This is a genomic window from Mesorhizobium onobrychidis (assembly GCF_024707545.1).
Classification (GTDB): domain Bacteria; phylum Pseudomonadota; class Alphaproteobacteria; order Rhizobiales; family Rhizobiaceae; genus Mesorhizobium; species Mesorhizobium onobrychidis.
Window position 1 is genome coordinate 6779439 of record NZ_CP062229.1, and the last position, 115343, is coordinate 6894781.

The window sequence follows — 115343 nt, forward strand, 5'->3', positions numbered from 1 at the left end:
TGCCACGCCGTAGGACCGCTGAACTGGTTGTTCATGACGGTGCCCGGTGCGTGAATATGCGGCTCCCACCGTCGCCATTCCGATCCTCGAGTCAGCATCTTCCCCCCTATGCGCCCACGCGATTGGCCCGCGCGGCTATGTCGGCGCATCGCGCCATAAGCGCCTCGAAGGGCTCGGCCTCCTCCAGCAGCAGCCCGTCCTCGACCATACGAAGATAGTCGTCCTCCAGCGCCTTCAGCGCATCCCCATCGGGCACAAGGCGCAGGCCGCCGTTGACCGCGACCGCGTAATCGATGGGTTCGCGGTCGGCCGCCTTCCCGGCGAAAAACATGCCTTTGTGGCGCGCGACCGCCTGGGCGAGCTCTCTATCCGCAAACGCAGTGGTCGCTAAGCCGGCCTCATCCAGCCTCGCGACATCGTGCCAATGACGCGCGAACCTGTCGCCACGCAGTCGTGCCTGCAGGCAGAAAACATGGATCGCCGTCGCCTTTTCCCAGAACGTCCGCTCGGCGTGCATGACGCGCGGCCGCGCGGTGGGAAATTCCACTGCGTCCACCAAGCCCGCCGCGTCGCAGACGACATCGCGCGGACTCGCCGGCTCACCGGTTGAGCGCGCCCCAAACTCGAGCATCACGCTCGGCGCGACATATCCCGAACCGGTCGCCGTCGCCTCGTAATCGATGAACAGCTTGTCGTCTTCGACGCGGATCGCCGCCGTCAATCCCTCGCTGGCCAGCGCTTTCGCGATGGTCGGCTGCGCCGTTCCCGCCACCCACTCGGGCAGGCGCTTGCGGACCTCGCTCGACCAGCGCTTTTCCTCGCTCCGGGTCTTCGGCAAGGCCTCGCCGTTGTCGCCCACCAGGTCAGGGGCAAGCGCGCGGATGTCATAGGTGAGGTCGACGTCCTCGGAAAATCGACGGATAACCCCGTAGGCTTTCGACAGCGACGTGCCGCCCTTGAAGACCAGGTTTTCGCCGAGGGGCGAGCCATAGAGGGCGGCAAGCGCCCAGACGACCCAGACATCCTTTTCGAGCAGGTGCGCCGGGCGACCGGACCGGTCCGCCGCGACGCCCAAAACTTCGCGGCGATCCGTGGCCGTAAGGCCGAGGAATGCGTCAGCCATGCGCCGCCTTTCCCACACTGCGCGCGAGCCAGGTCGGAAGCTGCGGCGCCGCCGCCACCAGCTCGTTGAAGGTGGTCTGCGGAAGTTTGCGCTTCAAAGCCAACAGCGCGGCCTCAGCCTTTTCGGGACCAAGCCAGGCCAGCGCCCGGACTGCCTCGCCGGCCGGCCGATTGGCCAAAGCGAGCTGCCAGCGCGGTGCGTGCCGCAGCTCGACCACCTGCTTGCCGAGGTTCATTTTCCGGGTGCGGCCCGAGGTCAAATAGACCGAGCGGACCGGAACCTGCGTCGTGAGGCCAAGGGTGTTGGCGGCCGCTGCACCGCTGGACACGATAACTTCGCCCCGCTGGCTGGCGAGCGCCTCGACCGCCTGCTCCACCGAAGGCGACCGCGTGCCAAACCGGCTCGTCACGGGACGCAGATAGACGCCGCGACCAGCGCGGATCAGCTGGCCACGCTCCGCCAGGCGCGACAAAGCTTGGTCCACCGCAGCCCGATTGCCGAGGTGGAGCAAGCTCTTGGCGGACACGGGCCTCCCCTCGGGCAACCCCTCCGCATGCGCCAAAATCTGTTCGCTCAACCGTTGCATGCTTATCTCCTGTCAGAAATATATGCAGTTTTCTGACAGTTTGCAATCGGTGGCTGCCATTCCCATCCGGCTAGATCAGCGGAGCCCCCGCATCGAGCAGGCCATCCAGAAAGTCCTCGCGCGACGGAACTGACCCCGCCCGCGTCGCCAAAGATCAGCGCCTCGACGACCTGACGGGCCAGCGAACGGGCCATCACTTGCTCCTGCGTCGAGATGTCCGTCATGGCGCGGCCATGCAGGAAGGCGCTCCTGATGTCGAAGAGCTGCTCATACTGGTCGGCATGGCTACGGCCACCGAGCAGGCCGGCAACCCGCCCTCGCATCCGGTTCGTGGCGCGCATCTTCCTGTGACGGTCGGGCGCGATGCGGAAGCTCTTCTGATAATCGGCGCGCAGGCCGAGCGCCGCCTCGATCGTCGTGATATGGGCGAGAAATTCGTCCACGCCCTCGGCTAGGAATGCGCGGACGAGGAAATGTGCGATCGGAGTCTCGAACAGCACGGATCGCTTTGCCTGCTCGACGATCGCCCAGCGGCTCTGGTCCCAGACGGTCAGTTCGGTTGGGGCATCGTCCTTCTGACGTAACTCGACCGGGCGTTCTTCCTCATAGGTTCCGCCGTAACCGTCATCATAGATGTGGTCCTCCCAGCTCAGCGTGTCGGGCGATGGCGGCGAACTCAGCCGCACGAAGAGATCGCTGTCGACGGTATGGACCCATGGCACCCGAAACCCTCGCCAATCCACTTCCGGCATGGTCGACCAGCTCTCCCAGTCCGCCAACAACAGGAAGAACAGCGCTTCTTCGAACGTGCCCGGAAAACCGTCCCTTGTGCGGTTCGATCCGCCCCAGATCCTGGCTGAAGTCCATCGAGAACATCGGAACCGCTCGCGCTTCCGGGCCGTGCTTGAACCCCACCGTCTCCTCAACGACCAGCCAGTGAAACTGAGCGAACCGAGCGGCGTCGAACTGGAACCGCGGATAGAGCCGCTTTAGCCGAGGCTCGTCGACCATGGCGCGCAACTCGTCGGACGTCAGCCGGCAGACCTTCGCCGAACCGAATGCAAGCGGCGGAAGGTCTGCCGCCAGATCGAGCGGCGCCATATGCACGCGCGTCGATTGGGTGGCGCGGAGCGCCGCATCGAGACCCGCCGCCGCTTCCTCCACACGCAGCGCCAGATGCGCCGCTGCGTCCTGCAGATGACACGGCATCCCCAACGCCCTCAACGCCGTCGAGAGCGCGAAGGCCGGTCCGGTCTTGCCGGCGCCTGGGTAGCCATCCCGGCAGATCTCACGCAGACGAACGAAGGCCGGATGCTTGAGGATATTGTCGGGCCCTGGCGGGCGGAGCCGCCACAGGTCGGCCATCGCATCGAGCATTGCGGCGCTCGGGCCGATCACCGCCTCGCTCATCAGGTTATCCGAAGCCGCCGTAACAGCTTGCCCAGGACGGCCTCATAGTCCTCGGCCTTCGAGAAGTCGGCGTAGAGCTTGCCCTTCAGGAATTCAGGCAGCTCGCACTCCTCGTACAGCAGCGGCAGCACCACGACCTCGCCGCTGGCGATCTCCCTGTTCATCGCCACGTCGAGCCTTCACGGACGGCCTGCGCATAGAGACCGCAGCGGCCCGGCTGACGACCTCGACGGAAGGATGGTCACGCAGCCACTTGGCCGCACTCACCGTCGCTATCGGCGAATGAACCACACAAAGTGAGGAAGAACCCGTTTAACTGCCAAGCGACACCCGTAATGCTCTGCCGCTGCCGGACGACGCTCAATGCAGGCGCGACGACGGCCGGCCTGTGCCCTCTACCTCAACCTAGGCGCCCTCCCGCACAGCGGGTTCGTTCCACGGCCCATTTCGGCCGTTTAATGCCACCCGATCCGACAGCCCCTTGTCGTGTCACACGACCGGGCCAAGGCACTACACCAAACCGACTTTGAAATCCTCCAGAACCTGGCCCAATCCCGGCGCGCCGAGGAGCGTCACAATACGCTTCGGCTGAAGCTTCAGTGTCGCCCGGTCGTAAATGGCGAGATTGGTCGCGTCGTTGAGGCGCGAGGGGTAAATGATTCCATCAGGCTGAGACGGGTGCTCGTGAAACGCCACCGACCATCGGCGAGCCAGGTTCTGGCGCTGCGCCCGAACGACATCCGTCGGCACGCCCATTCTGACGGCATTGTCATCCCTGAGGTCGACAAGGCGAAGGTCCGCTGTGGTCGCGATCTCCGCATAGCGCCGTTGGGTCAGCTCCACCTCCTCTATCGGAAGATCGTCGACAAGTCCTTCGCGGCGGTCGCGGAGCACCATTTCGAGGAAGCACATCTTCAGGGAGTCGCCGAGGTAGAGAACGCCAAAACGGTTGGCAGCAACGCGATGCCGAGGATCGCTGAAGCGGCTCGGCGATTTTCCGCACCGCAGCGGATCGGGATAGGTGCTCCAGTAGATCCGACCGAATGTCCGCCCCGGCGGTATGGTCTCGATTTCGAGCTTTGCGCGCCCGAAATCGGGTGGGGGGTGGAACGCCAGGCATTCAGTCGAAGTCGCCCCTGGCTATGCCTTCCGCCGCGGCCAACACCGAAGCGTCATCGCCTTGCTGAAGCGCACGAAGCCCCGTCCGCCCATCGAGCGCGCCATGAGGTGACACCAAAAACCGGTAGACAGCCCAGGCATTGTTGCCCAACGTCGCGTGAAGCGCCGGCAATGCACCGAACGGCCGGCCATTCTTGTCGAGTTGCCAGACGGGAAAGCGGAAGCCGCGCTTGGCACCATCGACCCCGAGCACCTGACCACTCTGCCGCTTGGCGTTGACCGTCACCCGCGACGTGCCGAGCAGCTTGGCAAAGGCTTCCGCACTCAGCATGCCCTCGCCGGCGACGATTTCGGCAACACGCTTGCGGCCACGCTCACGCGCCGCGGTAAGAGCCGCCTCAAGCTCGGCGTCAGGCTTGCCCATGTCCTCGACGGGAAACGCTTCATCCGAAGCAACAGTCTGTTCCTCGACCGGGGTAATTGTCTGGGCGCCGGCCGCCGGGTCGACTTCCACCCGGAACGAGACTCGATGGCCGATCTTGCAGCTGCGTGCTATTGCTTCCTGATAGCGTTCGAGCAGCACCTTCTTGAAGTCCGACTGCGAAAGCAGCTTCGTGGTGAACGCCATTGTCGTAACTCCCGCTTGGGACGGGGTCATGCTGTGATTACTGCGCTTTGGAGCGGCCATGATGACAACCTCCTGTTTCCATCAATGTGGAGGCAAAATGCAAGTTCGTCAAGTTCGATAATCTCGTAAAGTCAGCGTATCCTTAGGTCGAACGGCTGCGGATTACACGATGCCCCACGCCCGAAACCTTCCCCTCCCCGTCATCTCGCGCAGGCCGAGCTCGCCGATAAGATTGAGCGCGCCCTGCTTCGAGACTTTTAGCACCTCTTGAATCATGCCGGTCGAGACGATCGGCCGCGAGAGGACGAATTCGACCAGGTCGGCCAGTTTCGAGCTGGTGCGCCGTTGTTTGAGCCGCCGTTCCATCTGGCTTTTCGCCATCAGCAGCCGGTCGTGCTCTTTCAGCCCCACGAGTGCGGCCTCATGGATCGCATCGAGGGAGGCCAGCAACCGGTCACTGCGATTGAGTGCTCGCCGACGCTCTCGTGGAATGTTTTTTGCGCCAATATGAAGTCCGGCGAGATGGTGGGCAGCAACACCCTCCTGCCGCAGGAGCGCGGCCGCCAGCAGCGGTCCGAGCCAGATGCCATGCTGCAGCACCTCAATGTCGGACCAGGCTTCGAGCAGGATCGCCGCGCGCAACACCGCCGGCAACTCCCGCGTTTCCGCGAGGACGGCCTGCCATTCGGCCAGCCGTTCTTCTTCATTCCAGTCGAGATCGTAGATCAGGTCCGGCCGGTCACGTAGTGACGTTTCTTCTTTTCGAGCAGGCACGTTAGCTCCGTTCAGGATCCTTGATGAGCGTGCCAGGACAGCATCGATCTCGGCAAACTCCTCAGCCAGAAGATCGCCCTCAGCATCGTCCCGAACATCCGCTTCAACGGAGCTGGCTCCAGCCTCCTCCCCTTCCCGTTTTTTTTGTCCCGCCGCCGGCATGGCGCCACCCCGGCCGGTCAGGGCCAAAAACCCGTCGCGGCCGAGCGCCCAGTCCGGCTTTTGCGAAAAAATTCGCCGGCGGGCGCGGAGCACGGCGTGGGCGCGGGTGAGCTCGTGGGTCGGGGTGCGGACGTCCATGTGTGCGTCGTGCAGGACGAGGTCCTCGAGGTGGACGAGTTCGCCTTCGAGCCAGAGCGCGGCGGCGGCATCGGCGAAATGCTGGCGCTCGACAAACCCTTCGCGCACCGGCGAACGGGCCAGCCGCTCGTCGAGCCGCGCCAAAGCCTCGGTGGAGCGGGCCACCGATCCTATCAGGGTTTCGAGGAACAAAAGACCGATGTCGTAAGCCATTGTTTTCATGATGGCTGATTCGCGATAGTCAAGCTATCCGGAATTTAAGTTGACTTTCAGTTGATTTTCTCTGGAGTCTTTTTCACTATCGGTAATGACCTCTTATCGATAGCGATCAATAGTTCGCTGATTCGACTCTTAACCGCTCATATCAAGCGATTACTTCAATGTATCTGCTGCGCTATTCCAGTCCTGGCGTTGGAGTGTCGCTCCTCACCTCCTCCACCACTCACCAGCCCGACGGGAATATCGCCCGCCAGCAGCTTCTCCTTGCTGAGCAGCGCGGCAACCTCAAGCGCCTCGAAATCGGGCAAGTCCCGCTGTGTCGAGGCCAAAGTGCAACAGGAAAGTCTTGGTCGTGACGTAGGTGTAAGGCGTGCCAAATTGCGGGCTGCGCGGCCCGGAGGCGATAAAATCCTGCGACCGGAGCGCCCCGATCGGGTCGCGGCTGAACGCCTTCAGTGTCTCCCGACGCTTCTTGAAGTTTGGCCTGATCCCTGATGTTGAAATGATTGATGAGGACTGTGGTGCCCGGGTAAATATAGGCGTCACTCATCAAGCGGCACGGGCACGCCTTGCTTCGACATAGGCATCGCCCAGCTGATCGCAGTCCGCTGGCTCAACGGCCCGGCCTCTTCGCACAGGACGAGGAACTCGTTCGAACAGGTTCGGCTCGTCTCGCGACACGGCCATTGCCGAAAGCGCAGCCTTGTGACCATCCGCCAGCATCGCTGCGACGATCGGCTCAAGCGGTTTCTGGTCGAGGGCTCTGATGACCAGTTTGGCAAGCCGCAACGCGTGCGCTCGATCCCCCATAGAGCTCGCCGTTTGCCCTTTTCAAAGGTGCGCACGTACGGAGTTCGCATACTTCATCAAGGGCTAGGGTGATCGGACGCAACGAACCCAAAGTGAGCTAGCCGCGGCTGATTTGCCCATCCACCATGTTTTCAACACCTTTCCTTGCTCCAGGCTCGAGACGGAACAAAGTACGAACAAACAAATTGCTAGTTGTTGACCGACTCGTCGAATCACGTTTTGTTCTAGTCTCAAGGACGCTGGTTAACAGACCGTTTCCACGCAGGGAATTGCCTTCGATGCTCCCAAATGGCTGAGATAGCGCGTTCACGCTTGAAGATCATGCACTCAGGATATGAGACTGCATCCTTCGCATCGCGGGCGAATGAATTGGCAGCGTTTCGATGATGAGGGCCTCGGCAGGATGGCCAGCCCGCTCACGCCGATCATACTTCGTCGACAAAGAATAACGACACAAGGCTGGCCTCGAGGCTACAGTGGAACAATCCAGGGCTTCCAGACACTGGTGGTGGCGCATCGCTTTATCCTTGGCTCTCTTCGCCGGCACCACCCACACGCGCGAAGTTTCGCGGTCGAAGTGCGTTTCGACCTTGCGCCCCTTCGACTCGGCGGCATCTGACCAGCCGTCTTCCGTCTTAATCGAACGGAGGTGCCTTCGCTCCGCTTCAAGCTTGGTCAGTACAGCTTGGCGCGGTTGCCATTCGGCGATCCCAACGTCGGATTTGGCCGCCGGCCGGTGCAGCGCCGGCGGTGGTCACATTAAGAAAAAGTGGAGAGATCAGGATGACTTTCATAACTTGCCTCTAATCGTTTATTCCAATGACCGCCTTCTGACGCCCGCAGCTGACACCAGCCTGAAGCCCTCGGATATTTGCGCCACGAGGTTCAGGGTAGCGTCAGGTTCTGTCAATAAGAATCCTGCGTGCGAATGGGAGCTCGGCACACCTGATGCGAATACTGCTCATTGAAGACGACAAGGACCTTGGCAGTGCGGTACGCGAACATACGATGGCTGACGGCCACGCGGTCGACTGGGCCAAGGACCTGTCCGAAGCGCGGGGTTACGCAAGTGTGGTCTCCTACGAGCTTGCTCTGCTCGACATTCACCTGCCAGACGGTAACGGCATCGAGTACGTGCGGGAGATGAGCAACCGGCTTCCTTCGACACCGGTCATCATCGTGTCAGCTCGCGATCAGATCTCGGACCGCATCGAGGCGCTCAACGCAGGTGCCTGCGACTATTTGGTCAAGCCGTTCGATCTCGGTGAACTTTCCGCGCGCATTCGTGCCGTGGCGCGTCGTCATGGGCAGTTCCCGGAGCCGATATTTTCGGTCGGGAAGCTTGTGATACACTCGGCCGAGCGGCGCCTCTACCGCGATGGGCAGGAGGTCCACCTGACTGCACGAGAATGGGCGATTCTCAACTGCCTTCTGTGCCGGCCCGGAACGGTAGTTTCGAAGGGCAAGATCGAGGAGACGCTCTATTCCTTCGGTTCGGAGATTGAGAGCAACACAGTGGAAGTTTATGTCAGCCGGCTCCGCAAGAAGATCGGCGCGCATCTAATAGAGACGGTGCGTGGCATGGGGTACAGGCTCGTGGTCAGGTGACGAACCCGCGCAGCATGACGCGCAGATTGATACTGTTGCTCGGCGCCGCAACGCTCGTGGGCTGGGTTTCCGTCGCCGCCATTGCTGCGCACAGGCTGCGCACAGTCATCAACCGAGACGCCGACAGATTGATGGAGATAACCGCCTTGTTCTCGGCGCCGGGGTACGCTCTTCTGGCGAAGAGGAATCCGGAGGCCGATGCCCTTCTTAGAATACCTCATCCGCGCAGTTTCGAAGACTATTGGACTATGCGTATTCAAGTTCTAAAGGCTGACGGGGAGGTGCTCTTCTATTCCATGGAAGTCCCACCGAAGCCATTCCCTTCTGCTCCACTGGATGAAGGATTTCGGGATACCGCTACTGACCGCATCTATACAACGAAAATCCTAGACGACGTGTTCCTTCAGGTCGCCCAACCGTTCTCGTTCCGCGATCAGAAAGTCAAGAGCGCGACAGTTAAGGTCTTCGTTCCAATCCTCATCTTCCTGCCCATTAATATAGCCCTCTCGTGGATCGTGATCCGGCGGTCGCTGCGGCCCGTAGAAATTCTGCGACGGGAGATCGAACTCCGAGACGGCGGCAATCTCTCACCCATGGGCTCGAGCGGCCTCCCGGCAGAATTGGCCCCCATCGCAGCCTCCGTCGATCGGCTACTCGAACGTCTGCGGACGGCCCTCAATGCCGAACGCGAGTTCGCCGAAAACAGCGCACATGAACTTCGCACACCGATCGCAGCCTCGCTCGCTCAGATGCAGAGGTTATTGGCCGAAATTCCCGAGGGCCAGGCGAAAACGCGTGCGCGCGGCATCGAGAGATCGCTGTCGAACCTTGGGCACCTTGTCGAAAAACTGCGTCAACTCGCGCAGGCCGAATCGGGGATCGGCATCGCAGACCATGCGATCGATCTTGTTCAAATGGTTCGGCTAGTAATTGATGACCTCGGGAAAAAGCCGCAATTTGCCGGACCGATAATCCTTGACGTTGATGACTGCCCCACTTTGATGCGCAAAGTAGACGTCGAACTGTTTGCTATCCTCCTTCGTAACCTAATCGAGAATGCGCTCACGCATGGACTGCGCGATGCTACGACAACCGTTTCCGTCCGAACTGATGGAACCATTGCCATTGCAAACGCGGGACCGGTGGTGCCCCTCCCAGAACTTAAAGCGATAACAAGACGATTTAGGCGTGGTGCGACCTCAGCGGTGGGCTCAGGCCTTGGTCTATCCATCGCTAGTACGGTGATCGAACGGATAGGTGGCAGTCTTGAACTTGCGTCGCCTGCCCGTGGTCGCGAGGATGGTTTTGAGGCGATTATTCGAATCCCTCGAGTTGCAACGACTGAGTTGGGCGTAGGAAGGATTGTACGCTTCTAGTCTAGTGCGCATCCATAAACCGCTGTTTTTGCGAGTGTTCTGTGCCAGTTTGGCGGCTCAATCCATGCTGTTCTTGCGGCGCGTTATGGCGCGATGTTGAGATCGCGACCGAGGTGTTTGCAACGGTCATGCGGGCATAAGGTATCGGCCGCGGTTGCCGGCATGCCCATTGAGGGGCGACCCGATGAGTGGGGTCAGTTGGGTGTGAGGCGGGCGAAGAGGGCGAGGTTGTAAGCGACCACCGAGGACCAGACGTAAGCCTTGAAGCGGGTGAGCCCACGCCAGGTGCAGCAGGCCAGACCGTAGGCGCGTTTCAGGCAGGAGATGTCGGCCTCGATGCCGGCGCGGAAGTTCCTCAGCTTGCGGTAGACCCAGCGGCTCTGACCATGTCTTCTATTTTGAGGCCCGCCTTCTTGTGGAAGGCCATGTCGCGCACGCCCCAGGCCTTGGCCTGGCTCAGATTGGCACGGCTGGCAAAGCCGCCATCGGCGGCCCGCCTGCCGCGGCGCTTGGCCATAAAAGGCGATGTGGCGCTCCAGCATTGGCAGCAGGCGCTCGCTGTCGGCCGGGTTGCCGGCCTCGATGACGGGAGTCAGGATCAGGCCGCTTCTGCCGGTGGTCAGATTGATTGGCCGTAATCGACATCGCGACGGCCCTTGACGATGATGTCGGCATGCGGCTCGAAGAGGCTTACCAGCTTCTCGCCGGCGGGCACCGCCTCGCCGCCCAGGACCCGCCGCTCGGTCTGGGCAATGATCTGCTCGATCAGCGGCCGGTAGTGGCAGACGGTGGCCTGCCAGAGTTCGCCGGCCGGGCCCGTCGCCAGGGGCAACTGCGCCGCCGCCTGGTCCAGATAGGCCAGGGTTTTGTGGGTGATCCTGAGCAGCTCGCGATAGGACTTGACCCGTTGGAGACGGCTGCGGGCATACTCGATCGTGCGGGCCCGCTTCTTCGCCGCGCGGCAGTGATCATGCCATGGGGTGGCGCTGCCCAGGGCATCGGCCGCGTAGAGCAGCCGCACCATCACCCGCACCGCGTCCCATAACAGGCTGTTGTCGCTTGGCGTGTGGATGAATGCTGCGGTGACGGTGCTGTCGACACGTACGACCTTGCCGTTTTCCAACCTGTCCCGCCGGGCGCTCGTTCGCCGACACGCCGCAGAACCGGCTTCATGAACTGCTTGCGTGGAATTGGCAGTCCCGCCAGATCCTTATGGCCTTGGCCGCGTGAACAGCGCAGGGAACAGTTCCTCCGTCAGGACCAAGGACTTCGCCTTGTCCACATGGTCTGCAATCACCCCCTTCCGATGCAGACGATCCGTCACATCCCAACCGAAGCGCTTCCAGGCGCATCGTTCTTTGTGCAGCGTCAGTCAATGCAGCGCCAAGACCGCATCGCCGATCTTGTCCGTGTCGAACTCCATCCGCCCAGTCTGGCACAGATCACGCATCTGCCGCGGCCCAGACTGGATGGTTACACAACAGTCGGCACGAAGGCAGTAGAATATCTTGCAGCACCGAAGCTGACTTTTTGCGTGCTTCGCGGCGCCAGGCGGAGACCTGCCGCGGCCTGAGACCATAACGGCGGGCGACCTCGGAAATGATTGCATTCGGCTCCAGCGTATCGGCGATTATCCGTGCTTGTCATCCACGGACCACCGACGCCGGCTGCTAGCACCGTTGATCACCTCGAAACGTCGAGGCTGCCGCTCCAGACACAAGCCGATCTCCGATTTCAACGAAGAGGTCGAGCGACAAGATCCTTCCCTCACCGACAGACCCCGGCGCCACGCGGGATCGGGGTCGCAAACCGCGGGTAGTTTCAGGCTGCTGTCAGCTTTGTCTGCCAGAAGGTTGTTCTTGGAACAAACATTCAGGAGACCTTCTGAAAACCGTCCGATGTGCCCTATCGCGGGCCATCTGCAAACACGTGACCCCAAAAGGAAGACGTACGAATTATTACCTCACCAAAAGATACCGCCCCCGCCGGCCTCCCGAAGCCCTCGACGGAATTTCGTCTGACTGGCTTCGCACCGTACTTGCTGCGACGGCGCTGGCCCTGGTCACGACCGCTCCAGCGACAGCCGCCACCAACCACGATAACCCGTGCGAGAACGACCGCCGCCCTGCGAGTGCTCGGGGGACGCGCAGGCCAAGTGACTCTATGGCAAAGTTGCTGCGCGTCCTGTTAACCCGCAGCCCCCTTCGAGCCGGAGCAGAACACGCAGCGCTGCTCGGGTATCGGTTGACCGGCTGCCGAGCGCGGGCAAACCAGTGGCCGCGGTGCTTGCGCAGCACGCGATCGACACGTCTGCCGACATGATAGTCATGGGCGCTTATGGCAGCCTTCGGCTGCGTGAGCGGCTGTTTGGCGGCGTCACGAGATGGATTTTCGAGAAGCCGACGTTGCCGCTGTTTTTGGCGCGCTGACTGGTTCCGGGAGTTGCACTGATGCTGTTCGAAGCTCCAGTCCGCTGGGTGACCTATTCGGATGCCATCGGGAGAAAGATCGCGACGGCGCGAAGCTCTTCGGAGCCAATCTGCACGCGGTGTCACCGGAAATACGCCCCCGAAGCTCGCGTGACGTCCGTGCGGTTCGCTTCGAGACGAAACTCACCGGGCCGGCACAAACTTAATCGGCGACGCGACCGCCGCCGCCGAAACCATCGGCGTCGCACGAGCGGTAGACGAAGCCGGTTGTGAAGAAATCCCTTGCTCCCCTTGATCAGGACAGCACGTTGGTCGCAGTGATTGAGATGAGCCAGACAAAGTGGCTCGTTGCTGCGACGGTCCCTGGCCTTGAACGTCACCCTCTCAAGAAGCTCGATGCCGACCCGGATTCGGTGCTCAGGCTGTTGCGCCGCTGGCGCAGCGAAGCCATCCAAGCCGGGCGTGAAGTCCGGCGCATCGTTGTCGCCTATGAGGCTGGACGCGACGGCTTTTGGTTGGCGCGCTGGCTCCAGGCACGCGCTGTCGAAGCTTATGTCATACATCCATCGAGCGTCGCGGTTTCCCGCGAACATCGGCGTGCAAGACCGATCGCCTCGATACCGAACTGCTGATGCGCGCCTTTCTTGGCTGGCTGCTGGGCGAGAAGCGCCACTGCAGCATGGCAGCCATCCCAACCATCGATGAGGAGGAGGCCCGCCGTCCGAACCGTGAACGAGACAATCTCGTCCGCGAACGTACACGGATCGTCAACCGCATCAAGGCCGTCCTCGCTCGCTTCGGCATTCGCGCCTTCAAACCTAATCTGCGCAAAGCTGCCGAGAAACTGGAGGCTCTGCATACCGCGGAAGGTATGCCCCTACCGGAACGAAGCCGAGCCGAGTTGCGCCGTAATCTCGTGCGTGAACAAATCCACGAGATCGAACAGGAGCGGTTGCGACAGCGCTCGGTGGTTCTGGACACGGAGAAGGATCCGCTCGCAATGGTTCGCCTCCTTGCGCAGATCAGCGGTGTCGGTATCGAGACTGCGGACATGCTGGTGAACGAAATTCTCTCACGCGGCCTGCGCGTTAATTCGTCCTCTCCGCCCCAACGCTCTTCGCCAGCTCAACAACGCTTGGCTTTGTTGTTTCATGAGCAGCATTCGCATCTGCCGAGCTTCCAGGTCCACGCAAAGAACCCGTTGCCATGCAGGATCGCCGTCGCGCAAACCGCCGGTAGCTTTCAGGCTGCCGTCAGCAAAGGCTGCTACAAGGGTTGTTATAGGGACAATCAGTTCCCCTTCCGGGGTATTGCCAATCGTTTTAAGCGCCAAGCGGTGCCCTTCGGCGGTGTCCGATGTCCGACAATGTCGGATACGCAACATAGCAGAGTCCGATAATCACATTGCCAAAACGGTTTTCTCACTTGGCACGTTCGTGCTGGTCATGGCAACCGTCACGAACCCAGGAGAGTCGTCCCATGATCCCCCACCAAAAAATGCCACCTTTCCCGACGTACTCAAAGACAACGCTCGAGTCAGGCTTGGCAGCATGCTGACGGCTCATCTGGCCCGGCGCTGCCCACCGATCCGCGTTCTCCCACTGAGGGCGACGAGAACGCAGCACCTTCAAAATGAGGGACAACTCACTCCGCCTGGAACCTTGCCCATTGCCCAGTCACCACAACCGAAGCCATCGATGAACCTTCGGTCTGGCTGGTTGCGCGGGACACTTTTTGCGACCGCGCTGGCGTTTGTGACCACCGCTCCGGTTCTGGCGGCCACCGATGACACCAAGGCAACGCATTTCCTGCTCGACAACGGCATGAAGGTGGTCGTCAACCCCGATCACCACGCTCCCATCGTCACCCACATGGTGTTGTACATGGTCGGCAGCGCCGACGAGCCGCCGGGGAAATCCGGCATCGCGTATTTGATCGAGCATCTGATGTTCAAAGGGACGGCCAATCACGCCGCCGGGGAGTTGAACCGCATAGTGGCCGAGATCGGCTGCCTCTACCACGCCTTCATCTCTCACGACTACACCGCGCTCTGCGAAAGAGTGGCTCCCTCGGAATTGGGGCAGATGATGAGCTTCGAGGCTGACCGCATGCGCAATCTCACCCTAACGGACGATGCCATCGACACCGAGCGGGACGTGATCCTGGAGGAGCGCCGCTTGACGATCGACAACGATCCGCAAGCGGTGCTCGATGAGGAGGTGGTCACCGCGCTTTGGCAGAGCCAGCCCTACCGAATCCCGGTGATCGGCTGGATGCACGAGATCGAGAAGCTGAATCGCACCGACGCCGTGGCTTTTTATGATCGTTACTACCGGCCGAACAACGCCGTGCTAGTGGTGGCGGGCGATGTCGAGCCGGAGACGGTGAAGGCGCTGGCCGAGAAGACCTATGGCAAGGTCCCGCGTGGACCGGAACTGCCTCCACGCGACCGCCCGTCTGAGCCGGTGCAGAACACCAGGCGCACATTGACGCTGAGCGATGGCCGCGTTTCAGTCCCCTCCTTCACCAGGCATTGGGTGGTGCCGTCCTATCGCACCGCTGAAGCCGGGGAAGCCGAGGCGCTAGACCTGCTGGCCCAGATTCTCGGCGCGGGCAACCGCAGCCGGCTATACCAGCAGCTTGTCGTCAAGCAAGGCATCGCGGCCGAGGCCCGCGCATTTTTCCAGGGCGCCATGCGCGATGACAGCCACTTCAGCATCAGCGGCTCGCCGCGCGGCGACGCCAAGCTTGCCGACATCGGGGCCGCGGTCGACGCCGAGATCGCCCGCATAGCCAGGAACGGTGTCACCAGCGACGAGTTGGAGAGGACGAAGGAACGCTATGTCCGCTCCGTAATCTTTGCCCAGGACTCCATCGCCAACATGTATGGCCTCACGCTTGCCACCGGCGGCAACGTGAAAGACGTCGAGGAATGGCCGGACCGCATTCGCAAGGTCACCGCCGATCAGGTTAAGGCCGTTGCCGCCCGCTATCTCACGTCCGACCATTCAACCACCGGTTATCTCTTGCCCAAGGAGAATTGATTCCATGTCAGACCAACTCCGCAGCGTCATTGCACAAGCGTAGCCCTGACAAGCCAGCGCCCTGCGGCCCGTCATACCGTCGCTGTTGTGCCAAGCGAAACGTCGTCGAGGTCCTCTTCGATTACTCCGGCCGCGTACAACTGATCGAGCATGTCGGCGACAGCAAGGGCGCTTGCGCCGTCCGTCGTGACCCGCATAATCAGCTCCGAGGCTGTACAATTGCCGCACGCGATTGGATCGCCAACGGAAATCGGAACGACATCGTCGAGCACCCGGTGTTCAATGTTGCGTGAGCGGAGATGGAAGTACCGGTACCCAGCCTCGTATTGCAGGCCTCCGCGGAAGCGGATCGGCAGGTTGGGGGGTGGGCTTTCAAGCATATGCTCGTCGATGATGCTCTGGAGCCCCTCCCGGAACTCGTCGGGCGTCCTGAAGAAACGTTGACCCACAATTCGGTACCCGAGAGGCCAGCGTTCGCTACCCGGTACCGGCGTTACCAGTTGTAAACGTCCCTGCCGCATATTTACGAGGAAGCCGGAAACACAAGCGATCGTCGTGGGATAACCCTCCGGCAAGGCGATTGCATCATCTTTACTGGCTGCCTTGAGTTTTTCCTTCCGCGCGCGTGCGCGCCCGGCGAAAGCCTTAGCGGTCGGCGCCTCCTTGCCCTGCAGGACGAGTTCGACCCCCATCAGGTCCTCGGGCGAAAACGCCGCGTGAATCTGATTGAGATGGTTCGTGCTTAGCACGGAGAAACGATTCGTCACGCCACCGAAGCGTTTGAACAGTTCGAGCACGCGCCTGGTGAGTGCCTCATCCTTGAGCGGTGCGGCCGTCGTCGTTTGTGGCAAAGCGCCCGTGATTTGATGGTAATCGAGCAGAAAACGGTCGTAGTCCGGGTTATCGATCGGATCTGTGGCCCAGTAGCAGAAGCCAGTGCGGGCCGCCGAACCAAACATCTCGCTCGCAACACCGACTACGCCGCGCCAGAGCTCTGCATGCTCCTCGCTATATTCAAAGTAACCCTTGAAGCGGTCCGCCGAGAGGCCACAGAACCAGCAACCGACGGTGCAGCCTTCGCTCAGCTCGAAAGCGATGATGGGGTGCGTGATCGACGGCGCCAATTCGCCCAATTCGTCGTTACAGCGCCGGATTTGGCGCTCGCGCCACGCATGAAAGCGATGGTCGATCATCGACATTTCGCCTTGGTCGCGCAGGAGGTCGCGATGGTGCGATATCTCGCGCATATATTCGTCCCACAACATAGCCAGCGGCCACGGAGCAGACTCCGGCTTGAAGCGGTACTTCAGGTAGTCACCGCACCAGAGCGGCAGCATCTCCAATGGGTCAACTTCAATGCCGTAGCGCTCTGTTAACGCTCGAGGGGCGTCGAGGTTCTCCGCAAGTGCCGTGCGGAATTTCCCGTCGCCGGCCAGGCGCTCCATGAAGCGCTTGACGTGGGACAACGTGCGCCGTTCCTCCGGCGTGCGCCGGTTGAGAATTTGTCGCCAGTGTTCGGCCAGAGGGTACAGGTGAGCCCTTGAAGCTGCCCCTTGTAGGCCTGATAGCATGATCTCATCCTCGGACAGTTTCTTCAGACCGGCTCGTCGGAGCCAATGCGCTCAGAGCTAAAATTGCACTAGGTAGCGACCACAACAACAATTACAATAACTACAACAATCGCGGCGACTGCAGTCTTTTCCCCGATTTGCACAGCACTCATGGGTACAGCCGTAGCGGATTTAGCCAACGCAGTGGTGTGCACAAGGTTGGTTAAGCCAGAAACGCTGGAACCACGCCTGCGGCTCGCAATCGCGCTGAGCTTCTTACTACTCGAATTCTGTCGAATGTTTGATCGAATGTAACGTTTAACCTGGTCAAGCGTGATATTGTAGTCGAGGCTCTTTCCAATCGCTACAATCGATGCAAGGCCTCCAAAGCGTGGTTTGAGCTTTTCAAGCGGACTGCCTTTTTTCCCTAAATCGTTGACGAATCGCTCTACGTCAGTTCGCGGCATAGCTAGTTCCCGCCCTCCTCAATGTTTCCAACCTATCCGTCTCGCTCTCACAAGCGATCGGACGATGAGGCTGTTAACACGCAAGCGGCGTACCAACCTCAAATGTCTGACTTTGTGCATTGTCTGACCGCACGCATTGTCAAGTTGCCGACATTTTGGGTTCCGAACTCGACAATTGGCCCGCTGCAGAAGCAGGCAAGGTCGCGTCCCCACAGGTGGATGCTATGGGGCGAGCGGCGAGGGTGTGGCATCCTTCGGCGCTGTCAAAACCACCATCAGAAGGAGGCGCCCCATGTCGCAATCTTTTGACACGAGCCGGTCCCTTACCGCTCTCGAACAGGATAACACGATCATCGCCGTCATCGAAATGAGCAAGGCGAAGTGGCTCGTCGCCGCGCTTGTTCCGGGTCTCAAACGCCAGCCGCTGAAGAAGATCGATGCCGACGCGCCAGCACTGTTGAAGCTGCTGCAGCGCTGGCGCGACGAAGCCGGCCGGGCCGGGCATACGATCAAGCGGATCGCCGTCGCCTATGAGGCGGCCGGCGACGGCTTCTGGCTGGCGCGCTGGCTGCGGGCGCACGGCATCGATGCCTATGCCATCCATCCCTCGAGCGTTCCAGTGTCGCGCGAGCACCGCCGCGCCAAGACCGATCGTCTCGACACCGAGCTTTTGATGCGTGCTTTTCTCGGCTGGCTGCGCGGCGAGAAACGTCATTGCTCCATGGCTGCGATCCCGACACTCGAAGAGGAGGACGCGCGGCGGCCGAACCGCGAGCGGGGGACTCTGGTCGGCGAGCAGACGCGGCTCATCAACCGCGTCAAGGCGATCCTCGCCCGCTTCGGGGTCCGCAGCTTCCGGCTGAGCCTGCGCCAGGCGGCGGACAGGCTGGAGAGCATCCGAACGGCGGAGGGAACGCCGCTGCCGGACAACACCCGCGCCGAGCTCTACCGCTTCCTTGAGCGCCTCAACCTCGTGCGCGCGCAGATCCGCGCCATCGAACAGGAGCGCCTGCGCCGGCTGGCGGCGGCTCCGGCTGCGGCGAACGGTCACGCGATGGTTCGCCTGCTGGCGCGGATCATCGGCATCGGCGTCGAGACCGCCGACATGCTGGTTCACGAGATCCTGTCGCGCCCGTTTGCGCGACCGCCGCGCCGTGGCGGGCTATGCCGGGCTTACAGGGTCGCCAGACGAGAGCGGCCAACGCCGCCGCGAGAAAGGGCTGGCGCGCGCCGGCAATGCCCGCGTGCGGCGCGGCATGATCCAGTTGGCGTGGCGCTTTCTCCTGTTCCAGAAGGACAGCGACCTGGCCCAATGGTTCCAGGCGCGCACGAGCGACGGCCGCAAAACCACGCGCAAGACGATGATCGTGGCGCTGGCACGCAAGCTGCTGATTGCGCTGTGGCGTTTCGTCACCGCGGGCGAGGTGCCGCAGGGCGTCATCGTGCGTGCGGCGTGATGGAGGCACGTGGGAAGAGGGAGAACAAGGCACACCCCAATTGGCGGGCCCGCAGCAGGGTCTGCCGATGACGATCCGAGGTGGCGGCAACCCGAAGCTACACATGGTCCTTCGGACCGCCGGCGTAGAATAGGCCCCGCCGCCCCGGAGCTTCGCCACCGATGCGCATGCTGCATCATGGTCAGATCCCACTGCGATCTACCGCATACAAGTCTGCCGCGCGACCTTCGCGCCTGGCTCGGCGAGCTCGCCTCGGAAATCTGTCGTCGGCATTTGGCCCCCACTGGAAACGGCTCACCCGACCCGGCAAAGCCTGCCGCCCGTGCTCGTGACCGTCAAGGACAAGTCGCTTCGCGATGGGAGCCTGCGGCCCACCCTTAACCGTCACTGCGCGCGGCGGCCAGTTCGAAGCCAGGTCGGCACGAGGAGATGGTCGCCAATCGAGATGGTCGCCAATCGGCCCGAACGAGGAGATGAGGAAACGAACCAGGAGCAAGCTTGACAATCATCGCCCCATACAGGTGTAGCTCGGCGGTAGCGAAGCCGCTCGCGAGCGCGCCCTCCATAAGCGCTGTAGATGCTATGGGCGGCGGCGAGCGTGTGGCACCCTCGGCGCTGTTGAGCAGCTACCCAAGGAGCGCCCCCATGTCACCATCCTTTGATGCAAGCAAATCCCTTACCACCTTGATCAAGACAGCACGTTGGTCGCAGTGATTGAGATGAGCCAGACAAAGTGGCTCATTGCTGCGACGGTCCCTGGCTTTGAACGTAACCCTCTCAAGAAGCTCGATGCCGACCCGGATTCGGTGCTCAGGCTGTTGCGCCGCTGGCGCAGCGAAGCCATCCAGGCCGGGCGTGAAGTCCGGCGCATCGTTGTCGCCTATGAGGCTGGACGCGACGGCTTTTGGTTGGCGCGCTGGCTCCAGGCGCGCGCTGTCGAGGCTTATGTCATACATCCATCGAGCGTCGCGGTTTCCCGCGAACATCGGCGCGCCAAGACCGATCGCCTCGATACCGAACTGCTGATGCGCGCCTTTCTTGGCTGGCTGCTGGGCGAGACGCGCCACTGCAGCATGGCAGCCATCCCAACCATCAATGAGGAGGAGGCCCGCCGTCCGAACCGTGAACGAGACAATCTCGTCTCGACGCGGCTCAGGCCGACGAGACCTTGGATCCCAAGATCTTCGACGTTCCATTCAAGCGCGACGAAGCCGTCGCCCTTCTTCGCTCGCCCTATGGACTGGCCTAGCAGGAGATCGTCTTAGGGCGACCATTCGGATGGCGCGGAACCCCCAACGAATCGTAGAAGCCGCACTGATTGATTGCATCGGGCCGATCACGGCCCGGAACCTGCTGGCAATGCCCGAACACCAATGGGGTCTCCTACGGGACCGCATTACAGACCGCCGTCACGGCAAAGTAACTTTCACCGTCTGATGTGTCAGCAGATCGCGGAGCTCGTCGTTCTTGACGAGCGCCATATCAGGCACGCGATCGCCGAATATCTTCCGCCAACAGAGAATGCGCACGGGCGCTACCCCGATATTTACGTCGAATGGGAAGGCTACGGCGCCTTCGCAATCGAGTTCCAACTGTCAGGCACCTTCCAAACGGAGATTTCGGCGCGCTGCAAGCACTATGAGTACGAGAGAATTCCGCTGCTTTGGATCCTGTTCGGAATGAACACCTCTGCCGACCTTCAACAGAGTTTTCGCGACGTGATCCGCAGGCATCGGGGCAATGCCCGCGGTGGCCAAGCTTTTGTCGCGGCGCGAACGTGAAACCTGACAACGTTGTCAGGTTCAGTACAAAACAAGCAGCTTTGGCTTGGGGGTTTTCAAGCGTAACCACGCCGAACGCTGGCACCGCCTTTCCTAATTGAGCTGCGGCCACACTGAGTAAAGGCTGACTCCGTGCAGACGGGCAAGGCGAGCGGATGCTCCCCTTCCGTTGAACCCTCGTGCCGCGTCGGGAACAAGCTCCCGCATAAAGTCGCGCAATTGGGAATGACTTTGGGGAACAACATGGCACTGCAGATATGGCGAGCCCCTCACGAAACTTAAGGCCGGCAACCTGTACTTCGTCGAATCTTGGGGCAAGCTGGTGCGGACCGTTTGCGATGCCCCTCTGGTCCAGCCGCAGGAGGAGTACAGGGACAGCGGACTCGGAGTCGTCGGAGTCGCGGCTGATGAATAAGCTCCGGCGGCCGTTGAGGCGCGAACCAAGTTGGACGCGTGGTTTGACCGAAAAGACGGTGTCCAATGTCTGACAATGTCGGATACGCAACATCGCCGAGTTCCAACAATCACATCGCCGAAACGGTTTCTCATTTGGCACGGTTCGTGCGCGGTCATCGCAAAACACGTCACGAGCCAAGGAGAAGCCATGATCACCTCACCCAAAAATACTGCCGAACGTTTCCCTAAGGCATCCAAAGATGAGCCTCGTGTGAGGCCTGGCAGCATGCTGGCGGCACATCTGGCTCGGGGCTGGCCACCTACTCACTCTCTCCCACTAAGTGCGGCGAGCACGCAGCACCTTCAAATTAAGGGACAACTCACTTCGCCTCGAACTTTGCCCATCGTCCGGTCACCACAACCGAAGCCATCGATGAATCTTTGGTCTGGCTGGGTGCACAGGACACTTTTTGCGACCGCGCTGGCCTTCGTGACGACCGCTCCGGTTCTGGCGGCCACCGATGACATCAAGGCAACGAATTTCCTGCTCGACAACGGCATGGAGGTCGTTGTCATCCCCGATCGCCGCGCGCCGATCGTCACTCATATGGTGTGGTACAAGATCGGCAGCGCCGATGAGCCGCCGGGCAAGTCCGGCATCGCCCATTTCTTCGAGCATTTGATGTTCAAGGCGACGACCAACCATGCGGCCGGCGCGTTCGACCGCGCCGTCTCCGCCATCGGCGGTTCGAACAACGCTTTCACCTCCTATGACTACACCGCCTTTTACGAGACGGTGGTGCCGCAGGCGCTCGAGCAGATGATGGATTTCGAGGCCGATCGCATGCGCAACCTCATCCTCACCGACGACGTCATCGCCACCGAGCGCGACGTCATCCTCGAGGAACGCCGCTCGCGCATCGACAGCAATCCGCAGGCAGTGCTCGGCGAGGAGGTTGACGCCACGCTCTGGCAGAACCAGCCCTATCGCATTCCGGTGATCGGCTGGATGCAGGAGATGGAGAAGCTGAACCGCGCCGACGCCAAGGCTTTCTACGACAAATATTATACGCCCAACAACGCCGTGCTGGTGGTGGCCGGCGATGTCGAGCCGCAGGTGGTCAAGGCGCTGGCCGAAAAGACCTATGGCAAGGTCGCGCGTGGTCCAGACCTGCCGCCGCGCATCCGTCCGGTCGAACCCGAACAGAACACCAGGCGCACGGTGACGCTGGCTGACGCGCGTGTCAGCGTGCCGAACTTTTCGACGCAATGGGTGGTTCCCTCCTATCACACTGCGAAGCCGGGTGAAGCGGAAGCGCTGGACCTGCTGGCGGAGATCCTCGGCGGCGGCAGCCGCAGCCGGCTGTACCAGCAGCTTGTCGTCAAGCAAGGCATTGCCGCCGAGGCCGGCGCCTTTTTCCAGGGCACCATGCTCGATGCCACCAACTTCACCGTCTATGGCGCGCCGCGCGGCGACGCCAAGCTGGCCGATGTCCAGGCGGCGGTCGAAGCCGAGGTCGCCCGCATCGCCAAGGACGGCGTCACATCAGGCGAGTTGGAGAAGGCCAAGGATCGTTTCGTCCGCTCGATGATCTTCGCCCGCGACAAGCAGGATTCGATGGCCAACATCTACGGCGCGACACTCGCCACCGGCGGCAACGTCAGGGATGTCGAGGAATGGCCGGGCCGCATCCGCAAGGTCACCGCCGATCAGGTCAAAGCCGTTGCCGCCCGCTATCTCGCGTCCGACCATTCAACCACCGGCTATCTCTTGCCCAAGGAGAATTGATGTGATGACAAACCAACTCCGCAGCAGCATTGCACAAGCGTTGCCCTCTCCTATTGGAGGAGGGAGGACCACGCGCCTCACGACCTGGCTGGCCGTCCTTCCCCTTGCTATTTTCTTCCTTATCCTGCCCGCTCTCACCGCCCACGCAGCAATGAACATCCAGGAGGTGAAATCTGAAAAGGGGATCACCGCCTGGCTGGTGGAAGACCACACGCTGCCGATCGTCACACTCGACTTTATCTTCGACGGCGGCACCAGCCAGGACCCCGCCGGTAAGGAGGGGATTGCCAATTTGATGACCGGATTGTTCGACGAGGGCGCCGGTAATTACGACAGCGACACCTTTCAGGTACAGCTCGACGATGCCGGCGCCGAAATGAGCTTCAACGCGCGGCGTGACGGCATCCATGGCTCGATACGCCTGCTTTCCAAGCGCCAGGACGCCGCTTTCGATCTGGTCGGGCTCGCGGTGAACAGGCCTCGCTTCGATCAGGAGCCAGTCGACCGCATCCGCGCCCAGCTTCTCTCCGGCATCATCGCCAACGAGCAGGAACCTCACGCGATCGCCGAGCTTGCCTGGCGGCGCCGACTCTACGGCACGCATCCGTATTCGAGACCGCCCGAGGGCACCAAGAAAAGCCTGGCCCGCATAACGCCCTCCGATCTAAGCGCCTTCCACAGAGCCGCTTTCGCCCGCGAGGGGCTGCATGTGGCGGTCGTAGGCGACATAGATGCCAAAGCCCTGAGTGCAAGGCTCGACCAGCTGTTCGGCGATTTGCCTCAGAAGCAGGCGCTCGCCCCGGTACCTGATGTCACCCCGAAGCTCGGCGGGTGGACGTTGGTCGCATACGCCCTACCCCAGACTTCGCTCCAGCTGGCTTTTCCTGGCATCGGACGCAGCGACCCAGAATTCTATGCCGCGCAGCTGATAAACGACATACTCGGGGGCTCGCCATTTACCTCACGTCTTTTCCAGGAAGTGCGCGAAAAGCGCGGCCTTGCCTACGGTGTCTCCTCCGGCTTGGAAATCCACCAGCATTCCAACACGCTTGTCGTGGCCACGTCGACGCGCGCCGACAGGGCGGCTGAGACGCTCGACCTGATAAGAAAAGTAATCAAGGAGCTGGTGGACACAGGGCCAACAGCGGCCGAGCTCGAAGCGAGCAAGAAGTATCTGATCGGCGCCTATGCTATCGACAATCTGGGTTCCTCCAGCTCGATCTCAGCCACGCTAGTCAGATTGCAGCTCGACAAGCTCGGCATAGACTACATCCAGCGCCGCCCGGCCCTCATAGAGCAGGTGACGCTCGACCAGGTCAGGGCGGCGGCGAAGAAGCTGCTTTCGGCCGAGCCCGCGATTATGGGCGTTGGCCCGCGGCTAGCTGGGGTCCCGTGACAGCGAATAATCCCTCGCTCTACAATAATTGCTGAAGGACTCCGCCGATATATGTGTGGCTGATCCGACTTTGGTGTGGCAGAATGAACGCCTTGATTTCTGCCTGCTCGCCCTCGCAGACCAGGTTCTCGCCCGGCGGTTCGATTGCCGAGCCGGAGAACGCCGACGTTCCGAGAGTCTAACTTTCGCGTATTTGAAATACGCGAAAGTTAGAAACTCTTGATGTGGAGCGGACCATGCTAACTTTCCCGTATTTCAGACACGGGAAAGTTAGAAGAATGGCCCTTCACCTCGTCGGTGAAAATATCGATAAGATCCGCAGCCACTATCAGGCTGAAACGGGCAAGCTCGTCCAGCTAATGCGCGGCATCTATGTCGATGCCAGGGAGGATACCGAGGCACGGTACTCAAGCACGCCGTTCGCATCATAAAATACCTGTATCCCAACGCTTACCTCTCGGCGGCCAGCGCTGTCCTTCTCGGCCCGACCCGCGATGGCCGCCTGTTCCTGAGCGGGCGGCGAATACAGCGCAAGCGCTTGAGCTCTGCAAATCATTCAGAACGCAGCGCCCGACCACCCATCAGTCGCTCAAGCGATTGTCGATGATGGCATGGGAGAATTCCGGATCGACTTCTCCTCATGCGCCAGCGCTTCCTCGAAGCTTTCCGCCTGCGCAGCGAACACGCGGCATCCATCGACGAGACGATGCGCGAGACAGTCGCGAACCGCCTCAATAGAAGAATACGGCAGCGCCCAGGGCGCTGCCGACGCGACATGGGCGGCGCTTGCCCGCGAAAACCAATGGTATCGCGAGGGCGAGCACGCCGAGCGCATCCTCCTCCGCCGTCCACTGACCGCAGAGCCCGCGCGCAATGAAGCCGCGCTCGATCTGATTGTAGCGTGGCACGGCGCTCCGCTCGGCAATCTCACACATGATGGTTTTGAGTGGCGCTGGAATCCAGACGATCAGGATGGCCCGCCACTTGTTCGCCAGACCACGCCGGGCAAGCTCCCTCCTTTCATTCTGTCGCTGCTGCCTGAAGGCTGGCTTGAACGACCGCGACGAGCGCGCGACGCTGCGCTCGGGCAAACGCTCCATGTCGAACATCACCATCGTCGAGCGTGCGAGCGATCTCTCTGCCCTGCCGCCCGACATCCTGCTAACCCGGCTCAATGGCTTTACCAGGAACTCTGTCTTCACTGGCCAGTATGCAGGGCCGGGCCGCGGCGATTTCGAGCAGAGCTTCGAGCGCAATCTCGCACAGATATTCGAGCGTACTGATACGCCTCGCCTTTCGGGTGTTTAGATCAAAGCGCCTATGTTTCTCGATACCGACGGTACTCTCTCCCCCAGTACCGGCAAACCGTTCACCCACATTCTCTAGCCTGCCGGTACAGGTGGATTTGAAGCCCTGCCGGTTATCGAATGGCAGTCGCTCGCTTTGGGCAGCGCGGCCGGTTTCACGACGCCCGCGACAGCGCTCGTCCCCATGCCTGACGGGATGCCTCCGGCGCTGCTCGTCGAGCGGTTCGACAACAGAACGAGCATCGAGGACAAACACCTGCTCGCGCTAGATGACTTCTGCTCGGTACTGGGCGTGCCCACCGAAGCAAAATATGACGGCACGATGGAGCGCATCGCGCGGGCACTAAGGCCGCTATCGACCTCTCCCGAAGAAGACGTCCTGCTTGTCCTCAAGCGATCCTTATTCGCTTGGCTGATCCCCGATGGCGACATGCACCTGAAGAACATGGCTCTACTGAAAATCGCAGAGCCCGGCAGCGCGCAATTCAGCTCAGTCCGCATGGCTCCGCTCTACGACGCGGTCACGACTCGCGTGTTTCCACGCCTCGAAAAAGACCGGGATGGCCCTCAAGCTGAACGGTAAGGACGATCGTCTGCGGCGCGCCAACTTCAAGGCTTCGCGAGCACGGCTGGCCTCAAGGCAGCCGATGCGGATACCAGCATCGACGATGTTGTTGCAGCCCTCTCACGCGCGCTCAACCACCTCGAATTGCCGCCGCCTCTATAAGACGGCTCTCAAGGCGCGAAAATGGCGGAGCAAATGCGCGCGATTGTCCACGAACGCATCGAAGGGTTGGCGTAGATGATCGATCTAATAGATACGCCGGTTTCCTGGGACCGCACTTCCCAGCGTGATAGGCGAGACCGCCCGGACAAGAGTTGGCAAGGGCCCAAAAATTCAGGCTAATGATAGATGCTCGTGCGAGCTGGCTGAATCGAATGATCGATGGCTCACTTATTCATCGCTACAGTCAGTAGGGCATGAAGGTGTCCATGACCTGCCCACGTTGCCTTTGCATTTGGTCGCTCGACTGCAGGCTAGAATCCGGATCAGGCATAGATTGCTGCTTGAACATAATTTGAGACTTGTGCGTATGCGCGAGCAACAACTGTCGAGTTCGACCCCTCGGATTTTTCTACAATTTTCCAACCTCCCCCGTCTCTTGTTCCGATTGAAACGCGATCTGGTTCATGATCAATTTGCCTTGCCAAATGGGGGGAATCATGCCGGATATCACACCTGAAGACGAGAACGCGAAACTGCCTGACGGAGTGGTAGAAGACGGTGTTGTACGGCGGATTACCGACGCCAGAGATTGGTTTCTTCAGAACTTGGTCGATTTGGTGAATCACACCGGGGTGAGCATTGGAATTACCCTAACCGTGGGCGGCGTTCTAGTAAGCGGACAACTTACATCGGGTAAGAAGTATTTCGAGGAATTTGGGAAAACTTTTGCGGGTGGATTCAAGGACGGGGACCCAGAATTTATAGCCTATTTGGAAAAAGTGTACTCGCAATACGGCGACATATACGCCCCTAGCAAAAGTAAGGGTGAGCACAAAGAGCTGCCTAGTTACGTCCATCTGAAGGACGTTCACATCTTTTCCGCCCCAGGTCGCCCAATACCAACTGAGGATGGCAACTGGTGGCGGGGTAGGATTTGCGAGGTGCAGGGTTTCATGCTCGGCAGTTTGAATTTTCCCGACGAATGATTGTCCAGTGACCTTTGAGACGGTCTAGTTTAGGTCGAACGGCTAAAGCCTAGCGGCGGAGCCGGAGTCGTGGAGTAGTACGGCATGAGCCCTGAAGAAATTCCACTTCTTCAAAGGACAGTGAAAGGCGCATTGATCCTACCGGCCCCCGGCGTTGTTTCCAGCGACACGCTAGTTGCCATGCCGGAGATTGAGTGGCGGGCGCTCCGCAACAGCATCACAGACGGACACAATGGGCGCGTTGGCGGCCTAGAGGCCCGGTGTATGTTCCCCGGTTGCAACGGCCTCGTTTTCATCTCCGAACGCGTAAAGGGAAACACCCGTTTTCCCCTTTTTGCCCACCGCAAGGGCGAAGGCATGGGGTGCCCTTGGCATCAGCGGGCAAAGCTCACACCGGATGAGGCTAGGGGTGCGCAGTATCAGGGCAATCAGGTGTCCCCGGCGCATGAGTTCATCTGTCGCGAACTGGATCGACTGGTAAGGATGGACGAGAGGTTTGAGAGCGCAGAGATCGACAGGACTTATGTCGCGCCTTCAGGAGACGGGCACGGACGTTACCCCGATGTTAGATTCAAGTGGCGGGGTTTGCCGGAAAGCGTTCTTGAGGTGCAGTTGTCCAATACCTTCCAGCCGGAGATTTCGGAGCGCGGTATTTTCTACGAGAAAAAGAAAATGCCGCTCATTTGGATATTGCACGGCGTCGAGCCCAAACTTAGCAATCTGCCGTCGTCATATCGCGATGTGATCCTTCGCCATAAGCAAAACGCCTTTGCGTTGGACGCCGAGGCAATCCAAGCGTCGGAGCAAGGCCGAACGCTCATATTGAAATGCTTTCTCTTGGACAAAGCCGGCAGCGTGACGGAGACCCAGCTGGTTAGGTTCGACAGTCTAACTTTCCCTGAAATGGGGCTTCCCTACTACCGCAACTTGCTGCTACCCGACCTTGAAGCCATCCGCGCCAGGCGTCATCCATGGGTTGCCGCACTGAAAGCGTTGAAGGCCAAAACAGACGGCAATTGGTACGCGTCGAGTATGGGAATTGATCAGGTTGAAGCGGCGTTCAATGCCTTACCAGACCCCCCGAGGACGCGCGAAGATCGCTATGACTTCGCGCGAATGATTGCTATCGTGTTAACGCTATTGTTTGAAGCGACCGACAAATATCAAGACCTCGTGTACAACGACCTTGCCAACGCAACTGCGGCCCTCAATGCGTTCCTTAGCCGAGGCGGCTCCCAACAAGCGGTAGCATCTATAGTGGAGACACTGATAACGCGTTCAGTGCTGTCGCAAAAGCTGAAGCCTTCGGTGCACAACCATATCAAGAAAGCCAAAGCCGCAGAACCGGTACAGATTGAACTCGGCCATCCGTTTTTCGCAATGCTCGCTTGGTTGGTGCCGGAGATTTTCGATGAAGCGGTGCGAGAGGAGCTTGCTCTGGCCGATGCATTGCCCACATGGGCTGTCGCTTAACGCCTGTCCCGCCCCTACTTGGTCCTCAGCGCCTTTTTAAGGGCTAATGTCACCACCCTTAGCCGCGCCTACCCCTCCCATAGTTCTCTCCCACGCCCCCACTCGAATGCCCGAGTATCATGTCTTGGGTGGGCTTCGGCACTCCGGCCACCCGAAGGCGGTCCTTCCTGTTGTGCCGAAGCGAGTGCACGACGGCCTTGGGGTCTTTCACGACAGCCCGAACGTGCTTCATGAGGGCCGTCGAGGCGCTGGTGGCTCCGTGATCCCCGCCGTAACGAGGGAAAACAAGGCACCCTCCCCCGCGGCCTCCAGCGCCGCCTTGGCCGCCCCTAGCGCCTCCCCGACAAGTGGCACCTTTCGTCGCGAGGAATGGGTCTTGATGCGCCGCCCTTCGTGCCACTCTACGCGAATGTGGGGCATCCCCTACGTCGGCAAGCCGGCAACCGGTGCCCTCCAGAATGGGCCAAAGATGCTTGAGATCGGCCGCGCGGATTTCGCTTGCGTATTTCGCAAAAGCCGGACAGGGGTTCCGCTAAATCCCGGACAGTGATGGAGTGCACCCCTCGACTGAGACAAATAAATAGGGGACAGTTTCTGGATTGCAGGAACTGGAAATGGTTGGAAGAAAGCCGAGATTTAGCGAACAAGAGAAGCTCTCCATGCTCTTGCGGATGCAAAACGGGGAGAACGTCAGCCGATTAGCTGATGAACTGGGTATTCGACCGCCAACGCTTATATGCCTGGCGTGAGCAGCTGCGGACGTGTGGCAATCTAATGCCGAGCCGCCCGGGGCGCCCAAAGAAGCGGCCTCCCGAGGCACCGCCAGATCGGCATGCCTTGGCGGCAGGTTTTGCACTGTCGGCTGAACAGCGTCGTGCCGATGCGTTGGCGAAAGCCCGCCGCCGCATTGTCGAACTTGAACGCAAGATTGGGCAGCAACAGGTTGAACTTGATTTTTTTCAAGAAGCCTTGCGGCATGTCAGGGGCAATCAACAGCAGAAAGACGCACCTGGCGGTGCAGCGTCTTCGAGGTCATTCAAAAAATGACAGCCCATGTGCCGCAAGGCTCTCCAGGAATTGAACAGATGTGCCGTCTCGCCGGCGTCAGCAGGGCTGGATACTACCGGCACTGGCGGCAGTCGGCGCCGCGGCAGGAAGAAACTGGTCTGCGAGATGTCATTTCAAAGGCTGGCCTTGGCCAACCGGCACTATGGCTATCGCCGGATCGGCGCCCTCCTTGGCCGCGAGGGTTGGCAGGTAAACCACAACGTGTGTTGCGGGTAATGGGGGAGGATAATCTCTTATGCTTGCGCACTCGGCCATTCGTGCCGCGCACTACAGATTCCCGGCACAGCTGGCGGATGGTGCCGAACCTTGCCCGAGGCATGGAACTGACAGGCGTCAACCAGCTTTGGGTCGCCGACATCACGTATTTGCACCTTGCCGAGCAGTTCGCCTATCTGGCGGTTGTGCTCGATGCATTCAGTCGCAAGGTCATCGGATGGGCGCTCGAACTCCACTTGCGGGCCAGCCTTGCTGTCGATGCCCTGAAAATGGCGATCTCCGCACGTGTTCCGGTTCCCGGCAGTTTGATCCATCATTCGGACAGGGGCGTTCAATACGCTTGCACCACCTATTCTGATATCCTCCATGGGCATGGGATCCAGCCGAGCATGAGCCGGGTGGGGAACCCTTATGATAACGCACGCGCGGAAAGCTTCATGAAAACCTTGAAGCAGGAAGAAATCGCAGGATTGGCCTATCGCGATGCACCAGATGCGCGGCGGCGTATCGCGAGCTTCATTGAAGATGTTTACAATCGGCAAAGGCTGCATTCAGCACTCGACTATCTCACCCCGGAGGAATACGAAAAGACCTTGTCGACACCGTCGGAAAATGCCGCACTTGAACTCACGAGCAGGGAATTGTCTCGCAATTTCTCTGTCTCACAATAGGGGTGCACTCCATCACTGTCCGGGATTTAGCGAAAAGGTGTCCGGCAATTACCGAAACACGCACTTGCGCTGAACATGAAGATCATTACGCGATAATCGGCGGAGCTGCATGTGACCGTTTCGTCGATGACCGTGACGCCGTCGACCTTGCGTTTGGCTGTCTGCAGCGCGTCGTAGTGGCCGTCGTCGAGGAGAATCGCCGAGAGACTGACGATATCCTCTTCGACGGGGATGGGCGTCAAAGCCGTAGTCTTCGGGGAGGTCGAGGGTTCCCGGCTTGCGCGAAAAGAGCTCGATCATGAATGGGAAGCTTTGATCCTTCGGCTTGTGGAAGCGATAGAATTCCTTTTTGCCATCGCTGCGTTGGCGCGTCTGATATCCGCCTGCATCGAGAAACGCCTTGAAAGCCGCGCCAAATGCGGGGTCGACGACCTCGACGCAAAGCACCATGTCGATGTCTTTGGTCGCTCTGAATGGGAGACCCGCCGCATCGAACAGCAGGCGTTGCTAATCCCCTTCAAGGCCCGCGCGTTCCTCGATTTGACCGCACGCGCGGAGTCTGGCGAAAAAATTGATGGCAAGAACATCAAGAAACACCGCAACGATGTATTCCGCTTGGCCCAGCTACTGCCCAAAGATGCTCCATCAAGCTTATCGACTTGATCCGCGAGGATCTCCGAAAATTTCTCGACGCGGCTCAGGCCGACGAGACCTTGGATCCCAAGATCTTCGACGTTCCATTCAAGCGCGACGAAGCCGTCGCCCTTCTTCGCTCAGCCTATGGACTGGCCTGGCAGGAGATCGTCTTAGGGCGACCAATCGGATGGCGCGGAACCCTCAACGAATCGTAGAAGCCGCACTGATTGAAGGCATCGGGCCGATCACGGCCCGGAACCTGCTGGCAATGCCCGAACACCGATGGGGTCTCCTACGGGACCGCATTACAGACCGCCGTCACGGCAAAGTAACTTTCACCGTCTGATGTGTCAGCAGATCGCGGAGCTCGTCGTTCTTGACGAGCGCCATATCAGGCACGCGATCGCCGAATATCTTCCGCCAACCGAGAATGCGCACGGGCGCTACCCCGATATTTACGTCGAATGGGAAGGCTACGGCGCCTTCGCAATCGAGTTCCAACTGTCAGGCACCTTCCAAACGGAGATTTCGGCGCGCTGCAAGCACTATAAGTACGAGAGAATTCCGCTGCTTTGGATCCTGTTCGGAATGAACACCTCTGCCGACCTCAACAGAGTTTTCGCGACGTGATCCGCAGGCATCGCGGCAATGCCTTTGTCCTCGATCCCGCCGCAGTCGCGGCATCGAAGGAGCAAAAGACGCCTTATTAAGCTGCTATCTGCGGAACGGAGAGGGCTTCGATGCACCAAAGCTTGTCCGGTTCGATGCATTGACAATCCCGAGGTCGAAGCTTCCCTTTCACGAAGACCTGATCGCAGCACCGCTCCTGGCCGAGATTGAACGCCGGTCAAGGCGTTGGCCGACTGGAATCACTTTGGTCCGCTATGTGACCTCGAGCGCCCGCAAAGCCTGCTTGTCGCCGCTGCCTTTTCGATCGTCGCGACGGCCAATGGCAAGGAGCGCAACTACGCAAGCGGGCACCCCAACATCTGCGCGATGCTCAATACCTATCTGCATTCCGGAACACTTGCCCCTTACACCAGTCTGCTGACCCGACTCATGCCAACACGGCGATGGCGGACCTGCTTGCCACCAAGGTCGGTGACCATCTGCGCCGCCATAGCGCCGAGCAACAGGTGGACGAGCAATCATCGGCGGAGTGGCGTCTTCTCAAGCATTTGCTCCCCGAAGCGCTGGATCCCGTAGTTCGCAATGAACTCAAATACCTTGATGCGTTGCCGGAGTGGGCGGTCGTCAAAGCAGCTCCACCGCTGAAACTCTCGCCGCAGCACACCGAACCGCAGCCGATTTAGAACATGGCACACGACCCTCGTCACGGCGCCATCGCCATAGACCATCGCACGCGCTCGGCGAGAAACGCGGCAAACGTTTTAACATTCATATTACCGCTCGCCTCCTCTAGTCCAGCGAGATACGCATTTCGGTCATCGACTCTGACGACGGTCCAAGGGTAGCCGCCTGAAGCCAGCATCGCGTTCATGATGAACCGCGCCATTCGCCCGTTGCCGTCCGGATAGGGGTGCACATAGCCCACAAGCCAGTGCCCCAGCACGGCACGCACCGACGCCTCCTGCTCCGCCTCCAGCAGGTCGAACAGCTCATTCATGCCGTCGGCCACTGCTTCGGTACGCGGCGGCACGTGTTGGGATGCGCGCAGGTACACAGGGTGGCTGCGATATCCCGCAAGCGCGCTGGCTTTGAGGATGCCGGCGGTCACTGACGGCGCGAATAGCTCCCGGTACCACTCCCTGTGGGTTTCCCGAGTCAACGCGCCGGCCGGCTTGCCGTCGATGATCGCAGCAACTGAGTCTTTGACCTTCTGGAATGCGAGGTAGTAGCCACGCGCGGCGAGTGCATCTCGGTTTTTGCGGTCCTCTTCATCAATCTCCGGATTCCAGCTCCCCTCACGCACCCGGTCGATGAGTTCCGGGGTGACGCTGTACCCTTCTATCGAGAGCGAATGGTAGGCGTCGCTCTCGTAGATATCCTCGACGAACTTCATGTAGGCGTCTTTGTCCACCGGCAGTCCCGGCGCCTTCGGAAACATGTCAATCACGGCTTCGCGCTGCGAATCCCAAATCGCGCGCAGGCGGGCGACCAGAGGGGGTACGCCTGCTGCAATGGTGGTCACGCCCGTCTGCCCGGCGAAGGGATCTGTCTCGCGAACGTCGTATCCGGCTGCTTGGAAGGCGGCCAGTATGTCATCGGCAAAAGCATGCCGCCCGACGCGACGGAAGGCCCCCGCAAGCCGTCCCGCCACGGCGGAATGGCCGCCATCAAGCAGCAGGCCCAGCACGGTTGATACGTCGCGCACGGATGCTATGGCGACCTGCATCTCGATAGGCGCGCGCTGGAAGAACGCTTCCGGCACCCGGATTAAGGCGGCCTCGACAGTGAAGACGCGCTGCCGGTTTTTCTCTGTCAGTTCTGCGGGCATCTCCTTGACCTTGAGGTCATAGAGCGACGTGCCGAACAGCAGGTCGATTTTGTTATTGTTGCCTTTGGGGGTGTTTACCACCACCTGAGGCGGAATGCCGGGCGCTTCCGCGTGCAGAAGCAGCGACTGCTCCGGTGACAGGTACCAGTCCTTGCCAAACCGATCATTGCAGTAAAGGGAGCAGAACTCCCAGAAGCTCGCGTACCAGGGGGTGGTGTCCTGCTGCTGTGCCTGCGGACCGGTCGACATAAGCCAGCCCTTGATGACATCGCGCAGGAAGCCGTTCTGCAGCAGCCGCTCCCGGTGGACGCGGGCCAGCTCATTTGACTTGAATATGCGCCGTCCCCCCTCCTGCAGCTCTTTGAGGACGGCCAGTGATTGTGCGAGTTTTTCATGGGGCTTGGCCATCGGCCGGGCCTTTGCAAGTTTTTAGCGTCGAGCGACTACAAGTATATAATGCTGCCAGATACAAGTCAATCACGCTGTTGGATTGCGAGTTTTTTCTGTCGGTAAAAGACAAGTTTTTTATGTGACACTCGCAAATTTTCACAATGGAATCAAAATGTCGACGACATTCCCATAATCCTTCTGCGCGACGGATCCTTATATGTTCGCCGAAGGCTACGCAGGGGCTTGGCCCCACTCTACGACGGGTCACGAGTCGCGTGTTTCCACGCCTCGAAGAGACCGGATGGCCCTCAAGCCGAATGGCAAGGACGATCGTTGGCGCCGCGCCGACTTCAAGGCTTTGACGAGCACGGCTGGCCTCAAGGCAGACGATGCCGATACCAGCGATCTCGTAAGCCCTCTCACGCACGCTCGCATCAGACTATAGCAGTTCGCTTCGGGTATTTATGGGTCATTTATTGGGTATGAGGCCCGAAGATCGATTCACAGATCACCCCCGAAATCCTCTCGCTCGTAGCGGAAATCGATGAGTTCAAAGGGGCTTGGCGCGCGCTGGGCGCACCGCGCCAGAGCGCCTATCGGCTCTGCGCCGCGTTGCGACCATCGAGAGCATCGGCTCCTCTACCCGTATCGAAGGCAGTAAGCTTACCGACGCTGAAGTCGAGCGGCTGCTCGTCAACCTCGACATCAAATCCTTCGAATCCCGCGACGAGCAGGAAGTCGCCGGATATGCGCAGGTAATGAAAGTGATCTTTGCGCATTTCGATGCAATTGATCTGACCGAAAACCACGTCACGCAGCTGCACCGTGACCTGCTAGCGTTCAGCAACAAAGTTGAGCGTCATCGCGGCGCGTACAAGACACTCGCCAACAATGTCAGTGCGTTCGATCCCCACGGAAAAGAGATCGGCGTCATCTTCGAAACGGCGACGCCCTTCGATACGCCAAAACGGATGAAAGAGCTTGTCGAGTGGACGCGCAGCACGCTTAATGAGCAAAGCCTGCATCCTCTGCTCGTCGTGGCAATTTTCACGGTGGTGTTTTTGGAGATCCATCCGTTCCAGGACGGCAATGGAAGGCTATCGCGCGTTCTGACGACGCTTCTGCTGATGCGCAGTGGCTATGCTTACGTGCCTTACTCTTCGCTCGAAAGCGTGATCGAGAACAGCAAGGAGGGCTACTATCTGGCGCTTCGTCAAACCCAAAAAACGATCCGCAGTCCGAAGCCTAATTGGCAGCCTTGGGCCGTCTATTTCCTGCGCGCTCTTCAGCGGCAAAAGCGACGGCTTGAGAAGAAAATCGAGCGCGAGCGTCTCGTGCTCGGCACGCTTCCGGAACTCTCACTTCAAATCGTTGAAGCCATCAAGGAGCGCGGGCGCATGACCATTGGCGAGATCGTCAACCTGACCGGTGCAAACCGCAACACGGTCAAAAAACATCTGGCAACCCTGGTCGAAGCAGACCATCTAGCCCAGCATGGAACCGGCAAGGGAACGTGGTACGGCAGACGTTAACAACAAGACTAATTTATTTGATTCAACCCAGGAAACGTACCGTTCGAGGGGCTGATTGCCGCCGCCCTCAATGCATTTACCGGTATTCCGTTCCGGCTTGCCAGCAGCGGCTATCAGCGCGGGGTCAATGGCAAGTCCTCCTTTGAAGGCGCGTTCGCATTCGAGGGGGAGCTCTACACGGACGACCTGCCGCAAAGGGCGTTCTTTCGAAAATACCCGACTTCGTCCGCCACAACGACCACGCCGATCTCGTTTGGGTTCTGGGCGCGCCCTGCACGGTCCCGAGCCAGATTGCAGATGATCTGCGTGCCGATGGTACTAAAGAAGGCGTCATCGTGCTGATTTTCGATTGGGTCCCTTGATTTTCCACGCCTCGCTGTGGCGCTCGCGATGGGGGGCGGCAAGATCGAGGATTTTTTGAGAGCCACTCTCAAACCGATGATGCTCAAAAAGGAAACTGCTGCACTGGCTGCTATCTCACGGATGCCCAACACCCGCGGTGGGAAGCCGATGTCTATTGTTCAGTTTGCACCTGGTGAGAACCCGCAAGCCATCGACCAGGCGAGTTCAAGAAAGCTAGCTGCAGGATACAACCGACGCCCTGTCGACATACCATCCAGAGAGAAATCCGGTATTGCCCCTGTGCCTGCCGATGATGCGTCACCTGAAATCCCCCGACCTGTTTGGCGCCATCGATCGCCTGCCGGCACTCGGCACGCAGGTTAGCGAGCGGAGATTTATGGTCCTCAACCCGTCGAGCGGCGAAGTGCTGGCAGAACTTCCTGACATGGGCGTGGAGGAGACACGCGCTGCGATCGACAGGGCCCATGTCGCGCAGCCTGGATGGGCGGCGCTGACCGCCCGAGAACGCAGTGACGTTCTGTGGCGATGGCATCAGCTGATTGTTGAGCACGCCGGTGATCTTGCCGCCATCCTCACCGCAGAGATGGGCAAGCCGTTTGCGGAAGCCAAGTCGGAGGTTTCGCATGCGGCCGCGTATCTGCAATGGTACGCCGAAGAAGCCAATCGCATCTATGGTGAGACGATCCCCGCACCGTCGACAGACCGCCGCATGATGGTGATCAAGCAGCCGATCGGTGTCGTCGGCACCATTACGCCATGGAATTTCCCAGCGTCCATGGTGGCGCGCAAAATCTCGCCGGCCCTGGCGGCGGGCTGCTCGATCGTGCTCAAACCTGCCGAACAGACGCCGCTTGTGGCAGGTGCAATATTTGCCCTCGCGCACCAAGCCGGCTTTCCCGACGGCGTCGTCAACCTGATCTATGCGTCCGACGGTGATAGCGTTGGACGCGAACTCTGTTCCAATCCCAAGGTCCGAAAGATCAGCTTTACAGGCTCGACCGAAGTTGGGCGGCTGCTCATGCGCCAGTGCTCGGACCAGATCAAGAAGGTCAGCCTCGAGCTGGGCGGCAATGCCCCTTTCATCGTCTTCGATGACGCCGATGTCGACGCCGCGGTCGACGGTGCGATTCAGGGCCAAGTTCCGTAATGCCGGTCAGACTTGCGTTTCGGCGAACCGCCTTTACGTCCAATCGCGTGTTCACGATGAGTTCGTCGAGAAGTTCGTGGAGAAAGTCCGGCATTTATCGGTTGGCGACGGCTTCGCTGCCGGCGTGGACATGGACATAGTAAGCGTGCAGCTCAATTCCATGTAGAAGCGCAGCGCAACAGCCCGATAAGCGGCAACTTCGTTAAGGGGAGGACTGCGCCGAGTGTCAACGACCGGTGCCAGTCGAAATGGGAAGCGATCCGCACGGCCAGGTCGGAAGGGCGCTCGGCATAGCTCGGCGGTCGCCATAAATCGCAAATGAACCAGGTCGATCCCCGCACGCTGGTCGACCTCGAGCGCATCGTCAATGGCTGGCCCAACAGCGACATCGATGCCAGCGGCCCGAACTGGACCGCCGCAGCTTCCCGCCTACGCATCGGCTGACCCTGCAGGTGGAGACGGTCATTGCGGCGGTGAGTAGGCGGAGGACATGGCTCTGCTTCAAACACGAAGCGGGAAAGCGCTATTCGGCCCTTGTTTGCCGGCAAAAGATACTTTGACAAAATGCTGTGGCACTCGTCTGCGATTGGATCGGCAGGAACCGCACAGTTGCTGAGGCGAATTCTGCGAGGCGATTTTGTAGCTCTCAACGCCTCACAGAAATTTCAGCTGCTCGATCGAAGGGCTCGTCTACCTGATCGAAGCGGGCGCCAATGCTCTCGAAAGGCTGGCCTCGCCGCGGCCGTAAATTTCCGGATTGTAGTTGACGAGCGTGTCGGTCCTGGCTGTATCCAGCAGCTGATTAGTAATCTGTGTCGGTGTTGCGGACGTAAACTTGCTGCCAACGATGGCGGCATAGCCTGCAACTATAGGTGCCGCGACAGATGTTCCGGATAGCCCAATCTTGTCACTTTCGAGCCCCACCGTCAGGAAGTTGTTCTGCACCTCCGAATCTGAACCGGCGTAATTCGAATAGGAGGCGAGCTTTGCCTTGTTCTCGGGAGTGCCATTGTGCTCGAGCGCACCCACAAAGATTGTCGATTGCGTCCCAGTCAGCTCGAGAGCCAGGAAATCAATATAGCGTTCGGTCGGGGTACCTACCGCTACGGACTCGTTGCCGGCTGCCTTTGTGAAGACCGCAGCACCCGCCCGAGCCGCATCGACAATCGACTGCTCAAGCGGGTACCCGCTCACTGGTTGCTCAAGGGTATAGCTCAGATTAATGACATTGAGCCTATCCTCCAGCGTGAGCGGAACGGGTGTGAAATAGTCAAGCTCAACTGTCTTTGCGCCAGGCGCCACCATGCGGGCTGCTTGAGCGATCCACTTACCACGTTGCCTCCATTTGGGGCCATGGCCGAGATCCCCAAAGTCTTCGATTCCACCTGCGAAGTCGTCTACGACAGTCACCGACACCCCAGAACCGGTATAGCCCGATGCCCATGCTACACCAATATCCGGGCTCATCCAGCAAAAGGTCCCGTCGGCGTTTTGTGGGCAGCCCGAGCTCCTGCTTTCCGTGGTTGGCGCTCCGATCCTTCCTTTACCGCTAACCTGGGCACCGAGATCACCAGCGAAACCGGGTGCCGCCATCAGGCACACTACAAGTCCGGCAACGAAACCTATCGGGGAAAACTGTGTTTTGTGCATAATAAACTTCCTGTCTGGATTGTTCTTCATCAACGAAATGTACCGCCTATGCCTTTCACCATCGCTAGAATTTACCCCTGAACCGGAGATCGAGGTTCAATCGGCTTGGATTGATGTTTGCCATGTATTTCAAAGTGTCCGCAGGCCGGAGTTGCGACGCGGCCAGACGGCAATTCACCGCCTGGACGCCGCCGACGGCGCCATAGTCAGCCGTGCAAGGTCGTTCCGTCAGGTCCCCGCCCAAAATCGAACTGACAGTGAGAGAAAGCGTCGTGGATGGTGTCGGTCGCTTTTGCAGAATAAAGCCGAGTTTCAAACCCGGGTCGATTCGGACCTTTTCGGCACGCTGGCCGGTGCTTGCGCCCCACAGGAGACCGAAATCCTCCGACAGCAGGGTCAACATTTCAAATCGCATGTCGATCCAGCTGCTATGGTACCACTTGTCGAAAGACACTTGGGTGCCATCCGACAGCTCGTATCCGCCTTGTCCCAGTTGGTTGGCGGCGTCGGTTAGCTCCGAACCCTGATAAATGCCGACAAGGCTGGTCTCCTGTCCGTTCGCAGTCATCGCGCTGACGAAGAGTGCCGACACGAACAGCGCGAAACCCGCAGCCAACCTTATGCGTATCTGCAACGCCCATTGTTGGAGCCGCCAGCAAATCATGTGCGATCGACAGGCGTACTGCAGTCCCCTCGCCACATCTTCAAACCCTCCGGAGGCCCTCGCCGCAGACGCAAGGCCGCCAGCGGACAACGTGTTCATCCGCAACAAATCAGTAATCTCCAGTCCTTCAATTTTGCCGAGCTATCTCTTCGCTCTCCTGGCAAGTAACTCCAGCTCCGTCTACACGGCACTTAGCAAAATTCATGGCAATCAAGATGACAGCACCAACGAAGAGATTTTATATTAGTTTCAGTGGTTTAGCGAAAACGTCCAAGACGCCGGCCAAACAGGCTGTGTCGTGAAACCGCCAAAGCCGACAAAATTGTCGGATTTCGCCGAGCACGCTTTAGCGTGAACCACCTACGGCTTGCGCATAGAAACGCTCCCTTCGCGCTCCGGCCAAGTGCCTTAGGAGAGTCCTCGAACGGCCTTTATATTCCATTCGACGCAATCCTCTTCAGCCGGACATTGCGCCTCTAATTTGAAGTTCTGAACACGAGTAAGTCTGAACACGTATGCCCGGCAGGAGACTGAGCTCGCTGCCGGGCCGGGTACGCCTTGGGAGGTGGCGTAAGTCAGAGACTCTCGCAGAGTGGGAACCACTCAGTCCGCGCATTTTGCGGAAAGCGTGCATGTACCGTGCCAAGACTAAAAGCATTTAAAAACACCGATAGTCAGCTTCCTTTACGTTGCGTACTCGACATTGTCGGCTATCGGACAATAATGCCGAACGTGCCTCTCGGCATCGACCGACGCCTGAACCAGAGCGCACCCGCAAGGCCTTTCGCTGCGATGTCGACCGGGCGAACTGGAGGTGACCGGGTTCTAGCTCCAAACTGTTCGCCGGTTGACGCACAGGGCCGACTGTCACTTTCAAGTGAGGAAATCTATGTACCCTCCATTCATGAGCGCACGGCCACGAGAGACGGCGCGGCGAATGCGGTCGCGCAGATGATCGCGAGGATCCCTCCAGTCGGCATGGACGCGCCGTTGACCAACCAGAGCTTCGGCGAGATCGCGATGTGATGCCCCAGCAAGCGAGCCGTCGAGCGCACGAAGAACGAAGGTCAAACGGGGACCTCGCTTTTCCGGCGGAAACAAGCGGGCAGGCAGGTGCTGACCCAGACTTAGAGCATTGAGGCACTCGAGCGCCCTCAGGCGGTGCTTCGAAAGCATCGCGGGCCAGATCGCTTCCGTACGGAGGCAAACAGGGTGCAAGATATCCGCGCCATTGACGGCGAGCTGGAGCGTATGCTCCGCATTGCGAAGAAGAACATGCTGGCGCTTGTCGGGCGCCAGCAGGACCGTCGCACGACATGGCAATGCCGAGAGCTCGAACGGCGACGTCACCGATGATGCGGACAGCTGTTCTGCAATGACTGGCAGCACATGGACGCACCAGAGCGGACACCAGAATACGACCGAATTTCGCCCATAAGTCTCGGCGAAACAGAACACCCCAGCGTGACAGCTCGCCGGCCGACGCGACCACGTCGAGAAAGGGTTGGTGAGACCAGCTATTGGCCTGCTGGCGCGCAGCGACCAGATCACGCTGGAATGCTGGATTGCGGCGTAAGAACTCCCAGGCCCATTCGCGCGGCGTCAGACCAGTGGTGTAATCGTATGATCTTTCATCCCGCCAATCAGCCTCATCCGGGCCAGTCACGAGAACTGTAGCCATGACTGTGCCCCCCTGCCCGCCCCCACTGACGCCGAAACGTCATGCCAATTGGCAAAGCACCGGCGCCGAAGGCACCAGAGACGGGTGGCGCCGTTTCGTCGAAGCGTGTGCCATTGGCACTGTTGAGGGCAGAAGACGCCCGCAGACAGCGAGCAGACCGTCGAAGCAACACAGCGACAGCCAGCGCCACCCGAGCACGCCAAGGGAGTCGGTTTGATAGCGGTGATCGGCTCTTGCGTCGCGTTCCAGACGTTCCTTGAAGGCGCATTAGCGTGGCGGTGGATTGCACGTTGGTTGTGGGCAGGCTGTCGTAGCGCGAGCGCTATAATCTCAGTCATCATAGGTCTCCTGGGGCAAATTTCCGCCATTGGAGGCCAAGCTTCACGCGATGGCAGCCTGTATAGTTGTACAGGTTAAGCCGACTGATCAGTGGACCACAAACGACCGGCGAGGCGCGCAATCGCTTCTTGGATTGGTGCTCACGGCGGCTGTTTGCGAGCGGCATGGAGATGGAGCGCGGTCGGGCTCCGCCTGTCGCTGCGGCAGCCGATTTCTCCAGGCAGACTTGCCACGCACTGCCCATTGTTTGCGGGCATCCCAAAGCGCGGCGTCAGCAAGACATCGCCGACCATTGGCGGTCTCGCATAGATAGTACTCCGAGCCGGAGCTTCCCCTGTCTCCAGACCCTCGTACCTTGCATATTGAACCGACCGCTCGCCAGCAGCTGAATGCCCTAGCGACCACTGCCATGTGTTCGCCCGAATGCAGCTTGCTCGCGTGATCGACAGACTTCAGGAACACGATCAAGGGGACGAGCAGCGAAGATTGCTTGCAGGGCCTGGGCGATATCAGGCTGGCCAAGCGGTGCCCCATTCCTTTTCCTCGGGGTCCGCTTCTTTCCAGCTGGCGGCCAATACACAGGCGCGGCCAGCTTGATCGCTCATCGCGTTGATCGCCTCATGGTGTCTGCCATTGAATCCGTGTGCGTGAAGCGTTCCAGCGCGATGATGTTGGGGGGCAACAGGTTCACCGGTGAGCTTCACTGCTCAAGTTCTGCACGGTGTCACAGACTCGTCCGGGAGGTCGATCCTGTGATTACGAGGTGCGTCGTTGTCGGATTCTCGACGATGTCGGACATGTGACACAACGCTATCACAAGCGATCGCGTTGTTCCGAAACGATTTTCCAGTTGGCACGACAGATGCAGTCCTATGCGCAAAAGCACTGCGACGCCCCACTGACTGAGAAGAACCTACCTGAATGATTTCACTTTTCGAACATGCGGTGACCGCAAACACTGAGCTTTCCCGAGCAGATGGAAGCCATTGCGCTTTCATTCCTCTGGTTGTCCGGACATGAGCGAATTCGATTTCCGTCCAACGCTGGATGCACCCGACGATGACCCTCATCTTTGGCTTGAAGATGTAGAAGGCGAACGGGCACTTGCGTGGACCGCCAGCCAGTCGGCAAAGACCCTGAAGCACTTCGCGGGAACGCAGTTCGAGCGCGACCGGGCGGCGCTTACAGTGATGTTCGACCGTTTCGACAGGATTCCCCTGGTCACGCGCTGCGGTCAGTACCTCTATAATTTCTGGCGAGATGCCGGAAACCCGCGCGGACAGTGGCGCCGGACCACCTTTGCCGCCTACATGAGGGCGGATCCTCAATGGGAGCTACTGCTCGATCTGGACGCCCTCGCGGCTAGCGACGGAGAAGACTGGGTGTGGGGCAGCGCATCGATCGAGCCGGAGACGCGCGAAAGAGCCGTCTTGCGCCTGTCGCGCGGCGGCAGCGACGCGGTCGTGCATCGCGAATTCGACCTGAGGTCTTTGAGCATTGTCGCCGAAGGTTTCAATCTCCCGGAGGCTAAGGGCGGGATAAATTGGCTCGACCCTGACACGCTTCTGCTTTCAAGTGCGCTTGGTAATGGCATGGCCACCCGCTCCGGCTTCGCGCGTACCGTGCGGTTGTGGAAGCGTGGTGCGGATCCCCTCACCGCGCCGGCAATCTTCGAGACCGGTTGTTCCGAGTCCCTAGGCGTGTCTGGTTATCTGGACCGCACCGCCGAAAACGAGCGCCTTTGGTTCATCGAGGGTCCGGGCTTGTTCAAGGCGATAGGACGAATCGGCGACCGCAGTGGGCCGAAGCTTGAGATCAACCTTCCTCGGGACACCAGGTGGAATGTCTTCGGCGATTGGCTGGCGGTAAAGCCGCGCAAGCCCTGGACAGTGGGAGGGACGACCCATGCCGCCGACGCGCTGATCGGCATCTCGCTTTCCTCTTTCATCGCTGGCGAACGCCGTTTTAGCACCCTGTTTGAACCGGACGAGAGGCGCTGTCTGCAGTCATTCTTCTGGAATGACGGGAAGCTCATTGTCGCCTACCTCGCGAACCTCGCCCCGCGTTTCGAGGTGTTCACCCCGGGTCGGCATGAATGGACGCGCCGAGCCCTGGACACGGTGCCCGCGCAAGGGACTGTCCACCTCTGGTCACTCGACGAGGAAGATCACGAGACCAATGGAGAGGTCCTCGTTTCGGCTCAGGACCCGATCACACCGTCGCAACTGCTCCTACTCGATCTCAATGATGCGCCGCCTCTCGGTGCTCCAGTGATCCTGAAGCGCAACCCGGAGAATTTCGACGCAACCGGTCTAGTGGTCACACGCCACGAGGCAGTCTCGATCGATGGTGAGATGATCCCCTATACGCAGGTCGGTCCGGCGAACGGCAATCGAGATGCCCCGGTTCACCTTTCCGGCTACGGCGGGTTCGGCGTATCGCTCCTGCCCTCCTACAGCTCCTCGCTCGGCAAGCTGTGGCTCGAGCGCGGGGGCACTTGTGTGGTGGCGCACATCCGTGGGGGCGGCGAGTTCGGCAGCCGCTGGCACGATGCCGGACGGAGGGAGGGCAAGCGTCTTTCCCATGACGATTTCGCCGCCGTAGCAGCCGACCTCGTGCGAAGGGGCATCACACTGCCGAGGCGGATTGCCGCCGAGGGCGGCTCGAATGGCGGCCTGCTGATCGCCAACATGCTTACCCGCTATCCCGAGCATTTCGGCGCTCTGTTCTGCACAGTTCCGCTTATCGACATGCGCCGCTACACCAAGCTCTTCGGCGTGAGCGGGATTGACGAATATGGCGATCCCGACAAGCCGGAGGATTGGACTTTCCTGAGGGAAATCTCCGCCTATCACGCCGCGACGCCGGGACAGCCCTATCCGCCGATCCTGCTCGCCACCACGAAGCGGGACGACCGCGTTCACCCGGGCCACGCGCGCAAGATGGCCGCAAAGCTGCAGGCCCTTGGCTATCCCGCTTACTTCTACGAGCCCAGCGCGGGCGGGCACAGCTACGGCAAGGACAATCGCGAGCGGGCCGCATTCATTGCCTTGGGCATCAATTTCCTTCGCAGTGCCATCGGTTGGCAACACGATGGCGTTCGATAAGTGCGCCAAACAAGGCAACGTTTCAAAAAACTAGCACAGGTCCGTGGTGCGCGAACGCGCAGATAACGACGGCACAGTCTCGTGCAAAGTGAGCATGAGATTCCTTCAACACAAATTGATCAAAGGAGATTCTTAGTAGTGCAGTGCGCCATTTCTGAAGAAAAAGGAGAGAATATCATGGCCAGAACGCGAGTGGGCGTGGTCCAGGGAATAGCAGCCGCCGTCATCCTCATGGTGATAGGTCCGCAAGCCGCCGCGGCGGACCTTGCGCAGGCCGCGAGCGTCCCGGAAGTAGGAGTCTTGGCCTTGGACGTAGGGGACTGGGCCTCGGAATGGCCAAGCCCTTGGCAGATCCGCCTCCGTGGGTTGGGGGTCATCACCCAGGATTCGGGCTACGTCAACCGTTCAATCGGCTCCGGTCTTTCCTATTCGAACACCGTGACGCCCGAACTCGATATCTCGTATTTCTTCACGGACAACGTCGCTGCCGAGCTTATCCTCGGTACCACTTATGCCAACATCACAGGCCAAGGCTCGATCGGCGGGCTAGGGAATATCGGCAAGGTTTGGCTGCTGCCGCCGACACTGACATTGCAGTATCATTTTACCGATTTCGGCGCCTTCAAGCCCTATGTCGGCGCCGGCGTGAACTATACGATCTTCTTTAACCAGGATGCCGGCAGCGCCGATGATCTCAAGGTTAAGAACACGTTCGGTACCGCACTGCAGGTCGGGTTCGACTACATGGTGGACGAGCACTGGGGCGTCAACTTCGACGTGAAGAAGCTTTTCCTGAGGCCAGACTTCGACGTCACCGTGCGCGGCGCCAAGCTGACGGGCAGGGCGGAGCTCGATCCCTGGCTGATAGGCGCGGGTGTCACCTACCGTTTCTGACACGGAAGGCGAAGGCGGCTTACTCAAAGCCCGAGTCAAATGAAGGGCGCCTCGTGCGCCCTTTTCTTACGGTCGCCCCTGCACGGGTACGCTTAAAGAAGCCGCCGTCGAGAGAGCAGCCGCCCTCTTCAAGCCACCAGGAAGCGCACCCTTGGTGAAACGCGGCCTCGGCCTCGACCTGAAATGGAAGTGCTTCGACGTGCCTTGGAACAGGATGGCTTGGATTGCTGATGGAATGCTGCGGCCAGACTGTTTGCCGGCATCGGTCTCCTGGACGTCATCTAAGCTTATTCGCCCCGCCAAGGCCAGCACGGAGCTCCTCGACGCCAACAAAGTTGCCGTGTTGAGCCATGCTGCGACAGCTGCTGGCTCTTTTACTGGAGCACCGGTAGATGGCGCCCCTGAAGCATTCCTCGGCAGGCCAGGGCTTACCTTTGCCCTGCTCCATGGCTTGACCCACGGAACGGTGCCGGACTCCAGCTCGGCAATGATGCGGTGCGGGAACTCCTGATAGAGCCTGTCGCCCTCGCCTATCTCTCCGCTAGCCGTTCGCTGTCTCGCATGCATCGTTTGTCCTGCGCTCGCCAATCGCGACTTTCCCTGGAAGCGGGGGTGGGCGGCGAGTTGCGACCGGAAGGGCCGCCGTCCAGGCGGACCGCATCCGAAGGACCGAAACGAAGAGAAGGACCCGAAGCGAGAGCGAAGGGTTGCGGGGCGCCGCGGCGGACCTACAACCGGGCGCCGCCCACCTTAGCACTGCTGGGAAAGGCCCAACAGAGAAGAATTGCGAGGGCCTGACGACCCGCGCCAGGGGCCAAGCCAAATGGGCGAGACGCCGCACATGCCGAAGAAAAGCGGGCTCGATCTGCGAGCGGCAGGTGCGCTCCGCGAGGCGCGCGGTCGCCCGCTACGTTCGCAAGCTGGACAGAATCTCGCACGGATCAGCGTCAAGAACCGCAGTTACGTCGAGAAACTCAATGACATCGAGACGCCGCTCTCCACCCTCATACTTGGCCACGAAGGATTGCGGCCGGCCAAGTTTCTCAGCTACCTGCGCCTGGGTCAGGCCTTTGGCCTTGCGCAGCGATATCAGTTGGGCCAGAAACCGCTGGTGGCGGGGAGATCGAAGAGATTTGGGCATGCAGGCGAACCGGTCAGGTACAGACCGGCTCAGCGACTAATTCCGGTTCCGGATTATCCCATTTTGGGATATGCTGCGTTGGATCCAGCGCTCAACATGCGAGGTTCGGGGCAGACATGAATCGATCAACGGGAACCGACGGGGCTCAAAGCTCAACACTGCGCGACGAAGTCCCCTGGTCGGAGAGCCTCACGAGCTATGACAGGCAGCATTTCAAGATCTATCTGAGGATTCTCGACGCCTGCGCCGACAATGCCAGCATAGAAGAGATGGCAGATCTCATTCTCGGCATTGACCCGGCTCTTGAACCGGTGCGAGCTCGCCAGGCTGTGCGCAGCCATATCGACCGGGCGAATTGGATAGTGACAACCGGCTACAAGGAACTGTTCGCCGGCTGACGCGCCGCGCGGCTGGCACTTTTTCAGGCAAGGAACTCACGATAACCCGATGAGCGCACGGCCGCGAGAGACGCGTGGCGGATGCGGTCGCGGAGGTGATCGAGAGGATCCGTCCAGTCGGCGTGGACGTGGCCTTCCCCTTCAGCACCTCAGCGATCTCGCGATGTGACGCTCCCCAGCGAGCGATCCGTCGAGAGCCCGAACGCAGTTCACTCTGAGGCCGCGTTTTTTCTGGCGGAAAAAGGGCGGCAAGCACGCGTTAAACATAAAGGACATTGAGGCACTCGAACGCCGACAGGGATGATTTCGTGCGATGCCTCCTCGCGGGGAAATTCCCGGCCATTGGATGCGAACATCCGCGCCAGGGCAGCCCGTGCAGTTGCACAGGCGAAGCCAACTTGTTAGTGAACCGAAAAATCCGAACGCGCGAGGCGCGCAATTGCTTGCCTGGTGGTCGTCACCCCAAGCTTCCGGCGAGCGTTGCCCAAATGAAAGGCGGCCGTGCGCTGCGTGATCCCCAGGATGCAGCCGATCTCCCAATCGGACTTGCCTCGTGCAGCCCACTGGAGGCACTCGTATTCGCGCGGCGTCAGCAAGACACCGTCGATCATTCTATTGGCGGTCAGTTTGCGGCGAACGAACACATGAAAACAAGTCGCGATATACGAGAGACCTTCTTCATAGCGCTCTGCCGCGCGGAAAAATGCAGGAACAGGCTTTTCACCGGCAAATGTCATAGCCGCGAAATTGCCTCGGCCATCGATAATCGGAAATGTCACGCCGCAGCAGATGCCAAACTGCGCCGCTTCTTCGAACACCTGAGCCCCTGAAGCCCCTTCCGCACCGCTCAGGTCGGATCCCCATTGAAATGTGCATCCGCCACCGCGTGCACGCACAATGACGGGGTCGACACTCTGATACCGGTTCGCGAGATAGTGTGCTGTCCAAGGCGCCGGATAATTTGAGATCAGCGTGGGCTTGCCATTAGGACGGGGTGGCAACGAGAGGTAGGCAAAAGCGAGCAGATCGAATCCAGAGGCGACATCGGCCATAGCGCTGCGGAGATCAGCCTCATCGATGCTCTCTGAAAGCCGTTCCAAAAATCTCTCGAAGATAGCTCGCACGTGTCTAGGCCCTACCTTGAACTCACCCCCGATCCACAGGCAGCGAATCGCTGCAACGGCGCGTACCGCCGGGCAGACAGCGGGTAGACTAGCGGCCTAACTCGCCGCGAATGCAGCACGTCATAAAAGCAGACCCAACGCCGCGAAGTCGGCACCAGGTCGCGCTAACCTTTTGCCCGCTCGAACAAAGACGCATCGAGGCATTGCAAGCAGCGCAATGCCGGCGGATGACTTCCTCTCCGTGACGAAATGAATATCCACCTGCGGGCGAGGAGGTGCGCTGCCGGGGCCTGCCGCACATGGACTGCAGATTGTTTTGCAATGGATTGATGTCGTTGCCCGTGCCGGTAGCTGCTCAAATTTCTCGAGCAATCGGGCGATCGCGCCCGATGTGAGTCTGATCCCGATAATCTGGCCACGACGACACTGCCGCAGATCGTTGTGCGTGAGATTCATTTTACCCTCATTCTGCTGTCCGGATTAAGACAGTCAGAATTTGATCTTCGCTATTCCTCGCCTCTCTCAGAACCGCGACCCGCGTAGATTAAAATGGTCGCTTTTTTCTCGTCTAATACTTCAAAGAGAAATAACTTGGTCCGCAATTGGCAGAGCCATAGATGCAAGAGCCATTCGTTCGGCTTGCCGCACATGAGTACCATGAGGGGCTTCTGATTATGCGCTGCCGGTGTCCTGATGATCGTCTTCAGACATGCTCGATCCGTCCAGCTCAGGCGGTTCGAAACGGCATCCGGGTGGGTGTGCCAGTCCCCGAGATATGTGTCCAACCTCCCGGAACGCTCGTAGTGCCTTGCGATTTCCGCCTGTTGCCAGCTTTGATCAGGGACAAAGCTGCTTCGTTCGTGAGATGCTTGGGGCCCGGCCGGAATCATTGCTGTTACGACGGCAGCGTCGTTTTCGGCCCAGTATCCCATGAAGGTCCCACCCGTTTCCCGATCATACCAGAGGTCGGCATCGGTTTGCATGTCCTGCACGATCGCTTGAGGCAGCCAGACTACTGGTTGCATCCGCATTCCTTCATCGGAGGCAAGCGATCGACCCGCCAAGACGGCGGCACCCGCCTGACCCCGTCATGTAATGTGAGGGTGTGAACCAAGGACTCCTTGAAGTCTTCTGGCTGGGAAAGAATGTCAACAGTCAACCGGACAGCCTCTGAAGATAATTCATGGAGGTCGAACGAAGCCCCATCGAAGGTCAGCTCCGCGCATCCAGGCGGCTGATTCAGGCCGGACGTTTCTCCTGATCCAGGAGCTTTCTCGATCAAACCTTTCGCATAGGCGAATTCACGGCAGGTTGGGCAGCCGGATTTCGGGTGATAGGCCGCAACAACACCTCCCTTCAATGATAGCGTTCCGAAAAGAGAAATCATCGGTTTGCCTGCGGACTTGCAGTGGTCGACCAGCAACCGTGAGATCCCGGAGGAAGCCGTTGCGTCGATGACGATGTCGGCCTTCGCAAAGATCGGCGGTAGAACTGAATGGTCTCCCCCGTTCCCGTCGGCTGCCGTCGCTATCCCCACGTGGTGATGGATCGCCTCAACTTCGACCCCCGGGTATTCGGACTCCAAATGCTGCTTGACGGCAGTGGTCTTTCGCATTCCCCAGGCCGTCGCACCAAGTGGCCATCGGATGGAGTTTCCTGGCTCGATGATGTCATGGTCGATGACGATGAGATGAGAACAACCGTTGCGGGCAAGTTCGATCGCAACTGGAGCACCAATAGCTCCCAATCCGAAGATGGCAATCACCTTGTCCTTCAGGAGGCCCACCGACTGAACTCGGTAGCCTATGTCCGTAGCCCCGGCGCGGTAGGTCGGTATGATCAAGACCGAGGGTCCAGTTGCCTTCTTACCAGGTTTCGCCGTCCGGAAGGATTTCGCTGGCCCGTAAAGCAGAGGGAAAAGCCATGTATCTCCACTCTTCTTATGGCTGAGTTCCGTCGACTGAACGGTTACAGACATCGAAAAAGCTGGAGAGTCGCCGGTGAAGGCATGCATCTTGAAGGCAATCTGATCTTTCACTTTCTTTCCTTGCCAGCCGTCTGCCGGTGGAGGCGCAAAACGTTCCACACGGGTCCAAGGGAAGGTGCGGATAGTCTTCTTGGTTCGTAGGTGTGGAGGCAACGGAAACGTTCGACTCGCGAGCACAGTCTTATCGTGCGCTCTAACCTCGTCGACGACGCCTCGAAACTGGATGTTCTCTCCAATTCTCAATAGCGAACACGAAGCTTTGATCGTTCCGCCAAGGGCACCACGTAGGTCCCACTCGCTGTCGATCAGCATATAGCTTCCTTCGGAATACCCAGGGAATTCTGGGGCAATGACGTTCCACCAGACTTCCATCGGTTCGCCCTGCTGATCCTCCACGCCCGTTCCATCCAAGGCGTTTGCGAGCTGTTTCTCAAGGAGCTTAGCCAGAGTCCACTTGATGGACCACAGTCCCGTGTCGCGGCCCAACAAGCAAAGGTTGCCGTCAGTCGGCGAGCAGTGCCTGCGCGGAAAGGTTTCCGGTTTTCCTCGAAGGGCGACTTGCGGCCGGACGAAGGGATAGCTGTCGGGGAACACTGCGCGAAGCTCGCAGCCTTCCCCGGATGCCAGCGGCCATTCGAACTCGACGCTGAGCACCCCGTTTTTCAGTTGATCTTCGTCGATTCGCAGCGAGTCTCGGGCGAAGAATGCGAGGTCACGAAGTTCGAAATCCAATCGTCCTACGCAGGTACGCTCCCAGTGGGGGAGCATACCTGCTTTCAGACCGCCATAGCCTATCCAGGTCATCCTACTGGACGATCCGGCGGCTGAGGTGGGTCCTTGGGGCCAGGAGGAACGCCGGGGGGACGACCCGGAACGCCATCCGGCGGGCCTGGGATCCAGTCGGGCGGTCCAGGCGGGGTGTGGCCTGGATTGCCGGGGGTTGGTGGCCGTGCCATGTTCATTCTCCATTTTGGCTTTGGTGGAAGGTATAGTCACATCGCGGCGTTCTCAGTTAAGCTGAGAATACGATCGTTTTGTTCCCGTTGAGCATGATCCGCCTCTCCAGATGTAGCTTGACGGCCCGTGCAAGGACCCGGCTTTCGATATCGCGGCCAGTCGCGAGGAAATCTTCCGCAGGATAACGAAAAGGTCGCCGACGAGGCCGTAGCCAACGACCTCGAAGATTGGACCTCCTCGCCCTTGTTGATGCCGACACGACCTTCGGAGCGTCTGCTGGCAGGGTTCAGTTTCGGAGAGCTTCTTTTGGATGAAAATGGAAAGCCTCGGGTTGGCTGCCGCCGAGATATTCTCGACGGCAGCCGCATTGCCTTGGGAGGCGCTTGGATGCGAAGCGGTGCGCACGGTGATCACCTTCTTGGCGTGGGTCGAGACTGCACCGTCTGGATGGCATTTCCTGGCATAGATCGGCCGCTTGAAGGTGTCGGGCGAGATGACGTCGGAGACCTCCGCGTCATCGAGCAGTGCGGCCAGGCGCGGCGCGACATTCTTGCCCGACGCGGTCGCCGGCGCAATGATGGTGTCATAGGCGCCCGCTATGCTGATGACTAGCGCTGCCAGTGGTTCGGCAAGGCGTGCGGTGAGTTCGTCGGCTTCGGCGAGCAGCACCTTGCTGACGCCATTGAGCCTGGCGGCGGCATCGGCAGCTCCCTTGGCGCCCTTGCCGGCGACCAGCGCATGGACATCCGAACCGATCTGCAGTGCCGCCGAAAGCGCCTTGGTGTTCTGGTCGGCAAGCGTTGCGTTGTCGTGTTCGGCAATGAGCAGAATAGCCATGTTCTTGTCTCCGTTCCGATCGCTTACAGCACGCCGGCTGTTCTTCCCGTTGAGATACGGTCCACTCATTGGGTCGCGAAGCGAAGTCAGCCTTCCTATTCGCGACCCGCGCGCCATTGTCTGTATGCGAGGTTCAACCGTGCACCCACGTCGGTAAACGGCTGCGGCGGCAATGCCTGAGGCTTCTCAAATGAGCGGAATATTTCCCCGAGCTGGGATCGATGCCCCGCTACGAGTTCGGCCGTTGCGATGCCCGCGGCCGTGGCTTTAGTCCCCCCTATGCCGTTGCACGCGCATGCTGCGAAGATGCAGTCTTCCACTTGCCCAAACAGTGGCACCGAATTCCAAGTAAGCGCCATTGCGCCAGCCCAACGATACTGCATCTTCAAGTGACGATGATCGGGAAAGCGGTCGGCGAACTTGCTGTCATGGAGGTCGCTCGCACACTTGATCGAGCCCGCGCCAACTTCGATCTTAGGGTTATAGGTGTAGCGCGAGCGGATGAGGATTCGGTCGCCGTCGGCCTCGTTGATACGTCGGACGGTCGTGCCCATCGGCGCGGCCGGTGTCGCTCCCCATTTCCGCGATCCGGCAAGCGTAGAGGGATCGAACGGTTCGGTCAGCGAGGCGTAGGTGAAGAGGTGAAGAAGTTGACCGGTCCCGAACCCGAAGCTCTCTGCGTGGCCGTTTGTTGCCAGGATCACCCGGCCGGCCCTCAACTCGCCTTTGGGTGTCTTTACCGTGCAGCCGCTCGACGATGTTTCGATAGACAGGGCGGGCGTCCGCTCAAACAGCCTGACGGGTTCCCGAAACAAATCCGCAATGGCCCTCACCAGCGCTGTAGGCTGCACCATGACCGCGCCGGGAGTGAAGAGCCCGGACTTGAAGGATCGCGTGCCCGTGACTTCCTCGATCTCCTCGGCACCGAGAAGCTGGTGCGGTTCACTCAATGAATTGAGCTTGGACGAGTACGTCGCGAGATGCTCCGTGCCGGCATCGGTCATGGCCACGCTGTATTTGCCACTACGATCGAACACGTACTTGTCCCAGCCATTTTCCTCCGCCAGTCGGGCGTAATGTTGAATGGCCGTCCGTGCTACCACTATCTCATTGTGGCTTTTGGCAACAGCGTCCACCCCGAAATTTCCCGACGAAATGTCGTGGGGCAAATCAATGATAAATCCGGAGTTACGGCCACTGGCCCCGTTCCCGACCACGTCGGCATCGATAACGGCGACGGAAAGTCCTGGGTGGAGATGGGCCAATCTCGTAGCGGCCGCCAACCCGGCGAAACCCGCGCCGATAATGACGACATCGACAGTGATGGTCCGATCCAGTTCGGGCGTTGGCGTCCTCGGAGGGAGCAATGCCGCCCATCCGGACTCCGCGCCATGGGCGGGCAGGCGACGCGCACGAAAAGTCTTGCTGGTCATCATACCGCTTCTTGTTCGACTAGCGCGCCCAGCGCCGTCCGAAGCGCCGCGATGCGGTCCGTCGAAAGGGGACGGAACGGCTTTCTCGCGTCACCGCACCCATATCCAGTGAGTTCCGCGGCCGCATACACGCTTGGGACATAGTCGCCGTCCCAAAGAAGGGACATAATTGGCTCCAGTTGCCGCCAGAGCGACTGCACATCGTCCCAACGCTTTTCCCGAGCGGCCTTGACGATCGCCACGCAGGTGCGTGGCGCAATGTTCGCGCCGCCCCAGATCAGACCGGAGCAACCCGCGAAAAGGGAGAACGGGACGAGCGGATCGGCACCGTTGATGACATTCAGGCCGGTGCCGATCAGCCTGACCTGTCCGATCAAGTCTCCACTGCTGTCCTTGACTGCGCGGAATTCGGGCAATTCGCAGAGTCTGCGGAGCAGGTCCGGCGTTATGCGCACACCGACCGCCTGGGGCACATTGTACCCAATGATGGGCAATCCGACCTTGGCAACTTCGGCGTAGAAGTCGAAGACGCTGTTGTCGTCCGACGGACCTTCGAAGAAGGGCGGAAGGATCATGACACCGTCCGCACCGGAATCCTTCGCGAACTGCGTCCTTTCGACGACGTCGGCCGTGAGCAATGCCGAGGCCTGGGCGATCACCTTGGCCCGTCCGGCGACGATGCGCGCACCGCGTTCGATGAGGGACCTCGATTCATCCGGCGACAGATAAACATGCATGCCCGTGCCGGAGCTGAACACGATACCGTCGACGCCCGCGGCCAGATACCGCTCGATGAGTTCCTGGAAGCGATTGAAATCGATACGCCCGTTCGAGTCGAACGGGGCCGTGATCGCGAGATTGAGACCGGAGAAAGCAAATGATGACATTTCAGAAACCCTCGTTCGAGCTGCTCAGGTCGATCCAAAGCGTTTTGGTCTGGCAATATTGATCATGTGCGTGGAAAGCCTTGTCCCGGCCGCCGAAGCCCGATTGCTTGTAACCGCCAAACGGCGTGGCGGCGTCCCCCTCCCCGTAGCAGTTCACGGTGACAGTCCCCGCCCGGATCGCCCGTGCGGCCCGAAGCGCCCGTGTGCCGTCGGCGGTGAAAACGGAGGCAGCCAGACCATATTCGGTCTCATTGGCAAGCGAGACAGCCTCCGCGAGGGAGTTCACCCCAATGACACAAACAATCGGCCCGAAAATCTCTTCCCGGACGTGCTTGCTGTCGTGGCGGTCGAATTCCATGATCGTGGGCTCGATCGTGGTTCCGTTGAAGACCTTTCCGCCAGCCACCACCTTGCCATCGCCTGCCAGATAGCTGCTGACCTTCTCGAAATGCGTGGCTGAGACAAGCGGACCGATGCGGGTTTCCGGATCAAGCGGGTCGCCCGCGGTCCAGGTCTTGGCGACTTGCGTCAGTTTTTCGACAAGGCGGTCCTTCACGTCCTTGTGGACAAAGACACGTGAGATGGCCGAGCAGTTCTGACCCATGTTCCAGAACGCGCCGTTGCCGATGTGGGAGGCCACGGCGTCAAGATCGGGAACATCGTCCATCACGATACAAGGGTTCTTACCACCCATTTCAAGAACCACTTCCTTCAAATTGCTCTCGGAGGAGTACTTCAGGAAGCGACGACCAGTGTCGGTGGAACCCGTGAAGGAAATTGCGTCGATGCCGGGATGGCGACCGATTGGTTCGCCGACGTCCGGACCATCACCGGTCACGACGTTGAAAACCCCAGGCGGCAGCCCGGCATTCAGAGCGAGCTCTGCGACCCGCAAAGTGGTAAGCGACGTCTCTTCGGCTGGTTTGACGACGATCGTGCACCCCGCTGCCAGAGCAGGGCCGATCTTCCACGCAAGCATGAGAAGAGGGAAGTTCCAGGGGAGCACGATGCCGACGACGCCGATCGGCTCGCGCACTATCAGGCCAAGAGAGGCGTCATTCGCAGGTGACACCTGGTCATATATCTTGTCGACGGCTTCGGCATGCCATCTGAGGCTGTTGATAGTCTCGGGCACATCGATGTTGATGCAGTCGCTGATGGTCTTGCCGCTATCCAAGCTCTCCATCAGTGCCAGCTCTAGCGCGTTTTCCTCGATGACAGACGCCAGCCTGAGAAGGACTTTCTTCCGGTTCGCTGGGGCCAGCTTCGACCACCGGCCGTCCTCAAACGCATGCCGGGCGGCGGCGACGGCCTTGTCGACGTCGGCCGCCGAACCTGCCGGGAGCTCTGCCTGGACCTTCCCCGTCGCCGGGTTGAGGGTTGGATAGGTTTTGCCGGACAGGGCCGCAATCTGCACCCCATCCACTATCATCTTGTTCGGCAGCTTGAGTGATCTCGCCTGCGTCTTGTAGTCGACTTTATTGAGCATTTCTGTTCTCCCTCGTGTCCAAGTGACACCGACAATGATTACCCGTCGAGTTCGCCTTGCATGCCGTTGGGCACGGCGTAGAGCGCCACGTCGCTTCGGAACACTTCGAGATGGGCGCGCACCAGTTCGCCCGCCCGCTCTGCATCCCGGGCTTCGATGGCCTCGATCATCTGATCGTGCTGCCGCGCAGCGGTTTCCTGGTTTTTTTGAATCCGCGGGCCGCCGTTTTGGCGATAGAAGATCTTCCCGATCCGGGCGTGATCGATGAGAAGCTTCTTCAGACTGGGAAGCAGATACTGGTTGTGTGCCATCTTCCCGATGTTCAGATGGAACTGGTGATTGAAGATCACCCTGTTCTCGACGTGGCCGTCGGCAATGGACTGCCGGAACTTGTGCTGAGTATGCTTGAGGACTTCGAGGTCCCGAGCGTTATGGTTGACAGCCGCGAGCTTCGTCGTTCCGACGTAGATCATCGGGGCGACGATCAGGAAATCCCGAAGCGTCTGGTAGGACATGATGGAGACGCGCGCAGCGCGGTTGGCCTCAAGATCGACGTAGCCCTCGCCCGCCATCTGTCTCATGAGTTCGCGGACCGGCGGACGAGACAGGCCGAATTCCTCACTGAGAGCGACTTCGTCGAGAACCGCCCCCGGCTCGAGCTGCATGGTTAGGATGCGATGCACCAGTGTTTCAGCAAGAATGCCCTTTCGATCCGTCGAGGCAGCAGGTTCATCCAGGATCATAGCGGCTCCTCAATTTCAAAGAAAGACATATGGTAGACAAAGATCAAGAGTCAAGATAGGTAAATGATATTACGCTGATGCGGTGACAGCCATACGGCAGCTCGCAGGGTGTTCCAACGGGTCGAGGCAAGAGGGTGTTTCATTCATCACCACGGCGCAGACAGGCACGATCGGTCCGGCTGAAGGTCGGGTTCATCCTGGCCCGCTCCTTCACGTTGACCGCCTTCGCCATGTTTATCGACACACTCAGACTCGCCAGCGATGAATCCGACAGGTCAGGTCGGATCAATGCGGACTGGGAGGTGTTGTCAAACACCCGGCATCTCGTCACGTCGAGCTGCGGCGTCCAGGTCTCGCCGACGTCTTTATTCCTTGACCCGATGGAGTTTGACTACATTGTCGTCGTAGGGGGACGATTGACCGACGGCCAGGCCGTCGACAACGAAACCCTGAGGTATCTTCGGGATGCCGCGTTCAAAGAAGCGCGATTGATCGGAATCTGCACCGGAACGTTCATTTTGGCTGAGGCAGGTCTTATGGCCGCGCACGAAACCTGCGTCAGCTGGCTTCACTACGTCGACTTCAAGGAGCGATTTCCTGATTTACAGGTTCGGGCGGACAGAATCTATAACTTGGATGCCACGCGGGGATCATGCGCGGGCGGCAGCAGCACTGCCGATTTGGCGGCAGAATTGGTGCGACGGCACATTGGAAACGCGGCCGAGCGGAACGCGCTGGAAGTGCTGCAGATCGACAAAGTTAGGAACGCAGAGTGGGTGCAACCGCGTCGGCCGTTGACGATAGAAACGCAGGACCCGAGGCTCCGCGCTGCGCTGATCCTGATGGAGCAGAACATCGAGAACACACTGTCGGTTTCCAGGCTGGCCGCAGCATTGGGTATTTCGCGACGACAACTCGAACGGCTGTTTTTCAAGGAGGTGAACAGCTCTCCTGCGCTTGTCTACCGGCGCGTGCGGCTGGAGCGCGCAAAGCAACTTCTCAGGAAAAGCGACACTCCTTTGATCGAGGTCGCTATCGGGTCAGGTTTCGAGAACGCCTCTCACTTCGCCAGGGTCTTCCGAAGGGCTTACGGTCAATCACCCTCTGCCTGGAGGCGTTCGGAGTTGACTTGGCCAAGTGGCGAACGTGGAGCTTTGCAGAATACGTACTCACTGGGCGCCGACGCGGTTGAATAACTCGGTGATGGATGGCCGTCTTCCCGTCCACGTCCGCGACGCATATTACGGCGATTACGCCTTGCGACGGGTGCCAGGTGTTAGCATCGGGTCCTGACAACCCAGTTTTAACGGCCGAGATGAGGATTTGACTAGCAAGAGTCGCCGGGTCGACCCCTCGAAGAGACATATTGTAGACAAGCTATGATAGGCTATCTATGGTGATGGGCGATGACGAATAGCCTGCCGCGCCGCTCACTTGCGCTTTGGACCTGGTCGTTTACGCAGCCGATTTTTCCGAAATATACTGGGCGCGTTAGAACACATGGTTCGGGTGCGCACGCGGGTTTTACTTCTTCTCATGGCTGGAGTAATGATAACTTCATGTCAAATTATCGACGGCTTCCGTTGAGTGCGCTGCGCGCATTTGAAGCTGCCGCACGGCATTTGAGTTTTACCAAGGCTGCCAATGAGCTTTCGGTCACTCAAGCGGCAGTGAGCCGCCATATCTTGACGTTGGAGGACCACCTCGACACCCAGCTTTTCAACCGCGGAAACCAGAAGGTGTCATTATCTCCCGCCGGCGAGGAGTTATTTGAAGCTGCGACCCTCAGCCTGGCGCATATTGCAGCGGCTTTTGACAGCGTGAAGAGAGGCCAGAAAGCCCGACGGTTGACCGTCGGCATGCCGATGTCGTTCGCAACGCTGTTTATGAGCCACCGGATTGGAGATTTCGTCGCGAACAACCCAGAGGTCGACCTGCACTTGGTCTCCCTCGAACGCAGCCCGGCGCCGGCGACGGACGGTTTTGATGTGTCCGTGGTAATGGGGTATCTGGCGCGCCCGGGGTTCACAGCTACCGAGCTCTTCGGCGAGGAAGTCTTCCCGGTTTGCAGTAAATCATATCAGACACACTCCCCGCGTATTCTCACTCCGGAGGACCTGGTAAACGAGGTCCTCTTGGATATGGACGATCAGCATTGGTCCGCCTACCCATGGTCACCCTTCAATTGGGCCCACTGGCTTGGACAGTTCGGCGTTTCGTCCGACTTCAAACGCGCCATCACGTTCACTAGTTATCCAACGATGATCCAGTCAGTGATCAAGGGCTACGGCATCGGGCTGGGCTTCCGTCACTTGGTAAGTGATTACCTCAATGAAGGCACCTTGATAAGGCCTCTGAGTGAAAGCTATTTGACCGGCCGAAAACATCATTTGGTCATTCCGGATACCGCAATTGAGCGAGGCGACGTCCAGATCTTCAGCAATTGGCTGATCACACAGGTCGCAGATCTTAATCCGATCCCGCCAGCGTCGGCTGCGGAAAACATCAAGGCAGCACCAGTTGCACCCAGCGAGATATCAGCTGGCTATCCAGACCTGACATCCGCCTGATAACATTTAGTCCTGCGGTACATGACTTTTTGTACGGTTGTTTTGCAGCCGCCTCGCCGCTAGCGTTTCTGGACCAATCCGATGCGACAGCCTCTCAAGCTTTGCTGAAGGTCCCAGCAGACAGGGAGTGTAATCCGTAAGCAGGTGATGGATGCGACGGCAGCTGACCTATGACACACAGCGGGCTCGCATCAGCGCTCCGTAGTTATCGCTCAAATAGGTCCTGACTGAAAGGAAGTCTCGTGAAGCCCGAAGACGTTCTAGATCCTTTCAAAACCTGGCACATACCGTTTGGTGATTGGGTTGATGTTGGGTTGGGGTGGATTGTTCAGGAATACCGCCCATTGTTTCAGAGCTTGAAGTGGCCAATTGACCAGCTTCTGAGGGCATTTGATCTCGCGCTGAATGGCATCCCGCCGGTCGTTATAATTTTATGCTTCGGATTGGTAGCGTGGCAGATCGCCGGGTGGCGACTGGCAGGTCAAGTCGCTGGTCTGCTGCTGATTATCGGCTTCCTTGGCATTTGGGGTGAAACGATGACGACACTGTCTCTCGTTTTCACCGCCGTTCTTTTCTGCACGGTTGTTGGCATTCCGGTGGGGGTAATTGCCGCTCGAAGTGACAGGGCGGCTGCCATTTGCCGGCCAATCCTCGACACAATGCAGACGATTCCATCCTTCGTCTATCTTGTTCCCGTGGTCATGTTGTTTGGTATCGGCAACGTGCCTGGCGTGATTGTAACCATCGTTTTTGCACTTCCGCCCGTTATCAGGCTGACAACACTAGGCATTCAGCAGGTTTCTGAAGAAGTCGTCGAGGCTATGCGTGCCTTTGGAGCGACCAACAGTCAGATCCTGTTCAAGGCTCAGCTGCCGCTGGCTCTTCCGAGCATAGTGGCAGGTATCAACCAGACATTGATGATGTCACTATCAATGGTTGTTGTTGCCTCCATGATCGCCGTTGGGGGACTCGGCCAAATGGTTTTGCGCGGCATCGGTCGCCTCGACATCGGGCTGGCTGCAACGGGCGGAATCGGCATTGTCATTCTCGCAATCATTCTAGATCGCCTGACCCAATCTGCGTTTTCTAAGCGCAAACGCTTCGCCCACATTGCCTGGCACAAGCGGGGTCCAGCTGCGCTATTCACCGGTGTAATCAAGACCTTCCAGGCCTCTCCGGCCCGGCGTGGAGGATTGGAAACTGGCCGGCAACGGACTTCTAGCTAAGAAAGAATGGGAGCGACTATGAGCTATCGGTTTAGAATAAATTGGCACTTTCGGGGGCTTGCCGCCGCTGTCACAGTGCTTGGCACTTTGGCCCTGTCTCCTGGATACGCGGCTGCGGAGGACCTCCCGGGGAAAGGCGTGACCGTTCGGCCCCTATATCTTGGCCAAGCGGAAGAATTATTCGAAGCCTACGTCGTTAAGCTAGGCCTCGAGGATCTCGGCTATACAGTTGATGAACCCTCCGCAACCCAGGTTCCACTTGCTCATATAGCGGTAGGGAACGGTGATGCGGATTACTATACGCCGCACTGGTACCCCTTGCATATTGCGTTTGCCGAGAAGGCCGGCGGCGATACCAAGCTTCGTCGCGTCGGGACGCTCGTAAAGAACTCGATCCAGGGGTACTCCATAGATAAGGCCACAGCCGACAAGTACGGCATAAAGACGATCGATCAGTTGAAGGACCCGAAGATTGCCAAGCTGTTCGATGTGGATGGGGACGGTAAAGCAGACCTGTATGGCTGTGATCCGGGCTGGGGATGCGAACGCATCATAGAACATAACCTTGATGCATACGGCCTTCGCGATACCGTCACACACAAGCAGGGTGAGTATTTTGCTCTGCTTCCTGACGTCATCCAGCGGCTTCAGTCCGGCAGTCCAACCTTGTATTACAGCTGGACACCCAACTGGCTACAAGGGGTTTTGCGCCATGGAAAAGAGGTTGTCTGGCTGACGGTTCCGTTCACGGCGTTGCCCGAAGAGCAGGCTGGCGCGAACACGACGGTTTCAGGCATTGGAAACCTGGGATTTTCCGTGAACAATCATCACGTGATTGCCAACACACCCTTTCTCGAGAAAAACCCCGTCGCAAATAAGTGGTTCGAGCTAGTCGAGGTCCCAATTCAGGATATCGACGACGAGAATCTTCTTATTCACAAAGGTGAGAAGTCCAACGAGGACATCCACGGTCATGCTGAGTCCTGGAAGAAGGCCAACCTCGACCAGTGGAATACTTGGATAGCTCAAGCAAAACAGGCAGGTAAGTAACGCTGGACTTCGGAAAGCATGCTCGCCCGGTAAGCTTTACGCTGCCCGGGCGACACCTCTCAACCGTGGAGCTTATCTTTGGAAGCGCATGCCATTGAATTCAAGGATGTTTGGAAGGTCTTCGGGACGAGCTCGAGGTTCGACCTTGCGAGCATCCAGCGCGATGATCTTTCGAAGGCCGCACTCCTGGAGAAACATGGGTGCGTAGCCGCCGTCGCCGGCGTCTCCTTTAAGGTAGAGGCCGGTGAAATCTTCTGTGTCATGGGACTGTCCGGGAGCGGAAAGTCAACGCTGGTCCGACATGTAAATCGTTTGATCAAACCCAGCGCTGGCCAGATCATTGTTGGCGGCGAGGATATCAATCGGAAGTCCGAAAATGAGATGCGAGAACTCCGTGCCCGGACAATGGGGATGGTTTTCCAGAATGTGGCGCTCCTGCCTCACCGAACGGTCCGCGACAACGTGGCTCTGGGTCTGGAGCTACGAAAGGCAAGCGTCCGACAACGCTGTGAGATTGCGGAGGAAAAGCTGGAATTGGTGCAACTGGCGGGCTGGGGAGATCGTTATCCTGATGAACTCTCTGGTGGAATGAAGCAGCGAGTAGGGCTTGCCCGAGCGTTGGCAGCTGATCCCGCGATTTTGTTGATGGATGAGCCATTTTCTGCGCTGGATCCGCTCATACGACGCGACCTACAGGACGAGTTCAAAGCGCTTTCGACGAAGTTGGGTAAAACCACGCTTTTCATAACTCACGATCTGGATGAAGCAGTCCGGTTGGGACACCAAATCGGTGTCATGAAAGACGGGAAGATGCTTCAGATCGGCTCCGCGGATGACATTCTCGGAAATCCCAAAGACCCGTATGTCGAAAGATTTGTCCAAGGAAGCAGCCGGTTGAAGCTTCTGAAAGCCGAGTCCGTGATGTTGCCGCTTACCGAATTTGCGAGTGTCGGTGACGGCATGGCCTTGGTGGATGCGCCACGGCTCAGTCTTGATACTCCGATCAAAGAAATGCTCGACCTGTCTCATCGACATGGGAATTTGCCGTTAGTGGTTGTCGACGCAGGCGGAGTTGATGTGGGCATCGTGACCGCGTCCTTACTTTTGCGCGGTGTACATGACAGGATTTAGGTGGGCTAGGGTATTATAATGACCCTAGTTCATAAATACATCCCCCCCTATTTGTATTAGTCTCGAAATTAGGTTCTGCCGCATATCCTTCGTGCTCGGTGCTGAGCAGGCAATTGAAAGAGTTATGAGCCGCAATTCTCCGAACTTGGTTGGTTAAACGATGATGAACACTGAAAAGAAAACCGTGGTCGTAACCGGAGCTGCTGGCGGAATGGGCCAAGCAATCTGTAAAAAGTTCGTGGCTAACGGATATTTTGTAATCGCTGGTGATGCCAACCAAGAGCGGTTGATTGCCACGACTGACGAACTCAACCGAATTGGCCAAACTGCTTTGGCCAAGCATGGCGACCTGAGAAGCAAGGCATATTGCGAGGATCTCATCGATACAGCTACCAGCCTTACCGGCCGGCTGGACGCCCTTGTCAACAATGCCGGCATCATCACGCGCGGTACAATCCTCGAAACAAGCGACGAGGATTGGGAAAAAACCTTCGATATCAATCTGAAAGCAATTTTCTACACCTGCCGACGGGCAATAGCCTTCATGAAGGAGAATGGTGGCGGTTCGATCGTGAACATCTCCTCGACCTGGGGCATCTATCCTGGACCTAGTCACGCAGCTTAGAGTCCGTTTGGGAATTGGTTCAATGGCTGTTGCGCATCAAAAGACTGCCCACGGCGACGTGGATCATGGCTTCGGAGACGTCGATGCGCGGTTCGTAGTCGCGCACGCGCGGCGCCAGCGTATTAGCCAGCCGAACGTTCTTTCGACCATCCAACGCCTGAGCAGCGCCTTGAAGCCGGCCTCGGTATCGATACGGCGCAACACTTCGATGACGAAATCGTAGCCCATAATCACAATTCGATCGCGCAGGCAATCAACCGGACTCTTACGCGGCAGGGGAGCCACACATGACAAAATCATTTGATTTTGGAAATGAACCTCGCCAGGACGAGTTTTCATGCTTGGTTGCAAAGGAAGTCCAGCGCGTTCTTGCTCAGTTCGCGGAAGTTATGAAGGGTGGGAGCTCAATCTCATCGCACATGGGGACAGGCACTGCCGCCGATTTGCTTTCTGCAACGCCCAGACAGGCCATTCATGACGATTTGAGTGCCCTGGCCTCTGAATTTGTTCGCAGGCTCGCAGCCGAAGCAGTGCGTCGTTCCAATGAAAGCGCCGGTGAGGTGGCTCCGCTCACGGTTCGAACCGAGGGCGCACATGGGTGCGCAGTCCTAAAAGCGCGAGATCAGCAAAGCGATAGCCTGCGCATCGAAGACTGGGCGGGCGCGGTTGCAGGGCCCACCTATCTGGAAGCACGCTTCGGCATACCGCGATCGACATTGCATTGGTGGCAGCGGCACAATGATGTAGTTGCGTTGCGGAAAGGCGCGCGCAAGCATGTGTTCCCCCTAGCTCAGTTCATCGACGGTAGGCCCGCGCCGGGGATACGACAGGTGCTCTCCTTGATCGTCAATCCCAGACCGGCGTGGCTTTGGCTGACCTCCCCTTCACCTCGGCTTGATGGCCGAATTCCCATAGAGATGCTCCGGCAAGATCTGGCTGCAGAAGTCATCCGGGCTGCACGAGACTTTTCCTCGACATGAAGTCCAGCTGACGAAGCCAACTGCAAATCAGTGCACCGCGGCAATCGGTTGATCCCGTTGTGAGCCTGTGAAGGCCCTATTGAGGGTCGCACGCGCCACCACGCACTGCGCAATGTATTTTGCAATATCGTGCGAACTGTCCAGTTTGTGTTATTTGTATAGTTTGCACGAATTGCGCAGTATATACTGGACTTTCGTGACATAATCGCAACTGTAGTTTTATATATCTCTGCTTAGCCCGCCTATATCTTGCATTATTTAGTATCGCGTATAGCGTCAAACTGCGAGGAAGCGGCGCGATGCGCATCTTTTTTCGATCGTGGGGAATGGGGAGGGATGCTGTCTTCAGCAGGAAGATGCCCTGGCCCTTTTTTTAATCTTTTGAGTGGAGATCAAAATGAACATCAAGAGCCTTCTTCTCGGCTCCGCTGCGGCACTGGTCGCAGTTTCCGGTGCGCGCGCCGCCGACGCCGTCGTCGTCGCCGAGCCGGAACCCGCTGAATACGTCCGCATCTGTGACGTCTACGGCGCTGGCTACTTCTACATCCCCGGCACCGAGACCTGCCTGCGCATCGGCGGCTATGTCCGCTACGACATCGGCGTCGGCGACGTCGGCACATTCACCGGTGCGGGGACCGTCGACGTCGAGGACGGCGACGATCAGGATACCTACTGGAAGCGTGCTCGCTTCACGCTGAAGACCTGGACCGGCCAGGAAACCGAGCTCGGCACCTTGAAGACCTACACCGAGACCCGCTTCAACTTCCGCAACACCCAAGGCGATACATCTCCGTACCTCAACGAAGCCGGCAACACGGGCGTTTCGCTGCCCTACGCCTGGATCCAGCTCGGTGGGCTGCGCGTCGGTAAGGACGACTCGGCCTTCGATACGTTCAGCGGCTACGCCGGCAACGTCTTGAACGATACGCTGGTTCCCTACGGTGGCTTCGACACCAACGTCGTCCAGTACTATTTCGACGCCGGCAACGGCTTCTCCGCCGTCGTCTCGCTCGAACAAGGTTACGGCGCCTTCACGATCGACAGCTACGTCCCGCATGTCGTCGGCGGTGTGAAGTGGACGCAGGGCTGGGGCGCGATCACCGGCGTCATTGCTTACGACAGCAACTATGAAGAAGTGGCCGGCAAGGTTCGCCTCGACGTCACCCCGATGGAGAACCTGTCGCTGTTCATCATGGCCGGCTACGGCACGGACGACAACTACACGGATGGCGGCTTCGCAATCCCCGCCGGCGGCCGCGGCATGTACAAGCTGTGGAGCGGCAATTGGGCAGTCTGGGGCGGTGGCACCTACACCGTCAACGAGAAGACCTCGTTCAACACCCAGATCTCCTATGACGAAGGTGAGAATCTCGGCGTCGTGGCGAACATCGCCTACGATATCGTCCCCGGCCTGACGATCACGGCCGAAGCCAGCTACTTCCATCTTGGTGATGAGACCGTCAGCAACTGGACCGGTGCGGATGACGACGACAACTTCGGCGGCCTCCTCCGCTTTCAGCGCTCGTTCTGACGGATCGAAGCATTGACCATTAGCGCCCGCCGCATCCGTTTGCGTGCGCTAGACTTGCCGCTCAGCCAGCATTGGCTGAGCGGAGATCCCAAAGGAAGTGTTTTTTGCGGCTCGCGCGAAATGCTTGATCCCGTGGCCTCCCGGGGGTCGGAGCGTGTCGCCGAAGCGAAGGGCGCCTTTAACCAAGGCGCCCTTCGTTCTACAGCGTCGAGGATTCTGACGAAGCGAAGGGATCGCCGTCGTGTAGCGACGACCTACTGTCAGAAAATCTGGATTTGAATATCACGTCGGGGGATGTTGTTGTCTACAGAGCGGTACAGCGGCTTGGGACTTCCACTGTCATTCCTCATTCTTGATTGCTGAAACGGAGGGCGGATATGGTTGCCGGAGAACCGAATGACGTGCGATTGAAAAATGTCGACGGCCAATGGATTGTCCAGGTCCTCGAAGATGGCAAAGCAACTCCGTATTTATTCAACGCTCAAACCGTTGCCGAGAGCTACGCCGAATTCCAGCGAATTCGGCTCGGCCTGCCTGGAAAGCCACCAATTTGGGAGGAGAACCCGGTGGATGAGCGCCCTAAGAGGCTCCGCGAAACACCAGACTTCATCATCAACGATGTTCTCGACCTCGCCGAGTACTCCGATCGCGGTGTTGTCACCACCCTAGTTGATAGTAAGCGGTGTTTCAGTTGATACCCACGGAATTCGCCTTCGTCTCCACCTCACAGTCGTGACCTCAGAATTGCTTTGCGAGCGAATTGCCAACGCGCTGGAGCGCCGGTACGGCGAATAGCGACCTAAGAGTCCTCTCTGTTTTGAAATTCAGGGATGAGCGTTTCTGCGGATGAGATTGCCGCCCATAGCGACAAGGATCATGGCGTGAGAGACGTCGACGCTTCTCGTAGTCGCGCACGAGGCGGCGCCATCTTGTCATCCAGCCGAAGGTGCGCTCTGACAACCCAGCGGCGGGGCAAGACTTCGAAGCCCTTCTGGTCGTCGGATCTGCGGATGATCTCTACCACGAAGTCCAGATAGGCGGCCTTGTCCATGAGCTTCAGCCGATCGTAGGCGCTATCGGCGAACAGATGCTTCAAAGGCCAGCGCTTGCGGATACCATCCAAGATCGTCTGGGCGCCGGCGCTGTCGGAGATATCGGCTGGCGTAAGGTTGACCATCAACAGACGCCCATCCGTATCGACGGCGATATGGCGCTTGCGTCCGGCGATCTTTTTTCCGGCGTCGTAACCCCTTGTTCCAGCTTGCGGAGCCTTGACCGACTGGCTGTCGATCACCGCCGCCGTAGGGCTCGCCTCGCGCCCAGCCCGCTCACGATCCAACATCAGAGCCAGGTCGTGGATGGTCTGGAACAGAAATCGCCGCGCCAGCTCGCGAAACCACCCATAGACCGTCTGCCAGGGCCCGAAATGAATCGGCAGCATCCGCCAGCCGCACCCCGAACGAACCAGGTAACGCACCGCATTGATCACCTCGCGAAAATCAACCTCACGCGGACGCCCACGCCGCCCAGGCTTGGGCATCAGCGGCGCGAACTGCTCCCACTCCTCGTCGGTCAAATCAGACGGGTAGCGCTTGGTCTTCTTGGCGATCTGGGCCATCCGGCCACGGCTCTGCTCTGTCCACATCCAACGCTTGAATCATAACCCAGCCTCAGACCGAGCCCCCAGCAAGCCGATTTTCAAAACAGTCTCTTACTGCGCGAGTAAAGCCGCCGTAGCCACATTTTCAAAGTGCCTTGGCCGCGACCACGCAGGGGATGGGATAAGGATCAATGCCGTCTGCCCCGGCGAGATAGATACACCCATGCTTCGCTCAGGCTTTATCCATCGCGGGTTCGATCCCGACACAGCGGTTGCCGAGCTCAGCAAGTCAAATCCGCTTGGTCGACTTGGCGACCCGGAGGATATCGCTGATGCGGTGTATTTCCTGAGCTCTGACGCCGCTCGCTTCATCGCGGGGACCGCACTCGAAGTCCACGGTGCCAAGGCCGTCTATTAAACAGTCCGTGCCCCTGCCTAGCAAACGGTAGCCGATATTGTGACTTTGAGTCTGGGACTGCAAAAGGTCGGCGTGCGTGTTGTCCTCAAAGAGCGGCTTGTCAAATCGACATGAAAACAGGTCGCTATTGTGCGTCAACGGCGCGCGGGGTCGACCTTGGCATCGTCACGCATTCCTCGTTTTGTTCGGCATTCAGAGCTGGCTTTAGGCTGGCGCGAGTTTACGGTCATAACCTCAGTTCATAAGTTACATTCCTTTTTATTGTTCGTTTCCGCATTTGTTATGCCCTATATTCTCGCCTCGAATCAGGGATTATAAAAATGTCCGCAAGATCTGGAGGCCGAGACGCTCGACAAAAGCTACGTTCTGACAGGACGGTAACTTACTTGCCGTCGCTGGAGCGGGGTCTGCCTTATATGAATTTGCTGAACCCGGATGATTTGCTTAGGCTTCACAACATTTCGATGCAAATACTTGAAGAGATAGGCATCGAATTCCGAGATGACGAGGCCGTCGAAATGTGGCGGGCAGCCGGTGCCGACGTGACCGGTCAGCGCGTTAGGATCGACAGAAACCAGCTGCTGGAACTTGTGGCAAAGGCCCCAGAAACCATCACAGTTCACGCTCGGAATCCCGCCAGGACCGTCACTCTCGGCGGTCGGAAGACCATCTTTACCCCAGCGTACGGTTCACCGAATGTACTTGACCTTGAGGGCAAGCGGCGGAACGCGACAATTGAGGATTTCGTTAATTTTGCAAAACTCGCCTACCAAGCCCCCGCAATGCATATGACGGGCGGAGTTCTTTGCGAGCCGATGGATATTGCCGTCCCGAAGCGCCACCTCCACATGAACTACAGTTTGATACGGTACTCCGACAAGCCATTTATGGGAGCGGTGACCTCGCGTGAGAGGGCAGAAGACACGGTCGCTATGGCCAAGATTGTCTTCGGGGACGAGTTCGTCAACAACAACACTGTGATGGTGTCGCTTGCCAACTGCAATTCGCCGCTCGTTTGGGACGCGACCATGCTCGATGCGGTCAAGGTCTACTCCGCAAACAACCAGGCCATGATCTTCGCCCCGTTTGTCCTTGGTGGCGCCAGCACCCCGGCGAGCACCGTGGCTGCAGTCGCGCAGCTTAATGCCGAAGCACTTGCCGGCGTTGCCTTTGCGCAGCTGGTCCGGCCGGGCGCGCCCTGCATTTATGGGCAGTGGTTGGCGACCGTTTCAATGAAAAGCGGCGCGCCAATGGCAGGAACACCCGAGATTTGCCACATGAATATGTTGGTGGGTCAACTGGCCAGACACTACAAACTGCCTTGGCGCTGCAGTGGTAGCAACACAAGTTCAAAGCTCGTCGATGCCCAGGCAGGCTATGAGGCCGCCCGCAATATGTACGGCGCACTTATCGCCGGTGCGAATTTTGTGCTTTCGTCCACCGGTTATCTCGAAGCAGCTTTGACCCAGAGCTATAGCAAGTTCATGCTCGATGCTGAGCAGATGGTGATGTTCTATAAGCTTGGGCAAGGCATAGTGATGAGCGAGATGGATGAAACGCTCGATGCGATCCGCCAAAGTGAGCCAGGCAGTCACTATCTTGGTACCGAACATACACTGAAGAATTTCGAGAAGGCCTTCTTCACGCCCGACTTGATGAACCACGACAGCTTTGAGCAATGGTCCTTCGCCGGAGCTAAGGATGCCAACATTCGGGGGCGCGATGCAGCTGTGCGGGCCCTGAAGGAATATGAAGCACCGCCGATCGACGAAGCAATCGACGAAGAGCTCCTTGACTTTATCAAACGTCGGGAACTCGTCATCGGTGACGCTGTCCTTTAGGCAAGCAGGATCAATGCAAATGGCTGCGGCACCCTCGCCAAGATCGTGTCTAAGAAAGGCCGTGCTCGGCAGGGCGGATGAATCTCTGTGTCTGCTTCACCACGAGCGCTCGCCCAGCAATAGCCGAAAAAGCGCCAGGTGTCTCCGGGCTCCAGAATACCTTGGTTAGCTTTTTGCGAAATGCATGGACGAATCCTAATGAACGCACCTCCCAATATGAATGCCATGAAGTCATTGTCCACGCCGGACGATCCGGCAAGGGGCGGCCGACCAATTGAGCTGGTGGTTCTGGTATTGCCAGGGTTCTCGCAACTGGCGCTTCACGCCTTCATCGAACCTTTCCGCATCGCCAATACGGTATCCAAACTGACCCTGTTCCGGTGGCGGATCGCGGGATCCGACGCCCAATCCGTCAAGGGGGCGAGCGGCCTCTCGATCGCTGTTGATGTAACGATTGACGAACTGAACTCTTGTTTAGGCGGCCGGGGGCCACATCATCTCGCAATTTTCGCGGGCGAGCCGGTGGGCCGGCGACTGACGGCACAATTCAATAATTTCTTGCGCACGATCGCACGCCGCGGGGTTCCCATTTCCGCGGTTGGAACAGCGACATGGCTGCTCGCGCAGACTGGTCTGCTGGCAGGCACACGCTGCACGATTCACTGGTCGCGGCTGGCCGCCTTCACGGAAGTATTCAGCCAGCCGCAGATTCGCGATGCTCTCTTTGTCAAGGATGGGCAATTTTCGACATGCGCGGGGGAACTGGCAGCCTTCGACTTGGCGGTCGATCTGATCGCCAGCCATGTCGGCGGGTTTACCGCACAGGAGGTTTGCCGCTACGCGACCGTCGACGGTCAGCGCTCAGGTTCCAACCGCCAGACTGGGCCATCGGGTCTCGCCTTTGCGGGTGTAAGCGATAAGCTGCTGATGGCTATGAGGCTCATGGAAGAGAATGTGGAGTACCCGCTGACCATGAGCGAGGTTGCGCAACGGGCTGGCGTGTCACGGCGCCAACTGGAACGCTTGTTTGCAGCACACGTGCACATGCCGCCGGTACGCCACTACCTCCGGATCCGTGTCGCTCATGCCAAGCGCCTGATTGAAGGCACAAGCATGCCCATTATCGATATCGCAATGGCCTGCGGATTTTTGTCGCCTTCACATTTCGCAAAATGCTTCAGAACTTTCAACGGCCTCTCGCCGCAGCAGTGTCGTGCAACGACGCCGGCATGGGTCGGACCCGGCCTCGGCTAGACAAACGAAACCGCAGGATCGCTGCGATCCAGTTCTCTAGCGTTTATTGGACGTCCCCAGCCGAGACCAAGAAGGGCCAGCCCTCCCCGCGGTCCACCCGACGAGTGTTTGCAACGACATACCGAACAATTTCGGGCGAGTTGCGCCGTACAGACCCGCCTTAATGCCTAAACCGCAATCCTGGGCCTTCCCGAGGCCACCGCCACCACATGTGCCTCGATGAACATGCGCTGGCTTTCGACCGTGGAGACGCGGAATTCGGTGGTGACGTCGATCTCGGCGCTGTCGGTGCCTGCATCCCTGGCGCGCTCCGCAACGATGGCGCGGACGTCGGCCTCGGCTGCCGCGATCGCCGCAGCCTCATCGAGGAAATCGCGAACCTTTTCGCCAGTGGCAAGCCGGAACAGCCCTTCCTTGGGTTGGCTGACCTGTGCTTCGGCCGACACCCGCACCTGGCCGACAACGGCGCCGAGCGCATTGGCGACGTCGGTATCCTCCGGCACGACGCAGTCGTTGCCGACCAGCTCGGCCAAGCCGGCATAATGGAGCGGCGCCGAGGCGCCGAGGCCGATGACCGGGCGATCGAGCGCCACGCTGAGGCGAGCGATGCCGGGATGGGAATCGACGGCGCGCTGCACCAGCGCGTGCGCCACGGTCGCGGCGCCGTCCAGCCCATCCTCGGTAAAGGCAGTCTCCAAGATATATTCGGCCGACCAGCGCGTCAGCGTCAGCAGCACCCGTTCCGAGATCGCCTCCGGCGTGGCGGCGATGAACTGGCCGCGCCCGTCGCGCTTACGCGCGAACAGTTCGGCGCCGAGCCGGGCCGTTGCCGCATCCCAGTTGGCCTGCTTGCCAAGCACATGGGCGGCATCCGAAGGGGTGAAGCCCGAAATATGCACCAGCCCGCGCGACACCAACCGGTTTAAGGTGGCGTTCTGGGCATTCGAGATCAGCAATTTGTCGAGAGCGACGGCCACAGCACCAATCATCTCATAGAGCTTGGCTTCGGCGCCGGACAGGCCGGCCGCGAGCCGCTCCGGCACGCCCGTCCTGACCGCCAGGCGGCCATCCATGCGGCCGGGATTGGGCGCGCGCAGCTGGCGCTCGAGCTCGGCGGTGACCGCTTCGCCATGCACCATGCCGGCCAGCGCCAGTGGCACCAGGCGGCGCGGCCCGAGCAATATCCTGGGGTTGAGCGCGCCGTCCTCCAGCGCCACTTCGGAATCGCCGCCGAGCCCAAAAGTGCGCATGGCGACGGCTTCGACCATGGTGCGGAAGCCGCCGACGGTGGCGCCTTCCGGATCCAGCCGCGGCCGGCCCTTGTCGAGCACGGCGACATCCGTTGTGGTGCCGCCGATGTCGGAGACCACCGCATTGCCGAGCCCGGTCATGTGGCGGGCGCCGACAAGGCTGGCGGCCGGGCCTGAAAGGATCGTCTCGATCGGCCGCTGGCGGGCAAAGGCGGCCGAGACCAGGGCGCCATCGCCGCGCACTACCATCAAGGGCGCCACGATCTTGCGCGCTTCCAAAAAGCCTTCGGTCGCTGCCACCAGCCGGTCGATCATCGAGATCAGCCGGGCGTTGAGCAGCGTCGTCAGCGCTCGGCGCGGCCCGCCGAGCTTGGCTGACAGCTCATAGCTGGCGGTGACCGGCAGGCCGGTCTTCTCGCGGATCAGCTTGCGGGCGGCGATCTCATGCGCCGGATTGCGGGTGGCGAAATAGGCGCAGACGGCAAAACCAGATACCGACGCGACAAGTTCCGGCAAGGCCGCTTCGAGACCGGACAGGTCGACCCCAGCGGTATTGCCGTGCACATCGTGGCCACCGGGGCAGAACACCACAGGATCGGTGCCAAGCGCCGCCTTCAGCCCGTCGCGGGCAAGATCGGTCTCGGAGAAGCCGATCATGACCAGCGCCACGCGGCCGCCCTGGCCCTCGACCAGCGCATTGGTGGCCAGCGTCGTCGACATCGACACCAGTTTTATATCGGCTGGATCGGTGCGGGCCTTCTGCAGCACAGCGTCGACCGCTCCGGAAATGCCAACGGCAAGGTCATGCCGCGTAGTCAGTGCCTTGGCCTTGGCCAACACCTTGCCCTTGTTCGGCCCGTGCTGCGGGCCTTCGGTTTCAGACCACAGCACGGCATCGGTGTAGGTGCCGCCGGTGTCGATCCCGAGGAGCAGCGGTTTTTTCTTAGGGTTGGCTCTCATTTTCAATGGCAGTTTCAGCTGGTGTTCGTCTTTTCCACACCTTAGCCGATGCCGAGCGCCCTGCCCGCCTGCAAGAGCGCGAAGGTCGACAACATCGTGCGGCTTCAAGCGAGCCTAGATTCTGTTTCTGCCGGGCGACAGCCCCTGTCGCAATCCGTTCGAAGTCGCCAATGCACCACTATGACTGCGGCTTCGTCAGCTTGGCCCGATACTCCTCGTCCAAAATGGACGGCAAGGATATCTTCTTGGTTCGAGCCCCGTCGACAGCGATCATTTCACCGCTAACGAAGCTGGACTCATCGCTGGCCAGCCAAAGGACCGCATTGGCTATCTCTTTTGGAGTGCCGATTCTTCCTACCGGGTGAAGTTGTCCTAATTCCCGCTCGACCAAGCTTCGGTCCGGATGGAGTTCGACGTATGCACGATTCAGCTCGGTATCGATCCAACCGGGGCAAACGGTATTGCAACGTATACCATCGGGCCCGAGGTCAACTGACAGCCCCAGCGTGAGACCGTGCACGCCGGCCTTGGTGGCAGCATAGGCTGTATGCCAAGGGTTGACCATAAAGCCCTCGACCGACCCAATGTTGACGATCGCGCCTACGCCGATGCGTCTCATTTCCGGGACCACATACTTGGCCATTAAAAACGGACCACGAAGATTGACCGCCATAAGCCTGTCCCAATCCTCGGCAGTCTGTTCGTCGATGGACTTATGAATGACCATACCGGCATTGTTGACCAGGACATCGATCCTGCCAAACTTCTGCAGGACGTCGTCAACGAATGCGCGAATTGAGGCCTCCTTTGTGACGTCAAGAGACATAAATGTGAGCCTCTCGAGGCTGCCGGAATCGGCGGAGCGATCATCACGCAAGTCGCCGACGACAACCATGGCGTCTTCATCAGCGAGCCTCTCAGCAATTGCACGCCCTATGCCTCGGTTGCCACCGGTGACGATGGCCACTTTGCCTGATAACCGATTACCCAAGAATTCCTCCTATCCTGCCGTGAAGCCGCCATCTATCGGAACAGCAACCCCTGTGATGTGCCTGGCTTCCTCGCTCGCGAGGAACAGCGTCAAGCTCGCAATTTCCTTCGGAGTCGCCACGCGACCCTGGGGTATTGAATCGATGTTCCTCTGGAGGACCTCATCGACGCTAACCGGCTTGCTGTGGGCCGACACAAGCATGGGTGTATCAACGGCACCCGGGCAGACGGCATTGATGCTGATTTGCTCTTTGGCGTGATCGAGGGCCATGGCGCGTGTCAACAAAACGACCGCGCCCTTCGACGCACAATAGGCAGCCAGCCCGGGACAGCCAACCAACCCCACATTCGAGGCTATGTTGACAATGCTTCCGCCGCCGGTTTTCCTCATGGCCTTCACTGCGGCGCGGCTAAAGTAGAAAACACCGCCGACATTGGCGTCGAATGTCTGCCGCCAATCATCATCCGTGGTTTCGACCGCGCTTCCACGTCGGATGATACCGGCGCTGTTGACCAAGACGCTGACTTTTCCGAACCGCTCTACGGTGGAGTTAATCACGTGGTCGGCGAAGGCCGAGTCAGCCACATCGCCCAGCATCAATTCGGCCGGACAATCGAGTTTGTGAACCGACTCTAAAGCTCGTCGGCCCCGCTCTCGATCGCGGCCGACCAATACGAGTGACGCGCCCGTCGCGGCGAAGGCCTCTGCGACGACCTCCCCTATCCCCGACGTCGCGCCAGTCACGATAACCACCTTCTTGGAATGCGTCATAGTAGCGATTGCCCGGTGATGAGGCCTGGCGGGTAATTCCGGCGGCCTGCTAGTGATCTATGCCGGCATCAGGCCTGTTCGCAAGCGTCCAAAAAATCATGCGCCATACAAGCTGAAGTCATGGCGCGATGGACATCGGTACGGAAATTGCGCCGCCTTATGCGACCCTTGGACATGGTCATAACTCCTGGTTATCCGGCCAGCCAATAATACTCATTTGAAGTGCGGTGCGCCTCTGCATATAGCTCACAATCGTAGCATTTCTGCCGTAGCCGATTATGCTGCTGGGATGATGCAAAGGCGTCCGCCGGAGGCCAATCGCGACAACGCCCGGGGAGAGGCTTCATGAAAATAAAGCGCATCCGAGTTTTCCAAAAAAATCTCCCGATTCCAGAAGGAAAGGTCACTGTTGGACAGGCCACGCTTTCAGAGCTCGACTCTACAATCGTGCAGATCATTTCAAATAATGGCCTAATTGGCTGGGGTGAAACTTGTCCAATTGGTCCGACTTACGCTCCAAGCCACGCTCTTGGAGCTCGCGCGGCAATCATGGAAATGGGCCCTAGTCTGATCGGTGCGCCTATTAGCCCGGTGCTGCTGCACCGCAAGATGAATTCACTATTAAACGGACATTCTTATGCGAAGGCGGCGCTTGATATAGCGGCGCACGATCTGATTGGTAAGCGGACGGGAATGCGGGTGGCAGACCTGCTGGGAGGCGCAACGACGGAGCGCGTTCCATTTTACTTTTTCATCGGGGTTGGCGACGGGGACGAAGTAGTTCGGTCTGTAAAGGAGGCCCAGGCCGAGGGATATGTTCGAATTCAAACGAAGATCGGGGGGCGTCCAGTAGAGCAGGATATCGAGGTGATTCGGAAGGTTGGTGAGGCCCTGAAAAAGGGAGTACGTTGGGCAGTCGATGGAAACAGGAGCTTGACCATGCGAGACGCAATTCTCCTGAGCCAACAGTGCAGTGGTCTTCCATTCGTATTTGAACAGCCCTGCAATACTATCGAAGAAATTGGCGCCATACGCCCAAAAGTGCAGCATCCAATTTACCTAGATGAGAACGGTGTTGATCTAAACACTGTTATTCAGGCCATTGGCAGCGGTTTATGCGATGGCTTTGGAATGAAGATTACCCGGATTGGTGGGTTGAAGCCCATGGCGACTTTCCGAGACATCTGCGAAGCTCGCTCGCTGCCGCATACTAGCGATGATAGTTGGGGAGGCGACATCACAGGGGCGGCTTGCGCCCACCTTGGGGCCACGGTGAGGCCAGATTTGTTTGAGGGATGCAGTTGGGTCAATAAAATTTCTGACGAAAGTCACTATGATCCAAAGAACGCAATTCGCGTGACAGACGGCCACATCTCGCTTCCGACGGGTCCCGGCCTTGGTTTGGAGATCGATGAGGCGATGTTTGGCGCCCCCATTGCAGAGTTTTGATTGAAGTGCGCCTAGAGCGCGTCCGCAACTGCGAACAAGCTAGTCCGCAGAGTTCAACGAAGGAGTAAGCTATGCCCGTTATTCATATCGAAACGTTCAAATCAGACGATGACAAGAAATCGGAGTTGGTCGCTGAGATCACAAAACTGTTTTGTGATAAGATGAACTTGAAATCAGAACAGATCCATGTTGTCTTTGATGAGTATGAGCCAAACAACTGGGCGACCGGCGGCAAACTTTGGTCGAGGATGTGAAGTCTGCGAGTGTTATCTGTGAGTGTTGGTTGGCAAGAGTTTTGTTCAAGCGCCGGAATGGAAAAAGATCACGGCGCGTACCGAGCAGGACGGCCCGCTGTCAGCGAGCCGAGGGATTATGTTGAATTCAAAAGACCGAAACCCTCATTGTCGTTGTTGTAGCTGAAGAACGCAGACAATAGCTTACAGATTGGCCTTTGCTTCTTGAGACTGGCGCGCGGCATGTTGGAGAAAATCGAGTACATGACGCAGGACATATGTCACGCGGGCCGCCGAAGCGTAAGGGGTCGTTTCATTCGCGCGAGTTCCCTTCAAGCGCCCGTTCCAGTTCACGATAGCGGCGAGGACCGACGACGGACAACTCAGCCAGCATCATGACCGTCCACCGCTCGCCGAGACGGTCAAGGATCAAGCGCAACCCGCAATTCTCATGTTCAGAAGACCTGCAGGGAGCCAGAAAGGTGGCAGGGCAAACATCCATGTGCGTGTCGGCATACGGCGTCCTTAGGTTAAGTGCCACACATACGTGAAAGGAAGACCATGATCCTCATCACCGGAACCTCGGGCCAGCTGGCATCGCAGATTGTGACACGGGCGCGGCAGAAGAGCATTGCCGTTCTCACCGCCAGCAGAGCGGCCAGCGCTGACCGGCAAATGGACTTCGACAGACCTGAAACGCTTGACTTCACCGGAGTCGAGACCATGTTCCTGACTTCGGCGGGCTCTGCCGAAGACGATTGCGTGATGCGTCGGCATGGTGCCGTTCTGGCTGCTGCCCGCGCTCAGGGGGTGGCGCACGTCGTTTATACGAGCCTCACCCGTGCTAGCGATCATCTCGGCTTTGCCCTGGCCCATCGCTGGACCGAGCGCGAGCTTCGGGCAAGCGGCATGGCCTGGACCATCCTTCGCAACGGTCTCTATGCAGAACTGATCGGCGCTCTCGCCGCGCCGCGAGGCGGGCTGATTGCCACGCCTTTTGGTGAGGGTGGGATTTCGGCCGTCGCACGAGCGGATCTGGCCCAAGCGGCGCTTGCTGTACTGGGCGATCCCGCTGCTCATGCCGGCCGCTGCTACGAGCTTTCGGGAACTACCGCATTTTCGGTCCCGGACCTCGCACAGAGGATGACTGTCACCTATGAGCCTAGCAGCTTTGAGGAGGAGCGCGCGCGGCTTTCTGCCCTGCCACTGTTCGCCTTCCAGCCGCCGATGCTGATGTCCATTTCGTCCGCGGCGGCGGCCGGGTTCCTGGAAACACATACAACAGATCTGACGGAGTTGGTGCCTATGCCGCTAGACGCGCTAGAGATTGCCTGCGCCGTCGCTCGACAATCGGCACAATAGCTCCTGGTGCACCAGGAAAAGTTCGATAGTCGTCTTTCTTGGCTCGGCTCATAAAAAAGAGGCGGTCTTGCCTAACAGGCGAACATTAAATGAGGTCGCGTCCCACTCTCAAAAAGTTAATCGAGTGCGACCGGGGCATACTACTACCGGATAGTCAAGGGGGTGTTCGACCGCATCTTCGCGGCCCTTACCGGAGCCAAAGCGCATCATGACGATGCCCCCACCTGAAGGCCCACCGCACGGCGGCGAGCCTTCTTAAAAAGGGGATGCTCCCCGCCGTATCGGGCGCACCAGAGGCGGGCTGAACTCCCAGTTGCACGCCGTCTGCGATGGTGAAGGGCGACCGCTCATCCTCTAAGCGAGAGGCAGATGAGCGACCACAACGGCGCTAGGCTCATGCTCGACGCCTTGGCCTGCTGCCGGTTTTTCGGACATGCTGTTAAGCTATTCTAGCATAGCTTTCTCCTCGAACTCGACAGGGCTCAGATAGCCCAGTGTCGAGTGCCGTCGCCGAGGGTTGTAGAAGCGCTCGATGTAGTCGAACACGTCCGCCCTGGCGTCATCCCTCGTCCTATAGACCTTGCGGGCCGTCTTGAGTGACGAGAAGACGCTCTCCATCGCAGCATTGTCCAGACGTTGCCCGACCGGCTCATCGAGCAGGTGATGCCGTGATCGGTCATCAGCCGCTGGAACTGCTCGCTCGTATATTGGCTCCCTTGATCGCTGTGGTGCAGCAGACTGTCCGGCCTGCCTCTGCGCCAGATCGCCATGATCAGGGCGTCGGTGACGAGCTGCGCCGTCATCTCCGCCTTCATCGCCCAACCGACGACGCGCCTGGAGAACAAGGTCGACGACGGCCGCAACGTAGAGCCATCCTTCGGCGGTCCAGATATAGGTGAAGTCGGCGATCCATTTCTGGTTTGGCGCCGATGCCTCGAAGGCGCGGTCAAGGAGGTTGTTTGACGCCGTTGCGACTGAAGAGCTTGTGCTCAAGCGCATCGTCGGTCAGCTCGCCCGGCAAGGGCCAGCTCAATCCAACCGCGGCTGCACGCTGCAAATTATCCTGCACCGTACTGCGCGCTATCCCCAATACGACCGCAATCTCGCGGGAGCTCGTCCCGCTTCCGGCAAGCCGCAGCATTTTGTCTCAATTGTCTCATGGTCAGCCTTCTCTTTGCCGGCATCAAAATGTCCCCGTTCATCGCGAGGTGATTGATGCCAAAGTTGCTGACCCAGGAGGTAATGTTCAGTGCCGAAAACGGGCCGGCTTTTGATTGGAATGGTGGCCGGCTCAAATCGGAACGGTGGCCGGTCTTTGATCGGAATGGCGGCCGGCTTCACGTCGGAATCCGCACACGAGGATCTCGTCGTGCCGGGAACGAGCGCTGGGACTGCGATTGAGCCAGGCATGGAAGCCTGAGCGCGACACATCCAGAGCCTCGCACAGCCATGCCACCGGCCAGATGTTCCGGTGCCTCGCGATGAAAGCGAACCTCATGTCACTTCCCACGCGAAGTAGGCTGCGGCCTTTTTTAGAATGTCGCGCTCCGCCTTCAGCTTCGCGACTTCCTTGCGCAGCCGATCGATCTCGAGCTGCTCAGGCTTCATCTGCCCATGACCGGGAAACGCATGCTGCGGATCGGCCGATAGCTCGCGCACCCATTTACGCAGCACATTCTCGTGGACATCGAGATCGCGAGCAGCCTGAGCCACCGCAACGCCCCGATCCTTGACCAATCTCACCGCCTCAAGCTTGAACTCGCGGCTGAACTTCCTTCTTTGCATTCCTACTCTCCAGTTCCGTCAAACACCTTATCTCGGTGTCCACGAAACCGGCAGCAGGCCATTCCGCTACGCGGAAGACGCGCGCCATGCCGCGGGAGTAGAAGTAGGACGCAAGTCTAAACTCGGTGTCGTTGGCTTGGGCGTCAACTTCGGCTTCTGTGGTGAAGCTGAATAGGGAAGCTAGTCTAGCGGCCCAAAGGTTTCCTCGTTGGTGACTATCATGTCGCGGGTGACGTCGGTGAGGATCGTCGGCTGATAGAAGGTTCCCCCGAGCCTGCGCCGGTTTCCGCCAACAGCGATGCGCGCGCCCTTGGCGACGGTGTCGTCAACATGCTCCTGTACCTTGTCGAGGGCGGCTTGGTCAATGAGGGGACCGAGGATGACGCTCTCCTCGAAGCCGTCGCCGACCTTGAGCTTGCTAACCGCCTCGGACAGCTTCGCTGCGAAGGCGTCGAAGACGGCATCGTGGACGTATATTCGGTTGGCGCATACGCAGGTCTGACCGTTGGTGCGAAATTTCGCCGCAACGCAGCCCTCAATGGCGGCGTTGGATCGGGGTCTTCGAAAACGATGAAGGGGGCGTTGCCGCCGAGCTCGAGACCGAGCTTCTTTATCGTCTTGGCGCGCGGCTTGCACAATTTGACGCCGACCTCAGTAGAACCGGGGGTGAGATGCGCACCAATGGATTGGCAGTCAGCTCGCCGCCGATTTCGGAGGACGGACCGGTCAGCGCAATGAAGAGGCCCTTCGGGCGCCGGGACGCTCGGCCAGGACGGCAAGTGCTAGGGCCGGGAAGGGGTCTGCATGGCCGGCTTCAGCACGCCAGCGCCGTACGTGTGATCATGAAATTGGGAAAGTTCCAGGGGTGATGGCGGCCACGACGCCGATCGGCAGCTTTATGGCCAAAATGCGCTGTCGGTCTGCGGCGCCGGGATAGTGTCTTATTCAATGCACATGCCGTCAGTTATCAGGGGCTACGGCATCGGGCCGGGCTGCCGTCATTTGGTAAGGGATCACCTCAATGAAGGCACCTTAATAAGGCCTCTAAACGACATCATTCGGTCATTCCGGATACCGCAATTGAGCGAGACGACGTCCAGATCTTCCGCAATTGGCTGATCACACAGGTCGCAGATTGCAATCCGGTCCCGCCAGCGTCGGCTGCGGACACTAGGGCGGCACCAGTTGCACACAGCGTGAGATCAGCAGGCCATCCAGGCCTGCCATCCGCCTGATAACATTTAGTCCTGCGGTACATGACTTTTTATACAGTTGTTTTGAAGCCCCCCCTCCCCTAGCGTTCCGGGACTAAATCAGAGGGAGAGTCTAATTCCGCGTAAGCAGAACTCAGATGATATATATATATATATATCTATGCGACGGCTGCTCCTGCAAGCTTCAGCCTGGCAGGAGCAAGCTTACAGCTGCGTTAGACACGGAGTTGGAATGTGCGATGAATACCCGCAAGTCAAACATCTTTCCGTGGTCGGGTCGCGTATGGCGCAACCCTCGAAGCAGTCATGGTCATATGCGTTGAAAGCTAAATTGGCCGTTCAAACTCCCGAGTAGAAGGCGATCGCAGCGCGCACAAAAACAGATGGTCCGCAAAAGGTCGAACGCAACTTAAAAAAAGTGGGAACTGAACTATGAAGATCAAGGCTGCTATTCTCGCCTCCCTCCTACTGGGCATATCCAGCAGCACGCACGCGGCTGAGCGAGTAAGACCTGCCTGGAACGGGACCCCCGATACCCTGTTTCAGACCTATGTAGTTATGCAGGGCCTAAAGGATCTCGGTTATGATGTTGCCGAGCCAGCACAACTCCAAATCGAGCTGTATCACGTCACGATTGGTAACGGCGACCTTGATTTCAACGCTGAGCACTGGGAGCCTCTTCACAAAGCGTTTTGGGAGAAGGCTGGCGGAGCTGCCAAACTGATGCCCATCGGCAAGCTGTGGAGCAATGCCGTTCAGGGCTACTTGATTGACAAGAAGACCGCCGACGCGACCGGGATCAAGTACCTCGAAGACTTGAAGGACCCCGAGAAAGCTAAGCTGTTCGACATCGATGGCGATGAAAAAGCCGACCTTTACGGCTGCGACCCCGGTTGGGGCTGTGAGCGCGTCATCGAACATCAGCTCGACGCCTATGGTCTCCGGGACACCGTCGAACACCTGCAAGGTGGTTATAATGCTATTATCCCAGATGCAATCGAGCGCTTCAAAGAAGGTAAGCCTGTATTGTATTACAGTTGGACTCCTTTTTGGCTTTCGTCGGTACTTCGACCAGGCAAAGACGTGGTTTGGCTGAACGTTAAGGAAACTTCGCTCCCCGATGGCCAGACAGGCAGCACAACTGTGCCCGGCCTCGGAAACCTTGGCTTCCCGGTCAATGACGTGATGATAATCGCAAACACCGCATTCCTGAAAGCCAATCCCTCAGCAAAGAAGTTCTTTGAGCTCGTGCAGATTCCGACTGAAGACATTAACGCGGAAAACCAGTTCATATTTAAGGGGGAGAAATCAAACGAGCAGGTTTTGAAGCGCACGACAGACTGGATCGCCGCACACAAATCCGAATGGGACAAGTGGATTGCAGAAGCCAAAGCAACCAAGTAGCAACGCTCGCGGTGGCGCCTACGGGCGGCGCCGCAACTTCGGAATGCCCGGGAACCCCGGCGGGGTATTCCGCCTATTTCCCCGAGAGCGTTCGAGCTTGGAGCATAGTCACCTTCGCCCACGCACCGTTGATCATCGGAAACGACCATCATATGCCGGCGTGTGCGGTGAAAAAGACAAGGCCCGCTTCAGCCGACCGTATTTGTGCAGAAGTTTGGTCAGGAACGCGAGGAGTAATAACGGTCGTCGAGGAACTCGCATGAGGTCCTGGAAGTCTGAATGTGGGCAACAGTTCGAAACCGGGAAGGATGTATAGTGAGTCGCACCGAGACCTTAACTTGGATTCAGGACAAAGTAGCGGAGACCATCCTCGTTGATACGCACGAGCATCTGGTCGAGGAGTCGCGCCGCATTTCTCCGCTCAACGACTGGCTTCTCCCCTGCGATGATTGGGCTTTGCTATTCAGAGACTACCTGCAGCACGATCTCCATTGTGCAGGGATGAGTGGCGCGGAGGAGAAGCAATTTTTTAATCCGGAGCTTTCGGCGATTGATAAGTTCAAGATAGTTTCGCCCTATTGGGAGCGCGTCCAGCATACTGGATATGGGCAGACGTTCTCCGTCACGATCAAGGAACTCTACGGCATAAACTCCTTCGCCATCGAAAACATTGAGCAGCTCGCCAGCCAATATCATGAAGTAAAGAAACCTGGCTTCTACGAACACATTCTCAAGCACGTCTGTCGCATCTCGGAATGCCACGTGAACTCATTGGAGCGGATATTCATGGAGACCGCTCAGCCACTGCTACTCAGGCAGGACCTCAGCATCATGGAGCTGAGCCGTTGCAACCTTACGGACATCAGGAACGTTGAATCAGAACTTGGCGTTCAGGTTAGTTCATTCGATGACTGGCTGGCCGCGATTGATCGGTATTTCGAGAAGTTTGGAACCAAGGCGGTCGCGGTAAAGTACGTAGGAGCCTATTACAGAGCTTTGAACTTCGGGCACGTCGAACGACATGTCGCGGAGCAAAGCTTTACTACACTTGTCGCAGCGCGGTCATTCTTAGGCTCAGACGGCACCCACGCGCTCGAAGATTACCTTTTTCACTATTGCCTAGGAAAGGCACTGGAATATCGGCTACCTGTGAAACTCCACACAGGATACTTAGCCACCAACGATTCGATGCCTCTAAGTCGAGTGCGGGAGAACGCCGTGGACGTCTGCCGATTGCTGGAGGCCTATCCCAACATTCGATTTGTACTCATGCACATTGGCTATCCGTATCAGGATGAGTATCTTGCCCTTTGTAAGCAATACAGCAATGCCTATGTTGACCTGTGTTGGGTGTGGATCATCAACCCGGTCGCATGCGTTCGTTTCCTTACCGAATTCCTCGTATCGGTCCCTGCTAACAAGATTCTCACGTTCGGCGGCGATTTCATCGTTGCAGAGAACGTCGTCGGCCATAGTGTGATCGCTCGCAGCGGTATCGCAGAGTCCGTATCGGCGTTAATTGATGGTAGGTGGATTGACCGAGGTGCGGTGCCCGAGCTGATTACCCGCCTCATGCAGTTGAACGCCGAGGAACTGTTCTCCAAGGAGAAATCGATTTGACTTTGCGCCAGCACGCTGGGCTTGTTCGAAGCCGTGACGGTTCGGCTTTGCAACCGGATTCAGGTAGTTGGAGGAAATCGAGTGGGAGGCCACGAGCTCCAAACTGCAACATTTTAATCGCGGAGCATGATTTTGACGCTTGCGCCAGACAGCAGGTCACGCAGTAAGCGCTATGTTTTTCCCCAACAGCGCCTATGCGTGCTCCGAACAATCAAGAGCCTTGTAACCGCCCGCGAGGCTCATTGCCAACGCGCAGACCTAGTCGTTGGCACTGAATAGCGCGGCGATGTAAACGCGCAGGGCCCTTTTCAACTCCCCGTCGCTAGGCGGCAATGAAGGAGCTTCTCGCTGTGATGATGACTCACTGTATGCCAACTCAGCCAATACGATGAGTATGATTGGAGATTGGTACCGTCATGGATAGGGAATATTTTAATATTTTGTTGCGGTTGAGCAATTGAGTTCGTCTTCAAGCTCGCCCAGGACGCGGCTTATTGCTGTGAAGGTCGTTCTGGATCCCTTGCGCCCGCGGAGGGGAACGAGGCCACGCCGACTTGGGTGGAATGCCGCAGCGGCGTTGTGCGTTTCAGATCTCGCGCGCGTGGCCGTGGGTGACTTAACGGCCGCCGACTAGCTGAGCCGCTCTTGCCGGCGACAACCACCCGAAAGGGTTAAACGGAGCAGGCAATCTCGCACATGGATTGGGTCACGGTTATTGGTTACCTCGCAGCTCTATGCTCGATGACCAGCTTTACCCCGCAAGTCTGGAAGATCATCAAAACCCGGGACACGAGCAGCATTTCAGCGCCGATGTACGCCATCTACGTGCTGGGACTTGCGTTCTGGCTGACCTTCGGAATTCTGAAAAACGAATGGCCCCTTATCATCACCAACGGCGTGTGCCTGATGCTTTCGACCTTCATTCTCGTCATGACGCTCCTTCCTCGCGCGAAGAAGGATGCCGTTGCGGACGCTCTCGACCCCGCCTCCTCAAGCACCGAGCAGTCGGGCGGGCGAGCTCGTCTGGCCAATTCAGAGATAAAACGGTCGAAATGACGCGCATCGCAACCTTCAACGTGAGTGGCGTCGCATGCAATTTAACGCCCCTGATGCATGCGGTGGCTCGCATCACTGGGCCCGACCGTTGGGCTCGTTTGACCAGGACGTGAAGCTGATTGCGCCGCAACTGGCCAAGCCATACCGTCAAACGCGGCAAGAACGATGCTGCCGATGCCGAAGCGCTGTGTGAGGGGAAGCGCCGCCCGACCATGCGCTTCGTTTCGGTAAAGACAGCTGATCAGCAGGCCGCCTTGATATTAATTGGGGTCAGGCAGATTACTTCACAATCGTACGCAACTGGCCAACGCCATTCGCGGCTTTGCGATGGAGTTCGGCATCATCGCGGCCAAAGGCATCTGCAGAATCGAACCGTTATTGGAGCGCTTGGTGGCTGATCAATCCCTGCCGGAAGCCGCCGACGAACGGCTGCACCGACGCCGGCAGGAAGGCCGTCTTCTCGTCACCGAACTTGAGGCCCGGCCGCGGACCGAGTGCGGATTCCAGGAATTATTCGGACGAGATTCCGATCAAAATCCGGACAGTGGTGGAGTGCACCCCTCGACTGAGACAAATAAATAGGGGACAGTTTCTGGATTGCAGGAACTGGAAATGGTTGGAAGAAAGCCGAGATTTAGCGAACAAGAGAAGCTCTCCATGCTCTTGCGGATGCAAAACGGGGAGAACGTCAGCCGATTAGCTGATGAACTGGGTATTCACCGCCAACGCTTATATGCCTTGCGTGAGCAGCTGCGGACGTGTGGCAATCTAATGCCGAGCCGCCCGGGGCGCCCAAAGAAGCGGCCTCCCGAGGCACCGCCAGATCGGCAAGCCTTGGCGGCAGGTTTTGCACTGTCGGCTGAACAGCGTCGTGCCGATGCATTGGCGAAAGCCCGCCGCCGCATTGTCGAACTTGAACGCAAGATTGGGCAGCAACAGGTTGAACTTGATTTTTTTCAAGAAGCCTTGCGGCATGTCAGGGGCAATCAACAGCAGAAAGACGCACCTGGCGGTGCAGCGTCTTCGAGGTCATTCAAAAAATGACAGCCCATGTGCCGCAAGGCTCTCCAGGAATTGAACAGATGTGCCGTCTCGCCGGCGTCAGCAGGGCTGGATACTACCGGCACTGGCGGCAGTCGGCGCCGCGGCAGGAAGAAACTGGTCTGCGAGATGTCATTCAAAGGCTGGCCTTGGCCAACCGGCACTATGGCTATCGCCGGATCGGCGCCCTTCTTGGCCGCGAGGGTTGGCAGGTAAACCACAAACGTGTGTTGCGGGTAATGGGGGAGGATAATCTCTTATGCTTGCGCACTCGGCCATTCGTGCCGCGCACTACAGATTCCCGGCACAGCTGGCGGGGGGTGCCGAACCTTGCCCGAGGCATGGAACTGACAGGCGTCAACCAGCTTTGGGTCGCCGACATCACGTATTTGCACCTTGCCGAGCAGTTCGCCTATCTGGCGGTTGTGCTCGATGCATTCAGTCGCAAGGTCATCGGATGGGCGCTCGAACTCCACTTGCGGGCCAGCCTTGCTGTCGATGCCCTAAAAATGGCGATCTCCGCACGTGTTCCGGTTCCCGGCAGTTTGATCCATCATTCCGACAGAGGCGTTCAATACGCTTGCACCACCTATTCGGATATCCTCCATGGGCATGGGATCCAGCCGAGCATGAGCCGGGTGGGGAACCCTTATGATAACGCACGCGCGGAAAGCTTCATGAAAACCTTGAAGCAGGAAGAAGTCGCAGGATTGGCCTATCGCGATGCACCAGATGCGCGGCGGCGTATCGCGAGCTTCATTGAAGATGTTTACAATCGGCAAAGGCTGCATTCAGCACTCAACTATCTCACCCCGGAGGAATACGAAAAGACCTTGTCGACACCGTCGGAAAATGCCGCACTTGGCATGAAGCTCCTCTATATCCACGAGGGGAACTTCATGCCGTCAAAGGCTCTCTGCCGGCGGGACAAGCGTTCGCGAGATTGCGGCGGTGCTCGGGATCGCCCGAAGTACGGTGCAAGACAACCTGGATCGAGCTAAGGCCGCTGGGTTGTACTGGCCATTGCCAGGAAAACTGACAGACGATGCTCTGGAGCATCGGCTTTTCACCCGCCCGGCGTCATGCAGGAACAGCCGCGATGTCACGAGCCAAGCTGGGCTAACTTTCCATCGACCTGAAGAAGCCCGGCGTGACGCTGCTGATCCTGTGGGAGGAATATCGCAGCGTCCATCCCGATGGTTATGGTTACAGTCGTTATGTTGCGGCCAAATTTATGTTGCGTCTCCGGGGGATGAGCCAAGGTCTCGGTGATTTCCTTGGCCCAAGCCGCCACATAAGAAGAACGGCGATGGTAGTTCTACAGGGCTTTCAGGAATGCCATTAATGACGGCAGAGATCGCTGCCGTGGGGGCTCTTTCAAGCCGCTGATATCAACCTTGGCCAACGCCTTGGCCTTCATTTCCAGATCAACCTCGGCGTAGATGTGCGTGGTGTCCAACGACACATGGCCGAGCCATGCGCGGATCGTGTTGATATCGACGCCGGCACGCAGGAGGTGGACGGCTGTCGTGTGCCGAATCGTATGGGGGCTGACGCGCTTCGTGGCCAGGGTCGGCACGGTTTTGCTCGCCATGGCGGCATATTGCGTCACGACGCGGTGTATTCCGAACCGTGTCAACGGTTCCTTCATCCGCCCCAGAAAGACTGCATCGTTCCTATCCCGATCGGTCACGAGGCGAGCCAGCGATATCGCCGTCGCTGGCCACAACGGGCAGATCCGGATCTTGTTTCCCTTACCATGAAGGCGCACTGACGGAGACGCGCCCAGCTGAAGATTGCCGACCGTCAACTTTGCTGCCTCATCGGCGCGCGCACCAGTGTTGTAGAGGAATAGCAGCAGGGCATGGTCGCGCACTCCAAGACTCACACGCCTGTCGGGTTGGCCCAGGAGCGCATCCATCTCAGCCTTTTCGAGATAGCCGATCGCGGCCTTTGCCGTCTTCTTGAATGGTATCGCCCTTATCTCGGAACACCAGGCCAGGTTGACCGGCGAGCGCATGCCGATGAAGCGTGCCAGTGAATGAATGGTCGCAAGCCGTTGGTTACGGGTTGCTTCGCTGCATCGGCGATCACGTTGCAGATGGTCGCAGGAATTTGCGGACGATTGCCGGCGTCAGCTCTTCCACCGTCATACGATCGATAGCACGACCTCCCTGCTTGCTTGCAAACGGCAGCAGCAGTGTAAGCGTGTCGCGGTAGCTGGCTTGGGTGTTGCGGGAAAGATTGCGTTCGGCAACCAGGTGCTCCAACAGGAAACGACGGATCCACGGACCAAGGAGGCTCTCATCCTTCATGGTTGGCCCCCATTGCGTATTGCGCAAAGCGCTGGCTGGCTGCATCGAGGAGATCCGGCGTCATGTGCAGATAGCGCTGCGTTGATCGTATATCGATGTGGCCAAGGTAGGTTGCGAGTGGCGGGAGCAACCGTTGCACGTCTTGACCGGAGCGATACCAGGCAATCACCCGGTGCACGGCGGCCGTGTGCCTAATATCGTGCAGTCGTGGCGGCCGAAGCTCGCCGATAGGGCAACTGATTCCGGCGGCTCGGCGGACATGCTGGAACCAGGAAATGACCCGCACGTAGTGCCACCGCCGGCCATCGCGCGTGGTGAACAACGGTGATTCTTGCCCGCGCAACAAAGGGAGAAGGCGCCGGCGCTCGATATGCGCAGCCAGCTCGCAGTTGAGCTTTGGTCCGATCGGCACAAGACGCGTTTTGAAGAACTTCGTGTCGCGGACAGTGATGATCTGCTCGGTCAGATCCACGTCGTGCAGGACCAAGCGAAGCGCCTCGCCGATGCGCATACCGCTACCGTAAAGCAGCAGGAGAAGGGTACGATAAATTGCCGACACCTGAGGACTGTGCCCAACCTTCAGGATCGAGGTCGCGTCCACCAGTCGACGTAGCTGTAAAAGTTTAAACTTTATCTGACAGACGGTGTCTTAGGCTGAAGCTTGAGCCGAGGCCGGGCGCGGAGTGGTCAGGGTTCGCAGCGCCCGGCCTCGGCGTTGGAAATGACACTGACATGACCAAGGACCAAAAGATCATCCGCGCCAAGGTGGGGCTGCTGGAGCTGGCCAAACAGCTCGGCAATGTCAGCCAGGCCTGCAAGATGATGGGCTATTCGCGCGACAGCTTCTACCGCTTCAAGGAGCTTTACGAGACTGGCGGCGAACTGGCGCTGCAGGAACTGACGCGCAGGAAGCCGCTGTTGGCCGCCGCCCGAGGTCGAGGCGATCATCCTCGAGCTGACGCTGGAATATCCCGCCTATGGGCAGACCCGCATCGCCAACGAAATGCGCAAGCGCGGCCACTCGGTCTCGCCGTCGGGCGTCCGCGGGGTGTGGCAGCGTCACGATCTGGAGACGATGAAGAAGCGGCTGAAGACGCTGGAGGCCAAGGTCGCCCAGGACGGTATCGTGCTCACCGAGAGCCAATTGGCGGCGCTGGAAAAGGCCAAGCTGGACAAGGAGGCGCATGGTGAGTTCGAGAGTGAATGCCCGGGCTATTGCGGCGGCCAGGACACCTTCTATGTCGGCAACATGAAGGGGGTCGGACGCATCTACCAGCAGACCTTCCTCGACACCTATTCGAAGGTCGCCTTCGCCAAGCTCTATGACCGCAAGACGCCGATCACCGCCGCCGATCTCCTCAACTCCGCGTGGTGCCGTTCTTCGACGCCCACGAGGTGAAGCTAAGCCGGGTGCTGACCGACCGCGGCACCGAATATTGCGGCAATCCCGAACACCACGAGTACGAGCTCTATCTGGCGGTTGAGGACGTGGATCATTCCCGCACCAAGACCAAGAACCCGCAGACCAATGGCATCGTTGAACGCTTCCACAAGACGGTGCTGGACGAGTTCTACCGGGTCGCCTTCAGGAAGAAGATCTACGGCTCGATCGAGGAGCTGCAGGCCGATCTGGATGAATGGGTCAGAAGTTACAATGAGCAGCGCCCACATCAGGGCCGCTGGTGCTTCGGCAAGACGCCGATGCAGACCTTCCTTGACACGGCCCCGCTGGCGAAGGAGAAAATGATCGCTGCCTGATCCTATCGGACAGGCAAAACCGACCATTCTCAGACGCCAACTGTCCGATCAAGTGCAAACTTCTACAACGTAGCTCTTCGGTCGAGTAGACGTACGGGGTCTGTTGCGGCGGCAGCTTCGGGATTGTTGTCGGCAGCGGCGAGAATGTCGCATGGCCGCGGCTGATGGCAAACCGGTAAAAGCCGCTCAGGACTTTGTAGCGCAGCATCCAGGCGGCGCTGAGCGAGCCGCTGCCTTGGAGAAACGCGGCTACCGTGTCTGGGGTAATCTCGCTGATCTCGGGATTGCCCAACACGCGGCAGAACCTGCGCAGCAGCACCTCGGCGGACTCGAAACGCATGCCTAATGACCGCTGCTTGGCCAGATAAACGTCGACGACGTCGGTCAGCATCATTGCAGCGCTCCCAGGTCGAATGCACCAACCTCGCGAAGAGCTGCCAAGTCCACCTTGGCGTAGATACTGGTTGTCGCCGCGCTACGGTGCCCCAGGTGGTCATCGACAGACCTTCGGCAAGAAGCCGGGAGGCGCAGGCATGGCGCAGCGCGTGCCCCCCGCGATGGGCCGCTTCGATTCCAAGCGCGACAAATCTGCGGTTCGCGACATCATAGATGCTCCCCGCCTTCAACGGCCGACGGGGCGCTTGCATGCAGAGGAAGACTTCCGGGCACGACGATGACGGCCGTATCGTGTCGATGTAGTGGGCGAGCGCCTCAGCAACAGACGAGACGAGCGGATAAATCTGCGGCTGGCGGCGCTTCAAACGGAAAAGCCGTAGCGTCCGACCGGCCCAGTCGATCTGATCGAGGCGCAATGCCACTACTTCCCCGCTGCGCATTCCATAGACCGCAAGCAGCAGCAGGATTGCACGATCGCGGATGTCCCGCGGCTTGTCGGTCTCGGCATCGGCCAACATGCGTTGCACGTCTGACCAGTCCGGGGCGTACGGCAGAGACTCCTGTCGGTAGAGTCGGGGGCGGCAAATCGATCCGGCTAGGCTGTCGGCGCACATTCCCCGCTTTCCTGCGCAGCGCAGAAATCCGCGCAGAGCCGAAGCCGTGTTGGCGACCGAGACGCGGGACCATCGTCCCGTTGCCTGGGTAACGAAATAAGCGTCGATGTCCGCGGCCTGAAGAGCCCCGAGTTGCCGGTTCGTCTGCTCGCACCAGCGCAGGAACCTACCGATCACACGGGTCCATTGCTCGAGTGTCGATAGTGTGAAGCCGCGCTCGTCGCGCATCCATCTCACATACTCATCGAGTTGGTTCTGATACTCGAACCCGGCACTCGGTTCACGCCACCAACCGAGAAATCGAAGCCAAGGTCGTCCGATATCGACTACTCTTCGCGCCGCGGTGACCGCTCCGTGGGCCTGTTGCCTCTCAATGGCAATCCGTCGAAGTGCCTCGATGTCGATGCCTTCCGAAGCGGCATCCGGGCCGAGACGCGTAGCAATCCACAACAGCTCGCTGCGCTTGGTTCTGAGAGAAAAGGGAGTGGCGCCGCGTTCCGCGCAGTGGCGAAGGTAACGACTCCGCTCTTCGGCAAACGGCGCGACATCATTGTGGTGGCCCGACGAGTGGCCGGCATCAGTCGTCTGATCCATAGCAAACCTCCATTGGAAAGGCTTGCTAGTGTCCTGATCGCGTAATTCGTGCGATTATTGCGTTGATTCGATTGGAGATGCAATGCATGGCACGAGTTGCTGCGACCATCGACTTGAGCGCCGAGGAACGCAAGGAGCTTGAAGGTCTGTCTCGCCGGCGGCGAACGGCGCAAGGTCTGGCGCAGCGGGCAGAGATTGTGTTGTTGGCGGCCGAGAGGCTTGAGAACAAAGTGATCGCGCAGCGCGTCGGGGCGGTTGAGAACACGGTCGGCAAGTGGCGACGCCGCTTTGCCCAAGATCGGCTGGATGGCCTCTACGATGAGCCGCGGCCGGGTCGGCCACGAGAGATCGGCGATGATGCGATTGCCGAGACGATCCGCCTGACGCTGGAGGCGACACCGCGCGAAGCCACGCATTGGAGCCTGCGCTCGATGGCGCGCGCGGTCGACCATGCGCCATCGACAATCCATCGGATATGGAAAGCCTTCGGCCTTCAGCCGCACCGCGCAGAAAGCTTCAAGTTGTCGAGCGATCCTTTGTTTGTCGAGAAGGTGCGCGACATCGTCGGCCTCTACATGGCACCGCCCGAACACGCGCTGGTCCTGTGCGTGGACGAGAAGAGCCAGATCCAGGCGCTCGATCGTAAGAAGCCGATCTCGGCGCCCAGGTGCTTGGGATCGGCGGCGATGGTGCGCAGGGTCTCGGCGGCGGCGCGGAAGAGCAGGCCGTAGACGAGAGCCTTGTTGTGATAGGCGATGGCGGCAATGTCGCCGGGCAGCGTGAAGACGACGTGAAAGTATTGCGTGTCGAGGAGCTCGGCGCGACGATCCTCCAGCCATTGCGCGCGAGCCACCGATTGGCAGCGGGGGCAATGCCTGTCGCGGCAGCTGTTGAAGGCGATGCGCCGGTGGCCGCATTGATCGCATGCTTCGACATGCCCGCCGAGCGCGGCGGTCCGGCACAGTTCGATCGCCGTCATGACGCGGCGCTGGGCGGTCGACAGCGACGCGTCATGCTGCTCGCGATAGGCTTCGCCGTAGCAGCGGAAGATATCCGCCACTTCCGGCCCCGAGCGGGCCATCGGCGCGAGCTCAGAAGTACTGAGGCTTGGCGGCCGGCGGCACGGTGGGCGCCGGACGCGGTAAGAGCTCGAAGGGGCTCGATGTGGCGCAGACCTTGTTGGTGGCAATCCGCAGGTAATGGGCGGTGGTCGCGAGGCTGCGGTGACCGAGCAGCAGTTGAATGGTGCGCACGTCGGCGCCGGCCTCCAACAGATGGACGGCGAAGGCGTGCCGCAAACTGTGCGGCGTGACCGGTTTGGACAAGCCGGAGAGGTCGCACGCTTTCGCGCAGGCCTGTCCCACCGCACCCCTGGTGATCGGCTGGCCGGCACGATCGCCGGGGAAGAGCCACGCCTTTGGCCGCCGCAGCTTCCAATAGTCACGCAGGATCTCCAGCAGCTTGGGCGACAGCATCACGTAACGGTCCTTCTGGCCTTTGCCCTGCTCGACGCGGATGACCATTCTCTGGCTGTCGATGCCCGTGGGCTTTAGCTGAACCGCTTCCGAGATGCGCAAGCCGGCGGCATAGCAAGTGGTCAGGATGGCGTGGTGTTTGACGTCGAGGACGCAGCCGAGGAACCGCTGAACTTCCTCGGCACTGAGGATGATCGGCAGCTTCTGCGGCTTCTTGGGAAGCGGCAGGACCTCTTCAGGCGCCCAATCCCTCTCGAGCGTCACACTGTAGAGAAAGCGCAGCGCCGCAATTGCTGTGTGGATCGAACCAGGCGACAGCTTCTTCTCGTTGGTCAGATAGACCTGATAGGTCCGAATATCCTCGCGCCCGAGCAAGTCCGGCGACTTGCCGAAGTGACGCGCATACAGCGACACCTGCTGAAGATAGGAGAGTTGGGTGTTGAGCGCGAGGTTGCGCACCTCCATGTCCTCGCTCATGCGCTGGCGAAGTTGGGTCATGACAAGCTCCTTTGTCCGATGGAATAGGCTGCAAGCAGCCACTCCATGCTGACGCAGTCGGAGCTTGTTGTGGACACATGAACCAGCGCGACAGACGACGCGATCAGATCACGCTGTCGGCACTCACCCTCCTTGCCGCTCCGCATTCGCGGAGCGGGTTAGTCCAACGACTAATATGTTCAGCATAACACTTTAGTCGTTTCAGCGAGCTGTTCCGCGGTTTCGAGCAGTGTCTTTCGCCGACGATGGGCCAGGAACATGCGGCCGGCGACAAGGTCGTCGTGGACTATTCCGGCAAGAAGGTGCCGATCGTCGATCGCAAGACCTGCGAAGTCCGCGAGGCGGAGCTGTTCCTCGGCGTTCTCGTCGCATCAAGCTACACCTATGCGGAAGCGACCTGGACCCAGACATTGCCGGACTGGATCGGTTCGCATCTACGCATGTTCAGCTTTTTCGCCGGTGTGCCCCGCCTGATCGTGCCCGACCAGCGGAATACCGTCGCCCGAAATCATAGCCACCGCGGCCCTGCCGAATGGTTACGTGTTTGAAAAGAACATACGCTGCTTTGGTGTTGGCCAATCCTAGCACGCCAAGGGAGAGCTAGCTGTGAGCTTTCAGTAGGTTGTCCATCCGGTCCGAACCGAGGATGCTGAGGTTGTCAAAGCTTCAGAGTCCAAGGAGGGACCGGATGAACGTCCACAAGAATGCCCGTTTGACGTCGTGGGGTCGAGAGCGTCTTGCACGAGCGGTGCTGAGCGGGCGGACGCCGGAGGCCGCCGCACGAGCCGCAGGCGTCTGCCCGCGGACGGCACGCAAGTGGGTTGCGCGGTTCGAGGCTGAAGGCATTGAGGGACTGAAGGATCGCTCGTCGCGGCCGCATCGGCTGCACCGGCCGACCCCGATGGCCGTGGTCGAACAGGTTGAGGCCTTGCGCCGGCAGCGCTTCACCGGCAAGCAGATCGCCGCCGAGCTGGGCGTATCGCCGGCCACCGTCAGCCGGGTTCTCAGCCGCCTCGGCCTCAATCGCATTCAGGCGCTCGAACCGGCGGAACCGATCCGCCGCTACGAGCGCGAGCATCCGGGCGAACTGATCCACATCGACATCAAGAAGCTCGGCCGCTTCGACAGGGCCGGCCACCGCATCACCGGCGATCGCCAGGCCGGCCGCTCGCGAGCCGTCGGCTGGGAGTTCGTCCACGTCTCAATCGACGATGCCTCCCGCGTCGGCTTCTCCCAGATCCTACCCGACGAGAAAAAGGAGAGCGCCGTCGCTTTCCTCAGGACAGCCGTCGCCTACTACCTCAGCCTGGGCATAGCTGTTGCGCGGGTGATGACCGACAACGGCTCATGCTATCGCTCAAAAGCCTTCCGCGATGCTTGCCGCGATCTCGGGCTCAAGCACATCCGCACCCGACCCTACACCCCCAAAACCAATGGCAAAGCCGAACGCTTCATCCAGACGGCGCTCCGGGAATGGGCCTATGCCCAAGCCTATCCGACCTCAGACCACCGCGCTCACGAGCTGCCGATCTGGCTGCACAGATACAACTGGCATCGTCCGCACGGCAGTCTAAAATCCAAGCCGCCCATCAGCCGCCTCGCGCTGGATCGGGACAACCTGTTGAGGCTCCACAGCTAGCGCCCATCGCACCTCCCATGCGCTCCACCAACAGGTGCAGCCGCAGGCCGAGATGTCCATCCGCTAAATTTCAACAGCAAGTTCCTGATCGTCCATGCACCTAGCGCTCCGCGATTCCGCGCCCGACAAGGAATCACACGAGCTTCAACCAGCAAAAGAGATGTGGGGTTGGAAGCACCGGCGGACGGATACTTTCTCCTCCGCTACGCCGTCTTTTTCTGTCCGCTCGACGGCGTGAGGTGGGCCTCCTTGAGGAGATAAAAGGCATCGTTGATCACGAATCCGTCGAGGCCTGCCGCCCGAGCGTAAGCTAGCAAGTCGCTTGTACGATTGATGAAGCCGGTCCCGTTGAAGTTCAGCGACGTGTTACAGAGAACGCCAACCCCGCTTTTCGCTTTAAACGAAGTGAGCAACTGAAACAGGCGCGGGTTTTGCTCCTGTGATACGGTCTGAGCCCGCGCTGTGCCGTCAACGTGCGTGACGGCTCTCAATCGGCTATCGAGAACTTTCTGGAAAAGGAGCATATAGGGCGAAGGGCGTGCTAAATCGAAGTGGAGCGCGACATCCTCCTCCAAGCAAACGGGCGCGATCGGGCGGAAACCCTCCCGGTTCTTGATGCGGTTTAACCTCTCATGAGTTGCCGTTGAGAAGGGCGCAGCGAGAATTGACCGGTTGCCGAGCGCTCGCGGCCCGATTTCGCAATTCCCCTGTACCCAGCCGATCACCTTGTCGCCGAGCAAGGCCGAGGCCACTTCGCTGTAGTCGAGTGGATGGACCTCGAGTCCGGTCCGGTCGATTTCGTCAAATATGAAAGGTTGGCCTGAATAGACGTTCCACTTGATCTTAGCATTGCCGGTGAAATGCCGCATCGCGTCGACTGCGCTCCCGATCGCTGAACCTGTATCATTTGTGCACGGTGGGATGAAAACATCGGAAAAGAGGTTCGTTTCGACCCATCGGCGATTCCACTCGCAATTCAACCCGCAGCCGCCGGCAATCAGCAGCGGGAACCCCTTTGTCAAGTTCTTCTTCGCAAAGGTGTGGAAGGAATCGAAGATGGCGTCCGAAACGCGCTTGGCGAGGTTGGTAAACTTCTGATGAGTTACGCCAATGTTGTAGTAGGGCGAATTTCGAAGATCCTCCTTGGACAACGGGGACTGATCGCTTGGGAGCAGGAAATCAATCAGCCCCTGCTCGTCCCGGTCAGACGATCCGGTCTGCCCATAGGCGCAAAGCGCCATTACCTTGCCGGCGTCTTCGATACGCGGTGGTCCTTTGGGCAAGATGAATTTCGGATCGGCGAGCGCATAAAGGAAAGCATATTTGTCACCAGGCTTTGCCATCACTTTTCCCCGATGCACGACTTGCAGATACTCATCAATTTCATAGAAATCGCCAAACCAACCTTCCCAGATCAGCACGTAACAGGGCATCCCGGTAGGGAATGGCGACATGCCGTAGGAGCCCCAGATATGGGAGCGCTCGTGCGTGGAGGAATAGAAGTGCACCTTGCGGCCAAAAATCATCCTCTCGCCGACAACATCCGATCCCTGAGCTATGCCGGAGTATCCTACCGGGTCGTGGCGAAATCCCGTCTCCCACCCACCGACGGCAATGATATCCGGAATGGCGTCTAAGCGCCCAGCGGCTTCGAGGATAGTCATCGGGTTAATGGTCGAATATCTGGGAAAGCTATCCTTCTCAGCCTCGTATGAACAAATCAGCTCGGCTGCTGACACATCTAACGCTGCAATTGTGCCATCATGGCCCGGCTTGAAAGACATTATCTTCATGTTTCTATTACTCCCTAGGGCGATGCCGCTTTTTTGCACGAAATTCCTTAATCCGCTCAGCACTTTTGCCGCTTTTATCCGCGAAAGAACCATCCGTTGCTTGCACGCCGCGTCGAAAGTTCCAAGCCCCACCCTATAGGCAGCAGGATCGACTCGATATCCTTCCTCAGGCGGATGTGGTGGCGGTAACTCTCACCAGCGACCGGATCGGGGCTCGTGATGTTGTCGGCGATGACGTAGGCTAACGGAGCGAGCTTTGGATAAAGTGCGTCAAGCGCTGGAATATAATAGCTGTTCCAGAGATCGATCAGACAGAACTCGATTTCCCCGTCCAAGCCATCAATTTCTTCAATTGCTTCTCCCGAACGGAAAACAACATGCCCTTCCAGTCCGGCTTGTCTCAGCATGTGGTTCGCGAAGATTTGCTTTTCTGCATCAAAATCGCAGCTCGTCACGATCCCGCTATTCGCGCGCGCTGCCTCGGCCAAGTAAATTGTCGAATAGCCATAGGACGTCCCAAGCTCAAGAATAGAGCGCACCTTTGATGTCTTAAGAAAAGAATTCATGAATTGGCCACAATCGGGTCCAACCGGAAGCAAAACGGCTTGTGGAGCATCCGGCAGAGAAAGCAGCGTGCCGGACTCGCACCGATAACGTTCTTCATATTTGACAATAACCTTTTTAACTTCGGTATGCATTTCTTGGCTCCATCCAGAAGAAAAATATATATTAGTTTAGGCGTTATTATTATAAAACAGCCTTTCCGCCGCGAATACCTCGGATTATATTGTAACATTAAAATTTCTCTGTATTGTATGGTATCTTTCTGCATGGATTTCACACGCCGGATGCACACAATTAAATACTTAATGCGCTTCAACTTACCACGCACCAGAGCAATGGCAAGTGCATTTACTGATAAGTTTTTGTTAATACTTGTGGCAAAATATTCTAACATATGAATAGGGCACGGATTGCCGGAGGGCTGGGATTCAGGCCTAGAGCAGATTCGACTTATTCCGGGTCATAGCCGGCTGCCTCGAAATAGTGCCTGCATTCCTCGGCTGTGAAAGCTGCGAGGCAGTTGGCCACGACCGACCAGAGTTCGTCGATGGTTCGGGTTGCAGCCTTTCTCAGGAGAGCCTTGAGTTTCGAGAAAGCCATCTCGATCGGGTTGAAGTCGGGCGAGTATGGCGGCAGGAACAGGAGCCGCGCACCAACCTTCTCGATCGCCTCGCGCACGCCGCTGATCTTGTGGGCGGGCAGGTTGTCCATGACCACGATGTCGCCGGGGCGAAGCTCGGGTGCGAGAACCTGCTCCGCATATGCGAGGAAGGCAGAACCATTCATAGGGCCATCGAGCAGCATTGGCGCCGCCAAGCCGCCCAGCCGCAGGCCGGCCGTGAATGTGGTGGTCTTCCAATGGCCGTGAGGAACGGCCGCCCGGCATCGTTCGCCGCGTAGGCTGCGGCCACGCAACCGCGCCATCTTTGTGGATGCTGCGGTCTCATCGATGAAAATCAGCCTCTCGGGGTCGAGATCGAGCTGGCCATCGAACCAGGTTCTGCGGCGGCGCAGGACATCGGGGCGCTGCTGTTCGGCGGCGTGCGCCGTCTTTTTTTGAACGTGATGCCGCGCCGGTCGAGGTACAGCCAGACCGTGGACGACGCTGCCCGCACGCCGCGCTCGGCGGCAAGGCGCTCCCCGATCTCGGCAAGCGTGATGTCCGGCGCGTCCTCGATGAGGCCAAGAATGAAGGCCTCATGCGCATCGAGCTTCGAACGCGACGGCTGGCCCTGCTTGCGCGCTTCCTTCTCGCCGGTCTCGCGATAACGGCGATACCAACTCCCGGCCGTCGAAATACCGATCCGGAAGCGACGCGCCGCCTCCCGCGTCGAAACCCCATCTTCAATGGCCGCAATCACGCGCCCACGAAGGTCCGCGCTCAGGCTCCTCGTCATCATCACCTCCTCGCAAATCACCGGGACAGTGAATCAGACAGGACCTATCGCGTGAATCCCCAAACCGACTCTGTGTTCATCAAAGATGCTCTAGATAGCTGACGAGCTTCGGCGGTTCGTTGAAGCGCGATACTTCGCCGATCGCCGCCGTCGTGGCCAGCGCGACGGTCATGTCGACGCCGGGAATTGTAATCAGCCGCTTCGCGTCATCATTAGCGAGAGCCGAGCGGGCAAGATCGCGCTCGATGACCCGGAGATCCTCGCCGAGCCGATCGAACTCGCGCAGGTGCCGCTTGATCGCCAGACGCTCGTCCTCCGGAACGACCTGCTCATTCAGCCAATCCTGGCTCTTGCCCGCATAGGTCGGCATGCGGAGTGGACGAGATCAGATGCGCATGCAGGCATGCAGGATCGCCTCGGTGATGTCGACACCCGGACTGAAGCAGATGCATTGCTATCGTGTGTCGATTATGTCTTGATCGAGGTAGGCGCCACAGCGCGGCGATGGAGCTGCTGCAAGCAGGAGTCGATTGCTCGGTGATCGCTCTGTGACATGCTATGGAATTTACCCAGCACTGAACGTGCCTCAGCTGCCCGCCTATTACCGAACGTCTGGATGCGCGGAGCGTGTTCGCGACGCGAAGACGGATCTGCTCAAGATCTGCGAAAGTTGGGGGATATCCGCGAGGCGCTGGAAACGCAGACTGTATGACATGATGCGGGAAAGAAAGATTTGAACGTGACGAGTTGCTGCGGGAGAAGGACCGTTTGCATGTCACCTTGGTCGAACTGTCGACAGAGCTCGCCGTGGAGGGGTCGCGCAGGCACATCTGTTGGGACATCATCCTTTCTCCTGTTCCGCTCAACAAGCCGAACCGTATCAGGTGGCGCGACTTGCCCCATATTGCTGGAGCGGATTAAGCTTGAAGCGTTCGGGCTGTGCAGCCCAAGCCTTGCAGATGAACTCATAGGGCGTGAGGCCTTTGAGGGTCTTGAGCCTGCGGCCGAAGTTGTAGGCCGAGATGAAGTCGGCAAGGTGCTGGCGCAGCTGATCATGGCTCTCATAGTAGAAGCGCCTGACGGTCGCATCCTGGATGGTCCGGTTCATCCTCTCGACCTGGCCGCCTTCTCATGCAGTTCGACGAAGGCGAACTTCGAGGTGCGATCGATGGCGACGAACATGTGCAGCTTGCCCTGCTCGGTGCGCACCTCGGCGACGTCGATGTGGAAGTAGCCGATCGGATAGGTCTTGAACTTCTTCTTCGCCGGCCTGTCGCCTTCGACATCCGGCAGGCGGCTGATGCCATGACGCTGCAGACAACGATGCAGTGACGAACGCGTCAGGTGTGGGATCGTGGGTTGTAAGGCATAGAGGCAGTCATCGAGCGGCAACAGAGTGTAGCGTCGGAAGGCGACGATGACGGCCTCCTCCTCGGGCGAGAGCACCGTCGATCTCGGCTCTCTTGGACCGGTCGGCAGATCGGCCACCGAGGCCCTGCTCCCGCCATTTAGCGACGGTCTTCTGGTTGATCCCATAGCGTTTGGCACCGCCCTCAGGCTCTCTTGACTATGCTGTATCGCTCGACGGATCGCCTCTGTCGTCGTGGCGCTCCCATGAAGAACCTGGCCCATAGTGCATCCTTTGATTCGGAGGATAAGGATGCCCCATCAAAACCTGGGATCAAACATCTAGGAAGACACCGAACGCAGGGCAGGTTACGCTTCGGTTAGTCGTGGCACTCTCATCATCACAACCCTTCCGCCGAAAAGAAATGAAATAGTCGATACGATTATCGCCATTTCCCTCGTAGCCTTGCTGCCGCGTTCAACCGCTGCCGCCAAGACTGCCTTGTCCGCTCCGCGATTCTCGCCCCAAGCTGCTCAAACCTGATCTGTTGTACTGGAATGCATCGCCGATGGAAGGTGTGGAAACAAACTGCCGTCGAAGATCTGATCGAGATTCTTTGCGACATAATCGGGAGCGCCGTTCTCGTCTTGACGCAACTCGCCGCAGTTGTTGAGGCCAGTGGTTACGAGAAGTGCATCGAGCCCGGCAGCCTTTGCACCCTTGATATCAGTATCAACCTGATCGCCGACCATCAAAAGACGGTCGGTACCGGCCCGAGCGATGCACTCTTCGAAAATCGCTCCTCCTGGCTTGCCCATAAACTCTACTGAGATTGGAGGAGCTCCGAAGGACGCTAGTCCTGCCTTAAGCATTGGCCCTATTATGCTTGGTCCAAAGACGAAGCCGTTTTTGCTGGGATAAATGATGTCCGCGTTTGCCGCTATCATACGGGGCATCTCGCCCGTCTCGATCAGTCTGCGTTGAAAGGTCGACAGGATGTGATCGGCAGCCCGTTTAAAATCGAAACCTTCGTCATCGAGCACTAAGAGTGTATCGAATGTCTCGGCCGAGTCAGCGCGATGAAGATTTGGATGCTTGCCGAGGATCTCATGCGCAGCGTGTGCACTGCCCACATACGAAACTAGCCGCCCGGCCGCCAGCTCTTCGAGTACGCGATGTCGCGCAACACCTCCCGCGGACACGATACGGTCGACCGCCGGAATCGGAAGTCCCGCGCCGCGGAGACGTGCGAATATTGTTTCATCCGATCCACTGCTGATATTCGTCACGATGTAGTATGGCTGACCGGACATATTAAGTCGGGCCAAGATATCAGCAGCGCCGGGGAGCGCTTCATTTTCGCTGATCAGGACCCCCATCGCGTCGAAAAGTATCGCGTCATAGCAATCTGCCAGTGTCTGAGGAGGACGCTCGAGCGTTGGTAGGCTGTCGAGGGCCGCGGTCAGAGCACAGGCCGACGCCGTCCCTGGCTGAACCGCACGCGTCTTAAACGGCGGAAAGTAGCCTTGATAAGCCTCTTGCAACGCTCTGATGCGCCAGTCGTCGCGTGTGATCTTGCCGCGGCAGTGTGGGGCGCCACACTTACAGCCGGAAAAGCCGCCTGCCGGAGATCCGGTCATTGCGTAATCAGGAGCTCGACGGGCCCCTCCTTGCTCGCAATGATATGTTGCATCGCCACAAGCGTATCGGAGAGGCCGACATTCGGTTCACAGCTATGATTGATTGCTCCGATCCGTGAGATCTCATCAGCGTTTTCGGGGCAACCGTACCAGCGCGGGTGAGCCTGATGGCCGAACTTGCCCGCCTTCGCCACATAGGCATCGATATGATCGGCTGGATCGAGGCGGCCACCGAACCGTACAATGATTTCGCCCTTGCGGACGGACCTTATCGCGAAAAGGCCATGTCCTGTTGGGTCAACGCTGCGCTGCATCTTGACGGCTTCTGGGGCCCATTTGCCCGCTGGGGGCAGAATCTTCTCCGGCAGTTGGACACGAAAGTACACACTTGCAGTAGGTTCTGAGTAGATCGGCCGCTTTTGTTGAGTCATCATCCTTGAACAAGCTCTCTGTCACGCACGACTATCGCGTCGGGGGGTATGCTGGCCTCGCACGTCTCGCTGTAAGTCCAGGTCAGCCACTCGCATAAAATCGACAAGTCATCTGCCTCGACCGTAGGCCCCGCCCATATCCGAAATCCCGGTGGCGCGTCACCATAGCTCCAGATGTCAAAAGCCGCGCCTTCGGCTTCGAGTAGACGGATCATCCCCGCAACGATTTTACCGTCGTCCTCTTTCTCGCCGGCAGCGAGCTGCTCTCGTACAAGCCGAAGAGTAATTGAACAGGTGGAGCGTGCTGCCGGATTGGTGCAAGTCCAATCAATCCAAGGAGTAGAGTTCACCCAGTCGGCCATCACAGCATAGTTATTGGCAACCCTTTTCAGAAGCGCGGGTAGTCCGCCGCAGGCTTCGGCCCAGTCGAGCGCAGAGTGGATATCCTCGACGGCGAACATGCTGGGGGTCGAGATCGTCCGGCCGCCAAAGAACGCTTTGTTCACAGATCCGTCGGGGTTGTGCAGTCTCATGAGCCTAGCTACAGGCTTACGTCCGCCGGCTTTCAGCCGTGCCTGGGCTCGAGGCGAGAGCGCGATCATGCCATGGCCGCCTTCGCCGCCAAGCGCCTTCTGCCATGACCAGCACAGAACATCGATCCGATCGAAGTCGAAGCGCCTCGTAAAAGCTGCCGAGACGGCATCTGCGATCACAAGCCCGGCACGGTCAGCAAGAATCCAGTCGAGATCCGGTGGACAAACGCCGCTGCTGGTCCCGTTTAGCACTAGAACGATGTCGTGATTGGGGTCGATCCTGCTAGTGTTCGGAAAATCTCCGTAAGCACAAATGTGCCGCCTTTGGGGGGCAAGCGCCAACGTATCGATCTCATTTGCCCAATACTGCGAGAAGCTGTCTGACAAGAATGTCTCGACTGGAAAAGGGCCGAGTAGATTTTGTAAGGCCATGCTGCAGGCCCCAGTGCCCGAACCGGGCACGATTCCGCAGAGCCAGCTATCAGGCAGCTCTAGCAAAGAGGCCATGCGCCTGATTACCTCTCCTAGCTTTTCTGCTCCCTCGGAGCTCCGGTGACTTCGTCCAACATAGCGCAGCATAGTTGGGTGCACGCTCCAACCAGGATGTTTACGACAAGGGCCTGATGCAAACCGCGGATCCGACGGGAGGACCGATGGTTTCACAACCGCATTTGGTAGAGTCATGGCTTCCTCCAAATTGGGAAAAAGGGGCGCCTCAACGGAGATATCTGCGATCAGGCGATGTCCTGCGCCATCACCGCCGCCAGCTTTTCATTGGCAAAACTCATCCGTTCATCGGCGCGGAGGTCCGAAAGGCGCCTGATAATCGCAGCGTCAGACAATGCCCCTCCTTCACGTAGCTTTTGAACATAGGACGGATGGATAAAGTTTGAGCCCGCGAATTGATATGCCGCGCTGCTGCCCCAGCCATACCGTTTGCGAAGCGGATCGAAGTGACGCAGGACGTGCTCGAGGAGTGCCCGTTCCTTGGATGTTTCGAGGCGAGTGAGAATCGGCAGGAGCTGCTCACTAGCCGTATTTCCTGCCCCGCGGCCCATGCCGCCCATGGTGCAGTCTATCCAGGTCGCTCCCGCCATCGCGGCGGCCACTGAATTGACCAGTGCATATCCGCGGTTGTCATGGCCGTGGAATCCGATGTCAGGCTCAATCCGACCCGCAAACCGGTCGATAAATTCCTGAACGCGAGTCGGCTTCATAGAGCCAAAGGAATCGGCAATATAAAGCACGTCGATGGTGTCGATCTGCTTTACCTCCTTGAGGCACATCTCAACTTCTGCAGCATTTGCTGCATCGATCTGCATGAGATTCAAAAACACACGGAAGCCCCTGTGAGACAACTCAGCGCAAATGTTCCGGCAGGCGGCCAAGTTGCTGTAATGCGCCGCCACGCGGACGGTCGTGATATGCCCTGGCACTAGTCCTTCCATCAGGCGGGTCACGGCAAGGGGTATAGGCAGTTCGCTCGCAAACGCATCCTTGGCATCGATCATCACGCATGCCTTGGCCAGGAGGCCAGCAGCCACCTGTTCGGCCTTAGAGCTCGTCACACTGGCGAAATATCCGTGGCTCTCAGGCTTCCCGGCGAGGCCCAGCTCGACCATGCGCACTGGGAGAGTGTTGATAGTGGCGACATAGTCCGACACCAGTTCCGGCGCGAAATCCCAACCTGTGTAGTAGCCACCGTCGCGCAAGGTGCAGTCTAGGAAGTTCACGTCATCTGGCATTGTGCTTAACATTGCCCAGCCTCCTCCAAATTCATAACATCGAAGCATCCTGCATCAGCTCGCTGCGTAGCCCCCATCGACATAAAGAATTTCGCCTGTTACGAACGATGCAGCTGGGCCTGCGAGGAAAATGTACGGCCCGAAATACTCGGACAAATTGCCGCGGCGTCGCATCGGAGTGAGTTCCATTGCGCGGCGCTGATAAGGGCTATCGAGATTAGGATGCACCCCATCCATGAAGTTGTTGATGAATCCAGGGGCGACGGCGTTTACACGAATACCCCTATTGGCCCATTCTACCGCCATGGTGCGCGTCAGTTGATTGACGCCACCCTTGCTCGCAGCATAGACAGCCAGGCCCGGTATGCCGAGCGAACTGGCGACCGAAGAAGTCATGATGATGCTGCCGCCGCCTTGATCCAGCATTGCTTGGGCGGCAAACTTGGCACAATAGTAATAGCCACGCAGATTGGTATCGACAATTTCGTCCCATTCCGGCTCTTCATATGAATGCGCTGGTTTAATGATGTCGGTACCTGCGTTGCAGATCATCACATCGATCTGCCCAAACCGGTCGACCGTGCTACTGATCAGTGCCTTGCAATCGTCGTGCGACCGCACATCAGCGCGGATAGCCGTCACGTTGATTCCTTGGCCCGCAAGTTCGACCTCTGCTTCGGTCAGCTCTTCAATATTGTGCGAGGAAAGGACTATCTTCGCGCCCAACCGTCCGAAGCAGGTGGCGAGCGACTTCCCTAGACCGCGGCTCGAGCCTGAAATGCAGACTACCTTGCCATCAATTCCGAAGAGCTCCTGGTATCCTTCTTCATCAATTGCAGAATTACGCTTTGTATCAGACATAATAGATTACCTACTCCACCTATGATTTTCACTTTAGTTCAAGTCAATATCAGCGTGATGTAAATCACAAGCGATGCTCGCGGCTGCAAAGTAAATACCTTGGAAAGCCCATACCCTGTTTTGAAGATAGTCCCCCTTGAAGTTCCCAAATGTTGCGCGGAACCTTAGAAAGAAAAAGACATTGGCGATCGCGAATATAGTCGTAGCGTTCTCAAGCGTGGCCGGCTTGATGACGTAGGCCGGGATCAAGCCATAGACTGCGTAGAAGGCCAGACCGAAGCAAATTGCCGCCAGCTGTAGCATCAATGCATTGTCCTTAAGCGCGATAAACGCGCCACCCGCCGTGAGCACACCATAGTAGAAGAAGAAATTGCGAAACTCCTTCGTTGTCCCAGTCTGGCTCATTTCGAACTCCACAACCGCCATCGTCGGTCGGTGGGCGGAGTAATTTTCAAGCGTCAGGAGACTAAAAGGGAAGGTGAGCTCCTGCTCAGGACGATCGCGAATACGCGCATGTGCGATTGAACGGCCAAGATCGATGGCGGTCATGTTTGCGTTAGCTTCGTTCATGTGTCGGCTCCTAGTGCGACGATTGTTCAGACGGTTGCACTCAGCCCACCATCGATGACGATCAGGGCGCCGCTGACATAGGCCGCGCGGGCGCTGGCCAAGAATGCAGCAACTGCTGCGAATTCCGAGGGATCGCCAAGGCGGCGGGCCGGGGTCCTATCCTCGAGCGCACGGATGGCTTCGGCGTGGTCGCCAAGGCGATTGGCTTCGTGAATCGCGGTGCTGTGTGCTCCAGGAGCGAGCACGTTTACGGTGATGCTCTCCCCCGACAATTCTTGTACGAGCGTCTGGCAGTAGGGCACTAGCCCTGCTCGTGCGACACCCGACAGCGCGAAATGTACTGGGGTCCGTACAATAGCCTCGGAAGCGAGCATCAATATTCGCCCCGCCCGCGAGCGCCGCAGATACGGCAAGGCAGCCGTAACTAGATTTATCGAAGGTAAAAGCACTCGGTCAAACGCATCGTCGAAATCCTTAGGCGTCATGGCCGAGGGTGGCCCGGCAGAAACGCCGCCGCAATTTGTCACCAAGATGTCGATACCCCGAAAATGCTCTGCTGTTTCGGCAACCCAAGCTGCTGCATCCGCGCAGTCAGTTACATCGGTCGCGCGCGCCAGTACTTCGGCGCCTGTGCTGCGCAACCGATCCACTGCTCCTTCTAGCCGCCCCGGATCCCGTCCACAGATAGACAGGCGGCAGCCTTCGTTGGCTAACTCCTCGGCCGTGGCCAAACCTAAGCCGCTGGAGGCAGCCGCGACCATTGCCACCTTGCCGTTTAGCCCTAAATCCATTTTTTACCCCCAATTAACATCACCGCGCTTCTTGGCACCGTTGCAGACAGCCGAGCATGTACCGTGCCAAACGAAACAATCCTTTCAAAACAGTATGATAGCCCTGCGGATAAAACTTCGGCTTGCTATGCCGGGCATGATGATGACACAAATGTACGGAATCCCCCTTCCGATAGGTGACCGGTCGCCTGCCGGTCATGAAGACGGACCTGGGTAAGCAACCTGAAGCTAAAGCTTTTACCGCGAATTAGTCGTGTACAACATCGACCGCAGCGTCCTCACGACGCACTGGGCGGCGGCGTGCCGCTCGACCGCAACCAAGCTTCGCCGCGCCAGTATCACGACCCGTCGAGCCAGAAAAACGCCTAGGGCGATCTTCTGCGTCGCGTGCAGCAGCATGGCTTCGTCTCCATTCTTGGCCGCACCATGCGTTTGTGCAGGGCCTTCGCAGGACAATCCGTCGCCTTCAGGCCAACCGCCACAGACGGCGTCTTCGACGCCTGGTTCAGACATCAGAAAATAGAAAATGCATTGGGGCGATAGCATGCAAAACTGTTCGCAATGTCCTCGCACACCTGTTCACGATGTCCCGCTCCAAACACGGAGGAGGCGCGGTGGTGAGCCACTTCGAATGGGTGAAGAATCTGACCCACATCTCTATCGGCTTGATGGAAGGCGGCGGAGGGAGCGACGAAACCAGACAATCGCCAGAGCGCTCGAGCGGATGATAGGCAGGCCGTTTCCAGCCGATATGCGCGACGAATTTCTTGAAGGGGCGCCGAAATCGGTCTCGGGCGGTCCGCTTATGACGACGTCATACGTAGCATACGTAGCACTTGGGGCTGTATGCACCAACCTCCTTGAGGAGCAGCCGGAACTCGGCGACTGCTGATAAACTAGCGGGCCGCGCGATTGGATGGTAATAGGATGACGAGAATTGCGGCTTGCGGCCTCAGCGTTAACGGCCTTCAGCGTTTTCAAGGATGTTTTGCGGCGACGAGAGACATATGGTAAGCCTTCCTCCTCGAACCACTTCTCCACCACGCCATTGTTGATCGAGGCGGCGTAGCGCCAGGAGCGCATACCGAAGCCGAGATTGTCCGTGGCGACCAGCATGCCCGGCTGGCGCGTGAACTCGCCCGAGCCGTCCGGGATGAGCTTGATGCGTTGCATCGGCTGCCGGTTTCGACAGCAAGATTTGCGGTAGCGTCGTCATAGCCTCGGTTCCTCTGGTGCGCTGGTCTTCTCGGGCACCTGGAAGACCCAATAGTGCGCGTCCTCCTCGGCGACGTATCTGCCGTTCCTTAGACACTGTGCCGGTATAAGGACGCCCTCATCCTGCAGACGCCGCACATGGTCTTCAAAGGATGTCGTCTCCGCATAGCTCTTGCGGGTGCTTGCAATGACGAAGCCGTTCGGGCGGGTGACGCGAGCCAGCTCGCGCAACCCATCCGGCCGGACGTGTCCGAGCGTGAGGACGCCGCAGCAGACGGTTAGGTCATAGCTCGCGCTGGAGTAGTCGGAGAGCTGCCCGTTAAGGTCGACATCGCCTCGGGCATGGCGGTAGACGCCGGTTTGCCGGGCCTTTTCGGCCATCTCTTCGGAGAGATCGAACCCGTCAATCAACCGGAAGCCGAGGCGTTCCAGTTCCACGCCGACGAGCCCTGTTCCGCAGCCAGCGTCCAGGATTGCGATGGCATTTCGCTGCCCGGCCAAATAGGCTGTCTGCACGGCGCCTGCCAGTTCCGCCACGATCATCGGCCCGCAGTACCCGACGCGGGCCTGATCCAAGTCGAAGGCACTCGCCCATCCGCGATATAAGTGGGCCAAGCGACCGGCGTCGCCATCGAGGGCATGGGATGCCTTCATGCGCTCTCGTGCGGCTTGCTCCGGTGCTGTCTGCTGATCCAGGGTGTTCATAACAGTTTCCTCCGTGTAAGGGCAGATGGGTGCGGCACTGCATTCATGGGCGCAATGGCCGCGGCTGAAGCCACGAACTGTTCCTTGCCACTATGCGGAGCATGGTTGTTTGACCATGCGAAGGCGTCTAGACACAAAGTAATCACGTCGACGTCCTCTAGCGGAAACATATGTCCACCCTCTCGGCTTGATCCGCCCGGCGGGTCAGCAATTCCTGACCTGGCTGCTGCCGGTCTGCATCGACGCTCTCCACGATAAGCCATCGACGCTCCCAAGAGGGGTAGCAGAAAAAGACGATCTGGAATTCTCAGGAGCGACTGTACCAGCGGCATGCGCGAGCAAAAAGATGATTTTTCAGATTTTATATTAAGTTGCGTTATAATTTTGAGACATACTTCATATTTCTACTTAATCTTCCGAAAATACCCCGACATACGTCGGCAACAACACTGTAAGAAGACTTCCGCGTGACGACGTCGTATTGAGCATCTGGGTTCGCTCTGCGGCGGACAGGTGGCGGCGCGGCGTCTTTTTCACCGCGGCTCTGTCTGGACTTGTGAACGCGCTGGGGCTTCGCCTTATAGCGGGTTCCGGCATAATAACGGGTTCCGGCATAGCCACTCAGCACATGCTAGCACTCCAGCGCGCGGCGGATGCGGCCGTCATCGGCGCTCTCGTGGACAAAGCCGCCGGAGAACCGTGTTGCCGGGCGTCCGAAGATGTAACCGACGCCGTTGTCCTCCCACTATGCCATGGCTTGCGTCGACTTAATGGCATCGCCCCGTACCAGCATACGGGTGGTCGGCCGGCGCAGATGCGCCGCGCGAGACGGCGCAGATGGCCGCGGATTTCCTTGGCCGTCAAAAAGAGCAGGCGGCCGGCGGCGTGATAGACATGGATCGGCAGGAAGCAGCGCTCGTGATATGAGCGTTGAAGAGCGACTGCTGCTGAAAGCCGTGAACGACACATCGAGCGTGTGTCGATGTCGAGCGTCACCGTCTCGGGGGGCGCGACAATAGCTCGACAGCCACAGTCGACCAGCACATCGCCGAGTTGGATGAGGGTCTTGAGGTCGGGCAGGTTCCCTGACGGCGCCAATCGTGCATGCCGGGGATGGCTTTACCACTGCGACCGCGGATGTGCCGTTGTCGGCAGGCGGCGAAAAGGGTGCCAGACTACTGGAAGCGACGACGATATTCAGCATATTTTGCTGCCAATTCCTCCGCGCGGGCTTCGCACTCGTCCAACGCCATTGCGTCGCAATCGTAGGCGAGCAGCTCGCGCATAACTTCCGCCGACTCTGCCGTGAAGCGCACCGTCCCGTCGCTTTCCACGGCCTCAATACCATCGTATTTCTGACATCCCCTGTTGATCTCTACCGCATCGTCCAATGACAGGCCTTCAGGCAGGTCGATCGAAATGCCTGTTGGAGCAACCCTAACGGGATAGCCGCCTACGAGACCCGATGGACCCGGCGCATGCACGACACGTTCTACGCGATCAGCCAACGCACGAAGAACAGCTGTCGCCGACGATGCAGTCACCGATTCCCCCTCAAGGCCTCCAAGCCGCCGAAAACGTCGGGCAACGTTCGCGAAGATCACATCGTGGCCCATTTCCTCAGGCCTAATTCTCTGGCCCTCCCGATATATGGCTAGATGGTAGGGCGCGCCGTCCGTGGAACCGGTCCTCGGCATACGATAACTGACGTAGTGTTGGGCAAAGAACCGCACATCGATTGCTTTCACTTCGCAACCTAGAAGATGCGCGGCCGCCAACCTGATGCCCGGCACGGCATTCGCGACGTTGCCGATGCCAACCGCCGGCGAGAGACCCTCGGCGGCAAGGGCGGCATTTGTTACATCAGGGTAGGATGCATTCACGACCACGGTCTCGAGCCCGGCCTTTCGCACAGCTCTCATCAGACGTCGCACGAGAACAAGATGCATTGGCGTCCATACGCCGCCGCGTGGTCGATCGATCCGCTGATAAGCATCGGGCGGCAATTGGGTTATCAGCCACCATGTATGCAATGTCGTTGCATTGAAAATGATATCAGGACGGAGAGCCGCCAGTCGCTCTGCTGTAGCATCTATATTCATCAGATCGATAGGCACCACCTCGATGCTCGGATGGTGACCGAGGTTCAAGGCCGTGTGCTTCGCAAGATTGGCCCTTAAAGTGCCCCGCTGCACATCTTTTGCTCCGACATGCAAATCGTAGGGTCTGCCGCTTTGGCTGAGAAAATCAAGGACCGCCCCACCAAGGACGCCGTGGCCAATAATCAGGATATTTACGCGATCTTGCATCGAAGATATCCGAGAGGATTGTGGAGGAAATTTACAAACGATCATTCGCTCTCTCAGAGAGAAATGGCAGTGTTAATTTAAAAATGGCAGTATTAAATTTAGGATACAAGTGTATTTTCGTAAATTTGCGTTAAATGAAATTAAAAGTTTTGCGATTTTAGTAATGACAATTCATAGCATGTGGTACGATAATGACATCTGTTTGTCGCAATTCTGCTTTACAATAATCTAAAATTGCGTCGAATGCTCTCTTATGCCGAACGCGTTGGAACAGAACGGGTCTGAGCTTTGTTGGCATGACAGTTGATGTGCCCGTCGCAGGCGCGGGGGGTAAGAAGCGGGACGCCGGCACCGACGGGTTCGATCTCTCCGAGGAGATGGACGAAAAGGCCCGGCAAACCGGCGTCTACCGAGCCGGCTTGCAGCGCGCCAAAGGCGATCCTCGACATTGCTGTCGTCCCCGATGGTGATCATGGCGGGGTGGCCATGTCCGAGGCGATTTCGACCTTAACGGGCAGCTCTCCGACTACTCCAGCGCGAGCTATGACCTAACCGTCTGCTGCGGCGTCCTCACGCTCGGACACGTCCGGCCGGATGGGTTGCGCGAGCTGGCTCGCGTCACCCGCCCGAACGGCTTCGTCATTGCAAGCACCCGCAAGAGCTATGCGGAGACGACATCCTTTGAAGACCATGTGCGGCGTCTGCAGGATGAGGGCGTCCTTATACCGGCACAGTGTCTAAGGAACGGCAGATACGTCGCCGAGGAGGACGCGCACTATTGGGTCTTCCAGGTGCCCGAGAAGACCAGCGCACCAGAGGAACCGAGGCTATGACGACGCTACCGCAAATCTTGCTGTCGAAACCGGCAGCCGATGCAAGACAATTTGTACAGGGGAGCGTATCTCAACATGATGGCACGATCGAGCGCAGAACTCCAGGCCGAGACGTGAGAGCGCGCTGCCGCGCGCCGTTGCATGTGCATTTCCCGTGTGCGCGGAACGCGCCCAAGGCGCAGTTTGGGACATGGAAGTCCGTCGATATATCGATTTCATCGGCGGCATGGACGCGCCTTGCGGTCGGACATTCGCATCCACAGGTGGTTGTGATGCGGTCAGAACGCAACTGCAGCGCTTCGCCCATACCTCTTTGGCAGCATCCGCTTATGATGGCTACGTGCGGCTCAACGCGTTAGCCCCGTTCCCCACGCCGGCGAAAACTCTGCTTGTCACCTCTGGCGCAGAAGCGCTGGAGAACGCGGTAAAGATCGCTCATTTCCACCCGGATCGAAGGGATGTCGTTGTCTTCACAGAAGCTTCCACGGACGCACGTTACCGACCTTTGCGATGACCTCACAGCTCGACCCGTACAAATGCGTCTTGTCTTCGGTACCTTCCCCCCCCCGAAACGCAGATCAAACCCTACCAGGTTGCAGCTATGTTGATCGAGCCGGTTCAGGGGTGAAAGTGATTCCTGCCAGCGCAGCTGGAGTTCATCCTCAGTCTGTGCGCTTTGTGCGATGCGCACAGTATCGTCCTGATCGCAGATGAGGCCCAGTCCGGCTTCGCTCGCACCGGACGGGTTTTCGCCGGCCGGTAGCGCTGGGAAAGAGTTTCGGCAGCGGGCTCCCAATCGCCGCTGTCATCGGCGCGGCGGTGATCATGGACGCCGGGCCGCCCGGGCGGTCTCGTAGGCACCTACGCAGGAATCCCCTTACATGCGCGGCGGCACTTGCCGCACTGCGTCTGACAGAAACTCGCTTTGGATGGCTGCGTGTCATCAGGATCACGGGTTCAGTTCCAGCAGCAGGAGAGCAGCAAATGTCACGCGTTCGAGCGCCCCCAGCTCCCATTTGAGATCCGGGATTTCTAAACGAATCCACGCCCAGGAAATATCATCCCGACCCCGTGATGGCGATAGCCGCACCCTATGCTTCCGGGCCATGCAAAGACGCGCCGCGGCGCGAGCTCTAACTCCAAGGGTTCCTCTCTTCGCTCGCGATCTTCCGCAACCAGTCACGCAGCCGCTCGGCCTGCGCGACAGGGGGCGATTATCATTCCACGTCAGATAGTACCCTCCGCGGACATCCAGCTTGAGGTCGGTAATCCTGACGAGCTTGCCGTCTTCGACCAATGTGCGCACCAGTCGGTGCCAGCCTACTGCAACGCCCTGACCAGCCTGGGCGGCTTGCAAAGCGACGAGGAACTTGCTGAACGTACGGCCACGAAGCGGGCCGTGAGGGATCCTGGCGCGGCGCAGGACCTTGTCCCAGTCGACCCAGCCGGCTTCGATCAATCGTACCTGCAGGAGTGGCAGTTCCGGCAAGCACTTAGCCGTCGCTTCGCGGTGGTCTTTGGCGAAGCCGGGCCCGCAGACCGGGTATATGATATCGCGAAACAACAGTTCCGCTGCCTCATCGGGCCATGGGCCGAAGCCATAGCGGATGCGTAGCTCGACTTCAGCGCGCCGATAGTCGCGCGAACTGTCGGCAATCACATGGCCGACTGTGATATCACCGTCCTGTGCCCAAAAGCGCGGCATGCGCGGTAACAGCCACATCGACGCGAACGCTTCGGTGGAGGCAATCGTGACATCCCGGCAACGACCGCCGCGTTTAATGGTCGTGACGACATCGGACGCCTTGGAAAAAATGCTTGCCAGCTCGGTGTAAAGGTCTTTGCCGGCGCTGGTAAGCACCACGCCGGTTCCTGGCCTCACAAACAGCGAAACACCAAGCTCGTCCTCAATGGCTTTGATCTGCCGACTGATCTCTTCCAATGTCACGTTCAGCTCGGAAGCTGCAAGCTCGAGCGAAAGATGGCGTGCCGATGCCTCGAATACCTCAAGGGCAGTGAGGGCAGTGAGGGACGGCAGATCATGATAGGGACGGGCCATTGAACACTCCAACCAGATCGGCAGTCGCGAATCGAGTGACCGGCTATCCATGTCGTCCTCTGGGCTATAAAGGACTGCCGCCAGTCTACACGCGTTAAAGTTGAGAGACTGATTAGTTACGACCAGCCTCCGAGGCGCAACCGCGGCCGTCTGGCGTGACCGAGCAAGTTACGTGCCGGTCGATGAACCGTTCTGAGTTGCACCTCTCGTCCACACCGACAGCCGGCCCGCCCGACGGTTTCGTCGGGGTTCCGACATTCTTGTCCAGCTTCGGACAAAAGGTTTGTGCATGGAAATGCGCGGTATCGTTCACGTTGACGAGGTGGGATCCGGTCACCGTATGAGAAGTATGAAAAGGCCGGCTACTCGGGTTGTTCCGCCACCGCTTCCCTGCCGAGGTGGCCAGCGCGGGAGGTCAGCCACGAAACGTGGGGCCGTTGGGCGAGAGTCCGGATAAAGGGCCTATCAGTCTGGCTGAACCGCAAAACAGTTCACGGAGCAGCAATGATCCCGCGTTCGCGCGGCAGATGCTCGAGACACCGATCCTTGACGGTCGCATGCGCTGGAAGCTCCAACCGTTGTCGATGACCGCGCTGCCGTCGCCGCCGTGCTTGCCAGTATTGTCTCACCCACGGCATTTTCTGAAAATCCGCCGCCGGCGGCTTCGAAAGCCCGCCTGTTTGCGGACTGGCTCTGCCAAGAAACTTCGAATCATTATAGCTCTCCGCAATGAAGTGCGGCAGACAGTGTCACGTGAGTAAGTGCCTGTCCGCTCTCACGCTTTGGCCAAGTGAGCATAACTAGCTGCGAAACGGTCGAATTTGTGCTCGCCGCACGTCACGGTCTTGTAAGCGAAGCGGGTAGCTGTTTGTGATGCATGAGGCCAATGGCTCTGTTGAAATCAGCATCGATAAAGAATTGAGTATCGTTCACGCCCCGAGGAGTTCACCTTGCGTGACCTGATGAGGTGGACGGCCTCCGCTCTCGGCATCGCAATGTGCCAAAGTGTGGCTGTCGAAAGTCACATGAGGGAGAGCCGTCCATGGAGAAGGTTAGCACAATCGGTCTGGATGTCGCCAAGCACGTGTTTCAGGTGCACGGCGTTGACGCGCAGGGCGCAGTGGTTGTCCGCCGGAAGTTGCGTCGCGACGATGTAGTCGCATTCTTTACGTCCTTGCCGGCGTGCTTGATCGGCATCGAAGCCTGCGCAACGAGCCATCACTGGGCTCGTGTCCTCACGGCTCTGGGGCATGAGGTTCGCCTGATGCCTGCGTCATACGTCAAGCCATACGTGAAGCGGCAGAAGAATGATGCTTCGGATGCCGAGGCAA

The 115343-nt window shown here is 58.8% G+C and carries 96 protein-coding genes and 23 pseudogenes (2 of these 119 cut by a window edge); 58 read left to right on the forward strand and 61 right to left on the reverse strand.

Features of this window, described 5'->3' with window-relative positions; all coding sequences use genetic code 11:
• From IHQ72_RS33470 to IHQ72_RS37285, 11 genes and pseudogenes are all read right to left on the reverse strand, one after another.
• Positions 1–98 (reverse strand): annotated as a pseudogene (locus tag IHQ72_RS33470) (TrlF family AAA-like ATPase); it reaches 2875 nt to the left of the window's first position.
• An 8-nt stretch (positions 99–106) separates the two neighbouring features.
• Positions 107–1123, reverse strand: coding sequence for a nucleotidyl transferase AbiEii/AbiGii toxin family protein (locus IHQ72_RS33475; protein WP_258120044.1), 1017 nt, complete (start codon positions 1121–1123; stop codon positions 107–109).
• Entirely contained in the window at positions 1116–1709 is a 594-nt protein-coding gene (locus tag IHQ72_RS33480; protein ID WP_258120045.1) for a DUF6088 family protein, read from the reverse strand. Before IHQ72_RS33480 ends, IHQ72_RS33475 begins: the two co-directional genes overlap by 8 nt.
• Positions 1710–1711: 2 nt before the next feature.
• A complete protein-coding gene (locus tag IHQ72_RS33485; protein ID WP_258120049.1) occupies positions 1712–2395 on the reverse strand; it encodes a hypothetical protein in 684 nt (227 codons plus the stop codon).
• On the reverse strand, positions 2337–3119 hold the full coding sequence (locus IHQ72_RS33490) for a hypothetical protein (RefSeq protein WP_258120050.1): 783 nt from the start codon (positions 3117–3119) through the stop codon (positions 2337–2339). The genes IHQ72_RS33485 and IHQ72_RS33490 overlap by 59 nt, the downstream gene beginning before the upstream one ends.
• The gene (locus tag IHQ72_RS33495) at positions 3119–3289 is read right to left on the reverse strand and encodes a toll/interleukin-1 receptor domain-containing protein (RefSeq protein ID WP_258120052.1); all 171 of its coding nucleotides are present in this window, start codon (positions 3287–3289) and stop codon (positions 3119–3121) included. Before IHQ72_RS33495 ends, IHQ72_RS33490 begins: the two co-directional genes overlap by 1 nt.
• 340 nt (positions 3290–3629) lie before the next feature.
• Positions 3630–4154: an RES family NAD+ phosphorylase gene (locus tag IHQ72_RS33500; RefSeq protein ID WP_374120422.1), complete on the reverse strand. Its 525-nt coding sequence runs from the start codon at positions 4152–4154 to the stop codon at positions 3630–3632.
• A gap of 85 nt (positions 4155–4239) precedes the next feature.
• The gene (locus IHQ72_RS33505; protein ID WP_258120054.1) at positions 4240–4866 is read right to left on the reverse strand and encodes an XRE family transcriptional regulator; all 627 of its coding nucleotides are present in this window, start codon (positions 4864–4866) and stop codon (positions 4240–4242) included.
• Between the two features lie 162 nt (positions 4867–5028).
• Positions 5029–6153: an RHE_PE00001 family protein gene (locus IHQ72_RS33510; RefSeq protein WP_309508724.1), complete on the reverse strand. Its 1125-nt coding sequence runs from the start codon at positions 6151–6153 to the stop codon at positions 5029–5031.
• Positions 6154–6317: 164 nt separating this feature from the next.
• Positions 6318–6612 (reverse strand): annotated as a pseudogene (locus IHQ72_RS33515) (SMC-Scp complex subunit ScpB); the annotation flags it as partial.
• Positions 6613–7288: 676 nt separating this feature from the next.
• Positions 7289–7711 carry a PepSY domain-containing protein gene (locus IHQ72_RS37285; protein WP_374120423.1) on the reverse strand — a complete coding sequence of 141 codons (423 nt, stop codon included), beginning with the start codon at positions 7709–7711 and terminating at the stop codon, positions 7289–7291.
• A gap of 206 nt (positions 7712–7917) precedes the next feature.
• Here IHQ72_RS37285 and IHQ72_RS33520 point away from each other — a divergent pair, with 206 nt between their 5' ends.
• Positions 7918–8577 (forward strand): response regulator transcription factor, encoded by a 660-nt coding sequence (locus IHQ72_RS33520; RefSeq protein ID WP_258120056.1) that lies wholly within the window; start codon positions 7918–7920, stop codon positions 8575–8577.
• Between the two features lie 14 nt (positions 8578–8591).
• Positions 8592–9953, forward strand: a complete 1362-nt coding sequence (locus tag IHQ72_RS33525; RefSeq protein ID WP_258120058.1) for a sensor histidine kinase — start codon at positions 8592–8594, stop codon at positions 9951–9953.
• Between the two features lie 194 nt (positions 9954–10147).
• On the opposite strand, the pseudogene IHQ72_RS33530 reads toward IHQ72_RS33525, so the two are convergent.
• The 3 genes and pseudogenes from IHQ72_RS33530 to IHQ72_RS37290 form a co-directional block, all read right to left on the reverse strand.
• Positions 10148–11094: pseudogene (locus tag IHQ72_RS33530) on the reverse strand (ISNCY family transposase); the annotation flags it as partial.
• Positions 11095–11163: 69 nt separating this feature from the next.
• The gene (locus tag IHQ72_RS33535; RefSeq protein WP_258124026.1) at positions 11164–11325 is read right to left on the reverse strand and encodes a DUF6429 family protein; all 162 of its coding nucleotides are present in this window, start codon (positions 11323–11325) and stop codon (positions 11164–11166) included.
• A gap of 70 nt (positions 11326–11395) precedes the next feature.
• A complete protein-coding gene (locus IHQ72_RS37290; RefSeq protein WP_374120424.1) occupies positions 11396–11587 on the reverse strand; it encodes a transposase in 192 nt (63 codons plus the stop codon).
• Between the two features lie 585 nt (positions 11588–12172).
• Here IHQ72_RS37290 and IHQ72_RS33540 point away from each other — a divergent pair.
• The 4 genes and pseudogenes from IHQ72_RS33540 to IHQ72_RS33555 form a co-directional block, all read left to right on the forward strand.
• A pseudogene (locus IHQ72_RS33540) lies at positions 12173–12382 on the forward strand (universal stress protein); the annotation flags it as partial.
• A 326-nt stretch (positions 12383–12708) separates the two neighbouring features.
• The gene (locus IHQ72_RS33545; RefSeq protein WP_258120059.1) at positions 12709–13014 is read left to right on the forward strand and encodes a hypothetical protein; all 306 of its coding nucleotides are present in this window, start codon (positions 12709–12711) and stop codon (positions 13012–13014) included.
• Positions 13014–13781: a hypothetical protein gene (locus tag IHQ72_RS33550; protein ID WP_258120061.1), complete on the forward strand. Its 768-nt coding sequence runs from the start codon at positions 13014–13016 to the stop codon at positions 13779–13781. The genes IHQ72_RS33545 and IHQ72_RS33550 overlap by 1 nt, the downstream gene beginning before the upstream one ends.
• A 298-nt stretch (positions 13782–14079) precedes the next feature.
• Entirely contained in the window at positions 14080–15426 is a 1347-nt protein-coding gene (locus IHQ72_RS33555; protein WP_258120063.1) for a M16 family metallopeptidase, read from the forward strand.
• 71 nt (positions 15427–15497) lie between these two features.
• Here the strand turns inward: IHQ72_RS33555 and IHQ72_RS33560 are convergent, their stop codons facing one another.
• The gene (locus IHQ72_RS33560; protein WP_258120065.1) at positions 15498–16997 is read right to left on the reverse strand and encodes a radical SAM family RiPP maturation amino acid epimerase; all 1500 of its coding nucleotides are present in this window, start codon (positions 16995–16997) and stop codon (positions 15498–15500) included.
• Positions 16998–17065: 68 nt separating this feature from the next.
• Positions 17066–17443 (reverse strand): hypothetical protein, encoded by a 378-nt coding sequence (locus tag IHQ72_RS33565; protein ID WP_258120067.1) that lies wholly within the window; start codon positions 17441–17443, stop codon positions 17066–17068.
• Between the two features lie 292 nt (positions 17444–17735).
• Here IHQ72_RS33565 and IHQ72_RS37445 point away from each other — a divergent pair.
• From IHQ72_RS37445 to IHQ72_RS33620, 10 genes and pseudogenes are all read left to right on the forward strand, one after another.
• Positions 17736–18900 (forward strand): annotated as a pseudogene (locus IHQ72_RS37445) (IS110 family RNA-guided transposase).
• A 645-nt stretch (positions 18901–19545) separates the two neighbouring features.
• A pseudogene (locus IHQ72_RS37450) lies at positions 19546–20057 on the forward strand (transposase); the annotation flags it as partial.
• Between the two features lie 165 nt (positions 20058–20222).
• Positions 20223–20681 (forward strand): competence protein CoiA family protein, encoded by a 459-nt coding sequence (locus tag IHQ72_RS33585; protein ID WP_258120074.1) that lies wholly within the window; start codon positions 20223–20225, stop codon positions 20679–20681.
• A gap of 829 nt (positions 20682–21510) precedes the next feature.
• The gene (locus IHQ72_RS33590) at positions 21511–22866 is read left to right on the forward strand and encodes a M16 family metallopeptidase (protein ID WP_258120075.1); all 1356 of its coding nucleotides are present in this window, start codon (positions 21511–21513) and stop codon (positions 22864–22866) included.
• Positions 22867–22870: 4 nt separating this feature from the next.
• Positions 22871–24262 (forward strand): M16 family metallopeptidase, encoded by a 1392-nt coding sequence (locus tag IHQ72_RS33595; RefSeq protein WP_258120077.1) that lies wholly within the window; start codon positions 22871–22873, stop codon positions 24260–24262.
• 278 nt (positions 24263–24540) lie between these two features.
• A pseudogene (locus IHQ72_RS33600) lies at positions 24541–26371 on the forward strand (type II toxin-antitoxin system HipA family toxin).
• Between the two features lie 422 nt (positions 26372–26793).
• Complete coding sequence (gene gvpU / locus IHQ72_RS33605) at positions 26794–27282, forward strand: gas vesicle accessory protein GvpU (protein ID WP_258120079.1); 489 nt, start codon at positions 26794–26796, stop codon at positions 27280–27282.
• Positions 27283–27366: 84 nt separating this feature from the next.
• Positions 27367–28755 carry a DUF6035 family protein gene (locus IHQ72_RS33610; protein ID WP_258120080.1) on the forward strand — a complete coding sequence of 463 codons (1389 nt, stop codon included), beginning with the start codon at positions 27367–27369 and terminating at the stop codon, positions 28753–28755.
• Positions 28756–29460: 705 nt separating this feature from the next.
• Positions 29461–29802 carry a hypothetical protein gene (locus tag IHQ72_RS33615; protein ID WP_258120081.1) on the forward strand — a complete coding sequence of 114 codons (342 nt, stop codon included), beginning with the start codon at positions 29461–29463 and terminating at the stop codon, positions 29800–29802.
• Positions 29803–29840: 38 nt separating this feature from the next.
• A complete protein-coding gene (locus tag IHQ72_RS33620) occupies positions 29841–30710 on the forward strand; it encodes an IS3 family transposase (protein WP_258124027.1) in 870 nt (289 codons plus the stop codon).
• A gap of 26 nt (positions 30711–30736) precedes the next feature.
• On the opposite strand, the gene IHQ72_RS33625 is transcribed toward IHQ72_RS33620, so the two are convergent.
• Entirely contained in the window at positions 30737–30952 is a 216-nt protein-coding gene (locus IHQ72_RS33625) for a hypothetical protein (protein ID WP_258120082.1), read from the reverse strand.
• On the opposite strand from IHQ72_RS33625, the gene IHQ72_RS33630 reads away from it, so the two are divergent.
• From IHQ72_RS33630 to IHQ72_RS33640, 3 genes are all read left to right on the forward strand, one after another.
• A complete protein-coding gene (locus IHQ72_RS33630; protein WP_258120083.1) occupies positions 30942–31373 on the forward strand; it encodes a hypothetical protein in 432 nt (143 codons plus the stop codon). The two genes, IHQ72_RS33625 and IHQ72_RS33630, sit on opposite strands and share 11 nt — an antisense overlap.
• Positions 31374–31691: 318 nt before the next feature.
• Positions 31692–31976 carry a competence protein CoiA family protein gene (locus IHQ72_RS33635; protein WP_258120084.1) on the forward strand — a complete coding sequence of 95 codons (285 nt, stop codon included), beginning with the start codon at positions 31692–31694 and terminating at the stop codon, positions 31974–31976.
• A 443-nt stretch (positions 31977–32419) separates the two neighbouring features.
• Positions 32420–32659 carry a hypothetical protein gene (locus IHQ72_RS33640; protein ID WP_258120085.1) on the forward strand — a complete coding sequence of 80 codons (240 nt, stop codon included), beginning with the start codon at positions 32420–32422 and terminating at the stop codon, positions 32657–32659.
• 20 nt (positions 32660–32679) lie between these two features.
• Here IHQ72_RS33640 and IHQ72_RS33645 read toward each other — a convergent pair whose 3' ends face one another.
• The gene (locus IHQ72_RS33645) at positions 32680–34212 is read right to left on the reverse strand and encodes a Fic family protein (protein WP_258120086.1); all 1533 of its coding nucleotides are present in this window, start codon (positions 34210–34212) and stop codon (positions 32680–32682) included.
• Between the two features lie 542 nt (positions 34213–34754).
• Between IHQ72_RS33645 and IHQ72_RS33650 the strand changes: the two genes are divergently transcribed.
• The 3 genes and pseudogenes from IHQ72_RS33650 to IHQ72_RS33660 all read left to right on the forward strand — a co-directional run bounded on the left by IHQ72_RS33650 (position 34755) and on the right by IHQ72_RS33660 (position 37680).
• On the forward strand, positions 34755–35726 hold the full coding sequence (locus IHQ72_RS33650; RefSeq protein WP_258120087.1) for a Fic family protein: 972 nt from the start codon (positions 34755–34757) through the stop codon (positions 35724–35726).
• 652 nt (positions 35727–36378) lie between these two features.
• Positions 36379–37360, forward strand: a pseudogene (locus IHQ72_RS33655) (aldehyde dehydrogenase family protein); the annotation flags it as partial.
• Between the two features lie 194 nt (positions 37361–37554).
• Positions 37555–37680 carry a hypothetical protein gene (locus IHQ72_RS33660; protein WP_258120089.1) on the forward strand — a complete coding sequence of 42 codons (126 nt, stop codon included), beginning with the start codon at positions 37555–37557 and terminating at the stop codon, positions 37678–37680.
• A 246-nt stretch (positions 37681–37926) separates the two neighbouring features.
• Here the strand turns inward: IHQ72_RS33660 and IHQ72_RS33665 are convergent, their stop codons facing one another.
• From IHQ72_RS33665 to IHQ72_RS37300, 4 genes and pseudogenes are all read right to left on the reverse strand, one after another.
• The gene (locus tag IHQ72_RS33665) at positions 37927–38916 is read right to left on the reverse strand and encodes a S8/S53 family peptidase (RefSeq protein WP_258120091.1); all 990 of its coding nucleotides are present in this window, start codon (positions 38914–38916) and stop codon (positions 37927–37929) included.
• Positions 38917–38950: 34 nt separating this feature from the next.
• A complete protein-coding gene (locus tag IHQ72_RS33670) occupies positions 38951–39649 on the reverse strand; it encodes a hypothetical protein (protein WP_258124028.1) in 699 nt (232 codons plus the stop codon).
• A 774-nt stretch (positions 39650–40423) separates the two neighbouring features.
• Positions 40424–40939 carry a DUF2285 domain-containing protein gene (locus tag IHQ72_RS33675; RefSeq protein WP_258120092.1) on the reverse strand — a complete coding sequence of 172 codons (516 nt, stop codon included), beginning with the start codon at positions 40937–40939 and terminating at the stop codon, positions 40424–40426.
• 115 nt (positions 40940–41054) lie between these two features.
• Positions 41055–41231, reverse strand: a pseudogene (locus tag IHQ72_RS37300) (transcriptional regulator domain-containing protein); the annotation flags it as partial.
• Between the two features lie 1355 nt (positions 41232–42586).
• Here IHQ72_RS37300 and IHQ72_RS33680 point away from each other — a divergent pair.
• Both IHQ72_RS33680 and IHQ72_RS33685 read left to right on the forward strand, forming a co-directional pair.
• Positions 42587–44677 carry a prolyl oligopeptidase family serine peptidase gene (locus IHQ72_RS33680; protein ID WP_258120093.1) on the forward strand — a complete coding sequence of 697 codons (2091 nt, stop codon included), beginning with the start codon at positions 42587–42589 and terminating at the stop codon, positions 44675–44677.
• Between the two features lie 177 nt (positions 44678–44854).
• Positions 44855–45571 (forward strand): OmpW/AlkL family protein, encoded by a 717-nt coding sequence (locus IHQ72_RS33685; RefSeq protein ID WP_258120094.1) that lies wholly within the window; start codon positions 44855–44857, stop codon positions 45569–45571.
• Between the two features lie 66 nt (positions 45572–45637).
• Here IHQ72_RS33685 and IHQ72_RS33690 read toward each other — a convergent pair whose 3' ends face one another.
• Positions 45638–46138 (reverse strand): ArdC-like ssDNA-binding domain-containing protein, encoded by a 501-nt coding sequence (locus IHQ72_RS33690; RefSeq protein WP_258120096.1) that lies wholly within the window; start codon positions 46136–46138, stop codon positions 45638–45640.
• A gap of 256 nt (positions 46139–46394) precedes the next feature.
• Between IHQ72_RS33690 and IHQ72_RS37455 the strand changes: the two genes are divergently transcribed.
• Entirely contained in the window at positions 46395–46832 is a 438-nt protein-coding gene (locus IHQ72_RS37455; protein WP_441338642.1) for a hypothetical protein, read from the forward strand.
• Positions 46829–47110: a DNA -binding domain-containing protein gene (locus IHQ72_RS33700; RefSeq protein ID WP_258120098.1), complete on the forward strand. Its 282-nt coding sequence runs from the start codon at positions 46829–46831 to the stop codon at positions 47108–47110. Before IHQ72_RS37455 ends, IHQ72_RS33700 begins: the two co-directional genes overlap by 4 nt.
• Before the next feature lie 401 nt (positions 47111–47511).
• Here the strand turns inward: IHQ72_RS33700 and IHQ72_RS33705 are convergent, their stop codons facing one another.
• The 9 genes and pseudogenes from IHQ72_RS33705 to IHQ72_RS33745 all read right to left on the reverse strand — a co-directional run bounded on the left by IHQ72_RS33705 (position 47512) and on the right by IHQ72_RS33745 (position 56567).
• Positions 47512–48234, reverse strand: a complete 723-nt coding sequence (locus tag IHQ72_RS33705) for a LuxR family transcriptional regulator (RefSeq protein ID WP_258120099.1) — start codon at positions 48232–48234, stop codon at positions 47512–47514.
• Between the two features lie 506 nt (positions 48235–48740).
• On the reverse strand, positions 48741–49259 hold the full coding sequence (locus IHQ72_RS33710) for a Mov34/MPN/PAD-1 family protein (protein ID WP_258120101.1): 519 nt from the start codon (positions 49257–49259) through the stop codon (positions 48741–48743).
• The gene (locus IHQ72_RS33715; protein ID WP_258120104.1) at positions 49247–51025 is read right to left on the reverse strand and encodes a ThiF family adenylyltransferase; all 1779 of its coding nucleotides are present in this window, start codon (positions 51023–51025) and stop codon (positions 49247–49249) included. Before IHQ72_RS33715 ends, IHQ72_RS33710 begins: the two co-directional genes overlap by 13 nt.
• Positions 51026–51233: 208 nt before the next feature.
• Positions 51234–51356, reverse strand: a pseudogene (locus IHQ72_RS33720) (formyltetrahydrofolate deformylase); the annotation flags it as partial.
• A gap of 215 nt (positions 51357–51571) precedes the next feature.
• Positions 51572–52132 (reverse strand): annotated as a pseudogene (locus tag IHQ72_RS33725) (electron transfer flavoprotein subunit alpha/FixB family protein); the annotation flags it as partial.
• Complete coding sequence (locus tag IHQ72_RS33730) at positions 52111–53451, reverse strand: NAD(P)/FAD-dependent oxidoreductase (RefSeq protein ID WP_258120105.1); 1341 nt, start codon at positions 53449–53451, stop codon at positions 52111–52113. The pseudogene IHQ72_RS33725 and the gene IHQ72_RS33730, both read right to left, overlap by 22 nt.
• A complete protein-coding gene (locus IHQ72_RS33735; RefSeq protein WP_258120106.1) occupies positions 53448–54335 on the reverse strand; it encodes a dihydrodipicolinate synthase family protein in 888 nt (295 codons plus the stop codon). The genes IHQ72_RS33730 and IHQ72_RS33735 overlap by 4 nt, the downstream gene beginning before the upstream one ends.
• Position 54336: 1 nt before the next feature.
• Positions 54337–55824, reverse strand: a complete 1488-nt coding sequence (locus tag IHQ72_RS33740) for an aldehyde dehydrogenase (protein WP_258120107.1) — start codon at positions 55822–55824, stop codon at positions 54337–54339.
• 38 nt (positions 55825–55862) lie between these two features.
• Positions 55863–56567, reverse strand: coding sequence for a GntR family transcriptional regulator (locus IHQ72_RS33745; RefSeq protein ID WP_258120108.1), 705 nt, complete (start codon positions 56565–56567; stop codon positions 55863–55865).
• Positions 56568–56797: 230 nt separating this feature from the next.
• Here IHQ72_RS33745 and IHQ72_RS33750 point away from each other — a divergent pair, with 230 nt between their 5' ends.
• From IHQ72_RS33750 to IHQ72_RS33775, 6 genes are all read left to right on the forward strand, one after another.
• On the forward strand, positions 56798–57763 hold the full coding sequence (locus tag IHQ72_RS33750) for a GlxA family transcriptional regulator (RefSeq protein WP_258124029.1): 966 nt from the start codon (positions 56798–56800) through the stop codon (positions 57761–57763).
• A gap of 210 nt (positions 57764–57973) precedes the next feature.
• A complete protein-coding gene (locus tag IHQ72_RS33755) occupies positions 57974–59137 on the forward strand; it encodes a LysR substrate-binding domain-containing protein (RefSeq protein ID WP_258120109.1) in 1164 nt (387 codons plus the stop codon).
• A 242-nt stretch (positions 59138–59379) separates the two neighbouring features.
• Positions 59380–60363 (forward strand): ABC transporter permease, encoded by a 984-nt coding sequence (locus IHQ72_RS33760; protein ID WP_258120111.1) that lies wholly within the window; start codon positions 59380–59382, stop codon positions 60361–60363.
• An 18-nt stretch (positions 60364–60381) separates the two neighbouring features.
• A complete protein-coding gene (gene proX, locus IHQ72_RS33765) occupies positions 60382–61413 on the forward strand; it encodes a glycine betaine/L-proline ABC transporter substrate-binding protein ProX (RefSeq protein WP_258120112.1) in 1032 nt (343 codons plus the stop codon).
• Between the two features lie 78 nt (positions 61414–61491).
• Complete coding sequence (locus tag IHQ72_RS33770) at positions 61492–62544, forward strand: quaternary amine ABC transporter ATP-binding protein (protein ID WP_258120114.1); 1053 nt, start codon at positions 61492–61494, stop codon at positions 62542–62544.
• A gap of 160 nt (positions 62545–62704) precedes the next feature.
• Positions 62705–63169 (forward strand): SDR family NAD(P)-dependent oxidoreductase, encoded by a 465-nt coding sequence (locus IHQ72_RS33775; protein WP_258120117.1) that lies wholly within the window; start codon positions 62705–62707, stop codon positions 63167–63169.
• 19 nt (positions 63170–63188) lie between these two features.
• Here IHQ72_RS33775 and IHQ72_RS33780 read toward each other — a convergent pair.
• Positions 63189–63388 (reverse strand): annotated as a pseudogene (locus IHQ72_RS33780) (transposase); the annotation flags it as partial.
• Positions 63389–63456: 68 nt separating this feature from the next.
• On the opposite strand from IHQ72_RS33780, the gene IHQ72_RS33785 reads away from it, so the two are divergent.
• The 3 genes from IHQ72_RS33785 (at position 63457) to IHQ72_RS33795 (ending at position 66375) form a co-directional block, all read left to right on the forward strand.
• Positions 63457–64149: an antitoxin Xre/MbcA/ParS-like domain-containing protein gene (locus IHQ72_RS33785; protein WP_095496085.1), complete on the forward strand. Its 693-nt coding sequence runs from the start codon at positions 63457–63459 to the stop codon at positions 64147–64149.
• Between the two features lie 397 nt (positions 64150–64546).
• The gene (locus tag IHQ72_RS33790; RefSeq protein ID WP_258120119.1) at positions 64547–65680 is read left to right on the forward strand and encodes a porin; all 1134 of its coding nucleotides are present in this window, start codon (positions 64547–64549) and stop codon (positions 65678–65680) included.
• Positions 65681–66057: 377 nt separating this feature from the next.
• The gene (locus tag IHQ72_RS33795; RefSeq protein WP_258120120.1) at positions 66058–66375 is read left to right on the forward strand and encodes a hypothetical protein; all 318 of its coding nucleotides are present in this window, start codon (positions 66058–66060) and stop codon (positions 66373–66375) included.
• 129 nt (positions 66376–66504) lie between these two features.
• On the opposite strand, the pseudogene IHQ72_RS33800 reads toward IHQ72_RS33795, so the two are convergent.
• A pseudogene (locus tag IHQ72_RS33800) lies at positions 66505–67325 on the reverse strand (IS5 family transposase).
• 7 nt (positions 67326–67332) lie between these two features.
• Between IHQ72_RS33800 and IHQ72_RS33805 the strand changes: the two are divergent.
• The 3 genes from IHQ72_RS33805 (at position 67333) to IHQ72_RS33815 (ending at position 70793) form a co-directional block, all read left to right on the forward strand.
• The gene (locus tag IHQ72_RS33805) at positions 67333–67698 is read left to right on the forward strand and encodes an SDR family NAD(P)-dependent oxidoreductase (protein WP_258120121.1); all 366 of its coding nucleotides are present in this window, start codon (positions 67333–67335) and stop codon (positions 67696–67698) included.
• A gap of 320 nt (positions 67699–68018) precedes the next feature.
• Entirely contained in the window at positions 68019–69539 is a 1521-nt protein-coding gene (locus IHQ72_RS33810; RefSeq protein WP_258120123.1) for a trimethylamine methyltransferase family protein, read from the forward strand.
• A gap of 198 nt (positions 69540–69737) precedes the next feature.
• A complete protein-coding gene (locus tag IHQ72_RS33815) occupies positions 69738–70793 on the forward strand; it encodes a GlxA family transcriptional regulator (protein ID WP_258120125.1) in 1056 nt (351 codons plus the stop codon).
• A gap of 167 nt (positions 70794–70960) precedes the next feature.
• Here the strand turns inward: IHQ72_RS33815 and IHQ72_RS33820 are convergent, their stop codons facing one another.
• The 3 genes from IHQ72_RS33820 to IHQ72_RS33830 all read right to left on the reverse strand — a co-directional run bounded on the left by IHQ72_RS33820 (position 70961) and on the right by IHQ72_RS33830 (position 74765).
• Positions 70961–73003 carry a hydantoinase/oxoprolinase family protein gene (locus IHQ72_RS33820; RefSeq protein WP_258120127.1) on the reverse strand — a complete coding sequence of 681 codons (2043 nt, stop codon included), beginning with the start codon at positions 73001–73003 and terminating at the stop codon, positions 70961–70963.
• 178 nt (positions 73004–73181) lie between these two features.
• Positions 73182–73970, reverse strand: coding sequence for an SDR family NAD(P)-dependent oxidoreductase (locus tag IHQ72_RS33825; RefSeq protein WP_258120131.1), 789 nt, complete (start codon positions 73968–73970; stop codon positions 73182–73184).
• Between the two features lie 33 nt (positions 73971–74003).
• Complete coding sequence (locus IHQ72_RS33830; protein ID WP_258120132.1) at positions 74004–74765, reverse strand: SDR family NAD(P)-dependent oxidoreductase; 762 nt, start codon at positions 74763–74765, stop codon at positions 74004–74006.
• A gap of 345 nt (positions 74766–75110) precedes the next feature.
• On the opposite strand from IHQ72_RS33830, the gene IHQ72_RS33835 reads away from it, so the two are divergent.
• The 4 genes and pseudogenes from IHQ72_RS33835 to IHQ72_RS33850 all read left to right on the forward strand — a co-directional run.
• Positions 75111–76214: a mandelate racemase/muconate lactonizing enzyme family protein gene (locus IHQ72_RS33835; protein ID WP_258120133.1), complete on the forward strand. Its 1104-nt coding sequence runs from the start codon at positions 75111–75113 to the stop codon at positions 76212–76214.
• 71 nt (positions 76215–76285) lie between these two features.
• Positions 76286–76468 (forward strand): tautomerase family protein, encoded by a 183-nt coding sequence (locus IHQ72_RS33840; protein WP_258120134.1) that lies wholly within the window; start codon positions 76286–76288, stop codon positions 76466–76468.
• Between the two features lie 540 nt (positions 76469–77008).
• Positions 77009–77809: an NAD(P)H-binding protein gene (locus IHQ72_RS33845; RefSeq protein WP_258120135.1), complete on the forward strand. Its 801-nt coding sequence runs from the start codon at positions 77009–77011 to the stop codon at positions 77807–77809.
• Between the two features lie 221 nt (positions 77810–78030).
• A pseudogene (locus IHQ72_RS33850) lies at positions 78031–78220 on the forward strand (IS5/IS1182 family transposase); the annotation flags it as partial.
• A 33-nt stretch (positions 78221–78253) separates the two neighbouring features.
• On the opposite strand, the pseudogene IHQ72_RS37305 reads toward IHQ72_RS33850, so the two are convergent.
• Both IHQ72_RS37305 and IHQ72_RS33870 read right to left on the reverse strand, forming a co-directional pair.
• Positions 78254–79594 (reverse strand): annotated as a pseudogene (locus IHQ72_RS37305) (IS3 family transposase).
• A 180-nt stretch (positions 79595–79774) separates the two neighbouring features.
• Positions 79775–80373: pseudogene (locus IHQ72_RS33870) on the reverse strand (aldehyde dehydrogenase family protein).
• An 867-nt stretch (positions 80374–81240) separates the two neighbouring features.
• On the opposite strand from IHQ72_RS33870, the gene proX (IHQ72_RS33875) reads away from it, so the two are divergent.
• From proX (IHQ72_RS33875) to IHQ72_RS33900, 6 genes and pseudogenes are all read left to right on the forward strand, one after another.
• The gene (gene proX / locus IHQ72_RS33875) at positions 81241–82212 is read left to right on the forward strand and encodes a glycine betaine/L-proline ABC transporter substrate-binding protein ProX (protein ID WP_258120136.1); all 972 of its coding nucleotides are present in this window, start codon (positions 81241–81243) and stop codon (positions 82210–82212) included.
• 315 nt (positions 82213–82527) lie between these two features.
• Entirely contained in the window at positions 82528–83832 is a 1305-nt protein-coding gene (locus tag IHQ72_RS33880; protein ID WP_258120138.1) for an amidohydrolase family protein, read from the forward strand.
• Between the two features lie 696 nt (positions 83833–84528).
• A complete protein-coding gene (locus tag IHQ72_RS33885) occupies positions 84529–84888 on the forward strand; it encodes a SemiSWEET family sugar transporter (RefSeq protein WP_258120140.1) in 360 nt (119 codons plus the stop codon).
• Between the two features lie 46 nt (positions 84889–84934).
• A pseudogene (locus IHQ72_RS33890) lies at positions 84935–85365 on the forward strand (transposase); the annotation flags it as partial.
• A gap of 120 nt (positions 85366–85485) precedes the next feature.
• Positions 85486–85932, forward strand: a complete 447-nt coding sequence (locus IHQ72_RS33895) for a transposase (RefSeq protein WP_258120142.1) — start codon at positions 85486–85488, stop codon at positions 85930–85932.
• Positions 85929–86930 carry an IS3 family transposase gene (locus IHQ72_RS33900; protein WP_258120144.1) on the forward strand — a complete coding sequence of 334 codons (1002 nt, stop codon included), beginning with the start codon at positions 85929–85931 and terminating at the stop codon, positions 86928–86930. Before IHQ72_RS33895 ends, IHQ72_RS33900 begins: the two co-directional genes overlap by 4 nt.
• Positions 86931–87247: 317 nt before the next feature.
• Here the strand turns inward: IHQ72_RS33900 and IHQ72_RS33905 are convergent, their stop codons facing one another.
• From IHQ72_RS33905 to IHQ72_RS33915, 3 genes are all read right to left on the reverse strand, one after another.
• Positions 87248–87949 carry a tyrosine-type recombinase/integrase gene (locus tag IHQ72_RS33905; protein ID WP_258120145.1) on the reverse strand — a complete coding sequence of 234 codons (702 nt, stop codon included), beginning with the start codon at positions 87947–87949 and terminating at the stop codon, positions 87248–87250.
• A gap of 70 nt (positions 87950–88019) precedes the next feature.
• Positions 88020–88244 carry a site-specific integrase gene (locus tag IHQ72_RS33910; protein ID WP_258120147.1) on the reverse strand — a complete coding sequence of 75 codons (225 nt, stop codon included), beginning with the start codon at positions 88242–88244 and terminating at the stop codon, positions 88020–88022.
• Positions 88234–88845 carry a tyrosine-type recombinase/integrase gene (locus IHQ72_RS33915; protein WP_374120303.1) on the reverse strand — a complete coding sequence of 204 codons (612 nt, stop codon included), beginning with the start codon at positions 88843–88845 and terminating at the stop codon, positions 88234–88236. Before IHQ72_RS33915 ends, IHQ72_RS33910 begins: the two co-directional genes overlap by 11 nt.
• Positions 88846–88976: 131 nt before the next feature.
• On the opposite strand from IHQ72_RS33915, the pseudogene IHQ72_RS33920 reads away from it, so the two are divergent.
• Positions 88977–90002: pseudogene (locus tag IHQ72_RS33920) on the forward strand (IS481 family transposase).
• Between the two features lie 62 nt (positions 90003–90064).
• On the opposite strand, the gene IHQ72_RS33925 reads toward IHQ72_RS33920, so the two are convergent.
• Positions 90065–91606: a tyrosine-type recombinase/integrase gene (locus IHQ72_RS33925; protein WP_258120149.1), complete on the reverse strand. Its 1542-nt coding sequence runs from the start codon at positions 91604–91606 to the stop codon at positions 90065–90067.
• Positions 91607–91692: 86 nt separating this feature from the next.
• Here IHQ72_RS33925 and IHQ72_RS33930 point away from each other — a divergent pair.
• Positions 91693–92262: pseudogene (locus tag IHQ72_RS33930) on the forward strand (IS630 family transposase); the annotation flags it as partial.
• Here IHQ72_RS33930 and IHQ72_RS33935 read toward each other — a convergent pair.
• Both IHQ72_RS33935 and IHQ72_RS33940 read right to left on the reverse strand, forming a co-directional pair.
• Positions 92250–92687 (reverse strand): annotated as a pseudogene (locus tag IHQ72_RS33935) (IS91 family transposase); the annotation flags it as partial. The pseudogenes IHQ72_RS33930 and IHQ72_RS33935 sit on opposite strands and share 13 nt — an antisense overlap.
• A 10-nt stretch (positions 92688–92697) precedes the next feature.
• Positions 92698–93579: a tyrosine-type recombinase/integrase gene (locus tag IHQ72_RS33940; RefSeq protein ID WP_258120150.1), complete on the reverse strand. Its 882-nt coding sequence runs from the start codon at positions 93577–93579 to the stop codon at positions 92698–92700.
• Positions 93580–93860: 281 nt separating this feature from the next.
• Between IHQ72_RS33940 and IHQ72_RS33945 the strand changes: the two genes are divergently transcribed.
• On the forward strand, positions 93861–94127 hold the full coding sequence (locus IHQ72_RS33945) for a hypothetical protein (RefSeq protein ID WP_374120304.1): 267 nt from the start codon (positions 93861–93863) through the stop codon (positions 94125–94127).
• Positions 94128–94267: 140 nt separating this feature from the next.
• Positions 94268–95218, forward strand: coding sequence for an IS481 family transposase (locus IHQ72_RS33950; RefSeq protein ID WP_258120152.1), 951 nt, complete (start codon positions 94268–94270; stop codon positions 95216–95218).
• A 203-nt stretch (positions 95219–95421) separates the two neighbouring features.
• Here IHQ72_RS33950 and IHQ72_RS33955 read toward each other — a convergent pair whose 3' ends face one another.
• From IHQ72_RS33955 to IHQ72_RS34010, 12 genes and pseudogenes are all read right to left on the reverse strand, one after another.
• Positions 95422–97104: a carbamoyltransferase C-terminal domain-containing protein gene (locus IHQ72_RS33955; protein WP_258120153.1), complete on the reverse strand. Its 1683-nt coding sequence runs from the start codon at positions 97102–97104 to the stop codon at positions 95422–95424.
• Complete coding sequence (locus tag IHQ72_RS33960) at positions 97086–97709, reverse strand: O-methyltransferase (RefSeq protein WP_258120154.1); 624 nt, start codon at positions 97707–97709, stop codon at positions 97086–97088. Before IHQ72_RS33960 ends, IHQ72_RS33955 begins: the two co-directional genes overlap by 19 nt.
• A 316-nt stretch (positions 97710–98025) precedes the next feature.
• Positions 98026–98972, reverse strand: a protein-coding gene (locus IHQ72_RS33965; RefSeq protein ID WP_258120155.1) for an IS630 family transposase whose coding sequence is annotated in 2 segments (ribosomal slippage) — positions 98026–98633 and positions 98633–98972 — 948 coding nt in all. Because the reading frame shifts where the segments join, the coding sequence is not laid out codon by codon here.
• A gap of 79 nt (positions 98973–99051) precedes the next feature.
• Positions 99052–99342: a transposase gene (locus tag IHQ72_RS33970; RefSeq protein WP_258120156.1), complete on the reverse strand. Its 291-nt coding sequence runs from the start codon at positions 99340–99342 to the stop codon at positions 99052–99054.
• Positions 99343–99852: 510 nt separating this feature from the next.
• Positions 99853–100604 (reverse strand): annotated as a pseudogene (locus tag IHQ72_RS33975) (IS3 family transposase).
• Positions 100605–100853: 249 nt separating this feature from the next.
• Positions 100854–101960: an HAD-IIA family hydrolase gene (locus IHQ72_RS33980; RefSeq protein WP_258120157.1), complete on the reverse strand. Its 1107-nt coding sequence runs from the start codon at positions 101958–101960 to the stop codon at positions 100854–100856.
• Entirely contained in the window at positions 101957–102394 is a 438-nt protein-coding gene (locus tag IHQ72_RS33985; protein WP_258120158.1) for an SET domain-containing protein-lysine N-methyltransferase, read from the reverse strand. Before IHQ72_RS33985 ends, IHQ72_RS33980 begins: the two co-directional genes overlap by 4 nt.
• Positions 102391–103431, reverse strand: a complete 1041-nt coding sequence (locus IHQ72_RS33990) for a PLP-dependent aminotransferase family protein (RefSeq protein ID WP_258120159.1) — start codon at positions 103429–103431, stop codon at positions 102391–102393. The genes IHQ72_RS33985 and IHQ72_RS33990 overlap by 4 nt, the downstream gene beginning before the upstream one ends.
• A 227-nt stretch (positions 103432–103658) precedes the next feature.
• Positions 103659–104681, reverse strand: a complete 1023-nt coding sequence (locus IHQ72_RS33995; RefSeq protein ID WP_258120160.1) for a hydroxymethylglutaryl-CoA lyase-like TIM-barrel protein — start codon at positions 104679–104681, stop codon at positions 103659–103661.
• 42 nt (positions 104682–104723) lie between these two features.
• The gene (locus IHQ72_RS34000; RefSeq protein WP_258120163.1) at positions 104724–105530 is read right to left on the reverse strand and encodes an SDR family NAD(P)-dependent oxidoreductase; all 807 of its coding nucleotides are present in this window, start codon (positions 105528–105530) and stop codon (positions 104724–104726) included.
• Positions 105531–105563: 33 nt separating this feature from the next.
• The gene (locus IHQ72_RS34005) at positions 105564–106100 is read right to left on the reverse strand and encodes a hypothetical protein (protein ID WP_258120165.1); all 537 of its coding nucleotides are present in this window, start codon (positions 106098–106100) and stop codon (positions 105564–105566) included.
• Positions 106101–106126: 26 nt separating this feature from the next.
• Complete coding sequence (locus IHQ72_RS34010; RefSeq protein WP_258120167.1) at positions 106127–106891, reverse strand: SDR family NAD(P)-dependent oxidoreductase; 765 nt, start codon at positions 106889–106891, stop codon at positions 106127–106129.
• Positions 106892–107317: 426 nt separating this feature from the next.
• Here IHQ72_RS34010 and IHQ72_RS37540 point away from each other — a divergent pair, with 426 nt between their 5' ends.
• Together IHQ72_RS37540 and IHQ72_RS34015 are read left to right on the forward strand one after the other, a co-directional pair.
• Complete coding sequence (locus tag IHQ72_RS37540) at positions 107318–107434, forward strand: hypothetical protein (RefSeq protein ID WP_502572804.1); 117 nt, start codon at positions 107318–107320, stop codon at positions 107432–107434.
• 56 nt (positions 107435–107490) lie between these two features.
• A pseudogene (locus IHQ72_RS34015) lies at positions 107491–107783 on the forward strand (glutamate dehydrogenase); the annotation flags it as partial.
• An 84-nt stretch (positions 107784–107867) separates the two neighbouring features.
• Here the strand turns inward: IHQ72_RS34015 and IHQ72_RS34020 are convergent.
• From IHQ72_RS34020 to IHQ72_RS34030, 3 genes and pseudogenes are all read right to left on the reverse strand, one after another.
• Positions 107868–108064, reverse strand: a pseudogene (locus tag IHQ72_RS34020) (peroxiredoxin); the annotation flags it as partial.
• Positions 108065–108103: 39 nt separating this feature from the next.
• Positions 108104–108811 (reverse strand): class I SAM-dependent DNA methyltransferase, encoded by a 708-nt coding sequence (locus tag IHQ72_RS34025; protein ID WP_258120169.1) that lies wholly within the window; start codon positions 108809–108811, stop codon positions 108104–108106.
• Positions 108812–109986: 1175 nt separating this feature from the next.
• On the reverse strand, positions 109987–111120 hold the full coding sequence (locus IHQ72_RS34030) for an NAD-dependent epimerase/dehydratase family protein (protein ID WP_258120170.1): 1134 nt from the start codon (positions 111118–111120) through the stop codon (positions 109987–109989).
• Positions 111121–111719: 599 nt separating this feature from the next.
• Here IHQ72_RS34030 and IHQ72_RS34035 point away from each other — a divergent pair.
• The 3 genes from IHQ72_RS34035 to IHQ72_RS37310 all read left to right on the forward strand — a co-directional run bounded on the left by IHQ72_RS34035 (position 111720) and on the right by IHQ72_RS37310 (position 112716).
• The gene (locus tag IHQ72_RS34035; protein WP_258120171.1) at positions 111720–111953 is read left to right on the forward strand and encodes a hypothetical protein; all 234 of its coding nucleotides are present in this window, start codon (positions 111720–111722) and stop codon (positions 111951–111953) included.
• Positions 111954–112143: 190 nt separating this feature from the next.
• Positions 112144–112467, forward strand: coding sequence for an aminotransferase class III-fold pyridoxal phosphate-dependent enzyme (locus IHQ72_RS34040; protein WP_258120173.1), 324 nt, complete (start codon positions 112144–112146; stop codon positions 112465–112467).
• 162 nt (positions 112468–112629) lie between these two features.
• Positions 112630–112716 carry a hypothetical protein gene (locus tag IHQ72_RS37310; RefSeq protein ID WP_374120425.1) on the forward strand — a complete coding sequence of 29 codons (87 nt, stop codon included), beginning with the start codon at positions 112630–112632 and terminating at the stop codon, positions 112714–112716.
• A 186-nt stretch (positions 112717–112902) separates the two neighbouring features.
• Here the strand turns inward: IHQ72_RS37310 and IHQ72_RS34045 are convergent, their stop codons facing one another.
• Positions 112903–114012: a LysR substrate-binding domain-containing protein gene (locus tag IHQ72_RS34045; protein ID WP_258120174.1), complete on the reverse strand. Its 1110-nt coding sequence runs from the start codon at positions 114010–114012 to the stop codon at positions 112903–112905.
• Positions 114013–115054: 1042 nt separating this feature from the next.
• Between IHQ72_RS34045 and IHQ72_RS34050 the strand changes: the two genes are divergently transcribed.
• A protein-coding gene (locus IHQ72_RS34050; protein ID WP_258120175.1) for an IS110 family RNA-guided transposase crosses the window boundary here: on the forward strand, positions 115055–115343 show its 5' end (the start). It continues 734 nt past the right edge of the window; 289 of the gene's 1023 nt are visible here — the first part of the coding sequence; the start codon lies at positions 115055–115057; its stop codon lies off the right edge, out of view.

Coding starts and splice junctions, on each gene's coding strand:
- IHQ72_RS33475 (WP_258120044.1), bottom strand. CDS start 1,123: ATGGCTGACGCATTCCTCGGCCTTACGGCCACGGATCGCCGCGAAGTT.
- IHQ72_RS33480 (WP_258120045.1), bottom strand. CDS start 1,709: ATGCAACGGTTGAGCGAACAGATTTTGGCGCATGCGGAGGGGTTGCCC.
- IHQ72_RS33490 (WP_258120050.1), bottom strand. CDS start 3,119: ATGAGCGAGGCGGTGATCGGCCCGAGCGCCGCAATGCTCGATGCGATG.
- IHQ72_RS33505 (WP_258120054.1), bottom strand. CDS start 4,866: ATGGCGTTCACCACGAAGCTGCTTTCGCAGTCGGACTTCAAGAAGGTG.
- IHQ72_RS33510 (WP_309508724.1), bottom strand. CDS start 6,153: ATGGCTTACGACATCGGTCTTTTGTTCCTCGAAACCCTGATAGGATCG.
- IHQ72_RS33520 (WP_258120056.1), top strand. CDS start 7,918: ATGCGAATACTGCTCATTGAAGACGACAAGGACCTTGGCAGTGCGGTA.
- IHQ72_RS33525 (WP_258120058.1), top strand. CDS start 8,592: ATGACGCGCAGATTGATACTGTTGCTCGGCGCCGCAACGCTCGTGGGC.
- IHQ72_RS33545 (WP_258120059.1), top strand. CDS start 12,709: ATGAGCCAGACAAAGTGGCTCGTTGCTGCGACGGTCCCTGGCCTTGAA.
- IHQ72_RS33550 (WP_258120061.1), top strand. CDS start 13,014: ATGCGCGCCTTTCTTGGCTGGCTGCTGGGCGAGAAGCGCCACTGCAGC.
- IHQ72_RS33555 (WP_258120063.1), top strand. CDS start 14,080: ATGAACCTTCGGTCTGGCTGGTTGCGCGGGACACTTTTTGCGACCGCG.
- IHQ72_RS33560 (WP_258120065.1), bottom strand. CDS start 16,997: ATGCTATCAGGCCTACAAGGGGCAGCTTCAAGGGCTCACCTGTACCCT.
- IHQ72_RS33565 (WP_258120067.1), bottom strand. CDS start 17,443: ATGCCGCGAACTGACGTAGAGCGATTCGTCAACGATTTAGGGAAAAAA.
- IHQ72_RS33590 (WP_258120075.1), top strand. CDS start 21,511: ATGAATCTTTGGTCTGGCTGGGTGCACAGGACACTTTTTGCGACCGCG.
- IHQ72_RS33595 (WP_258120077.1), top strand. CDS start 22,871: ATGACAAACCAACTCCGCAGCAGCATTGCACAAGCGTTGCCCTCTCCT.
- gvpU (WP_258120079.1), top strand. CDS start 26,794: ATGCCGGATATCACACCTGAAGACGAGAACGCGAAACTGCCTGACGGA.
- IHQ72_RS33610 (WP_258120080.1), top strand. CDS start 27,367: ATGAGCCCTGAAGAAATTCCACTTCTTCAAAGGACAGTGAAAGGCGCA.
- IHQ72_RS33615 (WP_258120081.1), top strand. CDS start 29,461: ATGAACTGGGTATTCGACCGCCAACGCTTATATGCCTGGCGTGAGCAG.
- IHQ72_RS33620 (WP_258124027.1), top strand. CDS start 29,841: ATGTGCCGTCTCGCCGGCGTCAGCAGGGCTGGATACTACCGGCACTGG.
- IHQ72_RS33630 (WP_258120083.1), top strand. CDS start 30,942: ATGGGCGTCAAAGCCGTAGTCTTCGGGGAGGTCGAGGGTTCCCGGCTT.
- IHQ72_RS33635 (WP_258120084.1), top strand. CDS start 31,692: ATGTGTCAGCAGATCGCGGAGCTCGTCGTTCTTGACGAGCGCCATATC.
- IHQ72_RS33640 (WP_258120085.1), top strand. CDS start 32,420: ATGGCGGACCTGCTTGCCACCAAGGTCGGTGACCATCTGCGCCGCCAT.
- IHQ72_RS33645 (WP_258120086.1), bottom strand. CDS start 34,212: ATGGCCAAGCCCCATGAAAAACTCGCACAATCACTGGCCGTCCTCAAA.
- IHQ72_RS33660 (WP_258120089.1), top strand. CDS start 37,555: ATGAACCAGGTCGATCCCCGCACGCTGGTCGACCTCGAGCGCATCGTC.
- IHQ72_RS33665 (WP_258120091.1), bottom strand. CDS start 38,916: ATGAAGAACAATCCAGACAGGAAGTTTATTATGCACAAAACACAGTTT.
- IHQ72_RS33670 (WP_258124028.1), bottom strand. CDS start 39,649: ATGAACACGTTGTCCGCTGGCGGCCTTGCGTCTGCGGCGAGGGCCTCC.
- IHQ72_RS33680 (WP_258120093.1), top strand. CDS start 42,587: ATGAGCGAATTCGATTTCCGTCCAACGCTGGATGCACCCGACGATGAC.
- IHQ72_RS33685 (WP_258120094.1), top strand. CDS start 44,855: ATGGCCAGAACGCGAGTGGGCGTGGTCCAGGGAATAGCAGCCGCCGTC.
- IHQ72_RS33690 (WP_258120096.1), bottom strand. CDS start 46,138: ATGCATGCGAGACAGCGAACGGCTAGCGGAGAGATAGGCGAGGGCGAC.
- IHQ72_RS37455 (WP_441338642.1), top strand. CDS start 46,395: ATGGGCGAGACGCCGCACATGCCGAAGAAAAGCGGGCTCGATCTGCGA.
- IHQ72_RS33700 (WP_258120098.1), top strand. CDS start 46,829: ATGAATCGATCAACGGGAACCGACGGGGCTCAAAGCTCAACACTGCGC.
- IHQ72_RS33710 (WP_258120101.1), bottom strand. CDS start 49,259: ATGCAACCAGTAGTCTGGCTGCCTCAAGCGATCGTGCAGGACATGCAA.
- IHQ72_RS33715 (WP_258120104.1), bottom strand. CDS start 51,025: ATGACCTGGATAGGCTATGGCGGTCTGAAAGCAGGTATGCTCCCCCAC.
- IHQ72_RS33730 (WP_258120105.1), bottom strand. CDS start 53,451: ATGATGACCAGCAAGACTTTTCGTGCGCGTCGCCTGCCCGCCCATGGC.
- IHQ72_RS33735 (WP_258120106.1), bottom strand. CDS start 54,335: ATGTCATCATTTGCTTTCTCCGGTCTCAATCTCGCGATCACGGCCCCG.
- IHQ72_RS33740 (WP_258120107.1), bottom strand. CDS start 55,824: ATGCTCAATAAAGTCGACTACAAGACGCAGGCGAGATCACTCAAGCTG.
- IHQ72_RS33745 (WP_258120108.1), bottom strand. CDS start 56,567: ATGATCCTGGATGAACCTGCTGCCTCGACGGATCGAAAGGGCATTCTT.
- IHQ72_RS33750 (WP_258124029.1), top strand. CDS start 56,798: ATGTTTATCGACACACTCAGACTCGCCAGCGATGAATCCGACAGGTCA.
- IHQ72_RS33755 (WP_258120109.1), top strand. CDS start 57,974: ATGACGAATAGCCTGCCGCGCCGCTCACTTGCGCTTTGGACCTGGTCG.
- proX (WP_258120112.1), top strand. CDS start 60,382: ATGAGCTATCGGTTTAGAATAAATTGGCACTTTCGGGGGCTTGCCGCC.
- IHQ72_RS33775 (WP_258120117.1), top strand. CDS start 62,705: ATGATGAACACTGAAAAGAAAACCGTGGTCGTAACCGGAGCTGCTGGC.
- IHQ72_RS33785 (WP_095496085.1), top strand. CDS start 63,457: ATGACAAAATCATTTGATTTTGGAAATGAACCTCGCCAGGACGAGTTT.
- IHQ72_RS33790 (WP_258120119.1), top strand. CDS start 64,547: ATGAACATCAAGAGCCTTCTTCTCGGCTCCGCTGCGGCACTGGTCGCA.
- IHQ72_RS33795 (WP_258120120.1), top strand. CDS start 66,058: ATGGTTGCCGGAGAACCGAATGACGTGCGATTGAAAAATGTCGACGGC.
- IHQ72_RS33810 (WP_258120123.1), top strand. CDS start 68,019: ATGTCCGCAAGATCTGGAGGCCGAGACGCTCGACAAAAGCTACGTTCT.
- IHQ72_RS33815 (WP_258120125.1), top strand. CDS start 69,738: ATGAACGCACCTCCCAATATGAATGCCATGAAGTCATTGTCCACGCCG.
- IHQ72_RS33820 (WP_258120127.1), bottom strand. CDS start 73,003: ATGAGAGCCAACCCTAAGAAAAAACCGCTGCTCCTCGGGATCGACACC.
- IHQ72_RS33830 (WP_258120132.1), bottom strand. CDS start 74,765: ATGACGCATTCCAAGAAGGTGGTTATCGTGACTGGCGCGACGTCGGGG.
- IHQ72_RS33835 (WP_258120133.1), top strand. CDS start 75,111: ATGAAAATAAAGCGCATCCGAGTTTTCCAAAAAAATCTCCCGATTCCA.
- IHQ72_RS33840 (WP_258120134.1), top strand. CDS start 76,286: ATGCCCGTTATTCATATCGAAACGTTCAAATCAGACGATGACAAGAAA.
- IHQ72_RS33845 (WP_258120135.1), top strand. CDS start 77,009: ATGATCCTCATCACCGGAACCTCGGGCCAGCTGGCATCGCAGATTGTG.
- proX (WP_258120136.1), top strand. CDS start 81,241: ATGAAGATCAAGGCTGCTATTCTCGCCTCCCTCCTACTGGGCATATCC.
- IHQ72_RS33885 (WP_258120140.1), top strand. CDS start 84,529: ATGGATTGGGTCACGGTTATTGGTTACCTCGCAGCTCTATGCTCGATG.
- IHQ72_RS33900 (WP_258120144.1), top strand. CDS start 85,929: ATGACAGCCCATGTGCCGCAAGGCTCTCCAGGAATTGAACAGATGTGC.
- IHQ72_RS33905 (WP_258120145.1), bottom strand. CDS start 87,949: ATGCGCTCGCCGGTCAACCTGGCCTGGTGTTCCGAGATAAGGGCGATA.
- IHQ72_RS33910 (WP_258120147.1), bottom strand. CDS start 88,244: ATGAAGGATGAGAGCCTCCTTGGTCCGTGGATCCGTCGTTTCCTGTTG.
- IHQ72_RS33925 (WP_258120149.1), bottom strand. CDS start 91,606: ATGGATCAGACGACTGATGCCGGCCACTCGTCGGGCCACCACAATGAT.
- IHQ72_RS33940 (WP_258120150.1), bottom strand. CDS start 93,579: ATGACCCAACTTCGCCAGCGCATGAGCGAGGACATGGAGGTGCGCAAC.
- IHQ72_RS33950 (WP_258120152.1), top strand. CDS start 94,268: ATGAACGTCCACAAGAATGCCCGTTTGACGTCGTGGGGTCGAGAGCGT.
- IHQ72_RS33955 (WP_258120153.1), bottom strand. CDS start 97,104: ATGGTTCTTTCGCGGATAAAAGCGGCAAAAGTGCTGAGCGGATTAAGG.
- IHQ72_RS33960 (WP_258120154.1), bottom strand. CDS start 97,709: ATGCATACCGAAGTTAAAAAGGTTATTGTCAAATATGAAGAACGTTAT.
- IHQ72_RS33970 (WP_258120156.1), bottom strand. CDS start 99,342: ATGCCGACCTATGCGGGCAAGAGCCAGGATTGGCTGAATGAGCAGGTC.
- IHQ72_RS33980 (WP_258120157.1), bottom strand. CDS start 101,960: ATGACCGGATCTCCGGCAGGCGGCTTTTCCGGCTGTAAGTGTGGCGCC.
- IHQ72_RS33985 (WP_258120158.1), bottom strand. CDS start 102,394: ATGATGACTCAACAAAAGCGGCCGATCTACTCAGAACCTACTGCAAGT.
- IHQ72_RS33990 (WP_258120159.1), bottom strand. CDS start 103,431: ATGGCCTCTTTGCTAGAGCTGCCTGATAGCTGGCTCTGCGGAATCGTG.
- IHQ72_RS33995 (WP_258120160.1), bottom strand. CDS start 104,681: ATGTTAAGCACAATGCCAGATGACGTGAACTTCCTAGACTGCACCTTG.
- IHQ72_RS34000 (WP_258120163.1), bottom strand. CDS start 105,530: ATGTCTGATACAAAGCGTAATTCTGCAATTGATGAAGAAGGATACCAG.
- IHQ72_RS34005 (WP_258120165.1), bottom strand. CDS start 106,100: ATGAACGAAGCTAACGCAAACATGACCGCCATCGATCTTGGCCGTTCA.
- IHQ72_RS34010 (WP_258120167.1), bottom strand. CDS start 106,891: ATGGATTTAGGGCTAAACGGCAAGGTGGCAATGGTCGCGGCTGCCTCC.
- IHQ72_RS37540 (WP_502572804.1), top strand. CDS start 107,318: ATGCGTTTGTGCAGGGCCTTCGCAGGACAATCCGTCGCCTTCAGGCCA.
- IHQ72_RS34025 (WP_258120169.1), bottom strand. CDS start 108,811: ATGAACACCCTGGATCAGCAGACAGCACCGGAGCAAGCCGCACGAGAG.
- IHQ72_RS34030 (WP_258120170.1), bottom strand. CDS start 111,120: ATGCAAGATCGCGTAAATATCCTGATTATTGGCCACGGCGTCCTTGGT.
- IHQ72_RS34040 (WP_258120173.1), top strand. CDS start 112,144: ATGGAAGTCCGTCGATATATCGATTTCATCGGCGGCATGGACGCGCCT.
- IHQ72_RS34045 (WP_258120174.1), bottom strand. CDS start 114,012: ATGGCCCGTCCCTATCATGATCTGCCGTCCCTCACTGCCCTCACTGCC.